The following is a 114,585-nucleotide window of genomic DNA, read 5'->3' on the forward strand; positions in this document are numbered from 1 at the left end:
AGGCGCGCATGTCCGGCGTGCACATATTCGGCGCGCGCGTGTCGGACGGGTGAGTGTCGGACGGGTGAGTCACGCGTGCGTCGGCAGCGTGGCGTCGTGCAGGTGGCGCTCGCCGTGCGAGAGCACCTTGACGATCACCCCGCGGCGGCGCAGATCGGCCACCGCCCGGGTTTCGTCCTCGCGCGTGACACCGAGGGCGTGAACACTCGCGACCACCAGGACGTCGCCTCGGGTGAGGGTGCCGAAGAAGCGGTCGAGGCGAGCGGACCACCCCTCGAGCGTCTCGGGGGCGGGGTGGCGGAAGCCCTCGATCGGCACGCCGAAGCGCGTCAGGTCGTCGCGCTGCTGCACGACCGTCGGCATGTCGGGACGGGACACCACCAAGCCCACGAGACGGGACCCGCCGGGACGCGCACGCCACCAATCGCGGTCGCTCTGCAGCTCGGTGAAGCACTTCGGGCACTCGGCCGCCGCGTGCACGAGGGACACGGCGCCGGTCCCGGCGGCGTCCGTGGATGACGGCATCGTCGGGATCGGATCGCTCATGGAAACCTCCGCGACCATTGTGCCGCATGACCCTGCGAATCAGCCCGCCGGAGCGGCATCGACGCCCGGCCGGCCCGCCGCGCGCTGGGCGACGGGCCCGGGGTCTCGGGTCAGTGGGCCGAGTAGCCGCCGTCGACCAGGTGGTAACTGCCCGAGATGAACGAAGCAGCGTCGCTCAGCAGGAAGAGGGTCAGCGCCGCGACCTCCGCGTCGGTGCCGAGGCGGCCGGTGGCGTGCTCGTTCTCGAGGTGCGTCAGCGCCTCGGGGCTGAGTCCCGAGCGCACGAGCGGGGTGTCGATGAACCCGGGGCCCACGGCGTTGGTGCGCACGCCCTGTGCGGTGTACTCCAGGGCCGCGACCTTCGTCAGTCCGACCAGCGCGTGCTTGCTCGCGACGTAGGCGGCGTTCTGGGCGATGCCGACGGATCCGAGCACGGATGCCATGTTCACGACCGCTCCGCCGCCGGAGGCGACGATGGCGGGCAGCTGGAACTTCAAGCCGTAGAAGACGCCGTCGAGATCGACCGCGCGGACGCGGTCCCATGCGGCGATGTCGTAGTCGCCGATGTTCTGCGCGGGGGCGCCGATCCCGGCGTTGTTCACGGCGAGGTGCAGGCCGCCGTACGTCGTCTTGGCGAACGCGACGGCCGCCTCGGAGTCCTCCCATTTCGCCGTGTTCTGCGTGAAGGCCACGGCGGTCCCCCCGGCGTCGACGATCTGCCGCACCACGGCGTCGGCGGCATCCTTGTTGATGTCGGTCACGACGACCGACGCGCCTTCCGCCGCCAGCTCCCGTGCGATCGCGGAGCCGATGCCGCTGCCTCCACCGGTGACGAGGGCGACCTTCTGGGTGAACCTGCTCATGAATGGACTTCTCTCCCGCAGCCGAGTCACCACGGCTTTCGCGGTGACCGCATGCGCATGAATGGAAACCGCGCGAGCGCGACCGCTATTCCGCCTCAGTCGTCTTCGCCATCGTCGATGCGCAGTTCGAGGCTCAGCTGGTCGGCGTCGAGCTCGGCGAGGGCGTGGCGCAGGGCGGCGGTACTGTACCGGCCGTCCCGGCTGAGGTCGTTGAGCCGCCGCCGCATGGCCTCGATCGATGCGAGGCGCAGTTCGAGCAGGTCGCGCACCCGGGTCGAGGCCTCCTCGTCGGGCGGTTGCACGAGCCGGGCTCCGGCGCGCTCGATCATGTCGGCGGGGAAGGCCTCCCCGTCGCGGCGCGTCAGGGTGCCCGCCCGCACCGCGGCGATCGCGGCATCGCGCAGCTCCGCGTCGAGCGCGCGTTGCTCGTCGCGCGACGGCCCCTCGCCCCCGCCGTCGCCGGAGAGCCCGACGGCGCGCACCACCGCGGGCAGGGTCAGGCCTTGGAGGACGAGGCTGAACAGTGCAACGAGGAAGGCGACGAAGATCAGCAGTGGGCGCTGCGAGGTCTCCGTGGGCAGGGTCTGTGCGGCGGCCAGGGTGACGACACCGCGCATGCCGGCCCACACGATGACGCTGCCGTGGCGGGCGCCGAGGGGAGTGTCGCGGTAGTAGTCGAGGTCGGCCATGGTCCGTGAGATGCGGCCGCGCATCCACCCGATGCGCCGGGCCGCGCGTGCGGGATCGTCAGCCCGCGCCCCGAACTGCTCGGGGGCGGTGCGCCAGGCCTCCTCGAAACGGTCGAGGCGTTGCTGGGCGTCGTCCACGCGCTCCTGATGGCGCGCGAACCCGCGGCTGCGGCGGCCCTGCACCCAGACGAGTCCCGAGACGTAGACCGCGCGCACGGCGAGCGTGATCGCCAGCGCCGAGAGGGCGAGCCACGTCCCATGCCAGAGCCCCTCGTGCTCGCGCAGGTTGGCCGCGACGATGTCTTTCAGCTCGAGGCCGAAGACGAGGAAGACACCTCCCTCGAGGATCAACTCGATCGTGCGCCAGTTGAGCCGGTCGCTGATGCGCTGCTCGGGGGTGAAGCGACGAGCAGCCCCCTGGCCGGTGACGATCCCCGCCACCACAGCGGCGACCAGCCCCGAACCGCCGAGGTGCTCGGTCGGCAGGTAGGCGATGAACGGCACCGTGAAGCTCAGGGCGGTGTTCGCGGCGGAGTTGGTGACGCGCTCGCGCACGCGCAGGTTGACCCAGCCCACCGCGGCGCCCAGGACCAGCGCGATCACGACGGCCCAGGCGAAGGCGCCGAGCGCGTCGCCGAACGCGAATCCGGATGCCACGGCCGCCACCGCCGTACGCAGCAGCACGAGCGCCGTGGCGTCGTTGAGCAGGCTCTCCCCCTCGAGCATCGTCACCACGCGCGCGGAGATGCCCAGGCGCTTCGCGATCGAGGTGGCCACGGCATCCGTGGGGCTCAGGATCGCGCCGAGGGCGATCGCGAGCGCCAGCCCCAGACCCGGGACGACCGCCCAGAAGAACAGGCCCAGCACGAGGGAGCTGAAGACGACGAGCAGCACCGACAGGCCCGCGATCGGCGCGAAGTCACGGCGGAACTCGATGGCGGGCAGCTGCACGGCGGCCGAGTACAGCAGCGGTGGGAGCACGCCGACCAGGATGATCTCGGGGTTCACCGCGATCGGGGGGATGAACGGCAGCAGGCTCACCCCCGCGCCGACGGCGAGGAGCACGAGGGGCCCGGCGATGTTGAACCGCGGCCCGATGACCGTGGCGAGGGCGACCACCACCACACCGGCGACGACGACGATGAGGGGATCGATCACCCTCCGAGGCTAGCCCTCCCGCCGTGAAGGCTCCGAGCCGCGAGACGGCGGCTCGCGGAAGACGCGGGGTGGAGGGGGCGTCGCGCATTCGGCCGGCCCCGCCCACGGGCCGCCCGGCTCGACTCAGCTCTCGGCGCGTACCGCGTCGGCCACGGCGTGCAGGCCGACGAGCGTCTCGGTGAAGCTCGTCGACAGCGGCGACAGCCCGATCCGCAGGCCGTGCGGATCGCGATAGTCGGGGATGACGTCGCCTTCCCACAGCCGCGCGGTGACCCGGCGCATCGCGGGGTGGGAGAGCGTCAGGTGGCCTCCGCGCTCGGCGGGGTCGCGGGGCGAGGCCAGACGCACCCCGAGGGGGGCCAGGATGCCGTCGGCCACCCGCACCGCGAACTCCGTCAGTGCGACCGACTTCTCGCGCACGGCCGCGATGCCGGCGTCCTCGAGCAGGTCGAGCGTGTCCTGCATGGCGAGCATCGCGAGCACCGGCGGCGTGCCCGAGAGGAACCGCCGCATGCCCGCGGCGGGGCGGTAGACGGGCCCCATCGAGAACACGTCGGCGGCGCCCATCCACCCCTGGACCGGCTGGGTCAGCCCGCCCTGGTGCCGGGTGGCGACGTACGCGAAGGCCGGGGCACCCGGCCCTCCGTTCAGGTACTTGTACGTGCAGCCCACCGCCAGGTCGGCGCCCCAGTCGTCCAGCGCCACCGGAACCGACCCGGCCGAGTGGCAGAGGTCCCACAGCACGAGCGCGCCGGCGTCGTGCGCGATCGCCGTGAGCACGGCGCCGTCGGCGAGGAAACCGGAGCGGTACGACACGTGGCTCAGCAGCACGACGGCGGTCCGGGGGCCGACGGCGTCGCGGAGCAGGTCGGCATCCACTCCGCGCGACGTGTCGACCTCGACCCAGACGACCCGCGCGCCGCGCTCGGCGGCGATGCCCTCGACGAGGTAGCGGTCGGTGGGGAAGTCGTCGCGTCCGACGACGATCTCCACGCGCCGGGGGTCGGCCGCGGTCTGCGCATCGAGCGCGGCCCGCAGCAGCTTGTACAACAGCACGGTGGTCGAGTCCCCGATCACGGTCTGTCCGGATGCCGCGCCGAGCGCCAGCGCACCGATGCGGTCGCCGATCGCGAAGGGGAGCTGCATCCACGCTTCGTCCCAGCCGCGGATGAGCCGGCCGCCCCACTCCTCGGTGACGAAGCGCGCGAGGCGCTCCGCGGTCGCGCGCGGCGGGCGCCCGAGGGAGTTGCCGTCGAAGTAGACCAGCGGGGTGTCCGTGCCCACGAAGGCCGCGCGATGGTGAGCGAGCGGGTCGTCGGCGTCGAGCGCCGCGGCCTCGGCGTTCAGCGAGGGGCGCGGCGCCTGGAGCCGGTCGACGGATCCAAAGTCGGGGGAGGGGTCAGTCGACACGGGTGAGCTCCTCGGTGGGGACGACGGTCGCGTGGCGCAGCCAGTCGGGCAGATCGTCGGGGGCGGAGGGGGCGGTACCGGCGACGAAGGTCGAGACGCCGTCCGAGGCCTCGGTGCGCGGCCAGGGGTCGGTGAGGGCGGCCACGAGTGCGTCGCCGCTCACGCCGGCCTCGTGCAGTGCGAGCAGCTCGCGGCGGTTCAGCCCGACGGGCAGCGGGCCGTTGCCGAGGTCGGTTCCGTAGAGCACGCGCCCGCCCCGCGCGGCGAAGGCGCGCAGGTTCGCGATCGCGCGGGCGCGAGGGGGACCGCGATGGATGTCGAGCGTGGAGATCCACGCCTGCCCGGCCGCGACCGCGCGGGAGAGGGTGCGGCGCGAGACGGGGTGGTCGAAGGGCGCGTGGGCGAGGGCCGAGACTCCGGCCTCGATCGCACGCTCGACCTGCCCGGCACCCTGGGCGTGGGCGACGACCGGCAGCCCGCGCTCAGCGGCGGCGGCCACGACGGCCGCGAGCACGTCGTCGTCGAGCACGGGGCCCGCGTCGGCATGGAGGGCGATCTTGATGACCGAGGCGCCGGCATCCGCCTGCGCGTCGACGGCGGTGCGGGCGCCGCCCTCGACCCCCGGGTGCCGCGACGCGTCGGTCACGACGCGCACGATGGCCTCCGGCGCCCATGCCCGACCGCGCGGATACCCGCCCGGCGCGGTGAGGAAGGCCCCGGCGTACGCGACGCGGGGGAGGCCCACCGGACGCCGGGCCAGCGCGACGGGATCACCGCCGAGGTCGACCACCGCGGCGATGCCGCGTGCGGACAGACCGGAAGCATCGACCAGGTGCAGATGCACGTGGTGGTCGACGAAGGCCGACAGCATCGTGCCGGTCTCGGCGGTCAGCGCGCGCCGCACGGGCCACGCGGCGGAGAGGGTCACGCCGACGCGATCAGATCAGCGAGAGCTCGCGCAGCTTGGCCTCGACATCGGCGTTCGACGGCTCGACGTGGTGGCTGGAGTCGGGGTACACGACGACGGGGATGCTCGTGCGACCCGAGATCTCCTTGGCGACGTCGGCCGCGGCGGGGTCGGCGACCAGATCGACGTATTCGTAGTCGATGCCGAGCTCGTCGAGCTGCTTCTTGGTGCGGATGCAGTCGCGGCACCAGTCGGCGCCGAACATGCGGATCGTTGCGTCAGAGGACATGGTTCCAGCGTACGCCGCCGAAGCTCGACGACGGCCGAGTGCCGGGACGCACGCGGTGCGCCGCGGGGTGACCTCGAGAACCCCCGACGACGCGGTACGGCGTCGTGCGCGTCAGGCCGTGACTTCGTCTTCGAGGGGTTCGACGGCGCGGACGGCCTTGCCGACGCGGCTCTTCTTGGGCGCGTAGACCACGAGGGCGTGGAAGACGAAGCGCACCACGAACGCGGCGACGAGGGTGAGGCCGGCCGCGACGACGCTCTGGATGTGCGCCTGGCTCACCAGGACCCAGATGACCGGGATGCGCACGACGGCTTCGATGCCGTTGAAGGTGAACGACTTGACGAAGCGGTGGCGCATGAGGCCCGATTCCGCGCGCATGTCGGCGAAGACGAGGTACTCGAGGGCGAGGAAGTTCGCGACGATGGTGACCACGCTCGCGATCACCGCGGCGACGATGTACTGCACCCCGACCATCTGCAGCGCCCACATGATGGCGAGGTTGGCGACGGCTCCGAGGCCGCCGACGAGCGCGAAGGCCGACATCCGACCGAAGCGGAGCATCGTCAGCTGCAGCAGGAACCGCATGCCCTGGCTGAACGACGCCTTCGACTCCCCCGCGAAGCGGGGCGCGAACGAGAACGGCACCTCGGCGATGCGCATCTGCTTGCGGGCGAGGATCTCGAGCAGGATCTTGAACCCCCGCGGCTGCAGGGTCTCGACCTCGAGGGCGCGGCGGTCCACGAGGAAGAATCCGGTCATCGGGTCGGAGCAGTTGTGCAGCTTCTTGGGGAACATCGACTTGGTCAGCAGCGTCGACGCACGCGACACGGTCGTGCGCACCGCGTTGGCGAGACCGTCGGAGGTGCCTCCGGCGATGTAACGGGATGCCACCACCACATCGACATCGCCCTCTTCGGCGCGGGCGAGCAGGGCGGCGATGACCTCCGGCGGGTGCTGCAGGTCGCCGTCCATCACCACGCACCTGTCGGAGGCGGCGCCCTTGATGCCCTCCACCACGGCACCGCCGAGTCCGCCCTGCGGGTCGTCGCGGTGGATCAGGCGCACCGGGATGTCCGCGGTCGCGGCGACCGCGCGGATGATGTCGGGGGTGTCGTCGGTGGAGTCGTCGACGAAGATCACCTCGACGACTCGACCCGCCATGGCATCCGTCGTGCGACGCACGAGTTCGGCGACGTTCGGACCCTCGTTGAAGGTCGGAACGATGACGGAAAGATCCATGGGTACTCGCGTTTTCTCGGTGAGCCAGAAGTAGACAGCGTAGACCGGCCGACGCGTGCCCCAATGGGGATTGTGACGGAATTACCTGGGAGCTAGCGGGTGTTCACCCCAGCGTCCCTGCAGAGAACACCCGTCTCGAGCGCACATCCGCGTCCCCGTCAGCCGATCGCGGAGCGCAGATCGTCGGCGGTCATGCCGTAGTCGATGCGCACGACGGGAAGCGCCAGCTTATCGGTGCCGATGCGCACGCGCCCTGGCTCGATGGTGCGGGCCATCTCGAAACCGGCTCGGCGAACGCCTTCCCTCGCCGTCTCGTCGGAGTGGCCGTAGGGATAGGCGACGACCTCCTTCGCGCCCAGGATGCGGGCGGACTGCTCGAGATCGGCGGCGATCGTCTCGGCATCCTCGTTGACCATGCGGCCCTTGCCATTCGCGCCGGCACGGTGCATGTCGTGGGTGTGCGAGCGCTGCTGCACGAAGGCGTTGGGCGCGGGGTCGGTACGCGCCGAGGTGATGACGAACGAGGTGGTCAGCAGCTGCCAGTGGGCCACGACCGGCGCCGCGAGATCCACCCAGGTGGGGTCGGCGTCGTCGTCGGTGATGACGACCGAATGCTTCGGCAGGAACAGGGCGCCGTCGATGAACGCGCTCAGCTCGTCCCACGTCGGCAGGTAGAAGTCGGCCTGCCGGATGTACGCCATCTGCGCCTCGAAGTCGCCCACGTAGGCGTAGTTGCCGCGCAGCCAGGTGTCTTCGCCCTCGGGCCTCTCGGTGAACTGGTGGTACATGAGGATCGGGATGCGGGCGTCCTCCGCCGCGTTCGCCGCGGGCGTCGTCCACCCCGCGTGGAGCACCCGCTGCCGCGCGGTGCACGCGACCAGGTCGGCGCCGTTCACGCGGGCGGCGGCGGTCAGGGCGGCCGCGTCGCCGACGGTGGGATACCAGCCGGCGAACACCCGGCCCTCCACCCGGGGGAGGGGCAGCGCCTCGTAGCGCGTGCCCTCGGTCTCGAGGCGCGGTTCGTCGGCGATGCCGTCACCGGCGAACGAGACCGCGCACGCCCGCGGATCCGACGCCGCGGCCAGGAGCCGCTCCGACGCGGTGAGCGGGGCGGACGTGGGGGGCGGGCTCGTCGGCGCTTCGGAGGCGGCGACCGTCTGGACCGGGCCGGGCGCCGGCACCCGCCCCGCGGCGAAGACCGCCACCGCCCCCGCCATCAGAGTGACGGCGAGGATCGCGAGGAGGCCGCGTCGGTGACGGGCACGCCGGGACGCACGTCGGCGTCGCGTGGCTCGGGTGGTGATCATGGCGCCTCGGGGTCGGGTGGGCGATGCGGGGCGATCCTATCCACGCCGTCCGACGCGTCCGCGACACCCGGGACGGCCGCGACATGATGGAGTCATGATCCGCATCGGCATCGTCGGCACCAGCAGCATCTCGCACCGTTTCGCCGAGGCGGTGGCGCAGGTCGAGGGGGTACTCGTCTCGCGCGTCGCCTCCCGCGACGGCGGGCGGGCCCGGTCGTTCGCCGAGGCCATCGGAGCCCCCGGCACCGCGATCGGACTCGCCGAACTGCTCGCCGCGGACGACGTCGACGCCGTATACGTCGCGAGCCCCAACTCCGCGCACGCCGCCCAGATCGCGCAGGCAGTGGATGCCGGCATCCCGGTGCTCGTCGAGAAGCCGGCGGTGCTGTCGGCGGCGGACTGGGATGCCGCGGTCGCGCGCGCCCGGGACCGCGGCGTCGTGCTGCTCGAGGCCATGCGCACGGCGTACGACCCGGGTCTGGCGGTGATCGAGGCGGTGTTGCCACGGCTCGGAACCGTGCGCCGGGTCTCGTTCCGCTACGAGAAGCGCTCCGCCCGATACGACCACGTGCTCGCGGGCGAGCAGACCAACATCTTCGACCCGGCCCTCGGCGGCAGTGCCCTGCGCGACCTGGGCGTGTACCCCCTGCACGCGCTCGTGCGGCTGTTCGGGGCGCCGCGCACCGTGCAGGCGGTGCGCGTGGGCATCGCGTCGGCGACCGACGGTCTCGGCAGCGCGCTCGCCGCCTACGACGGCTTCGTCGCCGACGTCGCCTGGTCGAAGATCACGGACACCGCCCTGCCGAGTGAGATCCAGGGGGAGGAGGGGTCGCTCTCGATCGACGCGATCGACGCCCCGCGGCGTCTCGTGCTCACCCCGCGCGGTGGCGAGGCCGAGGTGATCGTCGTCGAGGCGCCGGCCAACCCGATGGTGGGCGAGGTCGTTCGCCTGCGCGACGCGATCGCGGGGGCCGACATCGCCTCCGACCAGCACCTCACCGCCGTGACGCTCCGGCTGGTCGACGACCTGCTCGCCGCCCCTCTGGTCTGAGTGGTTCACCCGGTGTTTCCTCCGCGGGGCCAGGATCGGAGGATGCGCAGAGCGGGAGACGTGGGCGAGGTGTTCCTCGCCTTCCTGCGGTTGGGGCTGACCTCCTTCGGCGGCCCCGTCGCGCACCTCGGCTACTTCCGCGACGACCTCGTCGTGCGACGCCGGTGGATGGACGACCGCGCCTACGCCGACCTCGTCGCTCTCTGCCAGTTCCTCCCCGGCCCGGCCTCGAGCCAGGTCGGCTTCGCCATGGGCCTGCAGCGCGCGGGCGTCCTCGGGGCGCTCGCGGCCTTCACGGCGTTCACCCTTCCGTCGGCGGTGCTGCTGGTCGCCTTCGCGGGCGGCGCGGGTCTGATCGGAGGCTCCATCGGCGAGGGGGCGCTGTCGGGTCTGACGACGATCGCCGTCGCGATCGTCGCGCACGCGGTGTGGGGGATGGCCCGATCGCTGACGCCCGACGCCCGCCGCGCCGGCATCGCCGTGGTCGCCCTGGCGCTCGCGCTGCTCCTGCCCGGCGCGCTGGGACAGCTCGGCGCCCTCGGTGTGGGGGTGGGGGCGGGGCTGCTGCTCCTGCGCGGCGTCCCCGACCGGCCCACGTCCGCGCTGCCGTCGTTCGGCGTGCCGCGAGCGGTGGGGATCCTGTGCCTGGTGCTCGTGGGCGTCGGGCTCGTGGGCCTGCCGGCGCTGTCGTCGGCCACCCCCTCCGGAGTCGTCGCGCTCGCCGATGCGTTCTTCCGCGCGGGCGCGCTGGTGTTCGGCGGGGGCCACGTGGTGCTCCCCCTCCTGGAGGCCGGCGTCGTACAGACGGGATGGGTCGCTCCCGACGCGTTCCTCGCCGGCTACGGCGCCGCGCAGGCCGTCCCCGGGCCGCTGTTCACCTTCGCGGCGTACCTCGGGGCGGTATCGGGAGTCGGGCCCGGCGGTGTCGTCGGGGCGGCCGTCGCCCTCGTCGCCGTCTTCCTCCCCGGTTTCCTCGTGCTCGTCGGCGTGCTGCCGTTCTGGGATGCCGTGCGCGACAGGCCCCGCGTCCGTGCGGCGATGCACGGCGCGAATGCCGCGGTGGTCGGCATCCTGGGCGCGGCCCTGTACTCGCCGGTGTTCACCACCGCGATCACCGGCCCCGGCCCGTTCGTCCTCGCGGTCGTCGGATTCGTCCTGCTGACGGCGTTCCGCGCGCCGGCGTGGGCGGTGGTGCTCGTGGGGGCCGCCGGAGGGGCGCTGCTCGCGGCGGTCTGAGACGCGCGAGGCGTCATCCTGCCCTGTCCGCGGCTCCCGTGTACACCGGGTGACACCGATCCGGACCGGTGCCACCATGGGCGGACGCAGCGTCGCCGTACCGCCCTCGAAGGAGATCAGCGTGTTCCACAGCCCCTATCCGAGCATCGAGATCCCTGATCAGAGCGTCTACGACTACCTCTTCGGCTCGCTCGACGACGCCGATCTCGACCGCGTCGCCCTCATCGATCCGGCGACGGGAGCCGAGACGACCTATCGGGCGCTCCGTTCCCAGGTGGACGCCTTCGCGGGGGCGATCGCGGCCCGCGGGGTCGACACCGAGACCGTCGTGGCCGTGCTGTGCCCCAACGTCCCCGCCTTCGCGACGGTGTTCCACGGCATCCTGCGGGCGGGGGCCGTGGTCACCACCGTCAACTCCCTCTACACGGCGCGCGAGATCGAGACCCAGCTGCGTGACGCCGCGGCGACGTGGCTGGTGACGGTGTCGCCGTTGCTGCCGCAGGCGGTCACCGCGGCCGCGGCCGTCGGCATCCCCGACGATCGGATCATCGTCCTCGACGGCGCCGAGGGGCACCCCGATCTGCGTTCCCTCCTGGCCGAGCGACGGACGCCACCCGAGGTGGCGTTCGATCCCGCCACCCACGTCGCGGTCCTGCCGTACTCCTCCGGCACCACCGGGATCCCCAAGGGCGTCATGCTCTCGCACCGCAACCTGGTGGCCAACGTCGCCCAGTGCCGCATCCTCATCGACATCCGCAGCGACGACCGTGTGCTCGCTGTCTTGCCGTTCTTCCACATCTACGGCATGACGGTGCTGCTCAACCTGGCGTTGCGGCAGCGGGCCAGCCTCGTGACGATGCCGCGGTTCGATCTCGTCGAGTTCCTGCGGGCGGTGCAGGAGCGGCGTTGCACGTTCTTGTTCATCGCGCCGCCGATCGCCGTCGCGCTCGCGAAGCACCCCGCGGTCGACGACTACGACCTCTCCAGCGTGCACAGCGTCTTCTCGGGCGCAGCCCCGCTCGACGGCGAGACGGCGGAGACCGCGGGGCGGCGCATCGGTGCCCGCTTCCTCCAGGGCTACGGCATGAGCGAGCTGAGCCCGGTGTCGCACGCGATCCCGCACGAGCGCGACGACATGCCGGTCAGTTCCGTCGGTGTGCTGCTGCCCAACGTCGAGGCCAAGCTCGTCGATCCCGAGACCGGCGAGGAGCTCGACACGCACGGCGACGACGGCCTCACGGCGCCCGGCGAGCTCTGGGTGCGCGGACCCAACGTGATGCTCGGCTACCTCAACCGGCTCGACGCGACGGCCGAGACGCTCGACGACGCGGGTTTCCTGCACACCGGCGACATCGCGGTGCACCACGTCGACGGCTGGTTCGCGATCGTCGACCGGCTGAAGGAGCTGATCAAGTACAAGGGGTACCAGATCGCCCCGGCGGAGCTCGAGGCGTTGCTGCTCTCGCACCCGCGGATCCAGGATGCCGCCGTCATCGGCGTCCTCGACGAGGACCGGCAGGAGATCCCCAAGGCGTTCGTGGTCGCGGCCGCGGATGCCGCCCTCTCGGCCGAGGACGTCATGTCGTTCGTGGCGGGACAGGTCGCCCCGCACAAGAAGGTGCGGCGCGTGGAGTTCATCGACGTCGTCCCGAAGTCCACCTCGGGGAAGATCCTGCGTAAAGACCTGCGGGCGCGCGAGGGGTGATCAGAGCCCGTCGGAATGCGTCCGACGTGGCGGGCCGGCGGCGGGGCGGGGCGGCGCGGTGGACCTCCGCGCGATGAGGGTGAGCGGTTCGGGTGAGTCGTCGACGACCTCGGGCGCCCCGATTCCGTGCAGCAGATCGTGCACCGCGCGCCGACCGCGGGCGCGGAAGTCGACGCGCACCGTCGTCAGGGGCGGGGAGAAGAAGGCGGCGTCGGGGGCGTCGTCCAGCCCCGTCACGCTCACATCGCCGGGGACGTCCAGACCGGCCTCCGACAGCGCGAGCATCGCCCCCAGGGCCATCTGATCGTTCGCGGCGACGACGGCCGTCGGGCGACCGCGTGACAACAGCTCCCGCATCGCCCGGTAGCCCGACGCGGCCGACCAGTCGGCCTCGACCACTCCCACCGACGAAAGGCCCTCGACGCGCACGAGGTGCTCGTACGCCAGACGACGGTTGCGGGCGGCCGACCACGTCGGCGGACCGGCGATGTGGGCGAAATCGCGGTGGCCGAGGCTGAGGAGGTGCTCCATCGCCAGGGGGACGCCGTTGAGGTCGCTGGGGCCCGCCACCTCGTCCTCCTCCTGCTCCGAGAACAGCAGGACGGGCGCATCGAGTGAGAGCTGCGTGATCGCCCCGCGCATCTCGTCGGTGGAGGCCAGAGCCACCACCCCCGCGAGGTCGTGCTGCAGGAGGACCTCGAGCGCGCGGGCGATCTCGCCGGCGTTTCCCATGTCGAGGGCGACGATGTCGAGCAGATACCCGGCGTCGCGGGCGGCCGAGCTCGCGCCCTGCAGCACCTGACTCGGGCCGACCTGGTCGATCTCGTGCGTGAGGGCGCCGAGGCGGTGCGATCTCCCCGTGACGAGCGAGCGCGCGGTGAGATTCGGCTTGTACTCGAGGGTCTCGAGGGCGCGCTCGATCTTCGCGCGCGTCGCGGAGCGCTGGTCGATCCCGCGCATGAACCGGCTCACCGACTGATGCGACACCCCCGCCTCGTGGGCGATGTCGTAGATCGTGGCGGGCTTGCGCGTGACTCCGCCGGACGCGGAACGACGGTGGGCCACCTCGATCGTCAGGGCGGTCTCCTCTCTGAGCGGGTGCCGACGGATTCGAGTCTGTATCGGAGACACAGCACTTGCCAAACCCAACTTTTACCGATAACAATAGTCCCGCGCCGTTTCTGTTATCGGTAACAGAACTGATCTCGGCGAGACGATGGAGTTCAACGGATGCCCGCAGTGATGCCCGCACCCCCGCGGCAGATCCTCTTCGGGGTCGCCTATTACCCCGAGTACCACCAGAGCGAGAGGGTCGCCACCGACCTCGACCTCATGGTCGACGCCCACATCACGGTGATCCGCGTCGGCGAGTCCGTGTGGTCGACGTGGGAGCCCCGTGAGGGCGTGTTCGACCTGGAGTGGCTGGAGCGGGTCCTCGACGCGGCGCACGAGCGCGGTATCAAGGTCATCCTCGGTACGCCCACCTACGCGGTGCCGCCGTGGCTGCAGACCGCGCACCCCGAGATCGCGGGCGAGCGCCGCACCGGCGAGAAGATCGCGTGGGGAGCCCGCCAGGAGGTCGACTACTCCCACCCCGCCTTCCGCTACTACGCCGAGCGGGTCATCCGGCGCATCGTCGGGCGCTACGCCACCCACCCGGCCGTCATCGGCTACCAGGTCGACAACGAGCCCGGCCTCGAGCTCCTGCACAATCACGGCGTCTTCACGAAGTTCGTCCGCTGGCTCAAGGAGCGGTACGGCGACGTCGAGACCCTCAACCGCGAGTGGGGCCTGACCTACTGGTCGCACCGCATCGCCGACTGGAGCGAGTTGTGGCGGCCGGACGGCAACACGTTCCCGCAGTACGACCTCGCGTGGCGCCGCTTCCAGGCCCTCATCACGACGGACTTCATCTCGTGGCAGGCCGACATCGTGCGCGAGTACGCGCGTGACGACCAGTTCGTCACCACGTGTCTGCAGTACCCCCGTCGGGGCGTCGACGACCGCACGGTCTTCGAGAACCTCGACATCACCTCCGGCAACCCCTACTACGGGATGCAGGACCGCCTCGCCCACGGCAAGGAGCTCACCCAGCTGAACTACTGGACCACGACCGGCGTCGCCGGGCTGTTCCGCCAGGCGGACCGCCTCTACTCGTCGAAGCAGGGGCGCTACCTGATCACCGAGACCAACGCGCAGGCCATCGACGCCGCCGAGAGCAATCACCCGCCCTATCCCGGACAGCTGCGCCAGGCGGCGCTGGCCTTCGTGTCCCGCGGCGCCGCGATGATCGAATACTGGCACTGGCACACCCTCCCGTACGGCGCCGAGACGTACTGGGGCGGCGTGCTCCCGCACAGCCTCGTCCCCGGCCGCGTGTACCGCGAGGTGGCGGAGATCGGCGCGCAGTTCGCCGCGCTCGGCGACGCGCTCGACGGGTTCGTGCCCGACGCGGATGCCGCCGTGCTCTGGTCCACCCCCAGTCGCTACGCGCTGCAGTTCATGCCGCCCTTCTCCATCGACGGCTCCGCCGACGACGAGTCGTACGAGCACATCGTCGACGCGTTCCACCGCGGCATCCTGGATGCCGGCGGTCAGTCGCGCATCCTCCACGTCGAGCAGGCGACCGAGCTCGGGGCGGCCGAGCTCGCCGCACGCTTCCCGGTCCTCGTGGCCGCCGGCGCGTACGTGCTCACCGACGCGCAGATCGACGTCCTGCGCGACTACGCGCGCCTCGGCGGGCACCTCGTGCTCGGCCCGCGCACCGCCTACGCCGACCACGAAGCGCGGGCGCGGGTCCAGGTCGCCCCGCCGGGACTCGCCGACGCCGCGGGCGTCAGCTACGAGGAGTTCTCGAACCTCGAGGCGGCCCTGCCCGTCTCGCTCGAGGGCGGCGAGGCCGCGGCCTCCGGCCGGCTCTGGGTCGACGGCCTGCGCCCCGGCACCGCCGAAGTGGTCGCGCGGTACCGGCACCCTCGTTTCGGCGACTTCGCGGCCGTCACCGAGTCGGTGTGGGGAAGCGGACGCATCACGGTGGTCGGCACGGTGCCCGACCCGGCGCTCGCCGCCGACCTCGCGCGTCGCCTGCTCGGGCCCGTCCAGACGCCGTTCGGGGCGGTTCCGGAGGCGGTCACGATCTCCTCGGGGGTCGCCGGTTCCGGCCGGACATACTGGTTCGTCTTCAACTGGAGTTGGGATGCGGCCGCGTGGCCGATCGCGGCCGATGTCGTCGACGCGGTGTCGGGCGAGCGGATTCCCGCGGACTCGGAACTCGAACTCACCGCATGGGATGTCCGCGTGTTCACACAGACTGAGAAAGAAGGCGCGTGATGGCTGTCGTCGACATCAATTCGCGTCGGCGCACGTCGCCGACCGGCGGCGAGGCGGTTTCCGCTGCGCCGCGCCGAGCCAAGCGGGACTGGAAGGGCTGGCAGTTCACGGGCCCGTTCGCGGTGGTCTTCGTGCTCGTGTTCATCGCCCCGCTCGGGTACGCGCTGTACCTGAGCCTGTTCCAGAACCGCCTGATCGGGGGGAACAGCTTCGTCGGGCTCGCCAACTACGCCGCGGCGCTGAGCGATCCGCAGTTCTGGGACGGATTCCTGCGGGTCGTGCTGTTCCTGCTGATCCAGGTGCCGATCATGCTGGTGCTGGCGATGGTCGCGGCCCTCGCGATCGACAGCGCCCGCCTCTACGCGGCCGGCTTCTTCCGCATCGTGGTGTTCCTGCCGTACGCGGTGCCCGCCGTCGTCGCGGTCCTCATCTGGGGCTTCATGTACGGCGACAACTTCGGTCTGACCGCGAACATCAACGATTTGCTCGGTGCGAACGTCCTCCAGCCCTTCTCGAGCTCGTGGATCCTCGCCTCGATCGGCAACATCGTCACGTGGGAGTTCGTGGGCTACAACATGCTCATCTTCTACTCGGCGCTGAAGACGATCCCCGCCGACCTGTACGAGGCCGCCGAGATCGACGGCGCGCGCGGCTGGCAGGTCATCCGCGCCATCAAGCTCCCGGCGGCGCGCGGGGCGATCGTGATCGCCACGATCTTCTCGATCATCGGAAGCTTCCAGCTGTTCAACGAGCCCAACGTGCTGAAGCCGTTGGCCGAGAACGTGATCTCGACCTACTTCACGCCCAACATGTACGCCTACAACCTGTCGTTCGCCGGCCAGCAGTACAACTACGCCGCGACCGTCGCGATCATCATGGGCGTCATCACCGCCGCGATCGCGTACGTCGTGCAGCTGCGCGGAACCCGTAAGGAGGACCGCGCATGACCACGGCACTGCGCACCGTCAACCCGAAAGCCCGTCGACGCACCTCGGTGCTGCAGCCGCGGAAGTCGGTCGCCCTGACGATCGTCATGATCTTGTTCCTCATCTACGCGCTCATCCCGCTCGCGTGGCTGGTCATCAACGCGAGCAAGACGCAGGCCGACCTGTTCAGCACGTTCGGTCTCGGGTTCGGCAACAGCTTCGCGCTGTGGGACAACATCGTCGGAACCTTCACCTACCGCGACGGGATCTTCGTCCGCTGGCTCGGCAACACGCTGCTCTACGTGGTGGTGGGCGCGGGCGGAGCGACGCTGCTGGCGACCCTCGCCGGGTACGGCCTCGCCAAGTACACCTTCCCCGGCAAGCGCGCGTACTTCGCCACGGTGCTGGGTGCCGTCGCCGTGCCGGGTACGGCGCTGGCGGTGCCGACGTTCCTGTTGTTCAGCCAGATGGGTCTGACGAACACGCCCTGGGCGATCATCATCCCGTCGCTGATCACGCCCTTCGGGCTGTACCTGATCTGGGTCTACGCGATCGACTCGGTGCCCACCGAGCTGCTCGAGGCCGCGCGGCTCGACGGGGCGGGCGAGATGCGGACGTTCTTCACCATCTCCATCCGGCTCCTCGCACCCGGCATCGTCACGGTGGCCCTGTTCGCGATCGTCGCGACCTGGAACAACTACTTCCTCCCGCTGATCATGCTGAGCGACCCCGCCTGGTACCCCCTCACCGTCGGGCTCAACCAGTGGAGCGCCCAGGCCTCGGGCGTCGCCGCACAGCCCATCTACAACCTGGTCATCACCGGGTCCCTCATCACGATCGTCCCCATCGTCGTGATCTTCCTGTTCTTGCAGCGCTTCTGGCAGTCCGGCCTCAGCGCTGGAAGCGTCAAGCAGTGACGAGAGCACTTCGCGACGACACCTCTACCCGACTCTCGCCCCAGGGTGATCCTCACCCCATTGCACGAAGAAGTGGAAGGAATAGCAACATCATGTTCAAGGCATCACGGCGAACCACCGGTCGCGTCCTGGCGACCCTCGTCACCGCGGGCATCGCCGCCGTCTCTCTGACGGCGTGCGGCGCCACCAACAACAACGCAGCACCCGGCTCGGCGTCGGACCTCGACGCCGCTCTCGAGGCCGGTGGCGAGCTCACCTACTGGACGTGGACCCCCTCGGGCGAGGCGCAGGCCGAGGCGTTCATGAAGGAGTACCCCAACGTCAAGGTCTCGGTGGTCAACGCCGGCACCGCCACCGACGAGTACACCAAGCTCCAGAACGCCATCTCCGCCGGCAGCGGCGCCCCGGACGTCGCCCAGATCGAGTACTACGCGCTGCAGCAGTTCTCGCTCTCGGACGGCCTGCTCGACCTGAGCGGCTACGGCTTCGGAGATCTGGAGGACGACTACACCGCGTCCACGTGGGGTGCGGTCAACCTCAACGGAGGCATCTACGGCCTCCCGCAGGACTCGGGCCCCATGGTCATGCTGTACAACAAGGCCGTGTTCGACCAGTTCGGTCTGACCGTCCCCACGACGTGGGACGAGTACATCGCCGAGGCCAAGAAGCTCACCGCGGCCGACCCGTCGAAGTTCATCACGAACGACGCCGGCGACCCCGGCTTCGCGCAGCCGCTCATCTGGCAGGCCATGGGTCAGCCGTACCGCACCGACGGCACCGACGTCACGATCAACCTGCAGGACGACGGCTCCACGCAGTGGGCCGACACCTGGAACCAGCTCCTCGAGCCGGGCCTGCTGTCGGACATCCCCACGTGGAGCGACGACTGGTACCGCGCCCTGGGTGACGGCACGATCTCGACGATCATCACCGGTGCCTGGATGCCGGGCATCCTCGAAGGCGCCGTGCCGGAGGGCGCGGGCAACTGGCGCGTGGCACCCCTGCCCAGCTACGACGGCTCGGCGGCGACCGCCGAGAACGGCGGCAGCGCCCAGTCCGTCATCAAGCAGTCGAAGAACCCCGCCCTGGCGGCCGCCTTCCTCCGCTGGCTGAACAACTCCGAGGAGAGCATCGACGTGTTCCTCGGGACCGGCGGTTTCCCCTCCACCACCGCTCAGCTGGAGGACCCGGAGTTCCTGAACGCCACACCCGAGTACTTCGGCGGGCAGGAGATCAACAAGGTCCTGGTGGACGCGTCCAAGAACGTCATCGAGGGATGGCAGTACCTGCCGTTCCAGGTGTACGCCAACAGCGTCTTCCCGGACACGGTCGGCCAGGCCTACTCCAACCGCACCGACCTGAACGCCGGCCTGAAGGCGTGGCAGGACAACCTCGTCAGCTACGGCAACGCCCAGGGCTTCGCCGTCAACAAGTAACGAACAGGTGATCCCGCCGGAGCGTGCTCCGGCGGGATCACCGCGTCTCCCCTCTCGACGAAGCGAAGTGAGAAGTATGAAGAACACATTCCGATCGCGCCGCGCCCTCGCCGGCGCCGGCGCCGTGCTCCTGGCATCCGTGCTCCTCGCCGGTGGCGCCACCGGCGCCCAGGCGTACAACCCCACGGGCGACGCGGTGGTGCAGCTCGGCGACGAACCGTGCCTCAAGGGCCGCGGCAACTGCATCGTGTACCCCAAGTCGACCCAGCTTCCCGGCGGCCGCCTCGTGATGGCCTTCGAGAAGTCGACGGTCGCGTCGTCGGGCAGCGCCGACGGGCAGACCATGCCGGTCTACAAGAGCGACGACCTGGGCACCACGTGGCAGCCGCTGTCGGAGGTCCCGGCCCCCGCTTATGCCTCTGATGACCCGAAGTTCGCTCCCTACATCAGCAACTGGACCAACCCCAACCTCTTCGTCCTGCCCCAGGACGTCGGTTCGCTCGAGGCGGGCACCCTGCTGCTGGCGAGCGTCGTCTCGGGCGATGACGAGTACTACAAGGAGCGCACGGCGGCCGACCCGTCCTGGGTGCCGTCCAACGACGGCGACCGCTCGGACGTCGCGATCGCGCTGTACGCCAGTACCGACGAGGGTTCGTCCTGGTCGGTCGTCGACATCATCGCCCGCGGCGGGTGGCAGGGCGGCAGTGCCGGCAACAAGGGCGGCGCGATCAGCCAGAAGAACACGACCGCACAGGTCGACCCCGTCTGGGAGCCGCACCTGGCGGTGCACGACGGTCTGTTGGTCGCCTACTACTCCGACGAGAACGACTACCTCGGGTTCGATCCGCAGACGGGCGTCGCCCGTATCGATCCCGACAACGCGACCGCGGAGGACTCGATCGGGCAGGTCCTGGTCCACCGCACGTGGACGGGCACGGGAGCCTGGAGCGATCCCGTCATCGACGTCCCCGGGTTGACGGTCGACCGCGGCGCCGGCAAGACGCAGATCGGCGGCGGACGCCCGGGCATGACGACGTTCGCCGAGACGACCGACGGCAAGTGGTTGATGACGTTCGAGTACTTCGGCGGCGGCTCCACGGGTCGCTACCAGGTGGCCGACGATCCGCTGAAGTTCTACACGGTCGGCACGCCGGGCGGGTCGGCCGTCGGGGAGCTCCCCGTGTCCGATGGATCCCGTCCGCTCTCGGGCGGGGGGAGCCCGGTGACGGTGGGACTGCCCGACGGCAGGATCATCTTCAACTCCGACAGCAGCGGCAACATCTGGGTCAACGAGTCGGGTCGGTCCGACGGTACCTGGGTCGAGCGGCAGACCCCGCTGGGCGCGGGTTACAGCCGCAACCTCCAGTACGTCGAGGGCACCGGACTCGTCCACATCCTGCAGGCGACCTGGGGCGGGCCGACGAGCGGCTCGGAGGTCCGCTCGGCCGACGTCGACCTGGGTCACTCCGACGGGCCGTACGCGACGCTGGTGAACAAGAAGACCGGTCAGGTGCTGGGCACCGGGGGGAATACGACGGATGCCAACATCGGCAACGCCGACCAGCCCGACATCCGCGTCGAGGACCCTCGCACCGACGCCTCGGTCGACACGCAGCTCTGGCACGTCCGTGAGGACACGGAGGGCACCGTCACCCTGCTGAACAAGTCGGGCGGTCGCGAAGCGGCCGTGTGGACCGGCAACGCCTCGGCCGGTCAGCGGCTGGGGTCGTGGGTCGACGATCAGGACGGCGGTCTGTACCGGATCGTGCAGCGTGACGGCGGTTACGTGTCGCTGCAGTCGGCGCAGAACTCCGCGCTGTTCGTGAGCGCCCCCGCCGCGAACGGGCCGGTGAGCCTGCAGCCGGCGGCGAGCGACGGCGCGGACCAGTGGGAGATCGTGGAAGCGGTCCCCGCACCCGACCCCGCCGTGACGGTTTCGGCCGCCACGGTCCAGGCGGGCGAGTCGGTGACCGTCTCCGGCGCGGACTTCACCGCGGGGGAGCGGGTCGCGCTCTCGCTCGACGGTGTCGACGAGGTGCTCGCGCGTGCGACGGTCGCTTCCGACGGCACGTTCTCGGCCGCGGTGACGATCCCCGCGTCGGCGACGACGGGTGACCGGGTGGTTCGCGCCGTCGCGAGCCCCTCGGGCGACGAGGCGCGGGTGGCTTTGCGCGTGCTGGCCGCGCCCACCCCGACGCCCACGCCGACCCCGACGCCGACCCCGACGCCGACCGGCACCCCGTCGGCGACGCCGGCACCGACGCCGACCGGCACCGCGTCGGCGACGCCGGCGCCTGCGGCGGCCGGGAACGGCTCCACCCCCACGGGCCAGGTGACGACCGGGCTCGCGGCGACCGGCGCTGACGTCCTGCCGGCGACCGTCGCCGGTGCGGCCGGACTCAGCGTCCTCGTCGGCGCGGTGCTCCTGTTCGCCCGCCGCCGTCCCGCGACCGCCCCGCCGACTCCCTGAGCACGGTGAGCCGCCCGCTGGGCCCGGGATGCCATGGCATCCCGGCCCCTTCGTCGTGTCAGCGTGTCAGCGCGTCCACTGTTGGTTGGTGTTCCCGGTCGGCGTCCACAGCTGCACCGGGGAGCCGTTCGCGGTCGCCCACGCCGTGACATCGAGCACCAAGCCGCTCGCTCGGTTCGCGATCGAGCCGTCGAGTCGCACGTTCCACTTCTGGCTGCTCTTCCCGTTGCACGCCCACAGGATCACCCGCGTTCCGTTGGCGATTCCGTCGCCGTCGGCCGCGAGGCACTTGCCGGCGACGCGCAATTCGCCGGCGGCCGTCGGCGTGATGGTCTGGTTGGCGTTGCCCGAGCAGTCCCAGACCTGCACCTGAACCCCGGTCGCACCGCCCGGCACATCGAGGCAGCGACCCGAATGGATGCCGCGCAGCGTCGAGCTCGTGGGGGCGCTGCTGGTGACGATGCGCCATTCCTGCGCGTCATCGCCGGAGCCGCTCGACCCGGCGGCGAGAGCCGATTCCACCGTGACGGCGCCGCCGGCCTGAGCGCCGGTGACGTACAGCGAAGTGTTCACCGTGGAGCGGATCCGCTGGTAGCCGTCAGAGGTGGGCTCGAGGGTCCACACCTTGTCGGCGCCACCGTCGTCGACCCACTGCGCGAGCTGGCGCCCGGCGACGCCCTGACCCGTCCAGATGGCCGCAGCCCGGCCACCCGCCTTGTTCAGGAACGTCACGTTCGTGCCCTTGGCTGTCACGTGCCACTGCTGCGTGTCAGCGGTCGACGCGGGCTGCGACACGAGATCGGGCACATTGCCCGTCAGGTTGGCATCCTGGGTCTTCCCGTCGGCCGGCGCCAGCACCTGACCGGTCTTGCGGTTGACGAGCGTGGCGTACGCGCCGGCCGATCGACCCAGGTCCACGTCGGCGAAGGCGATCGGTCCCGTGCTGCCTCCGGCCCACGCCGCCTGCAGGATCAGCACGCGGCCCGAGCCGTCGACGGGTTGGATGGTGCGGCTGTAGCCGCCCGCGATGGGCGTCTGGTACTCCTTCCAGGCACCGTTGGACCGGCCGCTCTCGTTCACCCACACGCTGCCGCTCCCGGAGGCGTTGTACGCGATGCGTCCGTCGGGCAGCGGGCTGAGCACGGGGCTGCCGCCGGTGGCCAGGGTGCGGCCGCCGTTCGGCACGGGGAGGTCGGTGATGGGCCTCGCCGTCGCCGAGCGGAAGGTCAACGGGCTGTCCGAGATGCGGTACTGCACGTCGGCACCGCCGCCGAACCACTCGTGTGTCAGCATCCACTTGCCGTCCGTGGTCGGTGTGACCGTGGTCATCCCGGGGCGGCCGCCGCCGATCTGGGTCTTGCCGTTGCCTCGGTCGACCGTCAGACCGGGGACGTCGATCACCGGGGCGCTCCATCCGGCGCCCGTGCCGTCCCACGTGCGGTGCACGAGCACCTGCCCGTGGGAGTCCGACGCCGTCGCGTTCGCGGGATCGATCGTGGGCACGCCGGTGGTGGCGTCGTACCCGAGATAGTCGTTCTCATCGCTGTAGAACGCGACGAGTCGGCCCTGGTAGGCGAGGAGGTGCGGTTCCCACAGCGGGTCGACCTGTTTCGTGCTGTTCGCCGCGGAGGTGCGCCCGATGGCGCCCGCGCTTCCGCCCTGCCAGCCGCCAGTGGCGATGATGTTCACGAAGCTCCACGTCGAGCCGCGATCGGTGCTCGCGTACAGGGCCAGGGCCAGGTCGCGGCGGTCACCGTCCCCGCTGGGCGCCCAGTTCGGATCGGCCGCCTTCTGCTCGTTGTAGTACGCGTCGTCTCCGGAGACGATCGAGGCGACGAGCAGCGTGCCCTCGGCGAGTGCGCCCACGGCCTGGGGCAGCACGTAGGGCTGGGCGTTGGTCCAATTGCTGGTGTACTTCGCCACGGCGGGATCGGTCGACATCTGCGACGGGGGCTTGATGTCGGCGCGCTTCTGCCAGGTGGCGCCCTGGTCGTCGCTCGAGTAGACCGGCAGAGTCTGGCCCACGACGGCGCTCTGACTGTTCTCGAACGTCGTCACGAGACGCCCGTCGGGCAGCTGGGCGGCCTTCGGGTAGAGCACGCAGGGGCGCTTGTTGCAGGAGGCGGCGTTGTCGGCGACGTAGACGGCCCCGGGGCTCGGCTGGTAGGCCTGCGCCGGTGCGCCCGTCATCACCAGACCCAGGGTTGCGAGGGCCACGGTGGAGATCATCGCCATCCGTCGTGCCACGTGGGGGAATCGTGTCGTTCTGATCGGCTGCGGCATTGCAGCTCCTTTCGGTTCTCGCCCCGATGACACCAGAGAACCCGAGGGTGTGGATCGGATCCGACAGTGTTTCGCTCCGTGCGCACGTGGCGAAACCTTTTCGCAAAGCTCGACGGAAACTTTCCCGCTGCATACGCTCGTGCCTACCGACGCAGTCCGGAAAGGATCGAAAAGTGGTCGTGACCTATGGTCGCGGAGCGATGACGCTGCGCGAAGATCTGCCCGGTCGTCGAACCACCCTCGCCGCTATCGCGGAGCGAGCCCACGTCTCGATCGGAACGGTGTCGAAGGTCGTGAACGAACGCGCGGGAGTGGGGGACGAGACGCGGGCCCGCGTGCGCGAGGTCATCTCCGAGCTCGGCTACGTCACCCACGCGGAGCGCCAGCTCTCGGCGTCGCAGCTCGCGGAGCCGACCTTCGAGCTGCTGGTCGATCCTTTCGACGAACGCAATCCCTACATGTTCTCCTTCCTCGGGGGCGCGACCGAGGCTTCGGGCGAGATGGGCGCCGCCCTCGTCACGCGTCGCCTCGATTCCATCGAGCGGATGCGGCCCAACGATTGGGCGCGCTCGCTCGCGGCGCACCACCGCGCGGGAGTCATCGAGGTCACCACGCGCTATTCCGCGGGGCGTGAGAGGGCACTGCGAGCGGTCGGGCTCCCGATGGTGCTGGTGGATCCGATCGATTTCCCGCGCACGACCACGATGAGCATCGGCGCGACGAACTGGGCCGGTGCGTACGAGGCGACCACCCACCTTCTCGAGCTCGGCCACACGCGAGTGGCGTACATCGGCGGTCCCGTCGACGCGGCCTGCGACATCGCGCGGGCGTCGGGGTGGGCGGCGGCCATGGGCTCCGCGGGTCATCGCGTCGACATCGAGGCCGTCAGGCGCGACTCCTACTCGTTCGAGCACGGCTTCGCGGTCGCCACCGATCTGCTGCAATCTCTCGCGAGGCCCACGGCCGTCTTCGCCGGTGCCGACATCACCGCCATGGGCGTTCTCGAAGCGGCCCGTCGCCTGGGGATCTCCGTTCCCGGTGAGCTGTCCGTCGTCGGATTCGACGACACGGTGCTCGCGCGGTCGTCGAGCCCGAATCTGACGACCGTGCACCAGCCCATCGCCGACATCGGTCGCACCGCCGTGAGTGCGCTGCTGCGCCTCGCCCGGGGCGAGTCCTTCGCCACCAAACGCGTCGAACTCGCCACCCACCTCATCGTCCGCGACTCCACCGCGCCGCCGTCTCGCTGACGCCGCCGCTTCCCCGTTCTCTTCTTCCTCGCCACACGTCCCTTCAGCGCGCCCGAAAGTCGACTATGTCCACGTCTGTTCATCCTTCCCCCACCCCCTCCGACGCCGCCGACCGCGCCCGCGATCTGCTCGGTCGTATGACCCTCGCCGAGAAGGTCGCGCAACTGGGAAGCAGCTGGCCCGGGTCGGAGTCCGCCGAGGGCGACGTCGCACCCATGCAGGAGACGCACCTGCGGGCCGAGCCCTTCGCCGACGCGGTCGTCGACGGACTCGGGCACCTGACGCGTGTCTACGGCACCACCCCCGTCGCGCCCGTCGACGGTCGTCGTCGACTCGACGACCTGCAGGAGGCCGTCGTCGCCGGCAATCGATGGGGGATTCCCGCGATCGCGCACGAGGAGTGCCTGACCGGGGTCACTGCCTGGGGCGCCACGGTGTACCCGACGCCGCTGGCCTGGGCGGCATCGTTCGATCCCGAGACCGTGCGACGGATGGGGGAGCGGATCGGTGGCGACCTTCGCGACCTGGGCGTGCACCAGGGTCTCGCGCCCGTGCTCGATGTCGTGCGCGACTACCGCTGGGGGCGCGTCGAGGAGACGATGGGTGAAGACCCGCACGTGGTCGCCGAGATCGGGACCGCGTACGTCGCCGGCATCGAGGCCTCCGGTACCGTCGCCACCCCGAAGCACTTCGCCGGATACGCCGCCTCCCGGGGAGCGCGCAACCACGCACCCGTCTCGATCGGCCCCCGCGAGTTCGCCGACGTCATCCTGCCCCCGTTCGAGCGGGCGTTGCAGACGGCTCGTTCTGTGATGAACTCCTACACCGACATCGATGGTGTCCCCGCCGCGGCCGACGTCCGCCTGTTCACCGAGCTCCTGCGCGTGCAGTGGGGCTTCGAGGGCACCGTGGTCTCGGACTACTGGGCCATCCCGTTCCTGCATTCGATGCACCGCGTCGCCGCCGACGAGACGAGCGCCGGACTGTTGGCCCTGCGAGCGGGGATCGATGTCGAGTTGCCGCACCGCATGTCCTACCTCGGACTCGTCGAGGCCGTGGAGTCGGGCGTGCTGGAGGAATCGCTCATCGATCGCGCCGCCGAGCGCGTGATCCGCCAGAAGATCGAGCTGAACCTGCTCGACTCCACCGACGACGCCCCGCGGACCGCGGCCGAGCTGGATTCGGATGCCAATCGGGAGGTCGCACGGACGCTCGCGGAGCGTTCCATCGTGCTGCTGCGCAACGAGGGTGTCCTCCCCCTCGCCGCCACGGTCGACCGGATCGCGGTCATCGGGCCCGCCGCCGACGATGCCGCCTGCCTCTTCGGGTGCTACTCCTTCCCGAACCACGTGCTGGTGCACCACCCCGACACCCCGCTCGGTGTCGACGCGCCGACCTATCTCGACGCCCTGCGCGCGCACTTCGGCGGCGCGGTCGTCGACGCCGTCGAAGGCACCAGCATCCGTGGCGGGGATACCGACGGCATCCCCGCCGCGGCCGAGGTCGCTTCACGCGCCGATCTGGCGATCGTCATCGTCGGGGACCGCTCGGGGATGTTCGGCCTGGGCACATCGGGCGAGGGGTGCGACGTCTCGACCCTCGAGTTGCCGGGTGCTCAGCAGCAGCTGATCGATGCCGTGCTCGATACGGGGACCCCCGTCGTGCTCGTGATCAACTCGGGTCGGCCGTACGCGCTCGGTGGTGCCGTCGACCGGGCGACCGCGATCGTCCAGGTGTTCCTCCCCGGGCAAGAGGGCGCGAACGCGCTCGTCGACGTCCTCACCGGGCGCGTGAACCCGTCGGGACGCCTTCCGGTGCAGATCCCGACGCTCCAGGCGCCCCAGCCGGGTACCTATCTCGCGCCTCCGCTGGCGCTGCGCAGCGACGGGGTCAGCAACCTCGACCCCTCTCCGGCGTTCCCCTTCGGGCACGGCCTGACCTACACGACCTTCACTCGCGCGATCGTGGACGCCGACACCGTCGTGGCCACCAGCGACGGGGAGATCTCGCTCGCGGTCGAGGTCGTCAACACCGGCTCCCGCGCGGGGGCGGATGTCGTCCAGGTGTACGCGAGCTACCCCGCGCCCTCGGTCGTGCAACCCGTGCGTCGACTCGTCGGATTCCACCGGGTCGACGTCGGCGCGGGAGAGCGCGCCGTGGTGGAGTTCCGCATCCCGACCGAGACGTTGGCTTTCACGGGGCTCGACCTGCAGCGCGCCGTCGAGGCGGGGACCGTGCGTCTGAGCGTCGCCGCGTCCGCCGCCGACGAGGGGCTCACGACCGAGGTCGAGGTGCACGGCGATCGGTTCGTCGTCACCCCGCCGCGTCGCCGCTTCACGACGTCCGCTGTGCGGGCAGCCTCCTGACAGTGCGATAACTTTTCGCTTCCTGGTGCATTGTCGACCGCGAAATCACACCCTAATTTCCTAACTGTCGCCCGTCTTTCCGGGCGACAACCCGAAACCACCAACGAAAGAGTTAGTTCGAAGATGAACAGTCACATCGCTCGACGCATCGGCGCGATCGGCGTCGCCAGCGCGCTGATCATGGGTCTCGCCGGGTGCGCGGGAGCCAACGGGGGCGGCTCCTCGCGCCCCGAGAACGAGGTCCACCTCCTGGTGTTCAACGACGCCGCGGCCGAGGCGGAGATCGCCCTCGCCGAGAAGTTCAACGAGACCAGCGACGTCAAGATCATCGTCGACAAGTCGCCCGAGACCGAGTCGGTCGCCTACATCAACGGCGTCCGTCAATCGCTCGGCACCCCCGACGCCCCCGACATCTTCATGAGCTGGGGCTCCGCGCAGATCCAGGACTTCGTCGACTCCGGCGCGCTGCTGTCCTACAACGACTGGATCGACGAGACGCCGGCATTGCGCGACTCGTTCAGCCCCGCCGTCTTCGACCAGGAGGTCGTCGACGGCCAGGCCTACGGCATCCCGGTGCGCGGCACCCAGCCGGTCTTCCTCTTCAACAATTCCTCGGTGCTCGCCGCGAACGGCCTCACGCCCGCCGCGACGTGGGACGAGCTGCTCTCGCAGGTCGAGACGCTCAAGGCCGCCGGGGTCACGCCCATCGGCCTCGCCGGCGCCAGCCAGTGGCCCACGCTGATGTGGTTCGAGTACGTCTACGCGCAGACCGTCGGCAACGACAAGGTGGCCGAAGCCCTGGCCGGCGACACCTCGGTGTGGGACAGCGCCGAGAGCCGTGAGGCGCTCGAGAAGCTCCGCGAGCTGGTCGACGCGGGTGCGTTCGGCACCACGTTCGACTCGGTCGACTACGACAACTCGCCCGCGCTTCTGCGTACCGGCAAGTCGGCATACGAGCTCATGGGCACGTGGAACTACGCGGTCCAGGCGGGCGCTGATGAGGCCTTCGCCGACTCGACCCTGGGGTACTCGACCTTCCCCGCCTTCGGCTCTCTCCCCGAGGGACAGCTGGCGGGCAACGTCAGCAACTACTACAACGTGGCCGCGGACACCCGGTACCCCGACACGGTGAAGGCGTTCCTGCAGGAGCTGTACAGCCCGGAGTTCATCCAGTCCGAGCTGGCGCTGGGCAACCTGCCCACCACGACCGATGTGGGTGACTACATCGCCGCGGCCCCGGGTACGGAGTCGGCGAAGAAGTTCCTCGAATTCACCAACGACGCCGTCCAGGCCGCGCCGAGCTTCCAGCTCTCGTGGGACCAGGCGGTCCCCACCGCCAGCAAGCAGGGCATGCTCGACGCGATGAGCGGCTTCTTCAGCGGCACGCTGGATGCCGATGGATTCGTCTCGGCCATGCAGGGCCTGCAGTACTGATCCATTCCGCACCACCCCGACCCCCTCACCGACGCTGCAACGGAGCTCACCCGTGACTGTCCCCGCAAGGTCGGACGGGTCCACTCGCCGCCGGGGCGGCCTGCATCACGCAGGCCGTCCCGGCGCGCTGTGGGCCGCGCCCGCCGTCCTCTTCTTCGCCGTCTTCGCGTTGCTGCCCCTGGCCTACGCGGTCTATCTCTCGTTCACCAAGTACAACGGCATCGCCATCGCCGCTCCGCGCCTCGTGGGCGGGGAGAACTGGGCGCGACTGACCACCGATCCCGCCGTGCCCGAGGCTCTCTGGCTCAGCGTGGTCCTGGTGATCGTCGCCGTGGTCACCCAGACCCCCGTCGCGATGCTCATCGGCGTGTGGACGGCCGGTCCTCAGCGAGGGCGAGCGATCGTCGCCGCGCTGTACTTCGTACCCCTGTTGATGTCGGCGGCCGCGATCGCCGTGCTCTTCTCGGCACTGATCGACCCGAACTTCGGTCTGCCCGCCGCGCTTCCCTGGCTTTTCGGCGACGGCAACCTGCTGGGCACCTCCCCCTCGGCCATGGCCGTGGTGGCGTTCGTGCTCGCGTGGCAGTACGTGCCGTTCCACAGCCTCATCTACCAAGCCGCCGCCCGCGCGGTACCGCCGGTGCTTTACCAGGCGGCCGCGATCGACGGGGCCGGCACGGTGCGGCAGTTCTTCAGCATCACGCTCCCGCAGCTGAGCAACACCATCGTGACGTCGGTGATCCTCATGGTCGTGGGAACGTTCACCACCTTCGAGACCATCCTCATCATCACCAACGGCGGGCCCTCGGGCGGAACGACGATCCTGGCGTACCTCATGTACATCACGGGGTTCGGTGCGGCCGCCAACTACGGTTACGCCTCCGCCATCGCCGTCGTGCTCATCCTCATCGCGACCGCGATCTCGCTGGGCATGGTGCGTCTGACCGGATTCGACCGCATGCGCGGATCGCAGGAGGGCATCTGATGCGTACTCGTCCCAATGTCATCGGCGGCATCATCGCCGCCGTCTGGCTCGGCATCACGCTCATCCCGATCCTGCTCATGCTGCGTGCAGCGTTCGACACGCAGGAGGGCTACGCGCAGAACGGCCCCCTGTCGTTGCCGAGCACGATCACGCTCGAGAACTTCGCCGCAGCCATCGACGGCGGGTTCCTCCGGAACCTGGGGAACTCGGCCATCATCACGGCCGGCACGGTCGCGCTCGTGCTCCTCGTCGTCCCCCCGCTGTCGTTCGCGATCGTGCGCAGCACCTCGCGAACCGTGGCGAACTCGTTCCGGCTCATGCTGCTCGGCCTCGCGATCCCCGCGCAGGTCGTGGTGGTGCCGGTGTCGTACCTGATCATCCAGCTCGGGCTCAACAACTCCCTGCTCGGTGTGATCCTGCCCACGACGGCCTTCGCGATCCCCGTCTGCACCCTCGTGCTCACCGGGGCGATGCGCAACATCGGCGACGAGCTGTACGAGGCGATGGCGATCGACGGGGCGTCGACCGTGAGGATCTTCACGCGGATGGTCCTGCCGCTGTCGAAGGGCGGGATCGCGACGGTCATCGTGTTCGCCGCACTTCAAGCCTGGAACGGCTTCCTTCTGCCGCTCGTCCTCGCCCGGTCACCGGAGGTGACGGTCGCCACCGTCGCGCTGAACCAGTTCCGGTCGCAATACAGCGTGAACGTGCCGGGACTCATGGCGGCGGTGGTGCTCACGATCATCCCGATCCTGCTGGTCTACCTCTTCGCGCGCCGCGCACTGGTCGCGGGCGTCATGGGTATGGGCGGCAAGTAGCCGCTCGGAGCGTGTGCACCGCCCCGGTCACGACCTCCGTCGGCCCTCACCCCGCTTCTGCTCGAGCGAAACGGGGTGGGGGCCGCCTCGGTGCTCCCGCGCTCTCGACGACCCGATGCGCTGATGCCCGCGCCCCGTGCGAGGGAACCCGTGCGCGCGGACGGTGAGAGCCGCGCGGTGCGGGGGCGCGAACCCGCCCCCGCACGCTCGATGGTCACGGCGCGACGAGCGCGCCCGTCTGCGTCGCGGCCTCGGCGGCGCGCTTCTCCTCGTCATCCGCGCCGCGGCGCTCGTCGGCGGCCTCCTGCAGGGCGGACTTCGCGCGCAGCGGGGGCGTGCGGAAGAACAGCGAGAGCACGAAGGCCAGGAGCACCACGCCCATGGCGACCCAGTACACGGTCGTCGACGAGGAGTTGAACCCCACGAGGAAGGGCTTGGTCAGCCGCGCGTCGGCGCCCACGAGGAACGAGGTGTCGTCCAGCGTCGAGCCGCCGATCGAGCTGTTCTCGTCGCCCGCCGCGAAACGGTCCTCGAGCGTGGTCGCGACACCGTCGACGAAGGCTGCGCGGTCGCCGGCGTTCGAGAAGTCCAGGCTCACCGAGCCGTCGGCCCCGATGCGTGCGACCGGCACCTGCTGCTGGATCTGCGCGGTGGCCGCGGCGACCGCCTGCGAGACGGCGGCCTGCGTGGCCTGCTCCTGAGCGGCGGCCGGGATCTGCCCGGCGGCGACCTGCGCCGCGACGGCCTGTGTCGCGGCATCCGTCGCCTGCTGCACGCCCTGCTGCACCTGCTGGGTCACGGCATCCGTGGTCTGCGTGACGATCGGGGTGTAGATGCTCGACATGATCTGCTCGTTCGCCGGGGCCGAGGCCACGGCGGGGTCGAAGGCGGCGTCGAGCGCCTCGGTGAGGGTCGCGCGGTCCGAGAACGAGCCGATGATGTTCGAGGGCATGAGCGTGAACAGCAGCGACAGCAGCACCGCGGTGCCGAGGGTTCCGCCGATCTGGCGGAAGAAGGTCGAGCCGCTGGTGGCCACACCCATGTCGCGCAGGCCCACGGAGTTCTGGCTGGCGATGGTGAGCGTCTGCATGAGCTGGCCGAGACCCAGGCCGATCACGAGCATGGCGATCGCGACGTGCCAATAGGGACTGTCGTACTTCAGGAACGTCAGCAGGAAGAACCCGACCGACATCAGCGCGGTGCCCAGGATCGGGAACATGCGGTAGCGGCCCGTCCGCGCGATGATCTGGCCGCTGGCGATCGAGGCGATCATGAGGCCGAGGATCATCGGCAGCATCTCGAACCCGCTCTGCGTGGGCGAGGAGCCGAGCACCAGCTGCAGGTACAGCGGCAGCGTCAGCATCGCGCCGAACATGCCGAAGCCCACGAGAACGCCGATGACGGTGGCCATCGAGAAGGTGGGCGAGCGGAAGAGCTTCAGCGGGATCAGCGCGTCGTCTTTCATCGCGGTCTCGGCGATGACGAAGGCCAGGATGCCGAGGGCGCCGATGACGTAGCAGGCGATCGCGATCGGTGAGCCCCAGCCCCACTCGCGGCCCTGTTCGGCGACGAGGAGAAGGGGGACGAGCGCCACGATCACGGTCGTGGCACCCCACCAGTCGATGCGCACGGAGTGCCGCGGCTGGCGGGGGAGGTGCAGGAAGCGCCACACGATCGCGAGGGCGGCGATGCCGATCGGCACGTTGATGAGGAACACCCACCGCCAGCCCGTGATGAACAGGATCTGATCGGCACCGGCGAACAGGCCGCCCACCAGAGGGCCGATGACGCTGGAGATGCCGAACACCGCGAGGAAGTAGCCCTGGTACTTGGCGCGCTCGCGCGGGGCGAGCATGTCGCCCATGATCGCCAGGGGCATCGACATGAGACCACCGGCGCCGAGGCCCTGGATCGCGCGGAAGGCGGCGAGCTCGACCATCGAGGTGGAGAAGCTCGCGAGCACAGAGCCGACGATGAAGATCACGATGGCGATGAGGAACAGCGGGCGTCGCCCGAAGATGTCGGACAGCTTGCCGTAGATGGGCGTCGAGATCGTCGACACGATCAGATAGGCGGTCGTGACCCAGGCCTGCAGGCTGAGGCCCTGCAGGTCGTCGCCGATCGTGCGGATCGAGGTCCCGACCACGGTCTGGTCGAGCGCGGACAGGAACATGCCGGCCATGAGGCCGAAGATCACGAACATGATCATGCGGTGCGTCATGACCGTGTCGGTCGCGCCGGTGGCGCGGGCGGAGTCAGTGGTGCGGGATGCCGCGGGCGCGCGGCGACTGCGGGTGATGTCGGACATCGAGGCCTCTTCGTGAGAAGCCTGGCGGACGGCTCGGAAGGCTCAGTCGAGCGCCAGGTGTTTGCTAAAAGTCAACAAATAGTACCCCCGGCCCGGCGGTCTCCGCGACAACCCTCCCGGGCTCGTTCCGCCGCTGTTGACATCGACCTGCGCACGACGATGCGGTGACCTCGTCGGCGGTGCACCGGGGGCGCATCATGGCGAAGTGGGACGTCCGCGATCGCGATCGCCATCGCCTGCTCCTGTCGCCGCAGACGGGAGTGGAGTCTGCGCCGGCGTCGTCGCGGACCACCTCGGATTCTTTGGGCGGCGTTCTGGCGGGGTGGTCGGTCGCCGCCGTACGAGAAGAGGCCCGGCTGCCGGAGTGCTGCGGCATCAGGAGAAGACCGAGAAGGAGGGGGGAGTGGCCGGGAGTCGCGTCGGAAATCGCCGCCCGATCGCGATGTCACGCGAATCCGACGGCGGGCGTGCTTTTCATGTGGATCGCCGGGAGAGATTCTTGAAACGACCGTCGAATTCCCGGGGGTTTCGACGCCCGCGGAAAATGCGCACTCGCGGAATTCGCGGCCGGAGTGACGCGGGAAATGAGAGTCAGGTCGAATTGCGCGCGGCTCTGTTGCGGATCAGGCCGAAGATGATCGTGCCCACGAACAGCACGATTCCGATGATCGCGAGCCACAAGAGGCCCTCGAAGGCGAAGCCCACGATCGCGAGGACGGCCCACGCGACGAGGAGGATGATGAGTACGGTCCACATGATCGTGACTGTACGCCTACTATGGGAACGGTAGTCGCTTTTCAGAATTTCGCCCCGTATTCTCCACGGCGGGCGATCTCTTCGATTCGGCTTTGCGTGGAATTCCTACGCGAATCGGCGATGCAGAATTTGTGGGAAAAGTGGCACGTTTCTGGGAACATCTCTCTCACGTGATGTGGGGCCGCTCGAGCAGCCACGGAGACCTCCCCGACGTGCGCGACCTGCCCACTCGGAGCGTCGCGGTCAGCGGCACGCAGTATCTGGTGCACGACCGGGAGCGCCACGGGTCGGGAACGCGGTTGTACGTGCTGCGCCTGCGCCGCCGGGATCAGGGACGTGGACGCGTGCGTGTCTACTCCGACGGCCGGCTGCTGGGCCGTCTGTCGGGAGAGGTGTCCGAGGCGCTGACGCCCTCGCTCGAACGGGTGGGCCGTGCGGCCGTCGTCAACGGCTCGGGCACGAAGGCCGGCGGCATCCGTCTGTGGGTCGACGTGCCCACCTCCCGGGCGTTCGCGGCGTACGCCGAGGCGTGGGGCGATCCATCGAGCGTCGCCGTCGTCGATCGATAGGGCGCTCGCGCTCGGATCACGGATCGCGCGGATGGCAACCCCCGTCCGCAGCCGTCGGACGCGGGCTTACGGTCACCGCCATGTCCCAGACCATGCAACGCATCAGCATCAGTGTCAACGGGGACGTCCACCCGCTCGCCCAGGGCAGCGACGTGGAGGAACTCAAGCACGACGTCACGGAAGCGATCGACGCCGGTGGCCGCTTCGTGGAGATGACCGTCGTCGGCAACCGCCGCGTCAGTGCGCTCGTGACGGCGTCGACGTCGGTGACGATCTCCGTCGAGACCGTCGATTTCGACGCGAGGGACGACGGGGATGCCGCGGCGCCGTACGACGACGGCGGCGAGTACGGCATCTGACGGATGGCCGGGCGCCCTGCACGGATCGGGGGCCGTGGCAACGGGGTCCCGCAACGTGCTCCGCGGGTGTGTGGTCGGAGTTCACAACCGAAGGGCGGCGCCATGTCGGCTCGCAATACCATCGTCCGCAGCATGCACGACCTCGGCCTCGCCGCGTGGTTCGGCGGTGCCCTGATGGGGGCCGTCGGCCTCAACGGGGCCGCAGCCCTCGCGCAGGATCCGCCGGAGCGTCTGCGGCTGTCGTCAGCGGGCTGGGCGCGGTGGGCTCCGGTGCAGATCGCGGCGGTCGTCGTGCACGGCATCGGCGGCATCGGTCTGATCCTCGGCAACAAGGCCCGTCTGGCGGGGCAGCCCGAGGCGAGGACCAACACGGTCGTGAAACTCGCGATCACCGCTCTCGCGGGTGGTGCGAGCGTGTACGCCGGCATCCTCGGCGCGAAGATCTGGGGCCACGCCGACGAGGGCGCCGAAGGCGTCACGGAACCCGCCGAGACGGCATCCCCCGCTCTGTCGTCCGCCCAGAAGCAGCAGCGCATCGTGCAGTGGGCGATCCCGGCCCTCACGGGCGTCTTGATCGTGCTCGGCGCGCAGCAGGGCGAGCAGCAGCGTCCCGCAGCCGGCCTCCTGCACTCCCTCGGCATCCGATGAGCCCGGTACCCACCCCGCCGCGCCGCCCCTCCGGGCCGCCGGCGCCGGACGCCGACGGCGCCCCGGTCGACGACGACTCCGCCGCCTCGGCGGGGTCTGAATCGCAGGCCGAGGGGCAGGCCGCCATGGATGCCGCCGAGGACGCCGTGATCGACGAGTCGGTCCGGTGAGCGCGCCGTCACCGCTCTCGGTGCCGCCGCATCGGCCCGCGGAGGGCACGCTCAGAACCGCCGCCGTCGTCTACAACCCGACGAAGGTCGACATCGAGGCTCTGCGCGCCGCTGTCACCGCCGAAGCGGAGACGGCCGGCTGGGGAGAGCCGACGTGGTTCGAGACCTCGGTCGACGACGTGGGACAGGGTGTCACGGCCGAGGCCCTCGCGTCGGGGGTGGACCTCATCCTCGCCGCCGGTGGAGACGGCACCGTGCGCGCGGTCGTCGAGGGCGTGCGGGGTACGACCGTCCCGGTCGCTCTGCTGCCCTCGGGCACCGGCAACCTCCTCGCCCGCAACCTCGACCTCACGCTGAACGACCTCGAGCACTCCGTGCGCACGGCGTTCACCGGCGAGGATCGGCGCGTCGACCTCGGGGTCATCGACATCGAACGCGAGGACCGCTCGCGCACGCGTCACGTGTTCGTCGTGATGGCCGGCATGGGCATGGACGCCAAGATGATCGAGAACACCGACGACGACCTCAAGAAGAAGGCCGGTTGGGTCGCCTACCTCGGCGCGATCATCCGGTCGCTCCGCGATCCCGACGAGCTGCACCTGCGATTCCGGCGGGATGACGAGCGGCCGCAGCGGGCGACGGTGCACACCGTCATCCTGGGTAATTGCGGGTCTTTGCCCTCCAACATCCTGCTGATGCCCGACGCGGTCGTCGACGACGGTCTGCTCGACCTGTTGCTGATGCGTCCGGGCGGGGCGCTGGGCTGGATCCGGGTCTGGTGGAAGGTCGCCTGGACGAACGGCATCGTGCGCCGCACCGCGGCCGGTCGCGCGCTCGCGGGGGAGCGGCGCAACGACGGCGACCTGCATTACGAGACGACGACCCGCTTCACCGCGCGTCTGTCGCGCCCCGAGCAGATCGAGCTCGACGGCGACGCGTTCGGTGAGGCCACCGCCTTCCACGCATGGGTGGAGCCCGGCGCGCTCCGCGTACGGGTCCCCGCCGCCGAGGCCTGAGGCCGCCTGCGTCGGCCGTCCCCTTGATTCCGCGGGTGGGGGCGGTCGGCGGAGCTGGCGTCGGCGAGGCGGCGCGGGCATGCTGTCGCGCGCCGGAAACGAAAAAGGCCCTCTCCCAGTAGAAGCCTGAGAAAGGGCCAGTGGCTCCGACGGGCGTCGATCCCGTGACCTCACGATTTTCAGTCGTGCGCTCTACCAACTGAGCTACAGAGCCGAGCGACATGTCTGCCGCTTCCTAGACGAAAGGCCTCCTCGAAAGAAGGCCCATCGCTATGGAGCGACCCTGACGGGACTTGAACCCGCGACCTCCGCCGTGACAGGGCGGCACGCTAACCAACTGCGCTACAGGGCCATGCATGTTCAATTATAACCACCGGAAAGTGACCCCAACGGGATTCGAACCCGTGCTACCGCCGTGAAAGGGCGGCGTCCTAGGCCGCTAAACGATGGGGCCGGATGAGCCTGAAACCTTGCGATTCCATCCTCGCTTGCCGACGACCGAGCCTACTTCACAAATCTCGAGATTGCCAATCCGGGGCGTGGCGCTCCGTCGCTCGCGCGTGTCGAGGGCCCAGGATGGGGCGCGGAAGCGGGAACTCGCCCTGTTGTCCATGTGACTCGTGTTGCTACTGTGAGACGAGTTGCGACCGGTGAGAAGAGGTACCCCGTGACGCCCGAACCCCCCGACGGATCAGACGACTGTGGCTGCGCGCCCACGGCGAGCGAGCAGCGGCGTCTGTGGCCCACGTTCGATCGGCGGAGCGCTCTGAAGTACGGCGCGCTCGGCGCGGTCGCCCTCGGCGCGTTCGGCGCGGCGGCATCCGGATTCTCTTCCCCTGCCATGGCCGCCGACTACCCCTCGTGGGCCGATGTCGAGGCGGCGCGGGCCAACGAGTCCGCGAAGGCCGGGGAGATCTCCCGCATCCAGGGGCTGATCCAGGGGCTGCAGTCCGAGGTCGCGCGCACCCAGGCCGAAGTGGTCGCCCGCTCCGACGAGTACTACACGGCCCAGCAGGCCTATCTCGACGCCGACTACCGCGCGCAGCAGATCCAGGCGCAGGCCGACGCCGAGGCCGCCAAGGCGACGGATGCCGCGAACAAGGCCGGCAAGGTCGCCGCCCAGCTCTACCGCTCCGGTGGCGACGACACCTCGCTCGACCTGTTCTTCTCGGGCTCCGCCGCGACGGCCGACGACCTGCTCGCCAAGCTCGGCACGATGGACAAGCTCATCGAGCGAAACCGCTCGGTGTACGCCTCGGCCGTGACCGCGCGCGACTCGGCGAAGCAGCTCAGCAACCAGGCGAACGACGCGCGCGCCGAGCGCGACCGTCTGCAGAAGATCGCCGAAGAGAAGATGGTCGCCGCGCAGCAGGCCGCCCAGGCCGCTCAGGAGGCCCTCGCCGCGCAGCAGGCCAACCAGGTCGTGCTCGAGGCGCAGCTCGCGGCCCTGCAGGACACCACGGCCAAGACCGTCGCCGATTACCAGGCCGGCGTCGAGGCCGAGCGCAAGGCCCGCGAGGAGCGCGAACGGCGCGCCCGCGAAGAGGCCGAGGCCCGCGACCGCGCCGAGCGCGAGCGTCGCGAGCAGGAAGCCCGCGACCGCGAGAACGCCGCAGCCAACAGCGGCGGCGGCGGCGGTGGCGGCGGCGGCGGCGGCGGAAGCAGCAGCGGCGGTGGCGGCGGTGGCGGATCCGGCTGGGCGCGCCCGTCCTCGGCGGGGACGACGTCGGGCTACGGCCCGCGCTCGAGCCAGTGCAACGGCAGCTACTGCGCGAGCTCGTGGCACCTCGGTCTCGACTTCGGTGCCGGCTGCTACTCACCGATCTACGCCGCGTCGTCGGGCCGCGTGACCTACGCCGGCTACAACGGCGGTTACGGCAACTACATCCGCATCCAGCACGACGACGGCTCTGCCACGGGCTACGCCCACATCGTCAACGGCGGGATCTACGTCTCTTACGGGCAGCGCGTCGGAGCGGGCGAGCAGATCGCCGCGACCGGCCAGACCGGCAACTCCTTCGGCTGCCACCTGCATTTCGAGGTGTACCCGCCGTGGGGCGGCACAACGAACCCCGCGCCGTGGCTGCGCGATCGCGGCGTCTGGGTCTGACCCTGCGAACGAGAAAACCCCCGGTCGAGCGACCGGGGGTTTTCTCGTGTCCGAGGATCAGAGCGTGTTGGGAGCCTCGCCCGAGCCCTGCGTCTTGGTCTGCGCGTCGTGGTCGTCGAAGCGCGTGAACGCCTCGCCCACGAGACGCTCGGCCTCGGCGGCGCCGGCCCACTCGTCGACCTTGACCCACTTGTTGGGCTCGAGGTCTTTGTAGTGCTCGAAGAAGTGGGAGATCTCCTTCTTGGTCCACTCGTCGATGTCGTCGACGTCCTGGATGTGGTCCCAGCGCGGGTCCTTCGCCAGCACGGCCACGACCTTGTCGTCGCCGCCGGCCTCGTCGCTCATCTTCAGCACGCCGACCGGGCGCACCTTGGCGAGGATGCCGGGGTGCAGGTCGCGGTCGAGCAGCACGAGAACGTCGAGCGGGTCGCCGTCTTCGCCGAGGGTGTTCTCGAAGAACCCGTAGTTGGCCGGGTAACCGAACACCGTGTACAGGATGCGGTCGAGGTAGACGCGGCCGGTGCCGTGGTCGACTTCGTACTTCACGCGGCTGCCGCGGGGGATCTCGATGACGGCGTCGTACGCGCCCATACTCGTGCTCCTTAGATCTGTGGATTTCCGCGGCCCAGCCTAGTCGGGCCGCGTGCCGCGTCCTTCCCTGGCGCGACGGCGGGCTGTGATGGTCCGGCGGGGGAAGACGCGCCGTCGGGCTGCGGTGGTCCGGCGGGCTGCGACGCTCCGGTTGGACACGACGCAGGAGACACGCCGAAGCGGAGCCGGGGGCCCGCCGGATGCCGCACCCGGGCGCATCGCGCACAGAAGAACTCCTGCGTCGTGTCGTCGGGCCAATACCGTCGTGTCGTCGGACCAATACCGTAGAGGGATGGAACACCGCCCCGGCCTCGATCCGGCTGTCGCCGAGGTGCGCCGCGCCGTGCGCGCGATGCTCGAGCACTCCGAGGGCGCTGTGGTGGTCGCCCTGTCGGGCGGCGCGGACTCGCTGGCACTCGCGGCGGCGACGGCGTTCGAGGGCCAGCGGCGCGGCATCCGGGTCGAGGCCGTGGTGATCGATCACGCCCTGCAGCCCGGGTCGGATGCCGTGGCGGCGCGTGCCGCCGAGACCGCGCGCTCCCTCGGCCTCGACGCGCGAGTGGTCGTGGTGCAGGTGGAGGCGGGTGACGACGGCCCGGAGGCCGCGGCCCGCGCCGCGCGGTACCGGGGTCTCGCCCGCGCGGCGGCGCAGATCGGCGCCGACACCGTGCTGCTCGGGCACACGCTCGACGACCAGGCTGAGACCGTGCTGCTGGGCCTCGCCCGCGGCTCGGGCGGCACGAGCCTGGCGGGCATGCCCGCGCAGCGCCGGGATGCCACCGGGCCGACGTGGGCGCGGCCGCTCCTGGGCGTGCGGCGACGCACGACGATCGCCGCGTGCGCGGCCGAGGGGCTCGAGCCGTGGGTGGACCCGCACAACTCCGACCCCGCGTACGCACGGGTGCGCGTGCGCGAGTCCGTGCTGCCCGTGCTGGAAGCCGAGCTCGGTCCGGGCGTCGCCGAGGCACTGGCCCGCACGGCGGAGCAGCTGCGCGAGGACGCGGCGGCCTTCCAGGACATGATCGACGAGACGATCGAAGACATCGTCGAGCACGCCGAGGCGGGGATCTCGATCTCGGTCGCCGCTCTCGCGGCCAACCCCGCGGCGCTGCGCAATCGCATCGTGCGCTTCGTCGTCGAGAGCGAGTTCGGCGTCTCGTTGACGCGTGCGCAGACCCTCGAGGTCGCCCGCCTCGCCGTCGACTGGCGCGGCCAGGGCCCCATCGATTTGCCGGCGTGCGTGGCGCGTCGCGTCGGGGCGCGGATCGAGATCGTCGCGCGGACGGCATCTTGAACCACCCGACGTAGACTTTCCGAATGCGCGCGGCCGACATCTCCGACGACATCAGCGAAGTCCTCCTCACCGAGGAGCAGATCCACGGCAAGCTCGCCGAACTGGCCGAGCTCGTCGCGGCCGACTACGAGGGGCGCGACGTCGTTCTCGTGGGCGTGCTGAAGGGCGCGGTCATGGTCATGGCCGACTTCGCCCGGCACCTGCCCATGCACGTCTCGATGGACTGGATGGCGGTGTCGTCGTACGGTGCCAGCACGCGCTCGAGCGGTGTGGTGCAGATCCGGAAGGATCTCGACACCGACATCACCGGCAAGCACGTGCTGATCGTCGAGGACATCATCGACTCCGGCCTCACCCTGAGCTGGCTGCTCGAGAACTTCGCCTCGCGCGGAGCCGAGTCGGTCGAGGTGCTCGCGCTGCTGCGCAAGCCGGATGCCATGAAGGTCGAGGTCGACTGCCGGTACGTGGGGTTCGACATCCCCAACGACTTCGTCATCGGTTACGGCCTCGACTACGCCGAGCGCTATCGCAACCTGCGCGACGTCGCCGTGCTCGCACCGCACGTCTACTCCTGACCGCGCAGCCCGGCGGCCGCCCGTCGCTCCTCTCGCGGCGGCGCGGTGCCGTGTACGCCCACGACGAACGCACAGGCCCGGCATAGTCCGCGGGCGTTAGCCTGTTGCGACCGCGTTTCGGCGGAGGATCACGAAAGGGCTGGGCTCGCCCACCATGAATTTCAAGAAGATCACGCGCAATCCGATCGTCTACGTTCTGCTGGTCGGTCTGCTTCTGGTCATCGGTTTCTCCCTCATCTCCAACCTCAGCGGCGCCCGCCAGGTGTCGACGCAGGAGGGCCTGGAGCTGCTGAAGGGCGGGACCGTCACCTCGGCGACGACCAACGATCCCGACCAGCGCGTCGATCTCACGCTCTCGCAGCCCTTCGAGGGCGCGAACAACGTGCAGTTCTACTACGGCCAGGCCCGCGCCGACGAGGTCGCCAGCGCGATCGACGCCGCCGCCCCGTCCGACGGCTTCAACGACGTCGTGCCCAAGCCCAGCTGGTTCGACGGTCTGCTCGGCCTCCTGCTTCCCCTCGTGCTCCTCGGTCTCCTCTTCTGGTGGCTCCTGTCCAGCGCCCAGGGTGGCGGCAGCAAGGTGATGCAGTTCGGCAAGTCCCGCGCGAAGCTCGTGACGAAGGAGACGCCCACCGTCACCTTCCAAGACGTCGCGGGAAGCGACGAGGCGATCGAGGAACTCGACGAGATCAAGGAATTCCTGAAGGACCCGAAGAAATTCGAGGAGGTCGGCGCGCGCATCCCCAAGGGCGTGCTGTTGTACGGCCCTCCCGGAACCGGTAAGACGCTTCTCGCCCGCGCCGTCGCGGGAGAGGCCGGCGTGCCGTTCTACTCCATCTCGGGCTCGGACTTCGTCGAGATGTTCGTCGGTGTCGGCGCCAGCCGCGTGCGCGACCTGTTCAACCAGGCGAAGGAGAGCTCTCCCGCGATCATCTTCATCGACGAGATCGACGCCGTCGGCCGCCACCGCGGCGCCGGCATGGGCGGCGGTCACGACGAGCGCGAGCAGACGCTGAACCAGATGCTCGTCGAGATGGACGGCTTCGACCCCAAGGTCAACGTCATCGTGATCGCGGCGACGAACCGCCCCGACATCCTCGACCCCGCACTGCTGCGCCCGGGCCGCTTCGACCGCCAGATCGGCGTCGACGCCCCCGACCTCAAGGGCCGCCAGCGCATCCTCGAGGTGCACGGCCGCGGCAAGCCGCTGTCGGACTCCGTCGACCTCGAGGTGGTCGCCCGCAAGACGCCCGGCTTCACGGGCGCCGACCTCGCGAACGTGCTGAACGAGGCGGCCCTGCTGACCGCCCGCTCGAACGCGCAGCTCATCGACAACCGTGCGCTCGACGAGGCGATCGACCGCGTGATCGCCGGTCCGCAGCGGCGCACGCGCGTGATGAAAGACAAAGAGAAGCTCATCACCGCGTATCACGAGGGTGGTCACGCCCTCGCGGCAGCGGCGATGAACCACACCGACCCCGTCACGAAGGTCACGATCCTTCCCCGTGGCAAGGCGCTCGGATACACGATGGTGCTGCCCCTCGACGACAAGTACTCCGTCACCCGCAACGAGCTGCAGGACCAGCTCACCTACGCCATGGGCGGCCGCGTCGCGGAGGAGATCGTGTTCCACGACCCCACCACGGGCGCCTCGAACGACATCGAGAAGGCCACCAGCATCGCCCGCAAGATGGTCACCGAGTACGGCATGACGAACGAGGTGGGCCCGGTCAAGCTCGGCTCCTCCTCGGGCGAGGTGTTCATGGGTCGCGACATGGGCCACGGTCGCGACTTCTCCGAGCGCATCGCCGAGCGTGTCGACGCCCAGGTGCGTGCGCTCATCGAGCAGGCGCACAACGAGGCGTACCAGGTCATCAACGACAACCGCGAGGTGCTCGACCGTCTCGCGCTGGCGCTGCTCGAGAAGGAGACGCTCGATCACAACGAGCTCGCCGAGATCTTCACCGACGTCAAGCGTCTGACCCCGCGCCCGCAGTGGCTGTCGTCGGGCGATCGTCCCGTCTCGAACCAGCCGCCCGTCGCGGTGCCCCGTCGTCAGGCCCCGGCCGGGATCGCGGCCTCCACCGAGGCGGAGGCTCAGACCTCGGCGCAGGCGCAGCCCCGGCCCAGCGGACAGACGCGCCCGGCCACGGCCTGAGGCGCCGTGGCCGTCGATCGAGAACGCGTCGCGGCGCTCGTGCGCGAGCTCCTGGAGGCGATCGGGGAAGACCCCGATCGCCCCGGGCTCCGCCAGACCCCCGCGCGCGTCGCCGACTCCTGGGCCGAGTTCTTCTCGGGCGTGAACCAGGATGCCGGCGCCCCCCTGCAGCACACCATCTCGGTGTCGCGCGGGCCCGCGCCCGACACCCTCCCCTCCGGAGCGGTCATGCTCCGCGACATCGCGTTCCGCTCGATGTGCGAGCATCACCTGCTCCCCTTCCACGGCCGGGCGCACGTCGCCTACCTGCCCGGCGAGGAGGTCGTGGGTCTCGGCGCTCTGCCGCGGGTCATCGACATCCTCGCCGCCCGTCCTCAGGTGCAGGAGCGGCTCGGCGAGCAGGTCGCCGACGAGATCGCCTCCGCCCTCGACGCGCGGGGGGTGCTCGTGGTGCTGGATGCCACGCACGAGTGCGTCACGATGCGCGGCGGCCGCCAGCTCGATGCCTCGACCGTGACGATCGCCGCCCGCGGCGTGTACACCGACCCGGTCGCCCGCGCGGAACTCGTGGCCCTGATCGGGGCGCGCGCGTGACCCTCATCATGGGGATCGTCAACGTCACCCCCGACTCCTTCAGCGACGGCGGGCGCTACCTCGACCCCGACGTGGCGATCGCTCACGCCCGCTCCCTCCGCGCCGAGGGCGCCGACCTGCTCGACGTGGGCGGGGAGTCCACGCGCCCCGGCGCGCAGCGGGTCGCACCCCGGGTGGAGCAGCAGCGGGTTCTGCCGGTCGTGGAGGCCCTGGCATCCGAGGGGGCGGTCGTGAGCATCGACACCATGAACGCCTCGACGGCGGTGGCCGCCGTCCGCGCCGGTGCGCGCCTGGTCAACGACGTCTCGGGCGGGCTCGCCGACCCCGACATGCTCGCCGCCGTCGCCGAGACCGGCGCGGAGATCGCCCTCGGTCACTGGCGTGGGCCGTCGGCGGAGATGTACGCCCGGGCGGACTACGTCGAGGTCGGCCGCGACGTCGCCGGTGAGCTCGACGAGCGGGTGCGCGCGGCCGTGGCCGCGGGGATCGAGCGCTCGCGCATCGTGGTCGACCCCGGAATCGGCTTCGGCAAGCGCGGCGAGCAGAACTGGCAGACGCTGCGCAGCTTGCCCGCGCTCGTCGCCCGCGGGGATCGCGTGCTCCTGGGGACCAGTCGCAAACGGTTCCTCGCCGAGCTGCTCGGAGACGACGCCGACCTCGCCCGCCGCGATCTGGCGACCGCCGTGACGAGTGTGCTCGCCGCCGGTGCCGGCGCGTGGGCCGTGCGCGTGCACGATGTATCGACCACCCGCGACGCGCTCGCCGTCGCCCGCGCTTGGGAGGCCTGATGGATGCCGTCGACCACATCACCCTGACGGGGGTGCGCGCGTTCGGGTACCACGGCGTGTATCCCGATGAGAAGCGCGACGGACAGGAGTTCGTCGTCGACGCGACCGTGGTCCTGCCGCTCGCCCGCGCGGCCGAGACCGACGACGTGCGGGACACGGTGCACTATGGCGAGCTCGCCGAACGCATCGCCGCGGTCGTATCGGGGGAGCCGGTCGACCTGCTCGAGAAGCTCGCGTCGCGGATCGCCGACGACGTGCTCACCGATGAGCGCGTCGAGGCGGTCACCGTGACGGTGCACAAGCCCTCGGCCCCCATCCCCGTGCCCTTCGGCGACGTCGCGGTCACGATCACGCGAGGACGATCATGAGCGTGCGGCTGGCCCACGGCATCGGCGAGGCGCCGCGGTCGAGGGCGGTCGAGGCGGTCGTCGCCCTCGGCGCCAACCTGGGCGAGCGGGCGGAGACCCTCGCCGCGGCCGTCGATGAGCTGCGCGACCTGCCGCTCAGCTCCGACGTGCGGGTGTCCACGCCGATCGAGACGATCGCCGTCACCCTGCGGGGTGAGGACGACGACGCGCCCCGTTATCTCAACGCCGTCGCCGTGCTGCGCACACGACTGGCGCCGAGGGAGCTGCTCGCCGCCCTGCACCGCATCGAGGCGCGGCACGGCCGCGTGCGGCGGGAGCGCTGGGGCGATCGCACCCTCGACCTCGACCTCATCGCGTACGGCGACGAGACCGTCGAGCGCGACGACCTCGTCGTCCCGCACCCGCGCGCCCACGAGCGCGAGTTCGTGCTGGCTCCGTGGCTGGACGTGGACCCGGATGCCGAGATCCCCGGTCGCGGACGCGTCGACGCCCTGCTCGCCGCGCTCCGGGGAGGCTCCCGATGAAGCGCACGACCGCCGGCATCCTCGTGATCGCCCTCATCGTGGGCGGCGTCGTCGGGTTCGTCCTCGACACGATGCTCACGGCCACGGGACGTTCGACCTTCGCGCCTGCGGCGAGCCTGCCGACGATCCTGGCCCTCCTCGGTGTCGTCATCGTCGTGCTCGCGGTGCCCGTGCACCGGGCCACGCGCGGGCGCAGCGTGCGGCGGATCGACCCGTTCCGCGCCCTGCGCATCGCGATGCTGGCGAAGGCGTCGTCGCTGCTGGGCGCCGCCGCCACCGGTTTCGGTGTCGGACTTCTCGCATTCTTGTTCAGCCGCCCCGCGACGCCCTCGCTAGGCTCGATGGGATCGATCATCGCGACGGTCGTGTGCGGAGTCGTCCTCGTCGTCGCGGGTCTCGTGGCCGAGCAGTTGTGCACCATCCGGAAGGACGACGATGACGACACCCCCGGAGACACCCCCGCAGGACCCGTCGGGATCTGAACCTCCTCTCGCCGGATCCGCGCCCTTGCGTTCCGACGCGCGGCGAGCGGATCCCGCGGGCCGGGCGGCGCGCGATGACGCGGGATCCGCTGAAGCGGTGCCCGGTCGCGCGGGGTCGGGTGACGCGGTGTCGGGTGGCGCGGTGCCCGGTGATGCCGTGTCGGGTGGCGCGGTGCCCGGTGGCGCGGTGCCCGGTGACGCCGTGTCGGGTGGCGCGGTGCCCGGGGTGGGGGGATCGACCGACACGACCTCCGTCGGTGCAGTCACCGGCTCGGAAGGCCTCGATCTCGCCCTCCCCGAGACCGAGCCGCACGGCATCGACGCCCCGCGCGACGAGGCGACGTTCTCTCGCATCCTCGAACCGCGCTCATCCGGTCGCCTCCCGCTCGGGGACGGGACGTGGCACCAGCTGGCGCGGGCCTACGTCCGCGTGCAGCTCATCTCCCAGGGCGCGGTGTTCCTCCTCGTCCTCGCCGCCGCCCTCGTGGCGCAGATGCTCACCGGTGTCGCGTGGCAGTGGATCCCCGCCGGGGTCATCCTCCTCGTGACCGCGATCGGTCTGGTCATCACGCCCCGCCAGGCGCGGTCGTTCGGCTATCAACTGCGCCATGACGATCTCGTCTTCCGTCGTGGCATCCTCTGGCAGCGCGTCGTCGCGGTTCCGTATGGACGGATGCAACTCGTCGACATCACGCACGGCCCCCTCGACCGCGGCTTCGGCATCGCGCAGCTCAAGCTCGTCACCGCCGCAGCCTCCACGGGCGTCACCATCCCGGGTCTCACGCAGGAGGGGGCCGAGCGTCTGCGCGACACCCTCGTCGCGGTCGCCGAGACCCGCCGGACGGGTCTATGAGCGACGCGGTGGCACCGGACGCCGATCCGGCCGGTGGAGCGGCGGCCCGGCCGGCCGCCCGGGCCGTCTTGCGCTCGCCGTACAGCGACGGCGAATGGCACCGCCTGCACCCGCTCACGCCGCTGCTGCGCGGCGGGCTCTCGCTGCTGGTCATCATCGGGTTGATCGTCGCCAACCTCCGCGAGCGCCTGCTCGAGCTGTTCTTCCCGGTGTTCACGGAGCTGCCCCCGGGGGAGCTGCCGCCGGATCCCGTCGACTTCCTGTTCGCCAACAACCTCCTGCTCATCGCGGCCGGTGTCGCCCTCGTCGTGCTCCTCGTGCTGTTGGGGCTGTTCCGGCTGTCGTGGCGGTTCCACACGCTCCGCATCGGCGACGACGATGTCGAGGTGCGCTCGGGAGTGCTCTTCCGCACCCACCGCCGCGCTCCGCTGGATCGGGTGCAGGGCGTCAACCTGACGCGCCCCATGGTGGCGCGCCTGTTGGGCCTCGCCAAGCTCGAGGTGGTGGGTGCCGGCCTCGATGCGAACGTCAAGCTCGAGTACCTGTCGGCGAAGGATGCCGAGGCCATCCGCGGAGACATCCTGCGTCTCGCGTCGGGGCGCCGACTGGCCGAGGCGCAGGCGGGCCCGGACGGCCGCGTTCCACTGACCCACCAGGCTGCCGACGCCGTGGCATCGGGTCTGCAGGGACTCGTGGACGGGGAGGATCTCTCCGACGCCGAGCCGGAGAGCATCGTGCGCATCCCCCTCGGTCGTCTCATCGCCTCGCGCGTCCTCAGCGGATCGACTCTGGTGCTCGTCGCCTTCGTGATCGGCATCGTCGTGGCCGCTTCGGTGTCGACGCTGTGGCTGCTCTTCACGGTCGTGCCCATGTTCCTCGCCTTCGGGGCGTACTACGTGCGCTCGGTCGCGCGGGGACTCCGGTACTCCATCGCCCCCACCGCAGACGGTGTGAGGGTGACGTTCGGGCTGTTCACGACGGTGTCGGAGATCGTGCCCCCGGGTCGCGTGCACGCGATCGAGGTGCGTCAACCGCTGATGTGGCGGCCGTTCGGCTGGTGGTCCGTCACCGTGAACCGCCTCTCCGGTCGCGCCTCCACCGACACCAGCACCGATCAGCTCGCCGCGGTTCTGCCGATCGGGACGCGCACGGACGTCGAGCGGGTGTTGCGCATCCTCGCCCCGGGCTTGTCGAGCGACGAATGGACACTCGTGTTCCGTGACGGCATCCTGGGTCCGGTGGACGACGACCCCTACGTGACAACCCCGCGGCGCGCGCGGTGGCTGCGACCGCTGTCGTGGCGGCGTAACGGCGCGCTGCTCACCGCCGACGCCCTGCTGTTGCGTCGGGGCTGGGCGTGGCGCTCGCTGACGGTGCTTCCCCTTGCTCGACTACAGTCCATCGGCCTGCGCCAGGGGCCGCTCGCGCGGGCTCTGCGCACGGCCACCCTCACCGGCCACGTCATCGCGGGCACGGTGCAGACCACCGTCGGCGCGATCGACCGCGACGACGCGCTAGGGCTCTTCGAGTCGACGGCGCGGGCCGGCGTGGCCGCGGCGGCGGGCGACCGCACCCACCGGTGGGCCGGATGAGCGGCGGACGGGACGGACGCCTCGGTGTCGGCGTCATCGGCGCGGGACGGGTCGGTCCGGTGGTGGCTGCGGCCCTCGCCGGTGCGGGACACGCGCTGACCGGCATCACCTCGGGCTCGGACGACGATCGCGTCGAGGCGATCCTGCCGGGCGTGCCGCAGCTCGCCGCGGACGAGGTCGTGCGGCGCAGCGAGCTCGTGGTGATCGCGGTTCCGCACGACCAGTTACCCGGGCTCGTGGCCGGACTCGCGGAGATCGGGGCCTGGCAACCCGGCCAGCTCGTGATGCACACCGACGCCGCGTACGGTGCGCGTGTGCTCGACCCGGCGGTGTTGCGCGGAGCGATCCCCCTCGCCATCCATCCGGCGATCGTCTTCACCGGTGTCTCATCCATCGATCTCCGCCAGCTCTCGCAGGCGTACGCCGCGGTGACCGCACCCGCTCCGGTGCTGCCCATCGCGCAGGCGCTGGCCGTGGAGCTCGGTTGCGAACCCGTGGTCGTGGCGGAGAGCGACCGGCCGACGTACGCCGAGGCCATCGCGACGGCGACGGAGTTCTCGCGTTCGATCGTGCGCCAGTCATCGGAGCTGCTCAGCCGCGTGGGCGTGAGCAACCCCGGGGGATACCTCTCGGCGCTGGTGCGTTCCAGCATCGACCTCGCTCTGGTGGAAGGGGCGGGCCGCGGTCCCGTCGACGCCGACGATACGATCGATGGATGATCCGCACCCTCGACGGTCTGCGCACCCGGCTCGACGAGATCCGCGGTGGCGGGATACGCGGGGCCGAGAACCCCGACGGGGGGATCCGCGGTGCGGCTCGCAAGGCCGGCGGCCCCCGCGTGGCTCTGGTCTCGACGCTCGGCGCGCTGCACGACGGTCACGTCGACCTCGTGCGCCGGGCGCGCGAACGGGGCGATGTCGTCGTGGTCTCGACCTTCGTGAACCCGCTGCGCTTCCGCACGGCCGAAGAGACCGCGGCGTACCCGCGTTCTCCCGAGGCGGACGAACGCGTGCTCGAGGACCTCGGGGTCGATGTCGTCTTCGCCCCCACCGCTGCGGAATTCCTTCCGGCCGGCACCGCGACGACGCGCGTCTCGGCGGGTGATGTGGGGCTGAGGTACGAGGGACGAACGCGGCCCTTCTATTTCGACGGCGTCCTGACCGTCGAGGCGAAGCTCTTCCACCTCGTCGGGCCGGATGTCGCCGTGTACGGGGAGCGCGACCTGCAGCGCATCTTCCTCGTACGCCGGATGGTGCGCGACCTCGACTTCGGCGTCGAGATCGACACCGTCCCGACGGTGCGCACCGACGACGGCCTCCCGGTGTCCAGCCGCATCGCCCTGCTCGACGATGCCGACCGGAGGGCCGTCGCCAAGCTCCCGCGGGCGCTCGAGGCGGCGGCGTCCAACTCCGATCTCGGGGTGGACGCGTGCATTGCGGCCGCGCAGTCGTCGCTGATGGGTGAACCGCGCATCGCGCTGGAGTATCTCAGCGTCGTCGATCCGGTGACCTTCCTGCCCGTCGACGACGGGCATCGGGGGCGGGCCCTCGCGCTCATCGCCGCGACGGTGGGCGGACACCGTTTCATCGACAACGCGGAGATCTCGCTGCCCTGATCGCCGTGCCGCTGCGAAGGGCGGACGCGCTCGGTCGCGCGTGAGCGCCCCGCCGCCCGCTGCCGCGCGCCGCCTCGGACCGTGGCGGGTCATGAGCGGAGGCCGAAGCCGCTCGGACGCGGCGAATACACTGGTGAAGACCCCGAGGAGCCTCCACGATGACCGACGCGCCCGCGAACGACGCCGCCGAACCCACCGAAGACGAGGTCTTCGAGCAGAAGGCGGTCCGCCTGGCCAAGCGCGAGCGTCTGCTCGCCGAGCGCACCGACGCAGCCGGCGGCGCCTACCCGGTGTCGGTGCCGATCACCACGACCATCCCCGAGGTGCGGGCCCGCTACGGCGATCTCGAGGCGGGCGAGGAGACGGGCGAGACCATCGGTGTCGCGGGTCGTGTGGTCTTCAGCCGCAACACCGGCAAGCTCTGCTTCGCGTCGCTGCAGGCCGGTGACGGCAGCCGGATCCAGGCCATGGTCTCGCTCGCGAACGTGGGCGAGGAGTCGCTGCAGGCGTGGAAGGAACTCGTCGACCTGGGCGACCACGTGTTCGTTTCGGGCGAGGTCATCTCCAGCCGTCGCGGTGAGCTGTCGATCATGGTCTCCGGATGGCGCATCGCTGCGAAGGCCGTTCTCCCGCTGCCGAACCTGCACACCGAGCTCAGCGAAGAGAGCCGCGTGCGCAGCCGCTTCCTGGATCTGATCGTTCGCGACCGCGCCCGTGAGACGGTGCTCGCGCGGGCCAAGGTCAATGCCAGCCTGCGCCGCACCTTCACCGAGCGTTCGTTCGTCGAGGTGGAGACCCCCATGCTGCAGGTGCAGCACGGCGGCGCGAGCGCGCGTCCGTTCACCACCCGCTCCAACGCCTTCGACACCGAGCTCTACCTGCGCATCGCCCCCGAGCTGTTCCTCAAGCGGGCCGTGGTCGGGGGCATCGACCGGGTGTACGAGATCAATCGGAACTTCCGCAACGAGGGTGCCGATTCCACGCACAGCCCCGAGTTCGCGATGCTCGAGGCGTATCAGGCCTACAGCGACTACAACGGCATCGCCGACCTGACGCAGACCCTCATCCAGGACGCGGCCGTCGCGGTGGCCGGCTCGACGACGGTCACGTGGGCCGACGGCACCGAATACGATCTGGGCGGCGAGTGGGATCGGATTTCGATGTACGCGTCGCTGTCGGCGGCCGCCGGTCACGACGTCACCCCCGAGACCTCGCTCGACGAGCTGCGCGCGCTGGGCGCCGAGGCCGGGGTCGAGGCCCCGCCGCACGAGACCCACGGCAAGTGGGTCGAGGAGTTGTGGGAGCACTTCGTCAAGGGCGGCCTCACCCGCCCGACGTTCGTCATGGACTTCCCCGTCGACACGAGCCCTCTCGTGCGCGAGCACCGGTCGATCGCAGGGGTCGTGGAGAAGTGGGACCTGTACGTGCGCGGCTTCGAGCTGGCCACCGGGTACTCCGAGCTCGTCGATCCCGTCATCCAGCGGCAGCGCTTCGTCGAGCAGGCCAAGCTCGCCGCCCGCGGCGACGACGAGGCCATGCCGATCGACGAGGAGTTCCTGCGCGCCCTCGAGCACGGCATGCCGCCCACGGGCGGTATGGGAATGGGCATCGACCGCCTGCTCATGGCGATCACCGGCCTCGGGATCCGCGAGACGATCCTCTTCCCCCTGGTGAAGTAGGCCGCTCGAAGACCCACTCCGGTAGCCGGCCGGCGTCGAGCAGGCTCATCATGATCGCGCTCAGCCCGTGCTGGTCATCGATCCCGAGCGCCGCTTCGGCGTAGACGGCCGCGTGCGACGAGCGCCCCTGCGCCCACGCGAGCCAGGCGCACGCGGACAGGGCTCCGGTCCGGCGATCGGGGGCGACGGTCGCCGCCACGCATCGGCAGAGGTCGAGGGCGCGTCGCAGGCGATCGGCATCCGGTCGACCTCCCTCGCCCCACATCGGCCGGGCGAGGTCGGCGGGGAAGGGCTCGCCCGCGCTGAACGCGGTCTGCGCGTGCAGCACGGCGTCTCCGGTCGCCAGATCGGCAGCCCACTGCATGAGGGCGACGTCGCGGAGCGCGGGGCGCTCGAGGCAGAAGGCCACCGCTGCCAGCCGCGGCCACCCCACGTCGACGCTCGGCCCCGAGATCGTCTTCTCGAACAACACCGGCGGGTCGCCGAGCAGCCGCGCGACTTCGTCGGCCTCGGCCCGGCGCGAGGGGGAGAGCCGCTTGCGATCGCGCGGTCGTCCCCGCGCCGCGTCGACGTCGGTCAGGAGGCGGGCGACCGTCGCCACGTCGGCGGGGTCGACGGCGGGAAGGGCGGCGGCCGAGAACTGGTCGGCGCCAAGCGAGAGCTCGGGCTCGCTCGGCTCGGCGACGATGATCTCCGTCGGCGGCCGCGGCCCGTCCGCCGACGGGAGGAGATAGCTGTCCCACCCGTCGGCCCCGACGACGAGAGCGTCGATCACCGCGAGCCCGCAGATGCCGGCCCGGGAGAGGAGCGCGTCGATGAGCGCCCGGTGCGGGAGCGTCGTTCCTGCGGAGAGGGCGTCCTCCGCGTAGACGATCGCCGCGACGGCGTCGGTGTCGGTGACCTTGCAGGCCATGCCGATCACCGTCGAGGCGACGCTCTCGAGCGTCGCCGGGTCGTCCGGGGGGAGGTCGACGCGCATCGCGCCGAGGGATCGACCGTTCGCGAAGGGAACGAGGACGAGGCTTCGACGGGGGGTGCACTCCAACAGGTGGGGGACGAGCGCGAGGAACGAGGCGGGCGAGGAGACTCTGGCGACGGCGGGGGTCATGCCACGAGAGTGCCGCGCGCCGCATCGATCGCGCGGCCCGCGAAAGCTCGATCGTGGAGAACCCTCCGAGGTGGTCGACGGGGGAGGAGGGGTGCGCGGGTATCCTGGAGCGATGGACAACACCTGGGTCGCGATGCTGTGGGCCATCCTGCCCACGATCGTCGTCTCGGTCGTGTTCTTCTTCATCCTCCGCAACGTCATCCGCATGGATCGCACGGAGCGCAAGGTCTACGCCCGCATCGAGGCCCAGGAGCGCGCGAAGCGCGGACTCCCGCCGGCGGCCCCCGCGGGCGACGGGCCCGCCAACTGACGGTCCTGCGGCCGCTGTCGGCGGCCGTCGCTACGCTGGGTGCACAACCCGCCCAGGAGGATCCGTGATCGCCACGTTCGACGCGAGCTGGCTCGTCATCACGCTGTTCGTCGTCGACCTCGTGGTCCGCATCGCGGCGATCATCATCGTGCCGCGCAACCGTCGTCCCACAGCCGCGATGGCGTGGCTGCTGGCGATCTACTTCATCCCCTTCGTCGGGGTGTTCCTCTTCCTGCTGATCGGCAACCCGCGCCTTCCGCGCAAGCGCCGGCGCAAGCAGACGGCGATCAACCTCTACATCCACGACACCAGCGCCTCGCTCGACTTCGGGACGCTGCGCCCGAACGCGCCCGACTGGTTCCGTGCCCTCGTCCGCCTCAACCGCAACCTCGGCGCCATGCCGATCGCGGGCGACAACGCGGCGACCCTCATCTCCGATTACCAGCAGAGCCTGGATGCCATGGCCGAGGCGATCCGGCAGGCCCAGCGCTACGTCCACGTCGAGTTCTACATCCTGCAGTCCGACGACTCCACGGACAATTTCTTCCGTGCGCTCGAAGAGGCCGCCGAGCGCGGAGTGGTCGTGCGCGTGCTGCTCGATCACTGGGCGAACCGGGGCAAGCCGTTCTACAAGCAGACGCTCCGCCGTCTCAACGCCATGGGCGCGCACTGGCACCTCATGCTCCCCGTACAGCCGTTGCGGGGCCGCTACCAGCGCCCCGACCTGCGCAACCACCGGAAGCTGCTGGTGATCGACGGCGACGTCGCCTACATGGGGTCGCAGAACGTCACGGACTCCTCCTACAACCTGCGCAGGAACATCCGCCGCGGGCTCCACTGGGTCGACCTCATGGTGCGCGTCGAGGGGCCGGTGGTCGCCAGCATCAACGCCGTGTTCCTGTCGGACTGGTACAGCGAGACCGATGAGACGCTGCGCGACGAGATCGACCTGTTCAGCGTCACCACCGGTCCGGGCGACCTCGACTGCCAGGTCGTCCCGTCGGGCCCGGGCTTCGACTTCCAGAACAACCTCAAGCTGTTCCTCGGGCTGCTCTTCGCGGCTCGCGAGCGCATCATCATCGTCAGCCCGTACTTCGTGCCCGACGAGGCGCTGTTGCTCGCGATCACCACGGCCTGTCAGCGCGGCGTGCACGTCGAACTCTTCGTCTCCGAGGAGGGCGACCAGGCGATGGTCTACCACGCCCAGCGCAGCTACTACGAAGCGCTCCTGCGGGCCGGCGTCGTCATCTGGATGTACCGCAAGCCGTTCATCCTGCACAGCAAGAGCGTCACGATCGACGACGAGGTCGCCGTCATCGGTTCCAGCAACATGGACATGCGCTCCTTCGGTCTCAACCTCGAGGTGTCCTTGCTCGTCCGCGGTGAGGAGTTCGTTCGCGACATGCGCGCCGTCGAACACACCTACCGTCGGCTCAGCCGACAGCTGACCATCGAGGAGTGGCGCCGCCAGCCCCTGCGCTCCACCATCCTCGACAACCTGGCACGCCTCACCTCGGCGCTGCAGTGAGGGGCTGCGGCCCCGGGCCGCCGGCATCCAGGAACCTTCGGCAGGATGGAAGCCAACCCGCCCCGGAGGTCGCCTTGTCCCGTCGTCGCCTGACCCTCATCACCGCGCTCGGCGCGGCCCTCGTCGTCGCCGGCGCCCTGACCGGCTGTGCCACGGGCGCCTCGTCGTCGCCCGCCCCCGCGACCGCCGACCCGGATGCCGCGACCCCGGCGCCCACGAGCGACGTGGGCGCGGCCTGGGTCGACGCGGGCCGCGCGGTGGCCGTCGTCACGTGGGGCAGCTCGTCGTGCCCGCCCGTCGCCGACGGCGACGCCTCCGTCTCGGGCGCGACGCTCACGGTCGCCCTCGCCGAGTCCGCGCGCACGGATTGCACGCGCGACATGGCCCCGCGCGCGACGTTGGTGCCCCTTCCCGCGGGCGTCGACCCCACCGGTCGACTCACCGTCTCGGTGTCGGGGGTGCTCGAGGGGGAGACCACCCTCGCGGGGCTGTCCTCCGCGCCCGTCACGGGGGAGGAGTTCGCGCCGAGCGCCGGCTGGGTCGACGACAGTCTCGTCGCGATCGTCACCTACGGCAGCTCGAGCTGCCCGCCCGTCGTGGACGCCGTGACCGCGGGCGGCTCCGACATCGCCGTGCAGTTCGCGACCCCGCCGACGGCCCAGGTCTGCACGATGGATTTCGTGCCGCGCGTGACCCTCGCCGACGTGGGCTCCGTGGCCGGCGACGGCGAGGTGTCACTGGTGCTGTCGGGCGGTGCCGCGAATGCGCCCGCGCCCATCCCGGTCCTCGGTAGCCGCTGAGCGGACGCACCCGGATCGTCGCGCACCGGTCGGGGCGCGCGACGGCTGGGATGGCTCAGGGAGCCATGACGAGCAGATCGCCGGGCTCGCACTCGAGGGCGCGGCAGATCGCCGAGAGCGTCGAGTAGCGGATGGCGCGCGCGCGGTCGTTCTTCAACACCGAGAGGTTCACCACCGACACCCCCACGAGCTCGCTCAGACGCGTGAGGGTCATGCCGCGCGCCTCGAGCAGTTCGTCGAGTCGGCAGTGGATGCCGGTGGGGCCGTCGTCGGCGACGGCGGGAGTCATACCAGGCCCTCGGTGTCGCGCTGCAGGCGGTCGCCCACGGCGAAGACGGTGCCGGCCAATCCGGCGACGAAGCCGATGGCGATCAGGACCGGGAGGTCGATCTGCTGCGTGAGTCCGCGCTCGTACGTGCGGTCCGAGAGCCAGGCGAGGGCGCCGTTGGCGACCATGTTGTGGAAGAACGGCACGCCGGTCGCGCCGACGAGCGAGACCACGCCGGACACGGCGACCAGGGTGGTGTGGCGACGGCTGAAGATGCGCCCGCGCAGGATGCCGGCGCACAGCACGAGCAGGAGCGCGACCACGGCGACCACCGACGCGGCGAACAGGCCCTCCGCGAGGAAGAGGGCCCACAGCGACGCGGCGGGCAGAGACGGAGCGGTGACCACCGCCTCGGTGAGCTGGACGGGCACCGGCGCCCCGTTCGGGCCGATGGGCGCCTGGGCGACGGTGTCGAGGAACTCGATCGGTACCGCGACGTCGCGGTTGCCGGCCGCGGCGACGATGTTCGCGATGCTGCGGACGACCGCCCAGCCGGCGATGGCGATGCCGGCCACGATGAAGAACAGGAAGCTGGCGGTGTCGCCGCGGGAGAGGGTGTGCGAGGTGGACCGGGGGGATGTCATGATCGCTCCTTATCGATGATCGTTGTTATCGTTGATCGATAAGTTATCGACGATCGATGGGTTTCGCAACGCCGGATGCCGAGACGGTATGCCCACGGCGAACACGGGGCCCTAGCATCCGGGCGCTGGTTACTCTCGATGTACGGCGCGCGGAGGCGTGCCTGTCAGCCCATTTTTGGAGGGACTGAGGATGTTCGAGAGATTCACCGATCGTGCTCGTCGTGTGGTGGTGCTCGCCCAAGAAGAGGCGAAGATGCTGAACCACAACTACATCGGCACCGAGCACATCCTGCTGGGCCTCATCCACGAGGGTGAGGGCGTCGCTGCCAAGGCTCTGGAGTCGCTCGGCATCTCGCTGGACGCCGTCCGCGAGCAGGTCCAGGACATCATCGGCCAGGGGCAGCAGCAGCCCACCGGCCACATCCCCTTCACGCCCCGTGCGAAGAAGGTCCTCGAGCTGTCGTTGCGCGAAGCGCTCCAGCTCGGCCACAACTACATCGGCACGGAGCACATCCTGCTCGGCCTCATCCGCGAGGGCGAGGGAGTCGCCGCCCAGGTGCTCGTCAAGCTCGGTGCCGACCTCAACAAGGTGCGCCAGCAGGTCATCCAGCTCCTCTCGGGCTACCAGGGCAAGGAGCCGGCGGGCGTCGCCTCCGGCGCCGGCGAGCAGAGCCAGGGTGCTGCGCAGGGCGGTTCGGCCGTCCTCGACCAGTTCGGCCGCAACCTCACCCAGGCCGCGCGCGACAACAAGCTCGACCCCGTGATCGGGCGCGAGAAAGAGATCGAGCGCGTGATGCAGATCCTCTCGCGCCGCTCGAAGAACAACCCCGTCCTCATCGGCGAGCCCGGTGTCGGAAAGACGGCCGTCGTCGAGGGCCTCGCGCAGGCCATCGTCAAGGGCGACGTCCCCGAGACGCTCAAGGACAAGCAGGTCTACTCGCTGGACCTCGGTTCGCTCATCGCCGGTTCCCGCTACCGCGGCGACTTCGAGGAGCGCCTGAAGAAGGTCACCAAAGAGATCCGCACGCGCGGTGACATCATCGTCTTCATCGACGAGATCCACACGCTCGTGGGTGCCGGTGCCGCCGAGGGCGCGATCGACGCCGCGTCGATCCTCAAGCCCCTCCTCGCCCGTGGTGAGCTCCAGACCATCGGTGCCACGACGCTCGACGAGTACCGCAAGCACTTCGAGAAGGATGCCGCCCTCGAGCGCCGCTTCCAGCCGATCCAGGTCGCCGAGCCGAGCCTGCCCCACGCGATCAACATCCTGAAGGGGCTGCGCGACCGCTACGAGGCGCACCACAAGGTGCAGATCACCGACGGCGCGATCGTGGCCGCGGCCAACCTCGCCGACCGCTACATCAGCGACCGCTTCCTGCCCGACAAGGCCATCGACCTGATCGACGAGGCCGGCGCCCGCCTGCGCCTGTCGATCCTGTCGTCGCCGCCGGAGCTGCGCGAGTTCGACGAGAAGATCGCCAAGGTCCGCGAGCAGAAGGAGCAGGCCTCCGAGGAGCAGGACTTCGAGAAGGCCGCATCGCTGCGCGACGAGGAGAAGTCGCTGCTCGCCGAGCGCCTGCGCCTCGAGAAGCAGTGGCGCTCGGGTGACGTCGCCTCGCACGCCGTCGTCGACGAGGGCCTGATCGCCGAGGTGCTCGCCCAGGCGACCGGCATCCCGGTGTTCAAGCTCACCGAAGAAGAGTCCAGCCGCCTCATGTTCATGGAGAAGGCGCTGCACCAGCGCGTCATCGGCCAGGAAGAGGCGATCGCGGCCCTCTCGCGCACGATCCGTCGCCAGCGCGCGGGGCTCAAGGACCCGAAGCGTCCGTCGGGCTCGTTCATCTTCGCCGGCCCCACGGGCGTCGGAAAGACCGAGCTCGCCAAGGCGCTCGCCGAGTTCCTCTTCGACGACGAGGGCGCGCTCATCTCCCTCGACATGTCGGAGTTCGGCGAGAAGCACACCGTCTCGCGTCTGTTCGGTGCCCCTCCCGGGTTCGTCGGATTCGAAGAGGGCGGCCAGCTCACCGAGAAGGTGCGCCGCAAGCCGTTCTCGGTCGTGCTGTTCGACGAGATCGAGAAGGCCCACCCCGACATCTTCAACTCGCTGCTGCAGATCCTCGAAGAGGGGCGCCTGACCGACGGTCAGGGTCGTGTCATCGACTTCAAGAACACCGTGATCATCATGACGACGAACCTCGGTTCGTCGGCGATCGCCGGCGGTCCGGTGGGCTTCCAGGTCGAGGGCAACTCCCAGACGTCCTACGAGCGGATGAAGGGCAAGGTCGACGAGGAGCTCAAGCGCCACTTCAAGCCGGAGTTCCTCAACCGCGTCGATGACGTCATCGTCTTCCCGCAGCTGAGCAAGCCCGAGCTGCGTCAGATCGTCGGCCTGTTCGTCAAGCGTCTGGCCGACCGTCTGCTCGACCGCGACATGACGGTGGAGCTGTCGGACGACGCGAAGGACAAGCTCATCGAGATCGGTTTCGACCCGACCCTGGGTGCGCGTCCCCTGCGTCGCGCCATGCAGCGGGAGGTCGAAGACCGCCTGAGCGAGAAGATCCTGCACGGCGAGCTCGAGTCGGGCGACCACGTGAAGGTCGGCGTCGAGAACGGGCAGTTCTCCTTCGAGACCAGCCCCCGCGGCGAGAAGGTCGCGCTCGGGGTGGGGACGGCCGGCGAGATCGCCGCGACTCCCGACACCCTCGCGGGAAGCTGATCCGCTGACGAACGACGGGGCCCGGATGCCATGGCATCCGGGCCCCGTCGTCGTTGCGGCGTACGCTGGGACGATGACCTCTTCCGCGCCGTTCGTCGTCCGCTCCGCCGGAACCGCCGACGTGCGACGCATCCACGAACTGCTTGAGCCGTTCGTGCAGAAGCGCATCCTGCTCGGCAAGGACCTCGTCGTGCTGTACGGCTCGGTGCAGCAGTTCGTCGTCGCCGAGGTGGACGGCGAGGTCATCGGGTGCGGCGCGCTTCACGTGATGTGGGACGATCTGGCCGAGATCCGCACGCTCATCGTCCACGACGACTGGCTCCACCACGGCGTGGGGCGCGCGATCGTCGAAGACCTCGAACAGCGCGCCCGCGATCTGGGCGTGGCCCGGTTGTTCTGCCTCACCTTCGAGGTCGACTTCTTCACGCGCCGCGGGTTCGCCCCCATCGGCGAGCAGGTCGTCGACCCCGACGTGTATTCGCAGCTCGTGCGGAGCCCCGACGAGGGCGTCGCCGAGTTCCTCGACCTGGCGCACGTGAAGCCGAACACCCTCGGCAACACCCGGATGCTCAAGCAGCTCTGAGGCATTCGGGCTGACCCGCGCGGGAGATGCGCACCGGTGGCCCCGAGCCGCTGGACCCCGGAGCCTGCGCCCCCGAGCGGTCGTCCTCGAGCAGCAGACTCTGGGCCCCCTCTGAGCGTGCCGGGATCGAGACGTCCGCCCGGACGCCTACCCTGGAACAATGACCGATGCCCCCCGTAGGCGGAGGCGGTCCCCGGCGGTCTATCGTCGACGTCGTCTCGCTGCAGGGCTTCTGGCCCTCGTGGTGATCGGCCTCGTCGTGTGGCTCGTCGCGGCTCCGCCGTGGCGTTCCGCCCCGACCGCCCTCGACGCGCCCGTTCCCGCCGAGAGCGCCCCCGCCGCCGCGGCCACGACGCCCCCGCCCGCGCCGTCCGCGTCGCCCGCGCCCACACCGAGCGGACCCACAGGTCCGGTGGAATGCACCGCCGCCGACATCACGGTCGAGGCACTGTCCGACAAAGGACAGTACGGCCAGGGGGAGAACCCCCAGCTCTCCATCCGCTTGACGAACTCCTCGGCGAACCCGTGCACGATGAACGTGGGCACGAGCGCGCAGTCGTTCACCGTGACGAGCGGCTCCGACGTCTGGTGGCGTTCGACCGACTGCCAGGCGGAACCGAGCGACATGGAGGTGACGCTGGCCGCGGGCCAGGTCGTCACCAGCGCCGCGCCTCTCGTGTGGGACCGCACGCGATCGTCGGTGGGGTCGTGCGAGAGCGAGCGCCCGTACGCCCCGGGGAGCGGTGCCACCTATCACCTGAGCGTGTCGATCGGCGGCATCCCGTCAGCCGGCACCGCATCGTTCGTGCTGCAGTGACCATGGTGAGGGGCGGATGCCGCGTGGCATCCGTCCCTCCCTGTCGGCGACCTCGCGCCGCAGGACCTCCTCCGCTGGGCGTCCGCGCGGGGCCGCGATTAGGCTCGGAGGATGGCCGGTGGCAGGAAGCGCAAGGGGAAGAAGAGCGACATGGACTTCAAGAACACCGCGCTCACCGATGCGCTGCAGACCCAGGACATGGCGGCGATCGCTTTCGCGCTGCGTCACGGACCCACCGTGGTCCCGTTGATGACGCCGGGGGACGCCGATGATCCGCTCAGCGTCGGCGAGGTGTGGACCTATCGCGACCCGAACACGGGGCAGATCGCGCTCCTGCTGTTCAGCGACGCCGCACACAAGCCCGAAACGCTCCCGCCGCACGTCGCGTTGCAGTCCCCGCAGTGGCTGCGGGCTTTCCTGGGCGCGCACCAGGATGCCATCACCTCGGTGTTCATCGACATCGCGGGGCCCCACCCGATCCAGGCCTCGCCCGCCGATCTGATCACCGCGCTCGACGCCTGACGGGCGCGTGACGGACGCCTGACGGGCGCCTGACGGGCGGGTGAACCGGCGGACTCGCGTGGGTGAGGAACGCGTGCAAGACTCGGGGACATGGAGTACCTGATCGCCGGTGCCGTGTGCGCCGCCGGACTTGTCATCCCTGCAGTCCTCGGGATGACGTCGCCGCACCGTCGTCGCCGGTCCGCTCCTCCCGGCCGCTGAGCGGCGCTGTCAGAAGCCGGGTTCGGCGTCGTTACGCGGCATCCCGCGCACCTGCAACTCGTTGAGCGCCTGCGCGAGCTTGCGCGACGAGGCGTCGAGCACGGTGTGGTAGCCGAGGCGCTTGGCCTCGGAGGCGCGCTGAGCGGCCTGCGTGACGTTGCGGATCTCGCCCGTGAGCGTGAGTTCGCCGATCGCGGCGAGGCGCTTCGACACCTTGCGGTTCTTCACCGCGTTGGCCACCGCGATCGCGATCGCGAGGTCGGCCGCGGGCTCCACCAGGCGCACCCCACCGACCGTGGAGACGTAGACGTCGCGGTCGGACAGCGTCAGCCCCATGCGGCTTTCGAGCACCGCCAGCACCATCGCCACGCGCGAGGAGTCGACGCCGTTGACGATGCGCCGCGGGTTGGGGGCCGTCTGGCGCACCGCGAGGGCCTGGATCTCGACGGGCAGCGCGCGCCGGCCCTCCATCGCGATCGTGACGCAGGTGCCGGGTTCGGGTTCGCCATGGCCGAGGAAGAGGGCGCTCGGGTCGGCGACCTCGGCGATGCCCGTGCCGGTCATGTCGAAACAGCCGACCTCGTCTGTGGGGCCGAAGCGGTTCTTGAGCGCACGGACGAAACGCAGCGACGTCTGCCGGTCGCCCTCGAAGTGGCACACGACGTCGACGAGGTGTTCCAGGATGCGTGGTCCGGCGATCGAGCCGTCTTTGGTCACGTGACCGACGAGGATGACCGGCAGCCCTCGCTCCTTCGCGACGCGGATGAGGGCGGAGGCCACCTCGCGCACCTGCGCGGGCTGACCGGCGGCGCCGTCGCTGTGCGCCGACGAGACCGTCTGCACCGAGTCGACGATCAACAGACCGGGCTCGACCTGATCGATGTGGCCGAGGATCGTGGCGAGGTCGGTCTCGGCGGCCAGGAACAGCTCGTCGTGGAGCGCGCCGGTGCGCTCGGCGCGCAGGCGCACCTGCGCCGCGGACTCCTCGCCGCTGGCGTACAGCACGCGTCGCCCGGCCCGGGCGCTCTGGGCCGCGACCTCGAGCAGCAGCGTGGACTTGCCGACGCCGGGCTCGCCGCTCAGCAGGATGGCGGCGCCGGGCACGATGCCGCCGCCGAGCACGCGGTCGAACTCGCCGACGCCGCTCGTGCGCCGCGGTGCGTCTTGGGTGTCGATCTCGGTGATGCGCCGCGCGGCGCGGGCCGCACCGGGGGCCACCGGCACGATGGAGCGGACGATGCCGGTCTGCTCCGCGGCCTCGACGACCGTGCCCCACGACTGGCACTCGCCGCAGCGGCCCACCCACTTGAGCGTGGTCCATCCGCACTCGGTGCACCGGTAGGGGGCGGGTGCTGCAGCGGGACGTCGGGATGCCATGCGCCCAGGCTACGCGGGGGCTCCGACATCGCCGTCGCCGGGCTCGGCATCCGTGATCCGCCGTCCGCCACCGTCTTCGCATAAACGCCATCTGCGCCCGGAAACGCGGTGACAGCGTGTTTCCGGGCGCGAATCGTGTTTATGCGAGGGGATGACGGCGACGCAGCGCGACAGCGACGAGGCGCGGGCGGAGCGGACCGGCGCCCGGTGCGCCCCGGTGGCCGTGGCGGGGCCGGGTGCCTCAGCCCTGCAGCGACCTCGTCACCGTCGTCAGGGCATCGGCCGAGCGACGGAGCAGGGTCAGCTCGGCCTCCGAGAACGGCGTGCCCGCGAGGGGGACGGCGCCCTTCGCGCTGACGATCGACGGGACCGACAAAGCGACACCGTCGATGCCGTGGAAGCCCTGCAGCACGGTGCTGACGGGGAGGATCGCGTGCTCGTCGCGCAGGAGGGCCTCGACGATGCGCGCGCTCGACAGGCCGATGGCGTAATTGGTCGCGCCCTTGCCCTTGATGATCTTGTAGGCGGCATCGCGCACGTCGGCGGCGACGGCATCCAGCTCCGCTTCGTCGAAGCGCGAGCCGTCGGGCAGCTCGAACTGCGTGATGGGCACGGAGCCGATCGTGGCGGTGGACCACAGCGGGAACTCGGTGTCGCCGTGCTCGCCGACGATCCAGGCGTGGACGCTGGAGGTGGCGACACCGGCGCGCTGCGCGATCTTCCAGCGCAGTCGCGAGGTGTCGAGCACCGTGCCCGAGGCGAAGATCTTGCGGGTCGGCAGGCCGGTCGCCTCCTGCGCGAGCACGGTCAAGACGTCGCACGGGTTCGTCACGATCACGTAGACGGCGTTCGGGGCGACCTCGAGCAGCTTCGGCATCATGTCGCGCATGATGCCGGCGTTGGTGGCCGCCAGCTCGGTGCGGGTCTGTCCGGGGTTCTGCTTCGCGCCGGCCGTGATGACCACGACGTGCGATCCCTCGGCGACCGACACGTCGCTGCCGCCGACGATGTCGCTCGAGCCGGTGAACTGCGTGCCGTGGGCGAGGTCGAGCACCTCCGCCTCCACTTTCTCGGCGGCGATGTCGTAGAGCGCGACGTGCCGTGCCGACCCGCGGATGAGTGCCGCGTACGCGACGCTCGCCCCCACGCTCCCCGCGCCCACGACCGTCAGTTTGGAGTTCTCGATCACGCTCATGGCTCGATCCTGGCAGCGGCGGGGGAACGCTTCCAGTGCCATGGTTCGACAGTGGATGAACGGATGCCGCGCGCCGTCTGCACACGGGATGGCGCGCCGAGCCGCTCGCTCGCGCGCGGTGCCGGACTCCGGACCATCCGCCGGGCGCGGGGTCGGCGGAGGGGCGGTCGGTGGCGCGGCGCCCGAGATGTCCGGAGCCCGGGACGCGGCGAAGGCGGGCGGGCGGCTCCCGAGCGGCGGATTCGCGGCATCCGCGCATCTGTCGTAAGCTGTTCGACGGTGACGTGTCCGAGCGGCCGAAGGTGCAACACTCGAAATGTTGTGTAGGTTCACCCCTACCGTGGGTTCAAATCCCACCGTCACCGCCAAGTGAGTCACGTTGGAACCCCCGGTAAGCGCAAGCTTGCCGGGGGTTTTCTTGTGTGGCCCCCGTGCACTGTTGTTGGCTCTGAAAGCCCCCTCTCGCCGGACAGCGCCCGCAAACTGCACTACCGCCGCCACAGGCGCAGACAGGGCCGCTTCTGCCTGGCAGGTGGCCTCGTAGGCGGCCTCAGCAAGTGGCACCCCGCCCTCGTCGACCAGGTCTACCTCGAACGGCTCAAAAATGGCCTGGTTCAGCGACCGCTTGGTCTCGTCCGACCCTGCTTCGTACAGTCGCTCTGCATGTTCAAGCGCGGACAGCACTGTGTCGAGTCGCTCGAGCAGCAGGAGACGGTCATCTTCAGCCGAGCGAAGCAGGTTCTCCGCATCTGAGATTTCGCGCTGCACCGCGAGTTGTCGCTCTTTGACATCCTCTGCTGAGAGCGCGTCGTCGAGGTAGGCGTCGATGAGCTTCTGCTTCTTTCGCTCAAGTTGCTCGAGCCGTTTCCCCTGCTGTGCAAGCAATACTTTGCTCGATTCGAGGTACTCGTCGATGGCTTGAATCGCGGCCGCTCTGGTCTGAGCGATCTCATCCGTCGTCAGCCAGCCCTTGGCATGCCACTCCTGCAAAACCGCAGACTCGACTTTCTCGACACCGATATAGGGCAGGTCGCAGTCCGTGCGGCCAGTGTGACGCCCAAGGCAGAAGAAGTACTCGTAGACCCCGCCCTTACCGCGGGACTTGCCAAAGCCCATGCGCCCACCACAGCGCTTACAGCGAAGCGACCCTTTAAGTGGGTGGTTCAGCTTCCACGAGCGATCGCCGGCGATACGTCGCCCTGCAAGTAGGTCCTGGCAATGGAACCTCGTCTTCTCATCGATGAGAGGGTCGTGCGCTCCGTCAAGGATGACGCCCTGGTAGACGATCTTCCCGATGTAGTAAGGGTTCTTCAGGAACCGGTGCACCTGCGCATCCGACAGCGGTGTCCCGCGATACTTCTGGGTCACGCGGCTGCGTAGCCCTCGCTCTTCAAGGGCATCTCTAAGCGTTGAGACACTCCAATCGCCGGTGGCGTAGGTCTTGAAGGCCCAGCGGATGTGTGTGGCTCGCTCATCGTCAAGCGCCACACCCTTGACCTCGCGCCCGTCGATCCGAGCGAGCGTGTTGAGGTAGCCGATCGGTGCCACGCCGTGCGTGCCACCGCTTTTCGCCTTCTGGGCCATACCCTTCTTCGATTCGGCCGAGAGGTTCGACGAGTAGTACTCGGCAAAGCCGGACAGGATGGCATGCACCAGTTTGCCGCTCGGTGTCTCGTCGATGAGTTCACTCACGGAGACGAGCGTCGCCCCTGCCGACTTAATGGCCATCACGATCGAGACGTCATCCGTACGATCTCGGGCGAGTCGGTCGAGTTTGTGCACGATGACGTAGTCGATGTCCGATGCCGGGTCGTTCAACGCGGCCAGCATTCGCTGCAAGGCGGGACGGTTGGCGGATCGCGCCGATGCTCCGGCATCGACGAACTCCTCGACCACCTCCGCGCCCAGGTCTCGTGCTTTCGCCGTACAGAACTCGCGTTGCTGCGGGATCGAGTACCCCTCAGCCTCATTGTTCTTCGTCGCCTGGCGTGACGTCGAAACGCGCAGATAGAGCACCGCCCGCTTCGGTGCGGCGGCTTGCTTATTGGCGAGGTTGCTGGCTCTATCGTTCAGAGCCATCGCATTTTTGCTCGATTGACCGGGCTTTTCTAGTGTCCGATCACTCTTTCTGGCTCACTCGGGGTGGGTGTTCTCTGTAGGAGAACGTTCATAACGGGGGTCACACGAGGACAGGACTGCGCCTCGACCAGTGATGCGGAGTTTGCATCACTTGTGCATCGAGGCGCGAGGTGTCTTGGCCTGCCTCGTGCCAGTGATGACAGGGGTGCTCAAGCACCCGAGTCGCCAAACGTCTTCCACCCGTGGCATGGCGCGCCGTACGGTCTGTCGCTGGACCGAGTAGACGACTGACCCGAGATGAGTCCGTGATGAGTGACAACTCCGACGTTGATGTGACCCCCTGTCCACCCTGGTGCGAACAGGTGCAGTGCCAGGAGATGGAGCCCGCTGACCGTTGTCACCAGCGGATGGCAGTGGTACCGGTGGTGTTCCGAGACCCGGACGGCATGGCAGCGGCAACTGAGCTTGTCGTCGTCACGTTTACGAGCGCGACCGCACGTGATGAGGTATGGGTAGCGCTCAATCTCGGTGAGGGCTTGTCGAACATCACGCTCTCGGCCGAAAGTGCTGTCCGGCACCGTAGGCGACTAGTGCAGGTCCTTCAGGCTGCTGAACGAGAGTGATCCGCCGACCGCATGCCGCGAACTTTCGCGCCAAGAGCGTTCTGTTCGAAGTGTTGGAGTTTTTGGCAGGCTCGTTGGAGATCTTGCACTTATGTGTTCCTGTGCTGTCGCGCAGATTACCGTGCACTGGGTTCGACAATGGAAGTGTCGGCTTTGCCGCGTGTCGTCTTATTGCTCTGGGATGCCGACGCGTAGAGAAGGCACATGCCCGAAACGGCGAACAATATTGCCGTCCATAAACCCTGCCCCGGCGTTCCGTCGGCACTTCCCCACTCAATCCAGAAGAATCCCGCGTCGAACATCGGGCACGCAGCCAGGATCGCAACGATGGCGACCCCGCCCGTGGGAACCACGGCAACCGCCCGCGTGGCCACGAGTGCGACCACGACTGCCGCTAACGCAATCCAGACGTTGATAAGAGATGCGTAGCTATAAGACGACATAGCTTCCGCGCAGGCCGTATTCATATTGCTTCGTGAGGCACCGGTGCACGCTACCCAGTAGGAGGACGTAACCCACGTCAGCCATAGTGACGCCCCGAAGAATGCGAGGGCACATGCGAAAGAAACAATGCGACGAATGCTATGGAGATGTCCCATGCTCGACATGCTAGACGTTCGAGCACGGGACATCACCTCATATGTGGTAAACATCAACCGCCTAGCAGGAGCGCAGTCCGCGGACTTGAGCGCCGAGGTTGTTGACTTTGTACCACACGCCGTAGGTGCGCGTGTTGTTGTACCCGACGTCCGAGCCGAACCCTGGCCCCACCTTCATGAAGAGACACGACTTGGGCGGGATGTACACGGCGTCCCAGTCGTAGTAGCGCCCGGATGAGTCCTTGAAGACGTTCGAGTTCTGGGTCCCTCCGAGGGTGGCGGTCACCCCCGAGACGGTTCCGACATCAGAGCTGTACGTAGGCGAGAAGTTTGTCGCGATCCGAACGCTAACGCCAGACGTGTTATAGATGACGCCGCAGTCGATCTGAAGGCGGTCAGCCGTGCATCGCGCATCGCCCGCGTGTGCTGGGGCGGCACCGAGCACACCTACGGCACACGTCACGACTGCGGCAGCCACTGCGGCCATCAAGCGACGGGAACGACGTGCGGGAGCTTGATTCGAAGTCATTTCATCCTCATCTCTCTGCTGCTTGCAGGATGTAAGCAGCACAGTGAGGAGCGAACCGTCGGAGCGCCCGCGTTGCCAGGGCGCAGGAGGTCTTGATGTGCTCGCAATAATCTGCAACAGCGGGATACATGAGTGAACACTGAATGAATCGCGTATGCGAGGTAGCGGTTCAAGCGCGAGTCGAGTAATTTTGCGGCGGAAGCAAGATTTCTCACCGGGGGGCGGGAGATGCACCGATGCCGACTGATTCGGAATTGCACGAAATTGCGCGCCAGTTCTTCTGTGTTCGGAGGTTGCGCAACTGGTCCCAAGAGTACGTTGCGCTCGAAGCTGATATGTCGGTGCGCACCTATCGTCGGCTCGAATCGGGCGCGGAAGGATCATCGCTCGGCTCCGTCGTTCGGGCTATGAGAGCGCTCGACATGAACGTGATTGACTTGCCTTCAGAGCGAACAGCTCTACCCAGCAGGATCGGGCTTGTCACCGCCAGCCGGTCTTCGCTATGTCAGCAATGCAAGTCCGCGGATAATTGGATGTAGCTCTTCACGGCGTCGCGGACGCGTTCAGTTGGCGGGAGACTGCTGATACTCTTTTGCGCTTCTTTTCGCTCGCTAAACGGATAGGCCCGACTTCCGAAAGAGAAGCCGGGCCTATCTAGCCAGTCGGATCAACCCTTGGGCGGATGCGGATCCTTCTTGCCCACGGTATCGGTGTTGCGGATCTCATTGTTGTCTTTACGATGGTCACGGACTTCACCGCCGCCGCTGCGGTTCGCGAACCCTACTGCGGCGTCGTGTGCCTCAGCTTGGGTGCCGTAACGACCAGCCGCTTGCGAAGCACCTGCTCGCTTGGCGCTCCAGTCGCCCTTGTCTTTGGCGTATTGCACGTCGTAGTCAGCCATCGTGACCCCCTTCAGGTAGTTGGGCCACCGACGGTACAACAGGCCTCCGACATCGATGTGCGTCGGATTGGTCTTGGGCGCCCAATTGCGTGAGTCCAGACCCTCCTCAGGTCAGGCGCGCTGGGGCGCAGTTCGGGTAGGGAAGATGGATCCGGCAGCAGCCGGATCAGTCCGCTCCCAACTTGCCCCTGTCTCTGCAGAAAGACGGGGATAGATGCGGCACCATCTTCCAGCGATCGGACGGTCGAACGGATGGGCGACGGGACATGGAATGCGTGAGCCCCGAACGCGCTGTCGGCGCGGGCTTCGCAACGGATGCCGGGTGGCAGCAGAATGTTGCGACTCTTCGGCATTGCAGTCGTAACCTGACACCATGTCAGAGTCTCCTCAAGTTCGACGACTTCTCTCGATCGCGCTCGAGGAGTTCGACTCCCCGGAGAGCAGCATCGCCGCTCACGTGCGACGTGCAATCCGGATCGCTGCGCTGCGCAAGGACTACGTCCACCAGCTGTGGTTGCAGTTCGAGGTTATGGATGTCGGTGCCGACAAGAGGGTTGATCGGGCTGATCCGACGATCACTCGTATCCGCTCTGAGCTCGATTCTCTGCTCGGTGCCGAAGAGGGTGGCCAAGAATCCCTGCGTGCCTACGAGACGTACGAGAGGAATCGATCGGCTGACCTGAACGGAAGGGGTGGGGTCGATACCACCCCGATTGGGAAGCTTGAGGAGAAACTTGAGACGGTTAAGTCGGCGTACGACAGCTACGTCGTCCCGCCTGGACTCTCCGGCAGCGACCTTTACTACGCTCAGCGGGAGGCGGACAGTGGGCGGGCGAAGATGCTGCCCTTGATCGATCACATTCAATCGATTGTTGGACGCGTGCGCACTACGCTGCACGAGTTTCTCGTCACCACGGAGATGGAACTCGAATCTGGCCAGGCCCAGGCGGGCGTCTTCGTTCGAGCTCAGGAGTACGTCAACTCGTCGTTGGCGCAGTATGCGCCCTCAGCCCTTGCTCAATTCGTTGCAGCGCAGGATCGCTTGTACGACGGGTCGAGCGAAGACCTCGCACACGCTCTCACCTCCTGTCGACGGATGATCAAGTCGCTCGCTGATCACTTGTACCCGGCCACGAACGAGACGATCAATGGCGCGGATGGTGTTCCTCGAAAGATGTCAGACGATCAGTTCAGAAACCGTCTTGTGCAGTATGTGCGCGAGACGCTCGGAAAGCATGGCCAAGGCGAGGTTGTCCAGCGGACGCTGGATAGCCTGGGTGGCCGTCTGAAATCGCTGGATGCGCTTGCAAGCAAGGGCGTGCACGACTCCGTTTCCACGGCGGAGGCTGAGACCTGTGTCGTGTGGACCTACTTGCTCGCGGCAGACCTGCTGCGTCTTGCGGACGGGTCGTCGGCTCTTCTGATCAAGGGAGAACCAAGGATCCCCTAGATCAACGAGGGGTGTGCACGGCGAGTCCCATGGCCGGTGGCGTCGGGTCGGCGACTCGGGATTCTCTCTTCCGGTTTGACGCTGGACTCCGCGAAGTTAACGGTCTATTGTCGCGAACAAGCAGCCTGCAATGGAGCAGGTTCGCTGATGGTCGGGAGGCCAAGTCTGTGGCAGCTTGATGAGGCCGCCGCGTCAGCGCAGATCTGGCGGCCAGCGATCTCAAAGGAGAGACCGATGACCAGGACGATTGATCACAAGCCCCGCCGGAAGCCGGTCGTGTTCACGATCTTCGTAACCGCGCCTGCCTCAGCTGGGTGTGACTGGTCGGCGACTCTCGACAATACGAATGACGACGACCGGCTCGTCAACATCACGCTCATTCGCCGTACCGCTGAGATCTGCAGCGCCGAATTGTACGAACAGGTCTTCGAGTTCGCGACCGACGTGGACCTGACAGATGACTTCACTGTGCAGGTCCACGTCGAATGAGCTCTTACGGGTAGTAGTTCAGCCCCCAACCTGCGTTGAAGAACTCGTTCAGTGGTGCGTAGATGACGCGGGGGCTGCAAAGCCGTCCACCAGCGTCACCGGTGCAGTTAGTCGTGCCGATGTAGATGCCGCTGATGACGCCCATGGCGTATCGCCCTCCGGTGCTTCCCTTCGAGATGACGGGACCGCCGCTGTCGCCCTGGCAGCCGCGCGGAGCGGGACGCGCGCAGGAGGACGGCCGCCGGGTAGCCGGATTCGACGACGGAGGACACCGCCAGATCGGGGTAGTCCTGCCGAAGACCCGCGAGGGAGATGGCCAGGTCCTCCGTCGTGAGGGACTGCATCCGATCGAGGTAGTCCTGCGGGTAGTCGTCCAGTTCGAAGGGCACCGGGACCGGCGACCAGGTCATGACCGCGGTCAGGGCCTCCCCCGCCCGGTCCGCTTCCGCCGCGGCGAATGCCACGGCCTTCTCCGACACCTCCGAGCCGTCGACCCCCACCACGACACCGGTGCGGTCCTGCGCGCCGGTGTCGGGGACCACGACGACGGGGCACCGCGCACCGGCGGCGATCCGTACCCCGCGGACACCACGGAGCGGCGACCCGTCGCGCGCGAAGTCGCTGCCCAGCACGAGCAGGTCGGCGCGCGCCGAGACGTCGATCAGTCGCGTCACGGGGTCTCCCCGCTCGATCGAGACCTCGGCATCCGCCCCTTCCGCGCGGGCGTGCGCGGCCGCCTCCTCGAGCAGTGCCCGGGTCTTCTGCATCGCGCCCTCGATCAGCGGCTCCTCCCCGCCGATGCCCCACGCGGAGCCCACGACGCAGACGAGCATCAAGCGTTCCCGTCGTGCGACCGCACGTTCGATCGCCCACTGCAGGGCGCTGCGCGCCCCCGATGCGTCGGTGACCCCGACCGCGATTGCGCCGTTCATGATCGCTCCTTCGTTCGCGCCGTGGATCGGCTCGTTCCGATGGTCCCGCCGACGGAGCGAACTCCACGGGACCTTCGACCCGTCGTGCGCACGACCGCCGGCGAAGACTCGAGCCAGTGGACGATCGAAGGAGAGATCATGCGTGCAGCAGTCGTCGAACGGTTCGGTTCGCTCGTGAACGTCGAGGAACGGGCCGTCCCACAGCCCGGGCCCGGGCAGGTGCTGGTGCGGCTCGAGACCTGCGGACTGTGCCACACCGACATCCACGCGATGAACGGCGACTGGCCGGTGAAGCCCGCTCTGCCGCTCGTCCCCGGGCACGAGGGCGTCGGGATCGTCGAGCAGCTCGGCGACGGCGTCACCGGTCGCACGGTGGGCCAGCGCGTCGCGATGCCGTGGCTCGGCCGCGCGTGCGGAGACTGCCGTTACTGCGTCGACGGGCGCGAGAACCTCTGCGAGAAACAGGACAACAACGGCTACGGCGTCGACGGGGCGTATGCCGAGTACATGATCGCCGATGCGCGCTTCGCGGTGCCGGTGCCCGACGGCGTCACGGCGGTCGACGCCGCGCCGCTGACGTTCGCGGGCGTCACCACCTACGCGGCGGTGAAGAACGCCCGGGTCGTCCCGGGGGAGACCGTCGCGGTCTTCGGCGTCGGCGGACTCGGCCACCTGGCCGTGCAGTACGCCCGCCTGGTCGGCGCGAGGGTCATCGCCGTCGACGTCACGGAGGAGAAGCTGCGCATGGCCGCCGAACTCGGCGCCGACCACGTCGTCGACGCGCGGAGCACCGATCCGGTCGAAGCCATCCGGCGGCTGGGCGGGGCCGACGCGGCGATCGTGCTCGCGGTCGCCCCGACGGTGTTCCGCCAGGCGTTCGACGCGCTCAACCGAGGCGGACGACTCGTGCTCGTGTCGCTTCCCGCGGACGGTGAGCTGACGATCCCGATCTTCGACACGGTGCTCAAGGGCATCAGCGTGATCGGCTCGATCGTGGGAACACGCCAGGATCTCGCCGACGTGTTCGCCCTCCACGCGCTCGGTCGCACCCGTGTCATCACCGAGACCCGAGATCTGGCGGACGTGAACCACTGCGTCGGCGAGGTGCTGGCCGGTCGCGTCCCGGCCCGCCTCGTCTTCGCGTACCGCACGGCCGATCCGGCGTCACGCGAGACCCCGGTCACCGCCCACGTCTGAGCGCGTCGCCCTCAGCCCCGCGTCGGCTGCTGCTGCGTGATGCAGTGGATGCCGCCACCCCGGTCGAACAGCGGCCGCGCGTCGACCGTGACCACGCGCCTGCCCGGGTAGGCGTCGGCGACGATCTCGCGGGCGCGCGCGTCGGCGGTGCCGTCGCCGAAGCCGCACAGCACGACGCCGTCGTTGGTGACGAGGTGGTTGATGTAGCTCCAGTCCACCCAACCGTGGTCGTCGCGCAGGGTCGTCGGGGCCGGGATGCCGGTGATCCGTACGGAGCGGCCGAGGGCGGCGAAGGCGTTCTCGAGCTCTCCGCGTACGACCCGCGACACCTCGTGATCGGGATGGGCGGCATCCGTCTGCTCGTGCACGAGCACGTGGTCGGGGGCGGCGAAGGTGGCCACGATGTCGACGTGGCCGTTGGTGCCGAGGTCGTCGTAGTCGCGGGTGAGACCGCGCGAGAGCCAGACGGCGTCGGTCGCACCGATCGTGCGGGTCATCTCGGCCTCGACGCGCGCGCGATCGGCGAAGGGGTTGCGGCGCGGGTCGAGCTGCACCGTCTCGGTGAGCAGCACGGTGCCCGCGCCGTCGACGTGCAGGCCCCCGCCCTCGGCCACGAGGAGGGAGTCGATGCGTTCGGCGCCCGCGTGCTCGGCGACCACGCGGGCTATGCCGGCCGACTTCTGCCACTCCGCCCAGTCGGGCGCGCCCCAGCCGTTGAAGATCCAGTCCACGGCCCCGAGCGCACCCGGGCGGTCGGGGTCGACGACGAAGCTCGGTCCGACGTCGCGCATCCAGAACTCGTCGAGGGGGGCCTCCACGATCTCGATCGACGAGTCGAGCATGCGTCGGGCGCGCGCGATCTCGGTCGGGTCGACGACCATGGTCACGGGCTCGAACTCCGCGACGGCGTGCGCGACGTCGGTCCACGCGCGGTAGCCCTCTTCGCGGGTCTCGGCACCCTCGCCGAGGGTGATGCCCTCGCGGGGGAAGGCCATCCACGTGCGTTCGTGCGCGGCGGATTCGATGGGCATGCGCCACATGTCGGGCTCCTCGGGTGGGCGGGTCGGTGGGGGCGGGTCAGGCGGGGGAGGGCGTTCAGAAGCCCGTGGTGAGCACGCGGTCCAACGCGTCGACGAACACGTCGACCGCGTCGCGCGTGATCACCAGGGGCGGTTTGATCTTCAGCACGTTCTGGAAGTCGCCGGTGGGCTGCATGATCACGCCGAGCTCGAGCAGACGGTCGCAGATCGCGGCGGTCTCGGCGGTGGCGGGCTCGAGGGTCTCGCGGTCGCGCACGAACTCCACGCCCAGATACAGCCCCGCGCCGTGCCCGGCGCCGACGAGGTCGTGCCGGAGCGCGAGCTCCTCCAGGCGGCCCTTCAGGTGCGCGCCGACGGTCCGCGCGTTCTCCTGCAGCCCCTCCCGCTCGATCACATCGAGCACGGCCATGCCGATCGCCGACGACACGGGCGAGCCGCCCGTCGAGGAGAAGAAGTAGCCCTGCGTGCGGTAGAGGTCGGCCACCTCTCGGCGGGTGATGACCGCGCCGAGCGGGTGCCCGCCGCCCATGGACTTGGCGACCGCCACGATGTCGGGCACGGCATCCTGCTGCTCGAAGCCCCAGAACCACTCGCCGAGCCGCCCGTATCCGACCTGCACCTCGTCGGCGATCGCGAGCCCGCCGTGCCGGCGGATCGCGGCGTAGACCTCGCGCAGGTACCCCTCGGGCAGGGCCACGCCCCCGGCGTTGCCGAAGTAGGTCTCGGCGATCATGCCCGCAGGTGCGCGACCGGATGCCGCGAGCTCGTCGATCACCGCGACGGCCTCGGGTGCGTATCGGGCGGCGTCGGCGCCGCGGTGACGGCCGCGGTAGGAGTTCGCGGCATCCACCGTGTGCACCCAGTCGGGACGGGTCTCGAGGGCGAAGGGGTTGTCGGCGATCGAGGTCGACACCGCATCGCTGGCGTAGGTCCAGCCGTGGTACGCCTCGCGCATCGCGACGATGTCGGGGCGCCCGGTCGCCGCCATCGCGAGGCGGATCGCGAGGTCGGTCGCTTCGGAGCCGGAGTTGACGAAGAAGACCGTGTCGAAGCCGTCGGGCAGGGTCGCCGCGATCCGATCGGCGAAATCGGCGATCGCGCGGTAGTGGAAGCGCGAGTTCGTGTTGAGCAGGTGCATCTGCCGCGATCCCGCCTCGACGACGCGCGGGTGCGCGTGCCCGATCGAGGCGACGTTGTTCACCATGTCGAGGTACACGCGTCCGTCCACATCGACGAGGTACTCGCGCCACCCGCGCTCGATGCGCGGGGGAACGGTGTAGTAGTGCTCCTGCACCTCGGCGAGCACCCCGTGTCGACGCGCGAGCACGTCGTCGGCGACGGGCGGTGCGGCGGGGACGCCGATCGCCGCACCCGGGTCGCCGGCCACCTCGCGCCACGCGCGGGCGAGGGTGGGCGAGACGCGCGGGGGCGGCACCGCGGCGTCCCGCCCACGCCGCACCACCAGCCGCGTGCGAGCGGGAAGCATCCCGGATGCCGAGCCGGCGGGGACCCCCGAGACGATCACCGTCTCCTCACCCGAGCTCCAGGTCAGCGTGTCGCCGTCGACGCGGATGTCACCGGGGGCGAGCGGGGTGGGCTCGGCGAGCCAGACCGTGACGCCGGTGGGGACGGTCGCGGTGGAGGACGGGAGGGGGTCGACCGTGCCGGTCAGCTGCGCCCGCCAGGCGGGCACGGTGACCATCGCGGCGCCCGCGTCGAGGCACCGCGAGGCGGCGGTGTCGAGGGTCGAGGCCTGGAGCCAGGCGCCCGCGTCGTTCAGCGGCGACTCGGTCGAGGCGTCGAGCTCCCGGCGCGGGGCGGCGACCGGCAGCAGTGCGCCGCGCGTCCAGGGGCGGGGCTCGCGAGAGGGGCGACCGAGGGCCGTCCGGGTCGCGGCCGTGATCACCGGGATGGGGACGGATGCCGCCTGCTCGAGGATGCGCATCTCGCGCTCGAGCGCGACGGAGGCGTAGTCGTTCGAGGCGTCGAGTCGCACCTGGGCCCGACCGCTGAGCACCAGCACCGCGCCGCGCAGGATCACCAGCGGCCACAGGGCCGTGAGCTCGTCGTCGGTGAGATCGCGGAGGCGGTCGAAGGCGCGGATCGCGGGGAAGGCGCTCTCGGGCGTCGCGCCGTCGTGGTGCAGCACCGACGACACCGTCACCGCGATCTCGCCGACGCGCCACGAGTGGCAGACGTCGCCGAAGTCGATGACCGCGTCGGGCACCGTCGCCCCGGGGGCGCGCAGCACGTTGTCGTCCGTGACGTCGAAGTGCCCGGCCTGGCGCGGCAGGCGCTCGGCCACCGGAGCCAGCACGACCAGCGCTGCGCGCGCCGCGCTCTCGACCACTCCGCGCACCCCGGCATCCGGTTCGAGGGGCAGGAGGGTGTCGATCACGCGCTCGGCGTGGCGCAGATCCCACTGCAGCACGCGCCCGCTCGCGGGGTGCGTGAAGTCGGCGAGCGACGAGCTCACCGCGCCCGCCAGCGCGCCGAGGCCCTCTACCACGGCGGGGGAGAGGTAGCCCGACCCCATCAGGGTGCGACCGGCGATGTTCTCGATCACGCGCGCGTGGATGCGCCCCTGGCTCGACTCCCACCACGCCGACATCGCGCCGCGCGGGCCCTCGACGATGCGCGGGATGCGCACGTGCGGACTCCGCTCGGCCACGCGGGCCGCGGCGGCATCCTGCATGTCGATCTCGGCCTCGCTGAACACCGGGTTGCTGAGCTTGAGGACGCCCAGGGGATCGCTCGAGCCGCGCGCGAAGACGCGGAAGTTCTGGTCCTGCTGGCTGCCGAGCGCCTGCACGTCGATCTCGACGCCGAACGAGTCGGTGAACAGAGAGCGCACCTCGTCGTCGGAGAGGGTCGGGGTGGGCAGGTCGACCTGGGAGAAGTAGTCGAAGACCGGGATCGGTGCGTGTTCGCTCACGGGCTGTTCCTCGGGTGAATCGGGTGTCACAGGGGAGAGTCGGATGCCGTGCCCACGGCGCCGGCGACGGCCCCGCCGGCGTCGCGCACGACGACCACGACGAGCGGGCCGTACGCAGCGACCCATTCGCTCACGGGCCCACCGTACGCGTCGGGGGCGACCGCGACCACGCCGCTCACGGTGTCGCCCGCCAGCTCGGCGTGCACGCGCTCGCCGTCGACGGACACGACGTGCTCGGCGGGGATGCCGCCGGTCACCGTGGCGCGGAAACGCACGCGCCCGCCCTCGCGGACCACCTCGTCGACGGCGACCGAGAGCGATCCCTCGGCCGCCGGGCGGGGCTCGGCGAACAGGGCCTCCTCGGCCAGCGCGGGCGTGCGCGGCGGCGTCGTGCGGCGCTCTCCGAGGGCGGCGACGGCGGCGCCGAGCTGCACGAGCCGGGTGTCGCTGTACGCGGGCCCCGCGATGGTCAGGCCCACCGGCATCCCGGTGTCGGCCATCGTGCCCATCGGCACGGTGACGGTCGGGATGCCGAGGTGGCGCGGCACGAGATTGCCGTTGGAGACCCAGACGCCGTTGCGCCACGCGATGTCGGCCGAGGCGGCGTTCACGTCGGCGTCGGCGGGGCCGACGTCGGCCTGGGTGGGGAAGATGACCGCGTCGATCCCCTCGGCGGCGAGCCAGTCCTCGAAATCGACGCGCCGGGTGTGCTCGAGACCGCGCAGTCCCGCCTCGAGGCCCGCGACGTCGCGCCAGTCCGGCTCCCACGCCTGAGCGCGGCTGACGTAGGCGCCGATGTCGTACGAGATGTCGTAGTGCCAGATACCGTACCTGTCGGCGAGGGCGCCGGGCGGGTGCGGGAAGATCAGCGCGGGGTCGGCGTCGGCGAGACGGGGAAGCGCCGGGTCGCCGTTCGTGCGCAGGAAGGTGTCCATCGCCCACACCGCGAGATCGCCGACCTCGTCGTCGAGGAACGCCCGCGACACGAAGCCGCGGTCGACGAAGTCCTCGTCGCCGTCGTGCAGCTTCTCGTAGCGGTCGACGACGGGGAAATCGGTCTCGACCACCTCGGCGCCCGCCGCCTCGAGGTCGGCGCGCAGGTCGTTCCACAGCTGCATGATGCTGTCGCGCGTGACGATGGGCGAGGCGTTGTCGCCGTCGCCGTTGATGTACATGCGCGGCACGGCCAGTCGCAGCCCGGTGAGCGGGGGCACCTCCAGCGCGGCGAACGAGGCGGGGCGCACCGCGGAGGGCCGGGGGAGCGGGATCCACGGCTGCGTGCGCCACAGGTCGCCCTCGGTCTCGGGGTCGTCGGCGATCACGGCGTCCAGCACGTGGCGCAGGTCGCCGATCGAGCGCGTGTGCGGCACGACCACGTCCATCGTGGGCACCAGCGGCCAATTGCCGCGCACCGAGATCACCCCGCGCGAGGGGGTGTAGGCGACGAGGGCGTTGTGCGAGGCCGGGGCGCGGCCCGACGACCAGGTCTCCTCGCCCAGGCCGAAGGCGCAGAAGCTCGCCGCCGTGGCGGTGCCCGAGCCGTTGGACGAGCCCGAGCCGAATGCGGATGCCAGGTACGCGGCGCCGTAGGGCGACTCGGCGCGGCCGTAGACCCCGCGTTGCATGCCGCCCGCCGCCATGGGCGGCATGTTCGTCAACCCGAGCAGCACCGCCCCGGCCTCGCGCAGCCGGGCGATGGCGAAGGCGTCGTCGCCCGCGACCAGGTTCCGGAAGGCGGGGGAGCCCGAGGCCACGGTCAGTCCCGTCGCGCGGTAGCTGTCCTTCGCGGTGAAGGGGATGCCGTCGAGGGGGCCGCGGACGCCGCCGCGGGCGCGCCGGAGGTCGGAGGCCCGGGCCTCGTCGAACGCGCGGGGATTCAGAACCGGCACCGCGTTCAGACGGATGCCGGAGCGGTCGTAGTGCGCGATGCGGGCGAGGTAGCGGGCGACGAGCTCGACGCTCGTCACCTCACCGCGCTCGAGAGCGGTCCGAAGAGAGTCGACGTCGGCGTCGACGACGGTGAAGGCCTCACGGGTCATGGCGGTAAACATACACCGTTTGTTTTATGCGCGCGAGCGGGGATTCCGGCCGTGCCCGTAGGCTCGCGGGGAACCCTGGAGGCCGCCATCGCCCGACCGTCGAAACCGCTGCTGAGCCGCGAGCTCATCGCCCGCACCGCGCTCGCGCTGGTCGACCGCCACGGCCCCGACGGCGCCAGCATCCGGCGCGTGGCCGCCCGCCTCGGCGTGAACCCCGCTTCGCTGTACAACCACGTGCCCAATCGCGCCGCGATGGTCGAAGACGTGCGCGCGCTCGTGTCGGCGGCCATCGACTCCGCGCCGCTGCGCGACCTCCCGTGGGAGGACGCCCTCCGTGCCTGGGCGCGGTCGTACCGCCGCGCCTTCGCGCGCCACGCGAAGGCCGTGCCGCTGCTGATGACGGAACGCATCTCGGCGCCCGTGCTCCTGGCGGAGTACGAGGACTTCGCCGTGGCGGCCGAGGCCGTCGGCTGGACGCCCCGCGACATCCTGCCCCTTCTCACCGCCTTCGAGTCGTTCATCCTCGGCAGCGTGCTCGACATGTCGGGCCCCACCGTCGTGTTCGACCCCACGGGCCAGGAGGAGGCGTTCCCGCGCTTCGCCGCGGCCTTCGACACGCTCGCCGACGAAGACCCCGCCGACCCGGTGGCCACCCGCGCGTTCGAGCTGGGGCTGGACATGCTCGTGGCCTCGGCGCGCCCGCGCTGACCCGGAGGACTTCCGACCCGCCGAGGCAAGCGCTACCCCTCGGAGGGGTGGGCCTGTCACGATTCCGGAATGGATGCCACGACCGACGACGCCGCCCTCCTCCCCGACCGGCCGCGCGGCGACGCGCGACGCCCGGTCGCCCTCGTCGGGGGGGGGATCGCCGCGGTGCTGTTCGTGGGGCTTCGCTTCGCGGTCGAGCTGAGCGGATCGGCCCCGCTGGAGGTCGACCGGTGGTGGGACGACGCGATGGCGTCGCTGGCGAACCCGGTCGGCGTGATCGTGGCGTGGATTCCCGCGATCGTGGGCGGCACGATCGGGATGATCGTGATCGGGGTCGCCACCACGATCGTCTTCCTCGTGGTGCGCCGCCCGTGGGACGCACTCGATGTCGCGGCATCCATCGCCCTCGTCGTGCTGATCGGGGCACCGCTGGCGGCCGTCATCGCCCGCGCCCGCCCCGCCGACTCCCTCGCCGAGACCGTCGCGACCTCGTTCCCCTCGGGGCACACGGCGGTGGCGACGACGATCGTCGTCAGCCTGGGTCTCATCCTGCGCCGCCGATGGGTCTGGGCCGTCGGGGCGGCGTGGGTCGTGCTCATGATGTGGAGTCGCACCTACCTGCACGCGCATTGGCTGTCGGACGTGGTGGCGGGGCTGCTGGAGGGGATCGCGGTGGCCACGCTGATGTGGGCGTTGATCGAGGTGTGGCGCGTCCGGCGCGCGCAACGCCTGGTCGCGAGCGCCGACTGAGGGCTATCGTTCGCGGATGACCTCCGCATCCACCGCCGCCGACAAAGCCCAGGATTCCACGGCGTTCCGCGCCGCGGCCCGCATCGGCTACGTCGTGCTCGGCCTCCTCCACCTGCTCATCGGCCTCATCGCCATCTCGGTCGCGACGGGCGCCGGCTCCGACAGCGCCGATCAGAGCGGCGCGCTGCAGCAGGTGCGCGACGCTCCGATGGGTGTTCTGCTGCTGTGGGTGATCGTCGTGGGGCTGGCCGCGCTGGCCGTCTGGCAGATCGCCGAGGCCATCGTCGAGCGCGACCCGGATGCCAAGAAGCGCTGGGCGCACCGGGCGAAGTTCCTCGGCACCGCGATCGCCTATGCGGCCATCGCGGGCACCGCCCTCACCCTGGCCCTGGGCGGCAGCTCGGAGTCTTCGCAGTCGTCGAAGACCCTCAGCGCCCAGATCCTCGCGATGCCCGGCGGGGTCGCCGTGCTCGTCGTCGTGGGTCTCGCCATCGCGGTGATCGGCGTCGCGTTCGTGATCCGCGGCGTCACTCGGGCGTTCGAGAAGCACATGTCGATCCCCGGCGGCACGGCCGGCCACGGGATCCGCGTCTTCGGCACGGTCGGCTACGTCGCCAAGGGCGTGGCCGTCGGCGTCGCCGGCATCCTGTTCGTCGTCGCTGCGCTCACGCACGATCCGAACGCCGCGGGTGGCATCGACGCGGCGCTGCGCTCCCTCGCCGCGCTGCCGTTCGGTCAGATCGTGCTGTGGCTCGTGGGCGCGGGCTTGGTCGTCTACGGCGTGTTCTGCTTCGCCCGCGCCCGGTACGCGCGGATGTGACGAGACGCCACGAGGGTGCGAGGAGGGGGCGCGATGACGACGCGTGAACGCGTGGTGACGGCCGCTGGTGCGCCGATGGCGTCGCGGCGACGGCGCCCCGGCGCGGCGGCGGCGCTGACCTTCGCCCTCGTCGCCCTCGTCGGCTGCACGGGGGAGCGCGAGCCGGAGGCCGGCCCCGGGCCGACCTCTGCGCCCGCGGACACCCGCCCCGCCACGCCCGATGCCGCGGTGACGTTCGTACCCGCCGGAGCGCCCGAGGTCGTGGCATCCGGCCTCACGACCCCGTGGTCGGTCGCCTTCGTCGCGGAGACCGCCCTGGTCAGCCAGCGCGACACGGGCGAGATCCTCGAGCTGGGCGAGGGGGCGACGCGCGTCGTCGGCGTGGTCCCCGATCTCGCCGCGCGGGGCGAGGGCGGCCTGCTCGGCCTCGCGTACGCCGACGGCTTCCTGTACGCCTACGTCACGACTTTCGACGGCAACCGCGTGGTGCGGTTCCCGCTGGAGGGATCGCCGGGCTCGTTCGCGCTCGGCGCCGTCGAGACGATCCTCGACGGCATCCCCGCGGCGAACATCCACAACGGCGGGCGCCTGGCCTTCGGCCCCGACGGCATGCTCTACATCACCGCGGGCGACGCGGCCGATCCGGGCGCCGCCCAGAACCCCGACGTGCTGGGTGGAAAGATCCTGCGGGTCGCCCCCGACGGAGCCGTCCCGGCGGACAACCCCTTCCCCGGCTCCGCCGTCTGGAGCCTCGGACACCGCAACCCCCAGGGCATCGGGTGGGATGACGACGGCACGATGTTCGCGTCGGAGTTCGGCCAGGACACCTGGGACGAACTCAACATCATCGAACCGGGAGCCAATTACGGCTGGCCGGAGGTCGAGGGGACCGGCGCCGGCGAGCGGTTCACCGACCCCGTGCAGCAGTGGGCACCCGTGGACGCCAGTCCCAGCGGCCTCGCCGTCGTGGGCGACACGGTGTTCATCGCCAACCTCCGCGGTCAGCGCCTGCGGGCCGTGCCCACCGCCGAGCCGAGCACCTCGAGCGAGTACTACGTCGGCGAGTTCGGGCGCCTGCGCGACGCGGTCGCCACCCCGGACGGCGACCTGTGGATCGTCACGAGCGACACCGACCGGGGTGCGGGGAACGACGACGTGATCCTGCGGGTCCCGCTCGCGGCGGGCTGAGCACGGATGAGCGTGTCCGGGCGGTGACCGCTCTCAGGGCGTGAGCACCGTCACCCCGGCCTCGGCGAGGGCGTCCGCCAGATCGGGGGAGGGGGGAGCGTCGGTGATGAGGTAGTCGGCCTTGTCGAGCGGGGCGATCTGCGCGAAGAGACGCCGGTCGAGCTTCGAGGAGTCGGCGAGGATCGCCGTGCGCTCGGCGCGCTGGATCATCTCGCTCATCATCGTGGCGTCGCCCAGGTTGCTCGTGGAGTACCCCGAGGCGTCGACCGCGCCGACGGCGATGAGCGCGTAGTCGCAGCGGATGTCGACGTCGGGGGAGTGCGAGTTCATCGCCAGTGTCACCGGCCCGGTGGTGGCCTGGGTGAGGGTGCGCACGGCACCGCCGAAGATGTAGAGGTCGCGGAAGGCGGAGGGAGAGATCTCCGCCGGGATTCGCAGGTTGTTCGTCGCGATCGTGAGGTCGCGGTGGTTGCGCAGCGCGCGCGCGACGGCGAGCGTGGTCGTGCCGGCGTTCAGCATGAGCACCGAGCCGTCCTCGACGAGGTCGACGGCCAGGGCGGCGATGCGCTCCTTCTCGGCGATCTGCATCTGCGCGCGCACGTCGAGGCCGCGGTCGCGGCCGGGAACGGACATGGCGCTGACCGCGCCGCCGTGCGTGCGCACGACGATGCCCTCGCGGTCGAGCTGGTCGAGGTCGCGGCGCACGGTGTCGATCGAGACGCCGAAGTGCGAGGCCAGGTCGACGACCGTGACCTGGCCGGACTCGGCGACGTAGGCCGCCAACTCGGCCTTGCGGCCCGCCGGGAGCCGCCTCTTCGTCGTGGTCGATGCGTCCATGCCGTCATCTCTAGCACAGCGCGGCACCGTCATCCCGAGATTCGTCCGGAAAACGGCAGAGAAGCGCACATTTATCCCCCCTCTTGCGTCTTTGTCCGCTGTTCGGTGCGTGAATTGTCACGAATCTGCATCGGCGTCTTGACCATCGCCCGCACGTGAGCGCATACTCGTGCTGAAAGATGCAAGAACGCGCAGAAGAGCGCGAAATGCAGCAGATCTCAACGAGGAGAAATGATGGACAACAGCGGGCGCCGGCGTCGGAACGCCATCAAGCTCGTCGGTGTCGCAGCAGCGGCCACGACCCTCCTGGCGATGGCGGGGTGCGCGTCGAACTCCGGCGGCGACACCTCGGCCGACGGGGACGTCACGATCGAGTTCGCGCAGTGGTGGGAGCCCGAGCTGGGCGACGGCCAGTTCCGCGGCCTCATGGACCAGTTCGAGCAAGAGAACCCGGGCATCACGGTCGACCTGGTCAGCGGCCCCTACGCCTCGACCAAGGAGCAGCTCTTCGCCGGAGCGGCCTCGGGCACGATGCCCGACGTCGTCGGACTCGACGGCGCCTGGGTGAGCGACTTCGCCAAGCAGGGCGTCATCGCCGACCTGTCGGAGCTGATGAGCTCCGCCGGGTACGACGAGAGCCAGCTCGCCAGCCAGATCAAGATCGACGGCAGCACTTACATGATCCCGGTGATCAACTTCGTGTACCCGATGTTCACGAACGACGGTCTGCTCTCGCAGGCGGGCGTGAGTGCTCCGCCCTCGACCCGCACCGAGTTCGCCGACGCGGCCGAGAAGATCACCGCACTCGGCGGCGACGTCTCGGGCTGGGTGCTCCCGCTCTCGCTCGAGGCGCCCAACGGCGTGCAGAACGACGTGATGTCGTGGGTCTGGGCCTCGGGCGGCTCGATGCTGAACGACGGCAAGCCCGACCTGACGAACGACGACGTCGCCTCGGCCACCGATTACATCCAGCAGCTCTGGGACGACGGGGTGATCGCCCCCGGCTCGTTCACGATGAAGGAGCAGGACAAGGTCGAGGAGTTCACCAACGGCCGAGTCGGCATGATGATCGACTCCCTCGCGCACATCAACCTCATCCGAGAGTCCAACCCCGACCTGGCCTTCTCGATCTCGGCGATCCCCGCCGAGGACGGTTTCACGGGCGAGCGCGGCATCCCGTACGCCTCGTGGGGCATCGGCGTCGCCGAGAACTCCGAGCACAAGGACGCCGCCTTCAAGCTCGTGCAGTTCCTGATGGGCAAGGACGTCAACAGCGAGCTGTCGACGATGGCCAAGGCGTTCCCCGGCAACACCGAGAGCGTGCCGACCTTCGTCGAGGACGACGAGCTGTTCCAGACCGCGTTCGAGATCTACAAGGCGGGCTACCCGGCGAACGAGTTCACCGGCCTCCCCGTCGCCGAGGAGCTCATGCGCCAGTTCGGCGAGCAGTTCCAGTCCGCGCTGGACGGACAGCAGTCCATGGACGACGCGCTGAAGAAGTCGCAGGACGAATGGACGTCGGAGTTCTGATCCGACGCCGACCCGGGATGCCGCACCGCCCCGCTCCGCTCTTCCGGCGGTGCGGCGTCCCGCTCATCGAAAGCCGCACACCATGACCATGCGCACCCTCACACCCCCCGACACCGAGGTGATCGTCACCGGTCGCCCCGCCTCCCGCCGCACCCGGCAGCTCCGCAAGGCCGGCGAGGCCTACGCGTTCCTGTCGCCGACCCTCGTCCTGCTCTTCGTCCTGATGATCGTGCCGATCGTGATGGTGATCGGCTACTCGTTCCAGGACAACGTCATCCTGAACAAGAGCCCCGAGGTGGTGGGCGTCGACAACTACGTCGCGATCCTCACCGACCCGGGCTTCTGGAAGGCGACGGGCAACACCCTCTTCTTCACGCTCACCAGCGTCGCCGCGCATCTCGTGCTCGGCCTGTCGTTCGCGATGCTGCTGAACAGTCGCCTCATCGGCGCCGTGCCCCGCGCGATCTTCCGCGGCCTGTACGTGCTGCCGTGGTTGTTCACCGTCGCCGTGATCGCGGTGCTGTGGCGCATGCTGCTGGCCCCCAACGGCATCGTCAATTTCCTCCTGAGCACCGACATCGAGTGGCTCGCCTCTCCGCAGCTGGCGCTGGGCACGGTGACCTTCATCAACATCTGGGCCGGCTACCCGTTCTTCATGGTGAGCCTGCTCGCGGGCCTCCAGGGCATCCCGAGCGACCTGTACGAGGCGGCCACCGTCGACGGGGCGAGCCCCGCACAGCGGTTCTGGAACGTCACGATCCCGCAGCTGCGCCCCATCATCGTGAGCCTGCTCCTGCTGGACCTCATCTGGACCTCGCAGCAGTTCGCGCTCATCTGGCTGACCACCGGCGGCGGTCCCATCGACGTCACCGAGATGCTCAGCACCTTCACCTACAAGCTCGCGTTCGCGAAGTACGACTTCTCGATGGCCTCCACCTCCGCGGTGCTGGTCCTGGCGATGTCGATGATCATCGCGGTGCTCTACGTCCGCCACCAGAAGGCGAGGGACTGACATGGCCCTGACCACCCCCGCGCGTCCGCGCACCACGAGCACTCCCGCCCGCCCCCGCGTCACCAGCTCCGTCCGGCGTCGCCGGTTCGCCACGGCCGGCGTGTTCGTCGGCCTCCTGCTCGGAGCGGTGTTCGCCGCCGGCCCGGTGCTGTGGATGCTGTCGAGCTCGTTCAAGTCCAACACCCAGATCTTCGAGCTCCCGCCGCGCCTGATCACCGAGACCTTCTCCTTCGACGCCTACGTGTCGATCTTCACCACCCCCGAGACGGTGCGGTTCTTCATCAACAGCTACGTCGTGGCCGGTGCGGTGACGATCCTCACGCTGCTGGTCGCCATCCAGGCGGCCTACGCGTTCAGCCGCTTCGAGTTCCGCGGCAAGCGCATCGTGAACGTGATCATCGTCAGCGTGCAGGCGGTCCCGCCCATCACGCTCCTCATCCCGTACTTCGGACTCATGGTGGGCCTCGGGCTGTACAACACCTACCCGGGGCTGATCTTCACCTACATGGTGTTCACGCTGCCCTACGCGATCATCATGATGACCGGGTATTTCAACACCCTGCCGAAGGAGCTCGACGAGGCGGTCCGCGTCGACGGCGCCGGCTCCTTCACCGCCCTGTGGCGCGTGCTCGTGCCGATCTCGGTCCCCGGGATCGTGTCGGTGGGCATCTACACGTTCATGATCGCGTGGAACGAGTTCCTCTTCGCGCTGACCCTCACGCGCACCATCGACATGCGCACGGTGCCGATCGGCATCCAGTTGCTCATGGGTCAGCACTCCTACGAGTGGAACCAGATCATGGCGATGAGCATCCTCGGCTCGATCCCCGTGCTGGTGCTCTTCCTCTTCTTCCAGCGCTTCTTCATCAGCGGCCTCACGGCCGGCTCGGTGAAGAGCTGAGCCACCCGACCCCACCCAACAAGGAGAATCTCCGTGCTCTACACCGGCAAGTCCATCCTCGACGTGGCGAACACCCACAGCTTCGCCATCCCGGCCTTCAACATCAGCGATTGGGCGATGTTCACCGGGATCATGGACATCAGCGAAGAGAAGTCCGCTCCGGTCATCATCGCCATCCACCCCGACGAGGTCTCGCACATCACCACCGACCTGATCCCCGCGATGCACGCCCGCGCGCACCGCTCGAGCGTGCCCGTCGCCATCCACTGGGACCACGGCGGAACGTACGAGCAGATCGTCACCGCCATCCAGGCCGGCTTCACGTCCGTCATGATCGACGCCTCGCTCGAGCCGTTCGAGCAGAACGTCGCCCTGACCCGCAAGGTCGTCGAGGCCGCGCACGCGGTCGGCGTCCAGGTCGAGGGAGAACTCGGCACGATCGGCGCGAACGACAGCTACGGCGAGTCGGGCGCGGCCGAGATCATCTACACCAACGTCGACGACGCGGTGCGCTTCGTCGAACAGACCGGCGTCGACTCCCTCGCGATCGCCATCGGCACCTCGCACGGGCTCTACCCCTCCGACAAGAACCCCGAGCTGCGTCACGACCTGCTGGAGCAGATCAAGGCGGCCGTCGGCATCCCGCTCGTGCTGCACGGTGGATCGAGCAACCCGGATGCCGAGTTGCGCCGCGCCGTGGAGCTGGGTGTGAACAAGATCAACATCTCCAGCGACATCAAGGTGGCCTACCACGACCGCATGCGCGAGGTGCTGGGCACCGACCGGCGCCTGCGCGAGCCCAACGCCATCCAGCCCGCCTGCATCGACGCGATGAAGGTCACGGCCGCCGAGAAGATCGACCTGTTCGGCGCCGCCGGCAAGGCCGACCTCTACTGATCGGACGGGGAGCGGCGTCATGACGGGAGACCTCGTCCTCGGGCTCGGCGGCACCGTCGACTACGAGATCCGGTGGGATGCCGAGGTGCTGTCGGCCCTCGCGCGGGGGTACGGCATCCGCTCCGACGAGCTGACCACCACGACGCCGATCATCGACGAGCGCTCGCTCGTCGTCACGGTGCTCGCCTTCCTCGCCACGGGCGGGGGAGGCGAGCGCTTCGTGCTGTCCTCCGAGATCGTCGAGCGCTTCGCCGCGCACTTCGACGTGGAGATCACCCTCGGCGGCACGGGGGTGCGGGCGGGGATCGCTCTCGACCGCATCGGGGTGCCCACCGTGCAGCACCTGGTCAGCATCGACGACAACGTGCGCCGACTCCTGCCCGCCTCGATGCGCGTCGTCTCGTCCGCCACGCACGACACCCTCGACCCGCACCTCATCGTGCAGTACCCCGAGAAGACGACCGTGCTGCTCGCGGATGCCGCGGTGACCGCGCCGACTTCGAACCGCCTCATCTTCGCCAACGACGCACCCAACCGCGAGATGGCGATCTCACCCGACCTCGGCGACGCGCTCGCCGGGGCCTCGGCGTTGCTCGTGTCGGGCTTCAACACGATGCAGGATGCCGACCTGCTCAGGCGGCGGCTCACCGACCTCCTGGCGGCGATGCGGCGTCTGCCGCCCGAGGCCCTGGTCTACTACGAGGACGCGGGCTTCTACCGGCGCGAGCTCTCGGCGCCCGTGCGCGAGCGCCTGCTCGACCGCATCGACGTCTACGGCATGAACGAGGACGAGCTGCAGGAGTACCTCGACCGCCCCGTCGATCTGCTCTCGGGCGACGAGGTCGTGGCCGCCCTCGCCGAGGCGCACGGACTGATCCCCGCCCGCGCCCTCGTCGTGCACACGAAGTACTGGGCGATCGCGATCGGGCCGCACGCGGCGCGGCACCGCAGCGCTCTGGAGAGCGCCGTGCGCACGGCGGCGACCCGCTATCGGCTCGGCGACCGCTGCACCGCGGCCGACCTCGACGACACGGCGCGGCTGGAACGCCATGCGGGCGGGGCGGCGGTCGTGATGGCGGCCGAGCGGCGGCTTCCCGCTGTGGGGGTCGCGGCCCACGTCGTCGAGACAGCGCACCCCACGACGATCGGCCTGGGCGACACGTTCGTGGGTGGCTTCCTCGCGGCCGTCCCGGCGGCCGCGAGGGTGGCGACCGCGGCCGCGCTCGAGCGCGCCCTCGACGCGGCGAGCGTGGGGCGCTGATCAGCGCGTCGCGGTGTCGGCGTCCGGGTCGGAGAACGGCCCGCACGCGGCGATGACCCGCCGCAGGCTGACGGCCGCCTCCCACGCGTCGAGGGGCTCCTCGTGCTCCTCGAGCCCGCGCAGGAGGTCGGTGTACGCCGTGAGGGCGCGCTCGGCCTCGCCGAGCTCGTCGGCGGTGCCCTCGGGCTCGGGCGGTGTCGTCACGAGTCGCGCCACGGTCTCGACGGCCTCGGCGAGGGAGCGGCGCACGTCGGCGGGCACGCGCGTCTCGACGTCGTCGCCCCCGGTCAGTCGGGCCAGGGCCGCGGAGAGCTCGCGCGTGGCATCGGCGGTACCCGTCAGCGCGTCGAGGCGGCGGCGGTTCAGGTCCCGCGGCGCCTGCAGGCGCCGGCCCCGCGGATTGTAACGACGGCTCTCGTCGGCGAGCTCGACCTCCTCGCGCACATCCGCGAGGGTGCCCAGGAGGTGCGCGGTCGCCGCGTCGGCGGTCTCGGGGTCGAAGGTGCGGCCGGCGAGGGCGTCGGCGATGCGGTGCAGGGCGTCGCCCAGGGCGTCGCGCAGGCGCGAGAGACGATCGTCGGCGCGACGGACGCGCAGCGGCGGGACGACGACGAGGTTGACCACCACGCCCACCACGACGCCGAACGCCATCGTGAACAGGTACGAGATCGAGTACCCGTCGGGGTCGGCCCCGCCCAGCAGCAGCACGAAGAGCGCGGCGATCGCGACCCAGTCACGGCCCACGCCCAGTGCCCGGACCCCGGCCAACAGAACGCCCACCAGGATGACGGCGGCGACCGCGGCGATGCGCGGCAGCCCCGCGCCGACCGCGGCCAGGCTGCCGAGGCCGAGCGCGATGCCCAGCGCGAGACCCACCACGGCCTGCACACCGCTCGACGCCGACCGGGCGACGGTGGGGTACATGCTCACCAACACGCCGAGCGGGGCGTAGTACGAGTACTCGCTGTGGGCGAAGGGCACGAGGGGCGCGAGGTACCAGGCGAGGGCCGCGGCCGCCGAGGTCTTCGCGGCGAGGAGCAGACGGTCGGCGGTGAGCGCGTCGGTCCACCACCGGCGGGGATCGAGGGCGGGGCGGACGATCACGACCAACCGCCCCGGCGTCGGGTCGGCCCATCGCCGCGGTCTCCGCGGGCGGGGCCCGGGTCGTGGTCGGTGCCGTGGTCGGAGCGGCGGGAGAGCCCCGGCCGGTAGGCGTCCCACAGCACGCGGGCATGACGGGCCTTCGCCCTCTCGACGCCGTCCTCGTCCTCGCGCGCGGCGCTCACCCATTCGGCGAGGCGGCTGGCCATGGCACCCAGCACCATGCTGGCGTCGGCGTGCTTCGCGGGGGGTACCGCAGCCTCGGCTGCCGGCATCCGCCCTTTCGTGGCGAGGTCGTCGTGGATGTGGCGGCGCACGAGGCGTGCGACACCGACGGCGTGGCTGTTGACGACGCAGTGCGCGGCCCCCTCGATCTCCCACCGTCGGGCGTCGCGGGCGCGGGCGACCAGCCGGGAGTGCAGACGGCGGGGAGAGGGGCGGTCGAACTCCCCGCGCACCAGCAGCAGCGTCGCCCGTCCCGCGCCGACGCGGTCGGAGATGCGGTACCGCAGCATGTGGGGCAGCGTCTCGAAGAAGTACAGCACCCCGCACAGCAGGTAGGCCGAGACGGCGAGGAGGGCGATGTGCAGCGACTCCCGGACGGTCGACTGCACGAAGCGGACCGCCTGGACGAGCGCGGTCGCCTCGGCCTCGTCGACGACCGGGCTCACGAGCACCGCGTGGGAGATGTCGTCGCGGCGGGCGAGCACCTCCGTGACGACCTGCGTCCCCATCGAGTGACCGACGAGCACCGGGTCGTCCAGACCGTAGTGCGCGAGCACGCCCTCGACCTGATCGGCGAAGAACGCCGCGGTGGGCGGGCGCCCGGATGCCGGCACCCCGCCGAACCCCGGGAGATCGAGCGCGTACACATCCCCTTCCTCCGCCAGCAACGGGGCGAGGAACTCGAAGTACGTCGCGGCCACGCCGATCCCGGCGATGAGGACGAACGAGCGCCCGCTCTCGGACCCCGCGGAGATGCGGGTCACGCGCGTGCGTGCGTGCACGCCGTGGTAGCTCTCCACCTGGACGTCGGCGGGGCGGGGGTCACGGGCCATCCGACCAGGATGCCTTACGTGCCTGGACGACCTGTCAATCCCGGGGGCCGTCGGCGCATGAGCGCCTAGCCTTCCACCATGAGCGATTCCTCCCGCGAAGAAGAGACCCTCGGTGCCGTGCGCGACGGCGAGAACCCCGCCGAGAAGGACCCCTCCGACTGGGTCACCGGCGACGAGCCGATGACCGCCCCTCAGCGCAGCTACCTCGACACGCTGGCACGGGAGGCGGGCGAGGAGATCCCCGCCGACCTCACCAAGGCCGAGGCCTCCGAGCAGATCGACCGACTGCAGACCGAAACGGGTCGCGCCACCGAGTGATCGGGCCCCGCTGAGTACCGAGCGTCCCGCGCGAGCCGATCAGGCCGTGCGGGACGCTTCGTCGTCCGCCGCCATGTCGTCGATGTCCTGCTGCTCGCCGCGCGCGATGTCGTCGAGGAAGTCGGCGACGATCCGTCGCTCGGCCGGGCCGAGCTTGGCCGCCGCCGCGACGGCCGATGAACGCCGCACCGACAGGATGCGGCGGGCGGGGGAGGCGGCGTCGATCGTCTCGCGCACGACGATGGACCGTCGGTCGCCGGGGTAGGGCTCCCGCTCCACCCACCCCGCGTCGGCGAGACGGTCGATCAGCGCCGTCGTCGCCGCGGAGGAGATGCCGAGCATCGCGGCGAGCATGCGCGGGGTGACCGGCTCCTCGTCGGATCCGCGCTGCAGCAGGAAACGCAGCACCTTCGCATCGTTGGGGCCGATGCCGAGGGAATGCAACGCCGCCCGCTCGGAGGCGATGCCGGAGTCGGTGAGGTCGTTGAGGGCTTTGACCACGTCGTCCGCCGTCGTCGTCTGCTTCATCTCGCCCCCCTGAACGTCTCGGCGCGTTAGTCTCTTCGGTGCTGATCAAGACGACCATCGAGTAGATAGCCGACCTACTTACCATCGTACCTGTCCGTCCCGCGCCTGGGCAGGGGGCTGGCGCCGCCCCGCTGGCATAGGATGCCCTGGTGGAAAACGGTTCAGGATCGTCGCGCTACTGGTACGGCGCGAGCGAAGAGGATCGTCGTCGCCGCGCCGTGGACGTCCTGCAGGCGTTCCGCGTCTACCGTGCCGCCGAGGTCGCCATGCGCCGGCGCACGCGCGAGTCGATGTCGATGGGCGAGAACGAACTCCTCGTGCTGCGCTACCTCCTCAAGGCCGCGGGGCAGAACCGCCAGATCTCCCCGAGCGAGCTGACCCGCTACCTCGGTGTCTCGACGGCGTCCACGACCGCGATCGTCGACCGGCTCGAGAAGTCCGGGCATGTCACGCGCGTTCCGCACCCGACCGACCGTCGCAGCATCTTCATCGTGGCCACCGCCGCAAGTGACGAAGAGGTGCGCGCGACGCTCGGCTCGATGCATTCGCGCATGATGGCGGCGGTCGTCGACATGACGCCCGAGGAGAGCGCGGCCGTCGTCGCGTGCCTCGCGCGGCTCCAGGATGCCGTCGACCAGGTCGACCCGCATCCCGTCGGGGTCGACGCCGCGCACTGACGTCTGGCGCCGCCCGTGGCGCGTCGCCCCCGGCGGCTGTGGCGCGGTGCGTAGGCATCCGAGAAGGTAGGCGTCCTTCTTTCCTCGGCAGTATTAGGCCGCCGCCTCGGTGCGTGAAACCATGGATGCATGGACGAGAACGCTGTCGAGGTCGGTGCGCCGTCGCGCCCCGCGGACGCCGTCCACGTGATCGACGGAGTGCGGGTGACCTCGTTCAGCGGCGTCGTCGAGCGATTGCTCGCCGATTACCCGGACGAAGACCCCGTGCACGTCGAGGCGGTGGTTCTGCGGGAATGGGAGGCCTTCTCGGCGGGGCGGCCGCTGGTGCTCCCGACCGCCGTCGAAGAGGGCGCACGCGAGATCCTCGATCAGCCCCTGGTCTGACTCAATCGCCCGGGTGGTCCGGTTCCGGGACGAGCAGAAGGCCGCCGGAGGAGTTCGCCGAGTTCGCGAGGGCCTCGATCCACGCGCGGCTCAGCAGTGCGGGCTCGGACTCGTCGAAGACGAACCGCAGGGGGATCGACGGGTGCAGCCACACCGTGCTGCGCCCGACCTCCTGGTGCGGCCCGTGCGTCCACGACAGCGTGAAGCTCTCGCCGCGTCGGAGCTTCGTCGCGATGACGACCTTGACGTGCGCCAGAGCGCGATCCTCGATCTCGATCGGCGTTGCGACGTCACCGTAATAAAGCGTTCCCACACCCGCACGTTAGTCGTCCGAGGCCCGGGTCGAGCCGGGGGTTGATTCGGGCGGGGCGGCGTGGCACCCCCGGAACGGGGGAAACCCGTCTTCCTCGACTAGGCTCGGACGCATGGGCAGATTCATCTACGACACCGTGGCCAACGCGGTCGACATCGATGACCGCACGCTCGCGCACCTGCGCATCGTCGTGATGAACAAGCTGCGCCGGTCGGAGTCGTTCATGTTCGACGTCGAGGTGGGCGACGGCAGCGGTCGCCGCAGCTTCTGGATGCACCCCTCGGTGCCGATCCAGTTCCACTTCTACGGCAGCCGTCAGCCGCGCATCAACCGCGTGTGGGTCGAAGACCTCATGCTCGCGGCATCCGGCCCCAACGGTCTGGCGATCACTCCGGAGCCGAGCGAAGACGGGCACGTCGAAGAGGGCTGACGCCTAGCGCTGCTCGGTCTGTTCGGCCGGGGTGATGTCTTCGGGGACGAGCATGATGCCGCCCGAGGAGTTCGCGGAATCGGCGAGCCGCTCGATCCATTCGCGGCTCAGCGTGGCGGGCTCCGCCTCGTCGAAGACGAAGCGCAGCGGAATCGCGGGGTGCAGCCAGAGCGTGCTGCGGCCCCGCTCCTCGTCGTCACGGTGACGCCACGACAACGTGAAGCTCTCGCCACGGCGGAGCTTGGTCGAGATCACGACTTTCAGGTGGGCCAGCGCTCGGTCTTCGATGTGCACCGTGGTGCCGCTGCCGCCGTAGTGAATGGTCCCCATGGGATTCACGATACGCCAGCCCCTCCGGTACGCGCATGGATGCCGATAGTCAAGACCACCGGTCGGCGGCCCCGCGGCTGTCAGAGTGGGGATCTGCACGGAAGGAGGCGCCGTGACACATCCCCCCATTCCCCGGCAGCCCGGCCCGGCGGATGATCCCGACGATCTCCCGGACGTCTTCCGGGGTCTGATCGCGATCGACGTCGTCGACGGCGAGCTGGTTCCCCGTTCGTCCGTGCCCCCGCGCGAAGAGTGACGCTCCCAGCGGCCTCGTAGCCACCCTCGGTAGCGTCGACGGCATGTCGGAGCCGCTGGACGATCAGCAGATCACGGTCTCCGGGGCGGCGTTGCGCGCTCTGCGCGACGAGTTCCAACGCTTCCTCATGGAGTACCGCTTCGGCCTCGCCGAGGTCGAGACCAAGATCTCCATCCTGCGCGAAGAGTTCCAGGAGATGCACGCGTACAACCCCATCGAGCACGTCTCGAGCCGGGTGAAGTCTCCCGACAGCCTCGTCGACAAGGTGCGCCGCAAGGGCATCGAGACCGACTTCGACTCGATCCGGTCGGCGATCACCGACGTCGCCGGCATCCGGGTCACGTGCAGCTTCATCGACGACGCCTACCGCCTGTCCGATCTGCTGACCCGGCAGGACGACATCACGGTGCGCGACGTGAAGGACTACATCGCCGAGCCGAAGGCGAACGGCTACAAGAGCCTGCACGTGATCGTCGAGGTGCCGGTCTACCTCTCCACCGGGAGGGTCGACGTGCCCGTCGAGGTGCAGTTCCGGACCATCGCCATGGACTTCTGGGCGAGCCTGGAGCACAAGATCTACTACAAGTACGACCGGCTCGTCCCCGACGAGCTCCTCGCCGAGCTGAAGAACGCCGCCGACACCGCCGCCGAGCTCGACGCCCGCATGGAACGCCTGCACCGCGAGATCCGCGGTCCGCGGCCCGGGGTGGTCTCGCTCTGAGGAGCCGGGTCACAATGGGGGGATGAGCGACGACGCGGCCCCCTCCGACGCCGCGGGCCCCTCCGACGACGCGCGCCTCGACGAGATCGCCGCCGAGCTGCTCGCGCTCCCGCCCGCGCGCTTCACCGCGGCGCGCAACGAGAAGGCCGCAGACGTCGCCGGGACGGTGGGGCGACGCATCGCGAAGGTGCGCAAGCCCACCGTGGCGGCCTGGGCGGTGAACCTGCTCGTGCGCGACGGCCAGCTCGGGGAGGCCGTCGAGCTCTCCCGGGCCCTGCACGAGGCGCAGGAGGATCTGGATGCCGCGGAACTCGCCCGTCTGGGGCGCCAGCGCCGCCAGTTGGTCGCCGCCCTGGCGCGACGCGCGGGCGAGCTCGCCGCCGAGGCGGGCACCCCGCTCAGCCCGGCGATGGCGGACGCGGTCGAGAAGACCGTCAACGCCGCGGTGGTCGACGCGGCGGTCGCGGCAGCCGTGCTCACCGGTCGGCTCGTGTCGGCCGTCGACCTGGCCGACCTCGACGGGAACGCCCTCGCCGACGCCGTCGTGGGTTCGGTCCCTCCGGCCATCCCCGCGCGGACGCCGCGCGACGACCTGGCCGCGCGCCGCGCCCGGAAGGCCGCCGAGCGGGCGGTGCGCGAAGCCGAGCGCGCGAGAGCGGATGCCGAACGCGGGCGAGCGGCGGTCGAGAAGCGACTCGAGACCGCTCGCGAGCGCGCCGATCGAGCCCACGAGCGCGTCGACGCCCTGCGGGCCGATCTGGAGCGGGCTGAGAGGGAGGCCGCCGGGGCGGACGACGTCGTGCGTCAGCAGGAGCGCGAGCGGGCGGACGCCGCCGACGCGGTGCGCAGCGCCACGCGCGCGCTCGAGCGCGCGGAGAGCGTCCGCGATGAGGGGGCAGAAGGATGACGCACCCTCCGGTGGGGGAACTGCTGGCCGACGCGCGTGCCCGTCTCGGCGACGCTCCGCGCGAGCGCATCGGCGAGCTGCAGGAGGGGCGACGGCTTCTCGGCATCCCCCGGGCGGCCCGGATCGTCGCACGCGGGACCGCCTGGCACCTCGGCGTGCTGCTGCTCACCGACGACGACGTGCTGGCCACGGGTGACATCGTGCGCTCGCGCACCGAGGTGCGCCGGGGGTTCGCCGCCGAGTCGCAACGGCGTCGCGCGGAACTCGCGGCCGCGGCGGCGCGCGGCGGCGTCCCCGAGGGGGACACCGTGCACATCGGGTGGCAGGTGGTCGACACCGTCTCCCTCGGCCCGCGCTCGCACCCCCTCGCGGTGCGCGACGGGCAGGCGCAGGTGCGCTGGAGCGCGGCCGGCGGCTACCTCCCCCTCGCGCGCTATCTCGACGAGCGGATCGAGTTGCTGCGGCATCCCCCCGAGCGCGCCTGAGGCCCGCGGTCGCGGGCGGGCGCCGGGCGGGGAGCGTGCATAGTCGGGAGGGGTGCGGGTGTCAACGGCGGGGACCGCGTCGGCTCGGCGAAACGACGCTGGTCTATCGTGAGCCACGTGCAGCAGGTATGGCCAGGATCCAGTTATCCCCTCGGGGCCACTTACGACGGTAACGGGACGAACTTCGCCCTGTTCAGCGAGGGGGCCGAGCGCGTCGAGCTCTGCCTCTTCGACGAAGACGGAACGGAGACGTGCGTCGAGCTCGTGGACGTCGACGCGTTCGTGTGGCACGCCTACCTCCCCAACATCCAGCCGGGGCAGCGGTACGGCTACCGCGTGCACGGCGAGTACGACCCCTCCCAGGGCAAGCGCTTCAACGCCAGCAAGCTGCTGCTCGACCCGTACGCGAAGGCCGTCGAGGGGCAGATCGACTGGGGCCAGCCGGTCTTCAGCTACGAGTTCGGCGACGCCGACTCGTTCAACGACGAGGACTCCGCCCCCCACATGATGAAGGGCGTGGTCGTGAACCCGTTCTTCGACTGGGCGGGCGACCGTCAGCCGAAGATCCCCTACGCCGAGAGCTTCATCTACGAGGCCCACGTGAAGGGCCTCACCCAGCTGCATCCCGACGTGCCCGAGGAGTTGCGCGGCACCTACGCCGGCATCGCCCACCCGGCCGTCATCGACCACCTGCGCAAGCTCGGCGTCACCGCGATCGAGCTCATGCCGGTGCACCAGTTCGTCAACGACTCCACCCTGGAAGAGAAGGGGCTGTCGAACTACTGGGGCTACAACACCATCGCCTTCCTGGCGCCGCAGAACACGTACTCTTCCACCGGTGACCACGGTCAGCAGGTGCAGGAGTTCAAGGCCATGGTCAAGGCGCTCCACGCCGCCGGCATCGAGGTCATCCTCGACGTGGTCTACAACCACACCGCCGAGGGCAACCACATGGGCCCGACGCTGTCGATGCGCGGCATCGACAACGAGGCGTACTACCGCCTCGAAGACGACGACAAGCGCTACTACACCGACTACACCGGCACCGGCAACAGCATGAACGTGGGCAACCCGCACACGCTGCAGCTGATCATGGACTCGCTGCGCTACTGGGTGCTCGAGATGCACGTCGACGGCTTCCGCTTCGACCTCGCATCGACCCTGGCCCGGGAGTTCTACGAGGTGGACAAGCTCGCGACGTTCTTCGAACTCGTGCAGCAGGACCCGATCGTCTCGCAGGTCAAGCTCATCGCCGAGCCCTGGGACGTCGGCCCCGGCGGCTACCAGGTCGGCAACTTCCCGCCCCAGTGGACCGAGTGGAACGGCAAGTACCGCGACACGGTCCGCGACTTCTGGCGCGGTGAGCCGCAGGCTCTCGGCGAGTTCGCCTCGCGCCTGACCGGCTCCGCCGACCTCTACGAGCACTCGGGCCGTTTCCCCGTGGCATCCATCAACTTCGTCACCGCGCACGACGGCTTCACGCTGCGCGACCTCGTGTCGTACAACGAGAAGCACAACGACGCCAACGGCGAGGACAACAACGACGGCGAATCGCACAACCGCTCCAGCAACATGGGCGTCGAGGGTCCCACCGACGATCAAGACGTGCTGAAGCGTCGGGCGCAGCAGCAGCGCAACCTCATCGCGACGCTGCTGCTGAGCCAGGGTGTGCCGATGCTGCTGCACGGCGACGAGCTGGGCCGCACGCAGGGCGGCAACAACAACGGCTACGCGCAGGACAACGAGATCACGTGGGTGGATTGGTCGAACGTCGACCACCCCCTCATCGAGTTCACGGCGGCCCTCGCGCGCCTGCGCAAGCAGCACCCCACCTTCCGCCGCAGCCGGTTCTTCGACGGACGCCCGGTGAAGATGGAGGAGGGGGCCCCGGTCCCCGACGTGGTGTGGCTGCGTCCCGACGGCTCGCTGATGCAGCCCGAGGACTGGGACAACGGCTTCGGCCTCGCGGTGGGCGTGTTCCTGAACGGTCAGGGGATTCGTGAACGCGACCGCCGCGGTGAGTCGATCAGCGACGACCACTTCCTCGTGCTGTTCAACGCCGGCGACGACAAGGTCGATTTCCGCCTGCCCGACTTCGACTACGCCCCCGAGTGGGACGTCTATGTCGACACGGCGGGGGAGCGCGCGAACACCAAGCCGCTGAATCCCGCCCAGACCATCGCCCTGGAGCCGAAGTCGCTCATGGTGCTGCGCGAGCACCACCTGCCCGAGCCCGAGGTCGACCACTCCGTCGCCGCCTCCCTCACCGCGCAGATCCAGGTCGTCGGCACCGACGACCTGCCGGGGCAAGCCCCCAAGCCGGAGCTCTGAGCGCCGTGCGGCATCCGCTCTCGACCTACCGCCTGCAGATCCGCGAGACGTTCACGCTCGACGAGGCCGCCGAGGTCACGGGTTACCTCCGTGACCTCGGGGTCTCGTGGGCGTACCTCTCGCCGATCCTCGAGGCCACGCCCGGCTCCGACCACGGGTACGACGTCGTCGACGTCACGCGGGTCGACCCCGCGCGCGGCGGCGCCGACGGACTCGATCGCTTCGCCGCGGCCGCGCGCGCCGCGGAGCTCGGCATCCTGATCGACATCGTGCCCAACCACATGGGCGTCTCCGAGCCGCGCTCGAACGCGTGGTGGTGGGATGTGCTGCGCCAGGGCCGGGCCTCCGCGCACGCCGAGGCGTTCGACATCGACTGGGAGTTCGGCGGCGGCCGGGTGCGTGTGCCGATCCTCGGTGCCGACCTCGCCGAGGTGATCGGTGAGATCTCGTACGACCCCACGGTCGCCGACGATGCCCCCGACGGGCTGATCCGGTACTACGACCACGTCTTCCCGGTCGCGCCGGGAACGGGGACGGATGCCGCGGCCGCGGGCTCCCGCGACGCGATCCAGACGCTGCTCGCCGCGCAGAACTTCGAGTTGCGCTTCTGGCAGGACGAGGCGGCCGATCTCAACTACCGTCGCTTCTTCGCCGTCACGACCCTCGCGGGCGTGCGCGTGGAGCTGCCCGAGGTGTTCGACGCCACGCACGCCGAGATCCTGCGCTGGGTGCGCGAGGGCCTCGCCGACGGCTTGCGCGTGGACCACCCCGACGGTCTCGTCGACCCCGGCGGCTATCTCGACCGCCTCGCCGTCGCGCTGGAGGAAGCCGGCGACGGGGAGGTCGGCTACGTGCTCGGAGAGAAGATCCTCGAACACGGTGAGGCGCTGCCGTCGTGGTGGAAGACCGCCGGCACGACCGGCTACGACGCGTTGGCCGAGATCGACCGCGTGCTGACCGACCCCGCGGGCGAAGCGGCGCTCGACGCCCTCGACGCGCGCCTGCGTTCGGATACCGACCTCGCGCCGCTCACCGGCTGGCACGATCTCATCCACGACACCAAGCGCAAGATCGCCGACTCGATCCAGGTGTCGGAGATCCGCCGTCTCGTGCGCGGCCTCCCCGCGGCGCTGCGCGACGAGTTCGAAGCCGAGGTGCTGCAGGACGCGCTCGCCGAGATCCTCGCATGCTTCCCGGTGTACCGCTCGTACCTTCCCGCCGGTCGCGCGCACCTCGACGCCGCCGCGGGCGAAGCCGAGGTGCGCCGGCCCGAGCTGGGCGACGTGATCGAGAAGCTCGTCCCGGTGCTCGCCGACACGAGCCTCGAGGTCGCGTGGCGGTTCCAGCAGACGACCGGGCCCGTCATGGCCAAGGGCGTCGAAGACACGGCGTTCTACCGCTACACGCGGCTGGGATCGCTCACCGAGGTGGGCGGCGACCCGGGGGAGTTCTCCCTCGACGTCGCGGGCTTCCACACCGCGCAGGCCCTGCGGCACGCGTCGTGGCCCACCGCCATGACGACGCTGTCGACCCACGACACCAAGCGCGGAGAGGACACCCGCGCCCGCATCGCGGTGCTCGCGGAGATCCCCGACCGCTGGGCCGCGCGCCTGGAGGAGTTCCGCGGGATCGCCTCGACCGGTCACGGGCCTTTCGACGCCCTGCTGTGGCAGGCCATCGTGGGGGCGTGGCCGGCATCGGCATCCACTCCCGAGGGGCTGAAGGACTACCGCGAGCGTCTGCACGCGTACGCCGAGAAGGCGGCGAGAGAAGCGTCGGAGAGCACCGGGTGGTGGGAGCAGGACGAGGCGTTCGAGGAGCGCATGCACGCGGTCGTCGACGCGGCCACGGGCCCGGCGGCGGAGCGCGTGCGCGCCTTCGTCGACGAGATCTCGCCCGCGGGCTGGTCGAACGGCCTGTCGGCGAAGCTCCTGCAGATCATGGGGGCGGGCGTTCCCGACGTGTACCAGGGCTCGGAGCTGTGGGAGCAGTCGCTGGTCGATCCCGACAACCGTCGCGCGGTCGACTTCGCCGAGCGGGCGCGTCTGCTCGCCCGGATCGACGCTCCGGGGGCTCCCGTGCCCGCGGTGGATGCCACGGGGGCGGCGAAGCTGCTCGTGACCTCGCGTGCGCTGCGTCTGCGCCGTGAGCACCCGCTGGAGATCTACCGTCCGCTGGAGGCCGCGGGAGTGGCATCCGAGCATGTCGTCGCGTTCGACCGCGGCGGGGTGTTCGCCGTGGCGACGCGCCTGCCCCACGGTCTGCGCGCCGCGGGTGGATGGCGCGACACGGTGCTGCTGCTGCCGGAGACGCCCGTCGTCGACGTGCTGACCGGCCGCTCCTTCGCCGGCGGCCCGACCCCCCTGGCCGACCTGCTGGCGTTCCTGCCGGTAGCCCTCCTGATCTTCTGACCACGAGCGCGTGAGGGGTCGCTTTCTGTCGCCTCGCGCCTCGCCAAGCGACATTTTCCGACCCCTCACGCGTAAGGACACCCCATGAGCATCGACGTTTGGGCACCGAAGAGCACGCGGATGCGACTGCGCCGGCTGGACGACAGCGGCGATGCCGTCGTCGAAGACGTCGAGATGACCTCGACCTCGGGCGGGTGGTGGACGGCTCCGGTCGACCTCGCCGACGGCGAGCGCTACGGCTTCGTGCGGGGAGACGGCGACGACCTGCGTCCCGACCCGCGATCGCGCCGCCAGCCCGGCGGCGTGCACGAGGCGTCGGCGTGGTTCGACCCCTCGGTCTACAGCTGGAACGACGGCACGTGGACGGGGAAGCAGCTCGCGGGCGGGCTCATCTACGAGCTGCACCTGGGCACGTTCACCCCGGAGGGGACCCTGGATGCCGCGATCGGGCGCCTGGACCACCTCGTCGACCTCGGCGTGACCCACGTGGAGCTGCTGCCGGTCAACGGCTTCAACGGCACGTGGAACTGGGGTTACGACGGGGTGCTCTGGTACACCGTGCACGAGGCGTACGGCGGACCCGAGGCCTACCAGCGTTTCGTCGACGCGGCCCACGCGGCCGGGCTCGCCGTGATCCAGGACGTCGTCTACAACCACCTCGGCCCCTCGGGCAACTACCTGCCCGAGTTCGGCGAGTACCTGCGCGAGGGCAGCCGCAACACCTGGGGCGACTCGGTCAACCTCGACGAGGACGCCGTGCGCTCCTACATCGTCGACAACGCCCTGATGTGGATGAGCGACTACCACGTCGACGGTCTCCGTCTGGATGCCGTGCACGCGCTGCTCGATCACCGCCCGGTGCACCTGCTGCAGGAGCTGGCCGAGCGCACCGACGCCCTGTCGGCGCACCGCGGCATCCCGCTCACCACGATCGCCGAGAGCGACATGAACGACCCGAAGCTCATCCTCCCGCGCGAGGCCGGGGGCTACGGGTTGACCGCGCAGTGGTCGGACGACTGGCATCACACCGCCCATGTCGCGCTCACGGGCGAGACGATCGGCTACTACGAGGACTTCGCCGATCTCGAGGCCTTCCGCAAGGTGAGCGAGGGCGGTTTCTTCCACGACGGCACCTACTCGTCGTTCCGCGAGGAGAAGCACGGGCACCCCGTGCCGGAGGCCGTGCCGAACTGGCGCCTCGTCACCTTCGCCCAGGACCACGACCAGATCGGCAACCGTGCCGCCGGAGACCGTCTGTCGCAGTCGCTCGGCTACGACCGCCTCGCCGCGGCCGCCGTGCTGACGCTCACCGCGCCGGGGACGCCCATGCTCTTCATGGGCGAGGAGTGGGGTGCCACCACGCCGTGGCAGTTCTTCACCTCGCACCCCGAGCCCGAGCTCGGAAAGGCCACGGCCGAGGGGCGCATCGCGGAGTTCGAGAAGATGGGCTGGGACGAGTCCTCCGTCCCCGACCCGCAGGACCCGGCGACCTTCGAGAACTCCAAGCTCGACTGGCACGAGGTCGGTGAGGGCGATCACGCGCAGCTGCTCGGCCTGTACCGAGAGCTCGCGAAGCTGCGTCGGGAGCGTCCCGAGTTGACCGACCCCTCTCGCGAGGGCCTGTCCGCCGGGGCCCGCGAGGCCGAGGGCGGGCGCGTCTACGAGCTGCGCCGTCGCGATCTCGTCGTGGTGGTGAACCTGTCGGATGCCGAGGCCTCGGCCTCCGTGGCATCCGGGTCGCGCGTGCTTCTGGCGACCGCCGAGGGCGTGGCGCTCGACGGCGACGCCGTGACGGTGCCCGCGGGGGCGAGCGCGATCGTCGCACCGGCTCTCTGACCGCTCGTCGACGGCCCCGTCCCGCGAGGGGCGGGGCCGTCAGTGTGTCCGGGGTCGCGCCGCGGCGGAGGCCGGAGACCGCCCCGCCTCAGGCGGCGATCGCGAACAGGCCGCCGATGCCCAGCGCGTACAGGGCGGGCACGATGAACGAGTCCACGCCCATGCCCAGGATCCGTCGTTGCGGGCGGAAGATGAGCCCCACGACGTAGACCAGCGTCAGCAGCGCCGCCGCGGCGGTGAGGTAGATGTCGGACGCATTCGCTCGGGGGAGACCACGGCCAACACGCCACCACGGCCAGGCCCTCGAGCACGAGCGTCAGCGAGGCCGCGCGGTAGGTGAGCGGCTTCACGCCGCGCCCCCGCCTGCCGAACGCGTCGAGGATCACGAGGACGACCGTCTGCAGGGGAATTCCGCCGAGTGTTGCCGACGGCGACGTCGAGATTCCCCGAGATCGCCGCGGAGACGGTGGCGATCTCGGGGAGGTTCGTCGCCGCGGCCCGCACGATGAGCCCGCCGAGGGCGCTTCCCAGATGCAGGCGGGCGTCGAGCACGTCGGTCGCTTTCGACAGCTGGATGCCGGCGACCCACACCACGGCCGCGGCGGCGACGAAGATCACGACGAGAAGGGCGAGAGGCAGCGATTCCGCGCCCCGATGACACCGCTCCGCTCCCCGCGATCACCCCTGTTTGCGAGGTGGATGCCGAGGGCCTACGGCGAGCTGTCAGTCGACGCCGGGACGGATCACGCGCAGCACGCTCACGATCGCTGGCACCAGCAGGACGACGGCGGCCACGATGATCGCCGTCAGCCCGATCGGACCGCTCTGCGGCTCGCCGGTGAAGCGCTCGACGGCGAGCCAGCTGAGGCCCCACGCGAGGGCGAGGGCGGGCGCGACGCGCCAGGAGCTGCGCCACGCGATCGCGAGACCGATGAGCGCCACCACGATCAGGACGGCGACGCCGATGGCATCCGCCGCGTCCTCCCACCTCGCGGGGACGACGGTGGTGAGCCAGGCGGCGATGTTGGCGACGGTGGCGAGGGTGACCCACCCGAGGTGCAGGCCCGTGACCCCGTCGATGAGCACGGAGTCGACCACGCCGCCGCGGGGTTCGCGGGTGGCGACGGCGACGCGGAAGGTCCAGCCGAGGGCCGCGAGCAGGAGCACGATGACCACGACCGTGAGCAGCAGTGTGCCGAAGCGCGCGGCGACGAGCCACAGGCCGTTCATCGTCATCGTGAGGGCGATCAGCCAGCCGAGGGCGCGCTGACGGGGGTTCGTGCGCTGGCGGGGGAGCGCCTGCCAGATCGCGTAGGCGATCAGGCCGAGGTAGATGACCGACCAGATCGAGAACGCGGGACCGGCGGGAGCGAGGTACGACCCGTCGGTGTCGAGGGCGCCGCCCTGCTGATCCTCCACCGCGCTGTCGCCGAAGGCACCCGCTCCGATGACGGCCGCGATGAGCATGAACGACACCGCGGAGAGGACGACGATCTGGCGCGCGAGGTCGACGCCGCGCCACTGTGCTGTTTCGTTCATACCGAGAACACTAGATAAGCTAGGGAAATTCGGTCCCGAGGGTTGACATCGCGCCACGCGGCGCGACGGCTCGGCGGCGGGCCGCCCGGGGGCGCCGCAGCGGGGCGGTGCCCGCGTCAGGCGGTGACGGTCCGGGCCGCGAACGCGCGCAGCAGGCGCGTGGGCTGCTCCACCGACGCGGTGCGCACGTAGGCGGAGACCTGCTCGAACGCGTCGGCGTCGAAATAGCCCGCGTCGCGATACACGACCATGCGCGCGACGAACGCCTCGGTCGTGGGCTCGGGGTGGAACTGCGTGGCCCACAGGCTCCGCCCGGCCCGGTAGGCCTGCACGGGGCACGCGGGGTTCTCGGCGAGCAGGGTCGCGCCCGGCGGCACGCTCGCCGCGCCCTCCTTGTGCGCGGTCAGCGCCTGGAAGCGCGGATCGAGGATGCCGAACAGCTCGTCGTCTCGGCCCGCTCCGGTCAGCGCGATCTCGGTCGGACCCGTGCCCTCGGGGTGGCCGAGGGACACGCTGCCGCCCAGCAGGCGCGTGACCACGCCGATGCCGAAGCAGGTGAACAGCGCGCTCGTGCGCCCCTCGATCGCCGCCGCGGCCAGTCGCTCGAGGTCGCGCTCGAGACGGCGCTGCTCGTCGGTCTTGTCGGGATCGGTGACGTTGAAGGGGCTCCCGCCCACCACGACGCCGGCATAGCGCTCGAGATCGGCCGGAAGCGTCTCGCGCACCAGATCGTGGTGCACGAGGTCGTCGTCACCCACGCCCAGGCCGTCGCGGAACGAGGCCCATTCGGCGACCGCAGCGTCGCGCTGCGGGCGCGCGCAGACGTAGAGGAGGGGGGCTGTCACTCCGAGATTCTATGCGGGCCGTCTGAATGGGCGCCGGAACGCCCGACACACGGGGGAACCGGGGCTCAGCGCGAGGAGTTCGCGGTGCGACCCCGCACGATGCCGACGAACGTCTCGACATCGGGCGTCGTCTTCTCGCGCAGCCACGCGAGCGCGACGATCGATCGCGGACCGTCGCGCAGGACGCGATGCTCGACGTCGCGGCGTTGGTGGGCCCGCGCGAGCGACATCGGCATGATCACGACGCCGACGCCCGCGGCCACCGTGGCGACGGCCTCCGCCGTGTCGACCGGGGCGGCGAACGCCGGGGGCACGGCAGCCGGGATCCGGGGGCGCACCACGTCGTCGGCGGGCACGATCACGATCTCGCCCGCCAGGTCGGCGATGCCGAGGTCGTCGGCGGCGGTGAGATGCGAGTCGACCGACATGACCACGACGGCGAGCTCCTCGTACAGCTCGATCACGTGGATGTCGTCGGATGCCGCCAGGGGCAGGCGCACGAGGGCCGCGTCGACGTCGTCGAGCGCGTCGCGCTGGGCGTCGACCGCGATCTCGCGCAGCTCGAGCGACACGTGCGGGAGACGCTCGCGCCAGAGGCCGATCCACTTGCCCGGGGTCGCGCCCGGGATCGCGCCGAGCACGAAGGTGCGCGGCTCTTCCGCGGCTGCCGGGGCGGGTCGAGACGCGGGGCGGCGATCAGCCTTCGCGGCGGGGCGTTTCCGGGCCCCCGCGGAGGGTCGCGCGGGTCCGCCGCGTCGAGCGGCTCCACCGCGCCCACGGGATCCGCTGCCGTTCGCCATGGTCCCAGGCTAGCCGCGGGACTAGCGTGGGGGGATGATCGGCATCCTCGCTCTGGTGTTCGCGGGGCTCGCGGCCCTGCTGCACGTGTACATCTTCGTGCTCGAGAGCGTGCGTTGGTCGCACCCGAACACCTGGCGGATCTTCGGGATCGCCGATCAGCGGGCCGCCGACACCACGAAATCGATGGCGTACAACCAGGGGTTCTACAACCTGTTCCTCGCGATCGGTGCGGCCGTCGGCGTGGGATTCTGGGTCGTCGAGGGCATCGGCGAGGTCGCCGGTCGCACGCTGCTGATCTTCTCGCTCGGGTCCATGCTCGCCGCGGCGATCGTGCTCGTGACCTCGGGGCGCCGGTACCTGCGGCCGGCGGTCATCCAGGGCACGTTGCCGCTGATCGGCGTGGTGCTCGCGATCCTCGCCTGACCGTGCGGGAAGGCGCGGGCTCCCGCGCCCGAGGCGCGCGGCGATCGAGGCCGCGGGATCGCGTCGTTCCCCTCGGGCGGGTCGCGCGCGGGCGTGACCGGACACGGATGCCGTGCCCGGGCACGCGAAACCCGCACGCTCCGAGGAGGCGTGCGGGTCGTCGGTCTCGGTGGTTCCGGGTTCAGGCCGCCAGGCGAAGCCCCCGGCGGTCGGTCGCGACGGCCTCGCCGTCGTTGATGATCTCGTCGTCGCCGATCAGCGAGCCCACCGCGATACGCGCGTTGTGACCCACCTGCGTGCGGACGCCGATGTGGGCGCCGGCGCCGATCACCGCTCCCGCGCAGATGTGCGCGTGCGGTTCGATACGGGCTTCCGGACCGATGACGGCGTCGGACTCGATCCACGCGCCGCGGCCGACTCGAACACCGGCCGCGATCTGAACGCCGGGTTCGACGTACGCGCCGTTCTCGACGAGAGCCGACGGGTGGACCTTCGCGCCGTGCGCGACGAGTCCGCGACCATTGACGTGCTTGCGGTAACGCAGCGTCTCGCCGTGGTCGTTTTCGATGTCGATGTAGTTCTTTCCCACGATCCCCTCCGGTCGGCCGTCGGGTGCGCCGACATGTATGACAACGGGTCGGGAATGCCCTTCATTCCCTCGCACGGTTGTTCGTCGCCCCCACCGCGATCGGTTTCCTCGATGTCGAGAGAACCGGTCCGGAGCGCCTCCGGCGTTTTGTCGTCCCCTTGTTCTCGCACGCGAAACCGGATGACGCGGGCGGCTTGACACGTGGGCACGTGGGGGTCGCTTCCCGCCCGGTGGGCGGGGGACGGTGTCGTCGGGTCAGCCGGGCTGACAGGTGGGGCACCAGAACACGTTGCGTTCGGTGGTGGCAGAGGCGCCGAGGCTTCCCGCGCGGATCGGGGTGCCGCACCGTCGGCACGGCGCCCCCTCGCGGCCGTAGACCCAGAACCGTCGCCCGGGTCGGCTGTCGCCGGTGAACGTGCGCTCGGGACGCGGGAGGTTCGCCCGGATCATGCGCTCGCCGAGGGCGATGGTGGCCGCGGCGTCGATCTCGGTGGCGGGGGTCGTCGGCGCGATGCCGCGCACGAACAGCAGCTCGTTGGCGTAGACGTTGCCGAAGCCGGCGACGTTGCGCTGGTCGAGCAGGACCACGTGCGCCGCCCGGTCGTCGGCGGCGACGCGTCGCACGGCCTCCGCCTCGTCCCAGTCGTCGGCGAGCAGGTCGGGTCCGAGGTGGCCGATGACGGTGTGCTCGTCGGCGGTGCGCAGCACCTCGACCATCGCGAGGTCGAAGCCCACCGCTTCGGCGCCCGCCACGCCGACGATGGCGCGGGCCTTGAACGCCTGCCTCCGCCAGCGTTCGCCCGGCCGGTAGACGTCCCAGCGCCCCTCCATCTTCAGGTGCGAGTGAAGGGTGTACCCGCCGACGCGGAGCAGGAGATGCTTGCCGCGGGCGGCCACCTCGTGCACGGTCTCTCCGCGGAGGTCGGCCGTCGCGCTGCCCGGAACGCGGACGTCGAAGCGCGTGACGATCTTGCCGGCCAGCGCCGCGTGCAGCTTGGCCGCGGCGCGGTAGACGGTGTCTCCCTCAGGCACGGGCGGCCTCCCGCAGGGTGTCGCCCGCGGTGAGCTTGCGCAGGGTGAGTCCCTTCGGGGACTCCACGAACCCCGCCTCCCTCAGCGCGCGCCCGACGGCGGTTCCGTAGACGAACTCCCCGTTCACCTGCTCGACGGTGAGGGTGTCGAGCCGGCGCTTCCTCGCGGTCTCGGCGAGGTGCCGCGCGGCGGCCTGCAGGTGCGCCTCGTCGTCGGTGAAGGCGAGCGCGCTGCGTCCGCCGCGCTCGAGGTACAGCGTCAGCTCGCCGTCGACGAGGACGACGACCCCGCCGGCCTTCCGGCCCGGGCGGTGCGTGACCCCCTCGATCGTGGGCCAGCCGAGTGCGGCGCCGTACGGATTGGCGGGATCGGTGGCGGCGAGCGTCACGGCGCGAAGAGGCGGCGGGTCGGCGACGGCGGCGAACTCGCGGAGGCGGTCCACCGTGGCCGACGCGGCGAACTGCGCCGCGCCGAGCTTCTCGATGACGTAGCCGCGTCGACAGTGCCCCGCCTCCTCGAACCCGGCGAGGATGCGATACACCTGCGCGAAGCCGCCGGGGACGCCCTCGGACTGCACCGCCCCGCGCGTCACCACGCCGTAGCGGTCGAGCAGCAGGCTGGCCGTCGCGGTGGCGCGCGCGGCGGCATCCGCCTCGCGCTCGGGCAGGAGCGACCAGCGTCCGCCGAGCGACGGCGGGCGGGGGGCGGAGGTCGCTCGCGGCATCGTCGCCCCACGGTACATGCGGGCGCGGGGTGCACGCCGGGCGACACGGTGGGACTGCCCGCCTCCGCTGAGCAGGGTGCGCACCGGGGCGAAGGTGTCGTTCGTGACGCGCCCCGCCCAGGTGAGGGCCCACAGGGCGTCGTTCACCGACTGCTCGTTCTCGGCCCCGGCCAGCTGCTTCAGCTGCGCGGAGAAGTAGGCGCCGCCCCCGGCCAGGGCGGCGAGGATGCGTGCCTCGAGTGAATCGGGCGCGGGATCGTCGGCGTCGTCGGGGTCTTGCAGCGTGAAGGGGGCGGCCTCCGCGGGGTGCAGGGCGATCCACCCGTCACGGCCGGGGAGCGTGCCGTGCCCCGACCAGACGACCTCGCCCGTCGCCGTGAGTTCGTCGAGCAGGGCGGGGGAGTAGTCGGCGACACGGGAGGGCAGCACGAGCGACTCCCAGGCGCTCGCGGGGATGGGCACGCCGGCGAGCTGTTCGATGACCGCCAGTACGCCGTCGATGCCCTCGAGCGGGCGTCCGAGGTGCTGCCAGACGGGGAGGAACCGGGCGTAGGCCGCGGGCGAAACGGGCTCGACGCTCCCGTGGATCGCGGCGAGGGAGCGCATGCGCAGGCGCCGGAGCACCTCGACGTCGCACCACTCGATGTCGTCTCCGCGCGCCCCGCCCGAGGCCTCGGGAAGGAAGAAGCCCGACGCCAGGCGCCCCTGCGACTCGAGCCTCTGCAGCGTGAGCCGCGCCACGGCGACGCCCACGCCGAGTCGCTCCGCCACCGCGTCGGTGGGGAACGGCGCGTGGGTGCGGGCGAAGCGCGCCACCAGGTCGCCGAGCGGATCGGCCAGGGGCTCGAGGAACGCGTTCGGGATGCCGACCGGCAGCGCCGCACCGAGGGCGTCGCGCAGTCGCCCGGCGTCTTCGATCCCGGCGACGCGCGGGATGCCGGCGATCGTCACGCGGATGGCGCGACGGTCGTCGACGAGGGCGGCCAGGTGCTGCTCGGCCTCGGCGACGGCATCCGCCTCGGTGTCGAGGCGAGCGGCCACCTCGGTCGCGTCGAGCGGGCCGAGGATGCGCAGCAGATCGGCGACGCCCTCGATGCCGCGGGCGCGGCGATCGGGGTCGAGGCGCTGGGCCTCCCGCTCGAACTGGGCGATGATGTCGGGGTCGAGCAGCTCGCGCATCTCGACCTTGCCGAGCAGTTCGCTCAGCAGCGCGGGATCGACCGAGAGCGCGGCGGCCCGGCGCTCGGCGAGGGGCGAGTCGCCCTCGTACATGAAGGCGCCGACGTAGCCGAAGAGCAGGTCGCGGGCGTAGGGCGAGGGCTGGGAGGTGGTGATCTCGACGAGGCGGATGCGGCGCTCGCCGATCTGCCGCGTGAGCCGCAGCAGGGCCGGCAGGTCGTAGACGTCTTGGAGGACCTCTCGCAGTGTCTCGAGGATGATCGGGAAGGTCGGGTGGCGCTTCGCGACCTCGAGCAACTGCGCGGAGCGCTGGCGCTGCTGCCACAGCGGCGAGCGGCGGTTGGGATTGAGCCGGGGCAGCAGCAGGGCGCGCGCGGCGCACTCGCGGAAGCGGGAGGCGAACAGGGCGGATCCGCCCACCTCGTCGGTGACGATCTGCTCGAGTTCGTCGGGCTCGAAGACGAAGAGGTCGGCTCCGGGCGGCTCGGCCGCGGCATCCGGGACCCGGGCGATGATGCCGTCGTCGCTCGCGACAGCCGCGCCCTCGACGCCGAGACGCTCCCGGATGCGCGCGTTGACCGCGAGCGCCCAGGGTGAGTGCACCTGCATGCCGTACGGGGAATGCAGAATGATGCGCCAGTCGCCGACCTCGTCGCGGCTGCGTTCGACGGTCAGCGTCTTGTCGGTCGGGAGGCTCCCCGTCGCTTCGCGCTGCTCGGCCAAGTAGGCGAGCAGGTTGGTGATGGCGTTGTCGTCGAGACCCGATTCGCGCAGGCGCTCCTCCGCCTTGGCGCGGTCGGCGCCGGCGATGTCGCGCGAGAACTTGCCGAGCGCCTCGCCGAGCTCGGCGGGGCGGCCGATGCCGTCGCCGTGCCAGAACGGCAGCTTTCCCGGCTGGCCGAACGCGGGCAGGACGTTGACGCGGTCGTGCGTGATCTCGACGATGCGCCAGCTCGTGGTGCCGAGTGTGAACACGTCGTTGATCCGCGACTCGTAGACCATCTCTTCGTCGAGCTCGCCGACGCGCGCGTTCTGCGACTCGCCCGCCACGAACACCCCGAACAGGCCGCGGTCGGGGATGGTGCCGCCGCTGGTGACCGCGACGCGCTGGGCCCCCGGGCGACCCGTGAGCGTTCCGGCGTCGCGATCCCAGACCAGACGCGGCCGCAGCTCGGCGAACTCGTCGGAGGGGTAGCGACCGGCGAGGAGGTCGAGGGTGGCCTCGTAGGCGGAGCGGGGGAGCGAGCGGAACGGCGCACTGCGCTTGACCGTCTCGAACCACTCCTCGACGTCGATCGCCCCGAGCGCCGAGGCCGCGACGGTCTGCTGCGCGAGGATGTCGAGCGGGTTCTGCGGCACCGAGATGGCCTCGATGCGCCCTCCGAGCATGCGCTCGGTGACCACGGCGGTGTGCAGGACGTCGCTGCGGTGCTTGGGGAAGAGCGCGGCGCGACTGACTTCGCCGACCTGGTGACCGGCGCGTCCGACGCGCTGCAGACCGGAAGCCGCGCTGGGCGGCGACTCGACCTGGATGACGAGGTCGACCGCTCCCATGTCGATGCCGAGTTCGAGGCTGCTCGTGGCCACGACGCAGCGCAGCGCCCCGGACTTCAGCTCGTCTTCGACCTGGGCCCGCTGCTCCTTCGAGACCGAGCCGTGGTGGGCCTTGGCGAGGATGGCGGCGACCCCGGCGGAGGATCCCGCCTGCGCCATGAGCGACGCCGGCACCGTCGGCTCGGGCACGTCGATTCCCTGACGCTCGGCGTAGATCTCGTTCAGGCGGCCCGTGAGGCGTTCCGCGAGGCGGCGGGAGTTGGCGAACACGATGGTCGAGCGGCGTTCGAGGATGCGGTCGACGATCGCCTCCTCGACGTGCGGCCACACCGACCCCGCCATCTCGGTGCTCTCCGGGCGGTCGGAGAACCATTCGCCGTCGCCCACCTCGTCGGGCGCAGGGGAGCCCGGCGGGGGCGGCGGGTTGAGCATGTCGTCGACGGGCACGACGACCGAGAGGTCGAACGCCTTCGTCGCCTTGGGCGCCACGATGTCGACCGGTTGTGCGCCTCCGAGGAAACGCGCCACCTCGTCGATCGGCCGCACGGTGGCGGAGAGGCCGATGCGCTGGGCGGGCTTGTCGAGGAGGGCGTCGAGCCGCTCGAGGCTGACGGCCAGGTGCGCTCCGCGCTTGGTGGCGGCGACGGCGTGCACCTCGTCGATGATCACCGTGTGCACGCCCCGCAGCGTCTCGGCCGCCTGGCTCGTGAGCATGAGGTAGAGCGATTCGGGCGTCGTGATGAGGATGTCGGGGGGATCGGCGACGAGCTTGCGCCGATCGCTCGAACTCGTGTCGCCGGACCGGACGCCCACGCTCACCGCCGGCACCTCGATGCCCAGGCGTCGGGCCGATTGGCCGATCCCGACGAGCGGCGAGCGGAGGTTGCGCTCGACGTCGACACCCAGCGCCTTCAGCGGCGAGATGTACAGGATGCGCGTGTTCGTGGGCGGCGTCTTGGCGGCGGCTTTCGGCGCCCCGCGCTTCGCGCGGCGCGGGGGCTCGGCATCCGGTGCCTGGGGCTTCTTCTCGCGGAAGACGCGGTCGATCGCGAAGAGGAAGGCCGAGAGGGTCTTCCCCGAACCGGTCGGCGCGACCACGAGGGCGTTGCGCCCCGACGACACGGACTCCCACGCGCCCTTCTGGGCGTTCGTGGGCGCCGAGAACGCACCACGGAACCAGTCCTGCGTCGCAGGACCGAATCTCTCGAGCACGTCGGCCATGCCGACATCCTCCCCCGGACCTCCGACATCGGGCCGGGGTTGACGTTCGCCCGCCGCGGAACGGGCGATCGCCCCGGGGCCGCGGCCCCTCGGTCGCCGGTCGGACGGGGAGCTCGCCGGGGCGGCCCTCCGCGGGCTCCCGTCGCGGGTCGCCCCCGCGCCTCAGGCGTCGGGAGTCGCGCTTCCCGCGAGACGGGCGTCGAGGAAAGCGCGCACGTCGTCGAGCTCGTCTTGCGAGATGGAGTGCGTCAGCCCGGGGTAGACCCGCCCGCTCAGCTCGCTGTGCGCGGGCAGCCACTGCGCGGTCATGTCGATCAGGTGCGGCGGGATGACGTCGTCGGCGGCGCCGCGGCCCCAGAACACCGGGGGGCGCCGCTCGGCCAGCACCGCGTCGCCCGGCAGCTCGCCCCCGGCCGCGTACCCGGCGACCACCACGGCGAACGACACCGCGTCGGGAGCGACCCGCAGCGTCTGCAGTGCCACCGCGCCGCCCTGCGAGAAGCCGAGCAGGCCCACGGGTGCCTCGCCCACGGCGTCCCGCACCCACGCGAGCAGCGCGCGGGCGGCCAGGGTGACGGCCTCGGGGGCGCGGCCGTCGAGGCCCTCGATCGGATACCACGATGCTCCGGGCGTGGGCCACGGAGGGACGAGAGGGGCGCGCACGCTCGCGATCGCGAAGGCGTCGGGCAGATACGGGACCAGGCCGAAGAGGTCGTGCTCGTCGGAGCCGTATCCGTGCAGGAGGACCAGCACGGGGCGGCCCTCGCGCTCGGACGGCGGCACCGACCAACGCACGACGGACGGATCGAGAGACGGATGCGCGCTCATGCGGCCATTGTGGCAAAGGCCGCCGACATCGCATCCGGAGTCGACGCGACCGGCGGGATGCCGGAGCTGCCGGCGACGGCGATCACGGGCCGGGCGCGGGGCGTTCGCGCGTCGAACCCGGGGTCCGCTCGTGCGGGACACGCGGCATCCGCGGCAGACGTTGATATACAGGGACCATGCCCGTGCGCACCCCCGACCCCGAACCCGGCGACAACGGCGACGAGCGCGAACCGCTCTCGGCGTCCTTCTCAGGCGCGCCCGGAGGTCCGAACGCCAACCCGGGATGGCTGAGCGAGGTCGAGCTGGCCGAGGCGCGTCGACGCCTGCCGATGCTCTACGTCGAAGCCCTGCCGGTGCGCACCGACGGCATGGGGGCGGTCACCCAGGTCGGCATCCTGCTGCGCGCGACACCGCTGGGTGAGATGACCCGCACGCTCGTCTCGGGTCGTGTGCGCTACGGCGAGACCGTGCGCGACGCCCTGTTCCGACACCTCGAGAACGACCTGGGGCCTATGGCGTTCCCGCTGCTGCCCCCGCAGCCGACCCCGTTCACGGTCGCCGAGTACTTCCCGCTGCCGGGGATGACCGCTTTCCACGACGACCGCCAGCACGCGGTCTCGCTCGCCTACGTCGTGCCCGTGACGGGCACCTGCGAGCCGCGCCAGGACGCCCTCGAAGTCACCTGGCTCTCGCCGCAGGAGGCGGCCTCCGAGGCGCTGTCCGACGAGATGGAGGGCGGCCGCGGCACGCTCATCCGCCTCGCGCTGGCGTCGGTGGGCGCTCTGCGCTGAAGACGGCCGCTCCCCGGTCGGCGCGACGACTCCTCCCCACCCTCCCCACCGGGGTGGGAACGCGCAGGAGGCATTGCCCGCGCCGGTGACCCTGCCTAGGGTCGAGGGATGCCGGATTCACCCCTGGAACCCCTGTCCCTGCCGCGCGATCTCGAGGGCTGGCGCGCGTTCGCCGAGGAGCGCCCGCGCGAGCGGCTCGAGCGGGTCACCGCGATCGACGAGCGCCTCGTCGCCGAGACCGACTCGACACTGCGCGAGCGCCTCGCCCTCTGGAACGAGGCCGACATCGCGCTCGCCGAGGCCGCCGCGCCCTCGCACTTGATCAGCGAGTCCCACCCCGACGCGGGGGTGCGAGACGCCGCCGAGAAGCAGGCCCAGGCCGTCGACGCGGTGCAGTCGCGCCGGCTGCTCGACCGCGCGCTGTGGGGGGTGTTCGCCGACGCCGACGACGCGGAGCTCGAACCGGACGAGCAGCGCTTCCTCGCGCAGGTGCGGCGCGACTTCCGCCGCGGGGGCGTCGACC

At 70.3% G+C, this 114,585-nt stretch carries 103 protein-coding genes, 4 tRNA genes and 2 pseudogenes; 67 read left to right on the top strand and 42 right to left on the bottom strand.

Annotated elements, in window-relative coordinates; genetic code table 11:
- Positions 1–69: 69 nt before the first annotated feature.
- From ACK4LS_RS02625 to ACK4LS_RS02660, 8 genes are all read right to left on the bottom strand, one after another.
- Positions 70–546 (bottom strand): dehydrogenase, encoded by a 477-nt coding sequence (locus ACK4LS_RS02625; RefSeq protein WP_409712804.1) that lies wholly within the window; start codon positions 544–546, stop codon positions 70–72.
- Between the two features lie 110 nt (positions 547–656).
- Entirely contained in the window at positions 657–1,409 is a 753-nt protein-coding gene (locus tag ACK4LS_RS02630) for an SDR family NAD(P)-dependent oxidoreductase (RefSeq protein WP_409712806.1), read from the bottom strand.
- A 95-nt stretch (positions 1,410–1,504) separates the two neighbouring features.
- Positions 1,505–3,256, bottom strand: a complete 1,752-nt coding sequence (locus ACK4LS_RS02635; RefSeq protein ID WP_409712808.1) for a cation:proton antiporter — start codon at positions 3,254–3,256, stop codon at positions 1,505–1,507.
- 123 nt (positions 3,257–3,379) lie between these two features.
- The gene (locus ACK4LS_RS02640; RefSeq protein WP_409713020.1) at positions 3,380–4,603 is read right to left on the bottom strand and encodes a kynureninase; all 1,224 of its coding nucleotides are present in this window, start codon (positions 4,601–4,603) and stop codon (positions 3,380–3,382) included.
- A gap of 52 nt (positions 4,604–4,655) precedes the next feature.
- Complete coding sequence (locus ACK4LS_RS02645; protein ID WP_409712810.1) at positions 4,656–5,594, bottom strand: hypothetical protein; 939 nt, start codon at positions 5,592–5,594, stop codon at positions 4,656–4,658.
- A gap of 10 nt (positions 5,595–5,604) precedes the next feature.
- The gene (locus tag ACK4LS_RS02650) at positions 5,605–5,862 is read right to left on the bottom strand and encodes a glutaredoxin family protein (RefSeq protein WP_108319259.1); all 258 of its coding nucleotides are present in this window, start codon (positions 5,860–5,862) and stop codon (positions 5,605–5,607) included.
- 111 nt (positions 5,863–5,973) lie between these two features.
- Positions 5,974–7,101: a glycosyltransferase gene (locus ACK4LS_RS02655; RefSeq protein WP_409712813.1), complete on the bottom strand. Its 1,128-nt coding sequence runs from the start codon at positions 7,099–7,101 to the stop codon at positions 5,974–5,976.
- Positions 7,102–7,259: 158 nt separating this feature from the next.
- Positions 7,260–8,408 carry a polysaccharide deacetylase family protein gene (locus tag ACK4LS_RS02660; protein WP_409712815.1) on the bottom strand — a complete coding sequence of 383 codons (1,149 nt, stop codon included), beginning with the start codon at positions 8,406–8,408 and terminating at the stop codon, positions 7,260–7,262.
- Between the two features lie 94 nt (positions 8,409–8,502).
- On the opposite strand from ACK4LS_RS02660, the gene ACK4LS_RS02665 reads away from it, so the two are divergent.
- The 3 genes from ACK4LS_RS02665 (at position 8,503) to ACK4LS_RS02675 (ending at position 12,400) form a co-directional block, all read left to right on the top strand.
- Entirely contained in the window at positions 8,503–9,459 is a 957-nt protein-coding gene (locus ACK4LS_RS02665; RefSeq protein WP_409712817.1) for a Gfo/Idh/MocA family protein, read from the top strand.
- A 42-nt stretch (positions 9,460–9,501) separates the two neighbouring features.
- Positions 9,502–10,695: a chromate efflux transporter gene (chrA, locus tag ACK4LS_RS02670; RefSeq protein ID WP_409712819.1), complete on the top strand. Its 1,194-nt coding sequence runs from the start codon at positions 9,502–9,504 to the stop codon at positions 10,693–10,695.
- Positions 10,696–10,816: 121 nt separating this feature from the next.
- Positions 10,817–12,400, top strand: coding sequence for an AMP-binding protein (locus ACK4LS_RS02675; protein WP_409713023.1), 1,584 nt, complete (start codon positions 10,817–10,819; stop codon positions 12,398–12,400).
- On the opposite strand, the gene ACK4LS_RS02680 is transcribed toward ACK4LS_RS02675, so the two are convergent.
- Complete coding sequence (locus tag ACK4LS_RS02680) at positions 12,401–13,465, bottom strand: substrate-binding domain-containing protein (RefSeq protein ID WP_409712821.1); 1,065 nt, start codon at positions 13,463–13,465, stop codon at positions 12,401–12,403.
- Positions 13,466–13,630: 165 nt separating this feature from the next.
- Here ACK4LS_RS02680 and ACK4LS_RS02685 point away from each other — a divergent pair, with 165 nt between their 5' ends.
- The 5 genes from ACK4LS_RS02685 (at position 13,631) to ACK4LS_RS02705 (ending at position 21,479) form a co-directional block, all read left to right on the top strand.
- Positions 13,631–15,730: a beta-galactosidase gene (locus ACK4LS_RS02685; RefSeq protein WP_409712823.1), complete on the top strand. Its 2,100-nt coding sequence runs from the start codon at positions 13,631–13,633 to the stop codon at positions 15,728–15,730.
- A complete protein-coding gene (locus ACK4LS_RS02690) occupies positions 15,730–16,677 on the top strand; it encodes a carbohydrate ABC transporter permease (RefSeq protein WP_409712825.1) in 948 nt (315 codons plus the stop codon). The genes ACK4LS_RS02685 and ACK4LS_RS02690 overlap by 1 nt, the downstream gene beginning before the upstream one ends.
- An 86-nt stretch (positions 16,678–16,763) precedes the next feature.
- On the top strand, positions 16,764–17,573 hold the full coding sequence (locus ACK4LS_RS02695) for a carbohydrate ABC transporter permease (protein WP_409713026.1): 810 nt from the start codon (positions 16,764–16,766) through the stop codon (positions 17,571–17,573).
- Positions 17,574–17,665: 92 nt separating this feature from the next.
- A complete protein-coding gene (locus ACK4LS_RS02700; RefSeq protein ID WP_409712827.1) occupies positions 17,666–19,009 on the top strand; it encodes an ABC transporter substrate-binding protein in 1,344 nt (447 codons plus the stop codon).
- 76 nt (positions 19,010–19,085) lie between these two features.
- Complete coding sequence (locus ACK4LS_RS02705; protein WP_409712829.1) at positions 19,086–21,479, top strand: RICIN domain-containing protein; 2,394 nt, start codon at positions 19,086–19,088, stop codon at positions 21,477–21,479.
- A 66-nt stretch (positions 21,480–21,545) separates the two neighbouring features.
- Here the strand turns inward: ACK4LS_RS02705 and ACK4LS_RS02710 are convergent, their stop codons facing one another.
- Positions 21,546–23,708 (bottom strand): RICIN domain-containing protein, encoded by a 2,163-nt coding sequence (locus ACK4LS_RS02710; protein ID WP_409712831.1) that lies wholly within the window; start codon positions 23,706–23,708, stop codon positions 21,546–21,548.
- A 227-nt stretch (positions 23,709–23,935) separates the two neighbouring features.
- Between ACK4LS_RS02710 and ACK4LS_RS02715 the strand changes: the two genes are divergently transcribed.
- The 5 genes from ACK4LS_RS02715 to ACK4LS_RS02735 all read left to right on the top strand — a co-directional run bounded on the left by ACK4LS_RS02715 (position 23,936) and on the right by ACK4LS_RS02735 (position 30,615).
- Entirely contained in the window at positions 23,936–25,012 is a 1,077-nt protein-coding gene (locus ACK4LS_RS02715) for a LacI family DNA-binding transcriptional regulator (RefSeq protein WP_409712833.1), read from the top strand.
- Positions 25,013–25,077: 65 nt separating this feature from the next.
- Positions 25,078–27,378 carry a beta-glucosidase gene (locus tag ACK4LS_RS02720; protein WP_409712835.1) on the top strand — a complete coding sequence of 767 codons (2,301 nt, stop codon included), beginning with the start codon at positions 25,078–25,080 and terminating at the stop codon, positions 27,376–27,378.
- Positions 27,379–27,501: 123 nt separating this feature from the next.
- Positions 27,502–28,812 carry an extracellular solute-binding protein gene (locus ACK4LS_RS02725; RefSeq protein WP_409712837.1) on the top strand — a complete coding sequence of 437 codons (1,311 nt, stop codon included), beginning with the start codon at positions 27,502–27,504 and terminating at the stop codon, positions 28,810–28,812.
- Positions 28,813–28,864: 52 nt separating this feature from the next.
- Positions 28,865–29,797 (top strand): carbohydrate ABC transporter permease, encoded by a 933-nt coding sequence (locus ACK4LS_RS02730; RefSeq protein WP_409712839.1) that lies wholly within the window; start codon positions 28,865–28,867, stop codon positions 29,795–29,797.
- Entirely contained in the window at positions 29,797–30,615 is an 819-nt protein-coding gene (locus tag ACK4LS_RS02735) for a carbohydrate ABC transporter permease (protein WP_409712841.1), read from the top strand. The genes ACK4LS_RS02730 and ACK4LS_RS02735 overlap by 1 nt, the downstream gene beginning before the upstream one ends.
- A 214-nt stretch (positions 30,616–30,829) precedes the next feature.
- Here ACK4LS_RS02735 and ACK4LS_RS02740 read toward each other — a convergent pair whose 3' ends face one another.
- Together ACK4LS_RS02740 and ACK4LS_RS02745 are read right to left on the bottom strand one after the other, a co-directional pair.
- Entirely contained in the window at positions 30,830–32,836 is a 2,007-nt protein-coding gene (locus ACK4LS_RS02740) for an MDR family MFS transporter (protein WP_409713029.1), read from the bottom strand.
- A gap of 678 nt (positions 32,837–33,514) precedes the next feature.
- A complete protein-coding gene (locus ACK4LS_RS02745; RefSeq protein ID WP_409712843.1) occupies positions 33,515–33,679 on the bottom strand; it encodes a hypothetical protein in 165 nt (54 codons plus the stop codon).
- A 140-nt stretch (positions 33,680–33,819) separates the two neighbouring features.
- Between ACK4LS_RS02745 and ACK4LS_RS02750 the strand changes: the two genes are divergently transcribed.
- From ACK4LS_RS02750 to ACK4LS_RS02770, 5 genes are all read left to right on the top strand, one after another.
- Entirely contained in the window at positions 33,820–34,248 is a 429-nt protein-coding gene (locus ACK4LS_RS02750; protein WP_409712845.1) for a hypothetical protein, read from the top strand.
- A gap of 80 nt (positions 34,249–34,328) precedes the next feature.
- A complete protein-coding gene (locus ACK4LS_RS02755; RefSeq protein ID WP_409712847.1) occupies positions 34,329–34,607 on the top strand; it encodes a hypothetical protein in 279 nt (92 codons plus the stop codon).
- A gap of 102 nt (positions 34,608–34,709) precedes the next feature.
- The gene (locus tag ACK4LS_RS02760) at positions 34,710–35,255 is read left to right on the top strand and encodes a hypothetical protein (RefSeq protein ID WP_409712849.1); all 546 of its coding nucleotides are present in this window, start codon (positions 34,710–34,712) and stop codon (positions 35,253–35,255) included.
- On the top strand, positions 35,252–35,425 hold the full coding sequence (locus ACK4LS_RS02765) for a hypothetical protein (protein WP_409712851.1): 174 nt from the start codon (positions 35,252–35,254) through the stop codon (positions 35,423–35,425). The genes ACK4LS_RS02760 and ACK4LS_RS02765 overlap by 4 nt, the downstream gene beginning before the upstream one ends.
- A complete protein-coding gene (locus ACK4LS_RS02770; protein ID WP_409712853.1) occupies positions 35,422–36,441 on the top strand; it encodes a diacylglycerol/lipid kinase family protein in 1,020 nt (339 codons plus the stop codon). Before ACK4LS_RS02765 ends, ACK4LS_RS02770 begins: the two co-directional genes overlap by 4 nt.
- A gap of 141 nt (positions 36,442–36,582) precedes the next feature.
- On the opposite strand, the gene ACK4LS_RS02775 is transcribed toward ACK4LS_RS02770, so the two are convergent.
- The 3 genes from ACK4LS_RS02775 to ACK4LS_RS02785 all read right to left on the bottom strand — a co-directional run bounded on the left by ACK4LS_RS02775 (position 36,583) and on the right by ACK4LS_RS02785 (position 36,895).
- Positions 36,583–36,655 (bottom strand) — tRNA-Phe (locus tag ACK4LS_RS02775).
- A gap of 64 nt (positions 36,656–36,719) precedes the next feature.
- Positions 36,720–36,793 (bottom strand) — tRNA-Asp (locus ACK4LS_RS02780).
- Between the two features lie 29 nt (positions 36,794–36,822).
- Positions 36,823–36,895 (bottom strand) — tRNA-Glu (locus ACK4LS_RS02785).
- A gap of 213 nt (positions 36,896–37,108) precedes the next feature.
- Between ACK4LS_RS02785 and ACK4LS_RS02790 the strand changes: the two genes are divergently transcribed.
- Positions 37,109–38,551 (top strand): M23 family metallopeptidase, encoded by a 1,443-nt coding sequence (locus ACK4LS_RS02790; protein WP_409712855.1) that lies wholly within the window; start codon positions 37,109–37,111, stop codon positions 38,549–38,551.
- Positions 38,552–38,608: 57 nt separating this feature from the next.
- Here ACK4LS_RS02790 and ACK4LS_RS02795 read toward each other — a convergent pair whose 3' ends face one another.
- Entirely contained in the window at positions 38,609–39,142 is a 534-nt protein-coding gene (locus tag ACK4LS_RS02795; RefSeq protein WP_409712857.1) for an inorganic diphosphatase, read from the bottom strand.
- Positions 39,143–39,434: 292 nt separating this feature from the next.
- Between ACK4LS_RS02795 and tilS the strand changes: the two genes are divergently transcribed.
- The 13 genes from tilS to lysS all read left to right on the top strand — a co-directional run bounded on the left by tilS (position 39,435) and on the right by lysS (position 51,664).
- Complete coding sequence (gene tilS / locus ACK4LS_RS02800; protein ID WP_409712859.1) at positions 39,435–40,436, top strand: tRNA lysidine(34) synthetase TilS; 1,002 nt, start codon at positions 39,435–39,437, stop codon at positions 40,434–40,436.
- A 23-nt stretch (positions 40,437–40,459) separates the two neighbouring features.
- Positions 40,460–41,011 (top strand): hypoxanthine phosphoribosyltransferase, encoded by a 552-nt coding sequence (gene hpt / locus ACK4LS_RS02805; protein WP_298870759.1) that lies wholly within the window; start codon positions 40,460–40,462, stop codon positions 41,009–41,011.
- 154 nt (positions 41,012–41,165) lie between these two features.
- On the top strand, positions 41,166–43,169 hold the full coding sequence (gene ftsH / locus ACK4LS_RS02810) for an ATP-dependent zinc metalloprotease FtsH (protein WP_409712861.1): 2,004 nt from the start codon (positions 41,166–41,168) through the stop codon (positions 43,167–43,169).
- A 6-nt stretch (positions 43,170–43,175) separates the two neighbouring features.
- Entirely contained in the window at positions 43,176–43,763 is a 588-nt protein-coding gene (gene folE / locus ACK4LS_RS02815) for a GTP cyclohydrolase I (protein ID WP_409712863.1), read from the top strand.
- Positions 43,760–44,551: a dihydropteroate synthase gene (gene folP / locus ACK4LS_RS02820; protein WP_409712865.1), complete on the top strand. Its 792-nt coding sequence runs from the start codon at positions 43,760–43,762 to the stop codon at positions 44,549–44,551. Before folE ends, folP begins: the two co-directional genes overlap by 4 nt.
- Positions 44,551–44,919 carry a dihydroneopterin aldolase gene (folB, locus tag ACK4LS_RS02825; protein WP_409712867.1) on the top strand — a complete coding sequence of 123 codons (369 nt, stop codon included), beginning with the start codon at positions 44,551–44,553 and terminating at the stop codon, positions 44,917–44,919. The genes folP and folB overlap by 1 nt, the downstream gene beginning before the upstream one ends.
- Complete coding sequence (folK, locus tag ACK4LS_RS02830; RefSeq protein ID WP_409712869.1) at positions 44,916–45,443, top strand: 2-amino-4-hydroxy-6-hydroxymethyldihydropteridine diphosphokinase; 528 nt, start codon at positions 44,916–44,918, stop codon at positions 45,441–45,443. The genes folB and folK overlap by 4 nt, the downstream gene beginning before the upstream one ends.
- Entirely contained in the window at positions 45,440–45,925 is a 486-nt protein-coding gene (locus ACK4LS_RS02835; protein WP_409712871.1) for a DUF3180 domain-containing protein, read from the top strand. The genes folK and ACK4LS_RS02835 overlap by 4 nt, the downstream gene beginning before the upstream one ends.
- A 316-nt stretch (positions 45,926–46,241) precedes the next feature.
- Complete coding sequence (locus ACK4LS_RS02840; protein ID WP_409713032.1) at positions 46,242–46,778, top strand: PH domain-containing protein; 537 nt, start codon at positions 46,242–46,244, stop codon at positions 46,776–46,778.
- A gap of 8 nt (positions 46,779–46,786) precedes the next feature.
- Positions 46,787–48,370, top strand: a complete 1,584-nt coding sequence (locus tag ACK4LS_RS02845) for a PH domain-containing protein (RefSeq protein ID WP_409712873.1) — start codon at positions 46,787–46,789, stop codon at positions 48,368–48,370.
- Positions 48,367–49,089: a DUF2520 domain-containing protein gene (locus ACK4LS_RS02850; protein ID WP_409712875.1), complete on the top strand. Its 723-nt coding sequence runs from the start codon at positions 48,367–48,369 to the stop codon at positions 49,087–49,089. Before ACK4LS_RS02845 ends, ACK4LS_RS02850 begins: the two co-directional genes overlap by 4 nt.
- Positions 49,086–49,985 (top strand): pantoate--beta-alanine ligase, encoded by a 900-nt coding sequence (gene panC, locus ACK4LS_RS02855; protein ID WP_409712877.1) that lies wholly within the window; start codon positions 49,086–49,088, stop codon positions 49,983–49,985. The genes ACK4LS_RS02850 and panC overlap by 4 nt, the downstream gene beginning before the upstream one ends.
- A gap of 158 nt (positions 49,986–50,143) precedes the next feature.
- Entirely contained in the window at positions 50,144–51,664 is a 1,521-nt protein-coding gene (lysS, locus tag ACK4LS_RS02860) for a lysine--tRNA ligase (protein WP_409712879.1), read from the top strand.
- Here lysS and ACK4LS_RS02865 read toward each other — a convergent pair.
- Positions 51,615–52,772: a DUF4192 family protein gene (locus ACK4LS_RS02865; protein ID WP_409712881.1), complete on the bottom strand. Its 1,158-nt coding sequence runs from the start codon at positions 52,770–52,772 to the stop codon at positions 51,615–51,617. The genes lysS and ACK4LS_RS02865 overlap by 50 nt on opposite strands.
- A 112-nt stretch (positions 52,773–52,884) precedes the next feature.
- Here ACK4LS_RS02865 and ACK4LS_RS02870 point away from each other — a divergent pair, with 112 nt between their 5' ends.
- The 3 genes from ACK4LS_RS02870 to ACK4LS_RS02880 all read left to right on the top strand — a co-directional run bounded on the left by ACK4LS_RS02870 (position 52,885) and on the right by ACK4LS_RS02880 (position 55,410).
- Positions 52,885–53,082: a hypothetical protein gene (locus ACK4LS_RS02870; protein WP_409712883.1), complete on the top strand. Its 198-nt coding sequence runs from the start codon at positions 52,885–52,887 to the stop codon at positions 53,080–53,082.
- 67 nt (positions 53,083–53,149) lie between these two features.
- Positions 53,150–54,610: a cardiolipin synthase gene (gene cls / locus ACK4LS_RS02875; protein ID WP_409713035.1), complete on the top strand. Its 1,461-nt coding sequence runs from the start codon at positions 53,150–53,152 to the stop codon at positions 54,608–54,610.
- Between the two features lie 74 nt (positions 54,611–54,684).
- Entirely contained in the window at positions 54,685–55,410 is a 726-nt protein-coding gene (locus tag ACK4LS_RS02880) for a hypothetical protein (protein WP_409712885.1), read from the top strand.
- Between the two features lie 55 nt (positions 55,411–55,465).
- Here ACK4LS_RS02880 and ACK4LS_RS02885 read toward each other — a convergent pair whose 3' ends face one another.
- Both ACK4LS_RS02885 and ACK4LS_RS02890 read right to left on the bottom strand, forming a co-directional pair.
- The gene (locus tag ACK4LS_RS02885; RefSeq protein WP_409712887.1) at positions 55,466–55,699 is read right to left on the bottom strand and encodes a helix-turn-helix domain-containing protein; all 234 of its coding nucleotides are present in this window, start codon (positions 55,697–55,699) and stop codon (positions 55,466–55,468) included.
- Positions 55,696–56,322: a hypothetical protein gene (locus ACK4LS_RS02890; RefSeq protein WP_409712889.1), complete on the bottom strand. Its 627-nt coding sequence runs from the start codon at positions 56,320–56,322 to the stop codon at positions 55,696–55,698. Before ACK4LS_RS02890 ends, ACK4LS_RS02885 begins: the two co-directional genes overlap by 4 nt.
- 190 nt (positions 56,323–56,512) lie before the next feature.
- On the opposite strand from ACK4LS_RS02890, the gene ACK4LS_RS02895 reads away from it, so the two are divergent.
- The 4 genes from ACK4LS_RS02895 (at position 56,513) to ACK4LS_RS02910 (ending at position 60,960) form a co-directional block, all read left to right on the top strand.
- On the top strand, positions 56,513–59,038 hold the full coding sequence (locus ACK4LS_RS02895) for an ATP-dependent Clp protease ATP-binding subunit (RefSeq protein WP_409712891.1): 2,526 nt from the start codon (positions 56,513–56,515) through the stop codon (positions 59,036–59,038).
- A 73-nt stretch (positions 59,039–59,111) separates the two neighbouring features.
- Complete coding sequence (locus ACK4LS_RS02900) at positions 59,112–59,621, top strand: amino-acid N-acetyltransferase (protein WP_409712893.1); 510 nt, start codon at positions 59,112–59,114, stop codon at positions 59,619–59,621.
- Positions 59,622–59,781: 160 nt separating this feature from the next.
- A complete protein-coding gene (locus ACK4LS_RS02905; protein WP_409712895.1) occupies positions 59,782–60,438 on the top strand; it encodes a hypothetical protein in 657 nt (218 codons plus the stop codon).
- 111 nt (positions 60,439–60,549) lie between these two features.
- Entirely contained in the window at positions 60,550–60,960 is a 411-nt protein-coding gene (locus ACK4LS_RS02910; RefSeq protein ID WP_409712897.1) for a dehydrogenase, read from the top strand.
- A gap of 210 nt (positions 60,961–61,170) precedes the next feature.
- Here ACK4LS_RS02910 and radA read toward each other — a convergent pair whose 3' ends face one another.
- Positions 61,171–62,538, bottom strand: a complete 1,368-nt coding sequence (radA, locus tag ACK4LS_RS02915; protein ID WP_409712899.1) for a DNA repair protein RadA — start codon at positions 62,536–62,538, stop codon at positions 61,171–61,173.
- A 241-nt stretch (positions 62,539–62,779) separates the two neighbouring features.
- Positions 62,780–63,733, bottom strand: a complete 954-nt coding sequence (locus ACK4LS_RS02920; protein ID WP_409712901.1) for an L-lactate dehydrogenase — start codon at positions 63,731–63,733, stop codon at positions 62,780–62,782.
- Between the two features lie 278 nt (positions 63,734–64,011).
- Here ACK4LS_RS02920 and ACK4LS_RS02925 point away from each other — a divergent pair.
- Positions 64,012–64,101, top strand: a tRNA-Ser gene (locus tag ACK4LS_RS02925).
- A gap of 622 nt (positions 64,102–64,723) precedes the next feature.
- Here the strand turns inward: ACK4LS_RS02925 and ACK4LS_RS02930 are convergent.
- Positions 64,724–65,812 (bottom strand): annotated as a pseudogene (locus ACK4LS_RS02930) (recombinase family protein); the annotation flags it as partial.
- A 308-nt stretch (positions 65,813–66,120) separates the two neighbouring features.
- On the opposite strand from ACK4LS_RS02930, the gene ACK4LS_RS02935 reads away from it, so the two are divergent.
- Entirely contained in the window at positions 66,121–66,435 is a 315-nt protein-coding gene (locus tag ACK4LS_RS02935; RefSeq protein WP_409712903.1) for a DUF6907 domain-containing protein, read from the top strand.
- A gap of 660 nt (positions 66,436–67,095) precedes the next feature.
- Here the strand turns inward: ACK4LS_RS02935 and ACK4LS_RS02940 are convergent.
- Positions 67,096–67,320, bottom strand: a complete 225-nt coding sequence (locus ACK4LS_RS02940) for a hypothetical protein (RefSeq protein ID WP_409712905.1) — start codon at positions 67,318–67,320, stop codon at positions 67,096–67,098.
- Positions 67,321–67,799: 479 nt separating this feature from the next.
- Here ACK4LS_RS02940 and ACK4LS_RS02945 point away from each other — a divergent pair, with 479 nt between their 5' ends.
- Complete coding sequence (locus tag ACK4LS_RS02945; RefSeq protein WP_409712907.1) at positions 67,800–68,102, top strand: helix-turn-helix domain-containing protein; 303 nt, start codon at positions 67,800–67,802, stop codon at positions 68,100–68,102.
- Positions 68,103–68,230: 128 nt separating this feature from the next.
- Here the strand turns inward: ACK4LS_RS02945 and ACK4LS_RS02950 are convergent, their stop codons facing one another.
- Entirely contained in the window at positions 68,231–68,464 is a 234-nt protein-coding gene (locus ACK4LS_RS02950; RefSeq protein WP_409712909.1) for a DUF2188 domain-containing protein, read from the bottom strand.
- Between the two features lie 373 nt (positions 68,465–68,837).
- Between ACK4LS_RS02950 and ACK4LS_RS02955 the strand changes: the two genes are divergently transcribed.
- The gene (locus ACK4LS_RS02955; RefSeq protein WP_409712911.1) at positions 68,838–69,914 is read left to right on the top strand and encodes a hypothetical protein; all 1,077 of its coding nucleotides are present in this window, start codon (positions 68,838–68,840) and stop codon (positions 69,912–69,914) included.
- A gap of 234 nt (positions 69,915–70,148) precedes the next feature.
- Complete coding sequence (locus tag ACK4LS_RS02960) at positions 70,149–70,403, top strand: hypothetical protein (RefSeq protein WP_409712913.1); 255 nt, start codon at positions 70,149–70,151, stop codon at positions 70,401–70,403.
- 107 nt (positions 70,404–70,510) lie between these two features.
- Here the strand turns inward: ACK4LS_RS02960 and ACK4LS_RS02965 are convergent, their stop codons facing one another.
- The gene (locus tag ACK4LS_RS02965; RefSeq protein ID WP_409712915.1) at positions 70,511–71,335 is read right to left on the bottom strand and encodes a universal stress protein; all 825 of its coding nucleotides are present in this window, start codon (positions 71,333–71,335) and stop codon (positions 70,511–70,513) included.
- A gap of 138 nt (positions 71,336–71,473) precedes the next feature.
- Between ACK4LS_RS02965 and ACK4LS_RS02970 the strand changes: the two genes are divergently transcribed.
- On the top strand, positions 71,474–72,532 hold the full coding sequence (locus ACK4LS_RS02970) for a zinc-dependent alcohol dehydrogenase (RefSeq protein ID WP_409712917.1): 1,059 nt from the start codon (positions 71,474–71,476) through the stop codon (positions 72,530–72,532).
- 11 nt (positions 72,533–72,543) lie between these two features.
- Here ACK4LS_RS02970 and ACK4LS_RS02975 read toward each other — a convergent pair whose 3' ends face one another.
- The 3 genes and pseudogenes from ACK4LS_RS02975 to ACK4LS_RS02985 form a co-directional block, all read right to left on the bottom strand.
- The gene (locus tag ACK4LS_RS02975; protein WP_409712919.1) at positions 72,544–73,572 is read right to left on the bottom strand and encodes an agmatine/peptidylarginine deiminase; all 1,029 of its coding nucleotides are present in this window, start codon (positions 73,570–73,572) and stop codon (positions 72,544–72,546) included.
- Positions 73,573–73,627: 55 nt separating this feature from the next.
- Entirely contained in the window at positions 73,628–76,507 is a 2,880-nt protein-coding gene (locus ACK4LS_RS02980) for an aminotransferase (RefSeq protein ID WP_409712921.1), read from the bottom strand.
- 365 nt (positions 76,508–76,872) lie between these two features.
- A pseudogene (locus tag ACK4LS_RS02985) lies at positions 76,873–78,546 on the bottom strand (amidase); the annotation flags it as partial.
- A gap of 51 nt (positions 78,547–78,597) precedes the next feature.
- Between ACK4LS_RS02985 and ACK4LS_RS02990 the strand changes: the two are divergent.
- From ACK4LS_RS02990 to ACK4LS_RS03005, 4 genes are all read left to right on the top strand, one after another.
- Entirely contained in the window at positions 78,598–79,254 is a 657-nt protein-coding gene (locus ACK4LS_RS02990; RefSeq protein WP_409712923.1) for a TetR/AcrR family transcriptional regulator C-terminal domain-containing protein, read from the top strand.
- A 69-nt stretch (positions 79,255–79,323) separates the two neighbouring features.
- The gene (locus ACK4LS_RS02995) at positions 79,324–80,004 is read left to right on the top strand and encodes a phosphatase PAP2 family protein (protein ID WP_409712925.1); all 681 of its coding nucleotides are present in this window, start codon (positions 79,324–79,326) and stop codon (positions 80,002–80,004) included.
- 16 nt (positions 80,005–80,020) lie between these two features.
- Positions 80,021–80,824 (top strand): DUF1206 domain-containing protein, encoded by an 804-nt coding sequence (locus ACK4LS_RS03000; RefSeq protein WP_409712927.1) that lies wholly within the window; start codon positions 80,021–80,023, stop codon positions 80,822–80,824.
- A gap of 33 nt (positions 80,825–80,857) precedes the next feature.
- Positions 80,858–82,012 carry a PQQ-dependent sugar dehydrogenase gene (locus ACK4LS_RS03005; protein ID WP_409712929.1) on the top strand — a complete coding sequence of 385 codons (1,155 nt, stop codon included), beginning with the start codon at positions 80,858–80,860 and terminating at the stop codon, positions 82,010–82,012.
- Positions 82,013–82,045: 33 nt separating this feature from the next.
- Here the strand turns inward: ACK4LS_RS03005 and ACK4LS_RS03010 are convergent, their stop codons facing one another.
- Entirely contained in the window at positions 82,046–82,849 is an 804-nt protein-coding gene (locus tag ACK4LS_RS03010) for a DeoR/GlpR family DNA-binding transcription regulator (RefSeq protein WP_409712930.1), read from the bottom strand.
- 231 nt (positions 82,850–83,080) lie between these two features.
- Between ACK4LS_RS03010 and ACK4LS_RS03015 the strand changes: the two genes are divergently transcribed.
- The 5 genes from ACK4LS_RS03015 (at position 83,081) to ACK4LS_RS03035 (ending at position 88,450) form a co-directional block, all read left to right on the top strand.
- The gene (locus ACK4LS_RS03015) at positions 83,081–84,379 is read left to right on the top strand and encodes an ABC transporter substrate-binding protein (RefSeq protein WP_409712932.1); all 1,299 of its coding nucleotides are present in this window, start codon (positions 83,081–83,083) and stop codon (positions 84,377–84,379) included.
- An 82-nt stretch (positions 84,380–84,461) separates the two neighbouring features.
- The gene (locus ACK4LS_RS03020; RefSeq protein WP_409712934.1) at positions 84,462–85,391 is read left to right on the top strand and encodes a carbohydrate ABC transporter permease; all 930 of its coding nucleotides are present in this window, start codon (positions 84,462–84,464) and stop codon (positions 85,389–85,391) included.
- Position 85,392: 1 nt separating this feature from the next.
- A complete protein-coding gene (locus ACK4LS_RS03025) occupies positions 85,393–86,292 on the top strand; it encodes a carbohydrate ABC transporter permease (RefSeq protein WP_409712936.1) in 900 nt (299 codons plus the stop codon).
- Between the two features lie 33 nt (positions 86,293–86,325).
- Positions 86,326–87,189 (top strand): ketose-bisphosphate aldolase, encoded by an 864-nt coding sequence (locus ACK4LS_RS03030; protein ID WP_409712937.1) that lies wholly within the window; start codon positions 86,326–86,328, stop codon positions 87,187–87,189.
- A 19-nt stretch (positions 87,190–87,208) separates the two neighbouring features.
- Positions 87,209–88,450, top strand: coding sequence for an ADP-dependent glucokinase/phosphofructokinase (locus tag ACK4LS_RS03035; RefSeq protein ID WP_409712939.1), 1,242 nt, complete (start codon positions 87,209–87,211; stop codon positions 88,448–88,450).
- Here ACK4LS_RS03035 and ACK4LS_RS03040 read toward each other — a convergent pair whose 3' ends face one another.
- Entirely contained in the window at positions 88,451–89,554 is a 1,104-nt protein-coding gene (locus ACK4LS_RS03040; RefSeq protein ID WP_409712941.1) for an FUSC family protein, read from the bottom strand.
- The gene (locus ACK4LS_RS03045) at positions 89,551–90,609 is read right to left on the bottom strand and encodes an alpha/beta fold hydrolase (RefSeq protein WP_409712944.1); all 1,059 of its coding nucleotides are present in this window, start codon (positions 90,607–90,609) and stop codon (positions 89,551–89,553) included. Before ACK4LS_RS03045 ends, ACK4LS_RS03040 begins: the two co-directional genes overlap by 4 nt.
- 78 nt (positions 90,610–90,687) lie before the next feature.
- On the opposite strand from ACK4LS_RS03045, the gene ACK4LS_RS03050 reads away from it, so the two are divergent.
- Positions 90,688–90,927: a DUF3072 domain-containing protein gene (locus tag ACK4LS_RS03050; protein WP_409712946.1), complete on the top strand. Its 240-nt coding sequence runs from the start codon at positions 90,688–90,690 to the stop codon at positions 90,925–90,927.
- 39 nt (positions 90,928–90,966) lie between these two features.
- Here the strand turns inward: ACK4LS_RS03050 and ACK4LS_RS03055 are convergent, their stop codons facing one another.
- Positions 90,967–91,455 carry a MarR family winged helix-turn-helix transcriptional regulator gene (locus ACK4LS_RS03055; protein ID WP_409712949.1) on the bottom strand — a complete coding sequence of 163 codons (489 nt, stop codon included), beginning with the start codon at positions 91,453–91,455 and terminating at the stop codon, positions 90,967–90,969.
- Between the two features lie 149 nt (positions 91,456–91,604).
- Here ACK4LS_RS03055 and ACK4LS_RS03060 point away from each other — a divergent pair, with 149 nt between their 5' ends.
- Together ACK4LS_RS03060 and ACK4LS_RS03065 are read left to right on the top strand one after the other, a co-directional pair.
- A complete protein-coding gene (locus ACK4LS_RS03060) occupies positions 91,605–92,132 on the top strand; it encodes a MarR family winged helix-turn-helix transcriptional regulator (RefSeq protein WP_409712952.1) in 528 nt (175 codons plus the stop codon).
- 129 nt (positions 92,133–92,261) lie between these two features.
- Positions 92,262–92,516, top strand: a complete 255-nt coding sequence (locus tag ACK4LS_RS03065) for a three-helix bundle dimerization domain-containing protein (RefSeq protein WP_409712955.1) — start codon at positions 92,262–92,264, stop codon at positions 92,514–92,516.
- Between the two features lies 1 nt (position 92,517).
- On the opposite strand, the gene ACK4LS_RS03070 is transcribed toward ACK4LS_RS03065, so the two are convergent.
- Complete coding sequence (locus ACK4LS_RS03070; protein ID WP_409712958.1) at positions 92,518–92,829, bottom strand: hypothetical protein; 312 nt, start codon at positions 92,827–92,829, stop codon at positions 92,518–92,520.
- A 112-nt stretch (positions 92,830–92,941) separates the two neighbouring features.
- Between ACK4LS_RS03070 and ACK4LS_RS03075 the strand changes: the two genes are divergently transcribed.
- Positions 92,942–93,259, top strand: coding sequence for an ATP-dependent DNA ligase (locus ACK4LS_RS03075; RefSeq protein ID WP_409712961.1), 318 nt, complete (start codon positions 92,942–92,944; stop codon positions 93,257–93,259).
- A gap of 3 nt (positions 93,260–93,262) precedes the next feature.
- Here the strand turns inward: ACK4LS_RS03075 and ACK4LS_RS03080 are convergent, their stop codons facing one another.
- The gene (locus tag ACK4LS_RS03080; RefSeq protein WP_409712964.1) at positions 93,263–93,589 is read right to left on the bottom strand and encodes a hypothetical protein; all 327 of its coding nucleotides are present in this window, start codon (positions 93,587–93,589) and stop codon (positions 93,263–93,265) included.
- Between the two features lie 112 nt (positions 93,590–93,701).
- Here ACK4LS_RS03080 and ACK4LS_RS03085 point away from each other — a divergent pair, with 112 nt between their 5' ends.
- From ACK4LS_RS03085 to treZ, 7 genes are all read left to right on the top strand, one after another.
- Entirely contained in the window at positions 93,702–93,845 is a 144-nt protein-coding gene (locus tag ACK4LS_RS03085) for a hypothetical protein (RefSeq protein WP_409712967.1), read from the top strand.
- Between the two features lie 43 nt (positions 93,846–93,888).
- Positions 93,889–94,566 carry a GTP pyrophosphokinase family protein gene (locus ACK4LS_RS03090; RefSeq protein WP_409712969.1) on the top strand — a complete coding sequence of 226 codons (678 nt, stop codon included), beginning with the start codon at positions 93,889–93,891 and terminating at the stop codon, positions 94,564–94,566.
- A gap of 22 nt (positions 94,567–94,588) precedes the next feature.
- Positions 94,589–95,473: a transposase gene (locus tag ACK4LS_RS03095; RefSeq protein ID WP_409712972.1), complete on the top strand. Its 885-nt coding sequence runs from the start codon at positions 94,589–94,591 to the stop codon at positions 95,471–95,473.
- A complete protein-coding gene (locus ACK4LS_RS03100; protein ID WP_409712975.1) occupies positions 95,470–95,958 on the top strand; it encodes a glutaminase in 489 nt (162 codons plus the stop codon). Before ACK4LS_RS03095 ends, ACK4LS_RS03100 begins: the two co-directional genes overlap by 4 nt.
- Before the next feature lie 117 nt (positions 95,959–96,075).
- Entirely contained in the window at positions 96,076–98,289 is a 2,214-nt protein-coding gene (glgX, locus tag ACK4LS_RS03105) for a glycogen debranching protein GlgX (RefSeq protein WP_409712978.1), read from the top strand.
- Between the two features lie 5 nt (positions 98,290–98,294).
- A complete protein-coding gene (gene treY, locus ACK4LS_RS03110) occupies positions 98,295–100,700 on the top strand; it encodes a malto-oligosyltrehalose synthase (RefSeq protein WP_409712981.1) in 2,406 nt (801 codons plus the stop codon).
- An 84-nt stretch (positions 100,701–100,784) separates the two neighbouring features.
- Positions 100,785–102,536, top strand: a complete 1,752-nt coding sequence (gene treZ, locus ACK4LS_RS03115; protein WP_409712984.1) for a malto-oligosyltrehalose trehalohydrolase — start codon at positions 100,785–100,787, stop codon at positions 102,534–102,536.
- 216 nt (positions 102,537–102,752) lie between these two features.
- Here treZ and ACK4LS_RS03120 read toward each other — a convergent pair whose 3' ends face one another.
- The 4 genes from ACK4LS_RS03120 to ACK4LS_RS03135 form a co-directional block, all read right to left on the bottom strand.
- Positions 102,753–103,154: a hypothetical protein gene (locus tag ACK4LS_RS03120; protein WP_409712987.1), complete on the bottom strand. Its 402-nt coding sequence runs from the start codon at positions 103,152–103,154 to the stop codon at positions 102,753–102,755.
- Positions 103,155–103,259: 105 nt separating this feature from the next.
- Positions 103,260–104,075 carry a tryptophan-rich sensory protein gene (locus tag ACK4LS_RS03125; RefSeq protein WP_409712990.1) on the bottom strand — a complete coding sequence of 272 codons (816 nt, stop codon included), beginning with the start codon at positions 104,073–104,075 and terminating at the stop codon, positions 103,260–103,262.
- A gap of 116 nt (positions 104,076–104,191) precedes the next feature.
- Complete coding sequence (locus ACK4LS_RS03130; protein ID WP_409712993.1) at positions 104,192–104,920, bottom strand: glutamine amidotransferase-related protein; 729 nt, start codon at positions 104,918–104,920, stop codon at positions 104,192–104,194.
- A gap of 65 nt (positions 104,921–104,985) precedes the next feature.
- Positions 104,986–105,561 (bottom strand): LysR substrate-binding domain-containing protein, encoded by a 576-nt coding sequence (locus ACK4LS_RS03135; RefSeq protein WP_409712996.1) that lies wholly within the window; start codon positions 105,559–105,561, stop codon positions 104,986–104,988.
- A 193-nt stretch (positions 105,562–105,754) separates the two neighbouring features.
- On the opposite strand from ACK4LS_RS03135, the gene ACK4LS_RS03140 reads away from it, so the two are divergent.
- A complete protein-coding gene (locus tag ACK4LS_RS03140) occupies positions 105,755–106,144 on the top strand; it encodes a DUF1304 domain-containing protein (protein WP_409712999.1) in 390 nt (129 codons plus the stop codon).
- 181 nt (positions 106,145–106,325) lie between these two features.
- On the opposite strand, the gene ACK4LS_RS03145 is transcribed toward ACK4LS_RS03140, so the two are convergent.
- The 4 genes from ACK4LS_RS03145 to ACK4LS_RS03160 form a co-directional block, all read right to left on the bottom strand.
- The gene (locus ACK4LS_RS03145; RefSeq protein ID WP_076673580.1) at positions 106,326–106,733 is read right to left on the bottom strand and encodes a transferase; all 408 of its coding nucleotides are present in this window, start codon (positions 106,731–106,733) and stop codon (positions 106,326–106,328) included.
- A 255-nt stretch (positions 106,734–106,988) separates the two neighbouring features.
- Entirely contained in the window at positions 106,989–107,765 is a 777-nt protein-coding gene (locus tag ACK4LS_RS03150) for a DNA-formamidopyrimidine glycosylase family protein (protein WP_409713003.1), read from the bottom strand.
- Complete coding sequence (locus ACK4LS_RS03155) at positions 107,758–112,443, bottom strand: ATP-dependent helicase (RefSeq protein WP_409713006.1); 4,686 nt, start codon at positions 112,441–112,443, stop codon at positions 107,758–107,760. Before ACK4LS_RS03155 ends, ACK4LS_RS03150 begins: the two co-directional genes overlap by 8 nt.
- A 162-nt stretch (positions 112,444–112,605) precedes the next feature.
- Complete coding sequence (locus ACK4LS_RS03160) at positions 112,606–113,271, bottom strand: alpha/beta hydrolase (RefSeq protein WP_409713009.1); 666 nt, start codon at positions 113,269–113,271, stop codon at positions 112,606–112,608.
- Between the two features lie 176 nt (positions 113,272–113,447).
- Between ACK4LS_RS03160 and ACK4LS_RS03165 the strand changes: the two genes are divergently transcribed.
- Positions 113,448–114,062 carry an NUDIX hydrolase family protein gene (locus tag ACK4LS_RS03165; protein WP_409713011.1) on the top strand — a complete coding sequence of 205 codons (615 nt, stop codon included), beginning with the start codon at positions 113,448–113,450 and terminating at the stop codon, positions 114,060–114,062.
- The last annotated feature ends 523 nt before the right edge of the window (positions 114,063–114,585 follow it).

This window comes from Microbacterium sp., from assembly GCF_046295495.1.
GTDB lineage: Bacteria > Actinomycetota > Actinomycetes > Actinomycetales > Microbacteriaceae > Microbacterium.

Coding starts and splice junctions, on each gene's coding strand:
- ACK4LS_RS02625 (WP_409712804.1), bottom strand. CDS start 546: ATGAGCGATCCGATCCCGACGATGCCGTCATCCACGGACGCCGCCGGG.
- ACK4LS_RS02630 (WP_409712806.1), bottom strand. CDS start 1,409: ATGAGCAGGTTCACCCAGAAGGTCGCCCTCGTCACCGGTGGAGGCAGC.
- ACK4LS_RS02650 (WP_108319259.1), bottom strand. CDS start 5,862: ATGTCCTCTGACGCAACGATCCGCATGTTCGGCGCCGACTGGTGCCGC.
- ACK4LS_RS02655 (WP_409712813.1), bottom strand. CDS start 7,101: ATGGATCTTTCCGTCATCGTTCCGACCTTCAACGAGGGTCCGAACGTC.
- ACK4LS_RS02660 (WP_409712815.1), bottom strand. CDS start 8,408: ATGATCACCACCCGAGCCACGCGACGCCGACGTGCGTCCCGGCGTGCC.
- ACK4LS_RS02665 (WP_409712817.1), top strand. CDS start 8,503: ATGATCCGCATCGGCATCGTCGGCACCAGCAGCATCTCGCACCGTTTC.
- chrA (WP_409712819.1), top strand. CDS start 9,502: ATGCGCAGAGCGGGAGACGTGGGCGAGGTGTTCCTCGCCTTCCTGCGG.
- ACK4LS_RS02685 (WP_409712823.1), top strand. CDS start 13,631: ATGCCCGCAGTGATGCCCGCACCCCCGCGGCAGATCCTCTTCGGGGTC.
- ACK4LS_RS02690 (WP_409712825.1), top strand. CDS start 15,730: ATGGCTGTCGTCGACATCAATTCGCGTCGGCGCACGTCGCCGACCGGC.
- ACK4LS_RS02695 (WP_409713026.1), top strand. CDS start 16,764: ATGATCTTGTTCCTCATCTACGCGCTCATCCCGCTCGCGTGGCTGGTC.
- ACK4LS_RS02700 (WP_409712827.1), top strand. CDS start 17,666: ATGTTCAAGGCATCACGGCGAACCACCGGTCGCGTCCTGGCGACCCTC.
- ACK4LS_RS02705 (WP_409712829.1), top strand. CDS start 19,086: ATGAAGAACACATTCCGATCGCGCCGCGCCCTCGCCGGCGCCGGCGCC.
- ACK4LS_RS02710 (WP_409712831.1), bottom strand. CDS start 23,708: ATGATCTCCACCGTGGCCCTCGCAACCCTGGGTCTGGTGATGACGGGC.
- ACK4LS_RS02720 (WP_409712835.1), top strand. CDS start 25,078: ATGTCCACGTCTGTTCATCCTTCCCCCACCCCCTCCGACGCCGCCGAC.
- ACK4LS_RS02725 (WP_409712837.1), top strand. CDS start 27,502: ATGAACAGTCACATCGCTCGACGCATCGGCGCGATCGGCGTCGCCAGC.
- ACK4LS_RS02735 (WP_409712841.1), top strand. CDS start 29,797: ATGCGTACTCGTCCCAATGTCATCGGCGGCATCATCGCCGCCGTCTGG.
- ACK4LS_RS02740 (WP_409713029.1), bottom strand. CDS start 32,836: ATGACGCACCGCATGATCATGTTCGTGATCTTCGGCCTCATGGCCGGC.
- ACK4LS_RS02745 (WP_409712843.1), bottom strand. CDS start 33,679: ATGTGGACCGTACTCATCATCCTCCTCGTCGCGTGGGCCGTCCTCGCG.
- ACK4LS_RS02755 (WP_409712847.1), top strand. CDS start 34,329: ATGTCCCAGACCATGCAACGCATCAGCATCAGTGTCAACGGGGACGTC.
- ACK4LS_RS02760 (WP_409712849.1), top strand. CDS start 34,710: ATGTCGGCTCGCAATACCATCGTCCGCAGCATGCACGACCTCGGCCTC.
- ACK4LS_RS02765 (WP_409712851.1), top strand. CDS start 35,252: ATGAGCCCGGTACCCACCCCGCCGCGCCGCCCCTCCGGGCCGCCGGCG.
- ACK4LS_RS02795 (WP_409712857.1), bottom strand. CDS start 39,142: ATGGGCGCGTACGACGCCGTCATCGAGATCCCCCGCGGCAGCCGCGTG.
- tilS (WP_409712859.1), top strand. CDS start 39,435: ATGGAACACCGCCCCGGCCTCGATCCGGCTGTCGCCGAGGTGCGCCGC.
- hpt (WP_298870759.1), top strand. CDS start 40,460: ATGCGCGCGGCCGACATCTCCGACGACATCAGCGAAGTCCTCCTCACC.
- ftsH (WP_409712861.1), top strand. CDS start 41,166: ATGAATTTCAAGAAGATCACGCGCAATCCGATCGTCTACGTTCTGCTG.
- folB (WP_409712867.1), top strand. CDS start 44,551: ATGGATGCCGTCGACCACATCACCCTGACGGGGGTGCGCGCGTTCGGG.
- folK (WP_409712869.1), top strand. CDS start 44,916: ATGAGCGTGCGGCTGGCCCACGGCATCGGCGAGGCGCCGCGGTCGAGG.
- ACK4LS_RS02835 (WP_409712871.1), top strand. CDS start 45,440: ATGAAGCGCACGACCGCCGGCATCCTCGTGATCGCCCTCATCGTGGGC.
- ACK4LS_RS02850 (WP_409712875.1), top strand. CDS start 48,367: ATGAGCGGCGGACGGGACGGACGCCTCGGTGTCGGCGTCATCGGCGCG.
- panC (WP_409712877.1), top strand. CDS start 49,086: ATGATCCGCACCCTCGACGGTCTGCGCACCCGGCTCGACGAGATCCGC.
- lysS (WP_409712879.1), top strand. CDS start 50,144: ATGACCGACGCGCCCGCGAACGACGCCGCCGAACCCACCGAAGACGAG.
- ACK4LS_RS02865 (WP_409712881.1), bottom strand. CDS start 52,772: ATGACCCCCGCCGTCGCCAGAGTCTCCTCGCCCGCCTCGTTCCTCGCG.
- ACK4LS_RS02870 (WP_409712883.1), top strand. CDS start 52,885: ATGGACAACACCTGGGTCGCGATGCTGTGGGCCATCCTGCCCACGATC.
- ACK4LS_RS02885 (WP_409712887.1), bottom strand. CDS start 55,699: ATGACTCCCGCCGTCGCCGACGACGGCCCCACCGGCATCCACTGCCGA.
- ACK4LS_RS02890 (WP_409712889.1), bottom strand. CDS start 56,322: ATGACATCCCCCCGGTCCACCTCGCACACCCTCTCCCGCGGCGACACC.
- ACK4LS_RS02895 (WP_409712891.1), top strand. CDS start 56,513: ATGTTCGAGAGATTCACCGATCGTGCTCGTCGTGTGGTGGTGCTCGCC.
- ACK4LS_RS02900 (WP_409712893.1), top strand. CDS start 59,112: ATGACCTCTTCCGCGCCGTTCGTCGTCCGCTCCGCCGGAACCGCCGAC.
- ACK4LS_RS02905 (WP_409712895.1), top strand. CDS start 59,782: ATGACCGATGCCCCCCGTAGGCGGAGGCGGTCCCCGGCGGTCTATCGT.
- ACK4LS_RS02910 (WP_409712897.1), top strand. CDS start 60,550: ATGGCCGGTGGCAGGAAGCGCAAGGGGAAGAAGAGCGACATGGACTTC.
- radA (WP_409712899.1), bottom strand. CDS start 62,538: ATGGCATCCCGACGTCCCGCTGCAGCACCCGCCCCCTACCGGTGCACC.
- ACK4LS_RS02920 (WP_409712901.1), bottom strand. CDS start 63,733: ATGAGCGTGATCGAGAACTCCAAACTGACGGTCGTGGGCGCGGGGAGC.
- ACK4LS_RS02935 (WP_409712903.1), top strand. CDS start 66,121: ATGAGTGACAACTCCGACGTTGATGTGACCCCCTGTCCACCCTGGTGC.
- ACK4LS_RS02945 (WP_409712907.1), top strand. CDS start 67,800: ATGCCGACTGATTCGGAATTGCACGAAATTGCGCGCCAGTTCTTCTGT.
- ACK4LS_RS02950 (WP_409712909.1), bottom strand. CDS start 68,464: ATGGCTGACTACGACGTGCAATACGCCAAAGACAAGGGCGACTGGAGC.
- ACK4LS_RS02955 (WP_409712911.1), top strand. CDS start 68,838: ATGTCAGAGTCTCCTCAAGTTCGACGACTTCTCTCGATCGCGCTCGAG.
- ACK4LS_RS02960 (WP_409712913.1), top strand. CDS start 70,149: ATGACCAGGACGATTGATCACAAGCCCCGCCGGAAGCCGGTCGTGTTC.
- ACK4LS_RS02965 (WP_409712915.1), bottom strand. CDS start 71,335: ATGAACGGCGCAATCGCGGTCGGGGTCACCGACGCATCGGGGGCGCGC.
- ACK4LS_RS02970 (WP_409712917.1), top strand. CDS start 71,474: ATGCGTGCAGCAGTCGTCGAACGGTTCGGTTCGCTCGTGAACGTCGAG.
- ACK4LS_RS02975 (WP_409712919.1), bottom strand. CDS start 73,572: ATGTGGCGCATGCCCATCGAATCCGCCGCGCACGAACGCACGTGGATG.
- ACK4LS_RS02995 (WP_409712925.1), top strand. CDS start 79,324: ATGGATGCCACGACCGACGACGCCGCCCTCCTCCCCGACCGGCCGCGC.
- ACK4LS_RS03000 (WP_409712927.1), top strand. CDS start 80,021: ATGACCTCCGCATCCACCGCCGCCGACAAAGCCCAGGATTCCACGGCG.
- ACK4LS_RS03005 (WP_409712929.1), top strand. CDS start 80,858: ATGACGACGCGTGAACGCGTGGTGACGGCCGCTGGTGCGCCGATGGCG.
- ACK4LS_RS03010 (WP_409712930.1), bottom strand. CDS start 82,849: ATGGACGCATCGACCACGACGAAGAGGCGGCTCCCGGCGGGCCGCAAG.
- ACK4LS_RS03015 (WP_409712932.1), top strand. CDS start 83,081: ATGATGGACAACAGCGGGCGCCGGCGTCGGAACGCCATCAAGCTCGTC.
- ACK4LS_RS03020 (WP_409712934.1), top strand. CDS start 84,462: ATGACCATGCGCACCCTCACACCCCCCGACACCGAGGTGATCGTCACC.
- ACK4LS_RS03025 (WP_409712936.1), top strand. CDS start 85,393: ATGGCCCTGACCACCCCCGCGCGTCCGCGCACCACGAGCACTCCCGCC.
- ACK4LS_RS03035 (WP_409712939.1), top strand. CDS start 87,209: ATGACGGGAGACCTCGTCCTCGGGCTCGGCGGCACCGTCGACTACGAG.
- ACK4LS_RS03045 (WP_409712944.1), bottom strand. CDS start 90,609: ATGGCCCGTGACCCCCGCCCCGCCGACGTCCAGGTGGAGAGCTACCAC.
- ACK4LS_RS03050 (WP_409712946.1), top strand. CDS start 90,688: ATGAGCGATTCCTCCCGCGAAGAAGAGACCCTCGGTGCCGTGCGCGAC.
- ACK4LS_RS03055 (WP_409712949.1), bottom strand. CDS start 91,455: ATGAAGCAGACGACGACGGCGGACGACGTGGTCAAAGCCCTCAACGAC.
- ACK4LS_RS03065 (WP_409712955.1), top strand. CDS start 92,262: ATGGACGAGAACGCTGTCGAGGTCGGTGCGCCGTCGCGCCCCGCGGAC.
- ACK4LS_RS03075 (WP_409712961.1), top strand. CDS start 92,942: ATGGGCAGATTCATCTACGACACCGTGGCCAACGCGGTCGACATCGAT.
- ACK4LS_RS03080 (WP_409712964.1), bottom strand. CDS start 93,589: ATGGGGACCATTCACTACGGCGGCAGCGGCACCACGGTGCACATCGAA.
- ACK4LS_RS03090 (WP_409712969.1), top strand. CDS start 93,889: ATGTCGGAGCCGCTGGACGATCAGCAGATCACGGTCTCCGGGGCGGCG.
- ACK4LS_RS03095 (WP_409712972.1), top strand. CDS start 94,589: ATGAGCGACGACGCGGCCCCCTCCGACGCCGCGGGCCCCTCCGACGAC.
- ACK4LS_RS03100 (WP_409712975.1), top strand. CDS start 95,470: ATGACGCACCCTCCGGTGGGGGAACTGCTGGCCGACGCGCGTGCCCGT.
- treZ (WP_409712984.1), top strand. CDS start 100,785: ATGAGCATCGACGTTTGGGCACCGAAGAGCACGCGGATGCGACTGCGC.
- ACK4LS_RS03125 (WP_409712990.1), bottom strand. CDS start 104,075: ATGAACGAAACAGCACAGTGGCGCGGCGTCGACCTCGCGCGCCAGATC.
- ACK4LS_RS03140 (WP_409712999.1), top strand. CDS start 105,755: ATGATCGGCATCCTCGCTCTGGTGTTCGCGGGGCTCGCGGCCCTGCTG.
- ACK4LS_RS03155 (WP_409713006.1), bottom strand. CDS start 112,443: ATGGCCGACGTGCTCGAGAGATTCGGTCCTGCGACGCAGGACTGGTTC.
- ACK4LS_RS03160 (WP_409713009.1), bottom strand. CDS start 113,271: ATGAGCGCGCATCCGTCTCTCGATCCGTCCGTCGTGCGTTGGTCGGTG.
- ACK4LS_RS03165 (WP_409713011.1), top strand. CDS start 113,448: ATGCCCGTGCGCACCCCCGACCCCGAACCCGGCGACAACGGCGACGAG.